Origin of the sequence: Curtobacterium sp. MCPF17_018 (assembly GCF_003234135.1) — a bacterium.
Lineage (GTDB): Bacteria > Actinomycetota > Actinomycetes > Actinomycetales > Microbacteriaceae > Curtobacterium > Curtobacterium flaccumfaciens.
This window is the reverse complement of the sequence record NZ_QKSJ01000007.1, coordinates 1-113,589: the sequence shown is the minus strand read 5'-3', so window position 1 is coordinate 113,589 and position 113,589 is coordinate 1. Positions and strand designations below refer to the sequence as shown.

The following is a 113,589-nucleotide window of genomic DNA, read 5'->3' as shown; positions in this document are numbered from 1 at the left end:
GATCGCCGACCGGCTGATCGGTGCGGACCGGACCCTGTTCGGCAGCGCGATCGTCGTGATGCTCGGGCACATCGCCCTCGCGCTCGTCCCCGGGGTGGCCGGGGTCGGGGTCGGCCTCGTGCTCATCGCGCTCGGCTCCGGCGGGCTCAAGGCCACGGCCACCACGATCGTCGGCGGCCTCTACAGCCGCGAGGACCCGCGCCGCGACGCCGGCTTCTCGCTGTACTACCTCGGCGTGAACCTCGGGGCGTTCTTCGGACCGCTGCTCACCGGGCTGCTGCAGAGCTCGCTCGGCTTCCACTGGGGCTTCGGCCTCGCCGCCGTCGGGATGGCAGCTGGCCTGGTGCAGTACGCGATCCGTCGGAAGAAGCTGCCCGAGGTCGTCCGCCACGTGGCGAACCCGGTCGACCCCCGCCGTCTGCCGCTCATCGGTGCCGGCGTCGTCGTCGCGCTGGTCGTCATCGTCGTCGCCGTGCTGACCGGCCTGCTCAACGTCGGCAACCTGCCCACCGTCGTGGTGGCGGTCGTCGTGCTCGCCACCATCGGCTACTTCGTCGTGATCCTGTCGAGCGGCATCACCCGTGACGAGCGGTCGCGGGTCTTCGCGTTCATCCCGCTGTTCATCGGCAGCGCCGTGTTCTGGTCCCTGTACCAGCAGCAGTTCACCGTCGTGACGGTCTACTCCGACGAACGACTCGACCGTTCGCTGTTCGGCTGGGAGATGCCGGTGTCGTGGGTGCAGTCGATCAACCCGGTCTTCATCATCGTGCTGTCCGGCGTCTTCGCGGCGCTGTGGACCAAGCTCGGCGACCGCCAGCCGTCCACCCCGACGAAGTTCGCACTCGGCACCGGGATCATGGGGCTCGCGTTCCTGCTCTTCCTGCCGTTCACCGGCTCGGGCGAGAACGGCACGCCGCTGCTCGCGCTCGTCGGCATCCTGCTGGTGTTCACGCTCGCCGAGCTGCTGCTCTCGCCCGTCGGCCAGTCCGTCGCCACGAAGCTCGCGCCGCCGAAGTTCCAGACGCAGATGGTCGCGCTGTTCTTCCTGTCGGTGTCGCTCGGCACCGCCGTCACCGGGGTGCTGTCCCGCTACTACGACCCGGCGAACGAGGCTCCGTACTTCACGATCCTCGGCCTGGTCGCCGTCGTGGTGGGTGTGGTCCTGCTGCTCCTGGCCAAGCCGGTGCTGCGGCTCATGCGCGGCATCCGGTAACCTGAGCGGAGCCACACGCCGACGCAACCAAGGAGTCACCACCCATGCTCGAACTCATCGCAGGGATCATCATCGGCGTCGGCGTCCTCGGTGGCGTCGGGTGCTGCATGGCCGTCGCGGCCATGATGAAGAGCGGCTCCGAGGAGTACTGAGTCCCTGACCCGGACTACTCGCCGCTGTCGGTCGTGACCGGCACCAGCTGACGACTCAGGACGGTCGCGCGCTCGAAGGGGCCGCGGCCGTCCTTCGTGTACACGGGCTCCTCGAACGCAACGGTCCACGTGCGCTGTGTCCCGCCGATCTGACTCCCGCCGGGAGCCACGATCACCCCGATCGGCTCGTCGGCCCACTGCTCGCCACCCCGGTCGGTGTCGATGACCTGCACGAGGGCACCGATGCCGAGACCGGGAGCGTCGTCGGGGCGGGGACTGGGGGAGCGGCGGCGTCCGAACACGCCATCACCGTAGCGGCGCGTGGTCATGGAACGTCTGTGCGGCACCTGTCGACACGCTGACGGCCCGGCCGCCGGGTGGTCAGGACACCCCGCCGGGTGCGCGCCGAGCGGTCGCAGACCGTCGGCGGCGGCGCCGCCAGGCGACGGTTCGTGACCAGCGCGCGGAGGTGAGCGGGGTGTTGCGACCGGCGGGACGACGGCCGGGAGGCCCGTATCGGACCCGCACCGCGCCTCCAGGCCGCTGTCGGTCGTGTCCAGAGCGCGGGCCGGGTGGTCAGGACACCCCACCTGCAGCGCGTCGGGCGGTCACGAACTGTCGGCGGCGCCGCCGCCATCCGACGGTTCGTTACCCCTCGGCGAACCTGAGCGGGGTGTTGCGACCGGCGGGACGACGGCCGGGAGACTCGTACCGGGCCCGCACCGCGCCTCCAGGCCGCTGTCGGTCGTGTCCAGAGCGCGGGCCGGGTGGTCAGGACACCCCGCCTGCGGCGCGCCGAACGGTCACGAACTGTCGGCTGCGCGGCCTCCATCCGACGGTCCGTGACCCCTCGGCGAACCTGAGCGGGGTGCCTTGACCAGCCGACACGCGCGACCACCCGACACGCGCGACCACCCCGGCCCGTCAGACGGCGGCCGGCTCCACGCGGGCGATCTCGGTGATGGACGAGTGGCCCGACTCGGGGTGCTTGCGCATCGAGAGGAGCCGCTCCATCGACGGTTCGAGCGCCGTGACCTTGTCGAGCGGCGCGCTCACGACGAGCTGGAACCCGAGCCGGAGCCACGCGGTGACCGCCCGGCCGGCGAACTCCGAGTCCGCCTTGATGAACGCCTCGTCGAGGAACACCGGAGCGAACCGGGGCCGGGGACGGGTCTCGTCACCGAGCTGGTAGCGCAGCGCGGCACCGACGATGAACGCCACGAGCTCCTGCGTCTCACCACCGGACTTGTCGCCGAGCGACGAGTACACGCCGAGGTCGTTGCCGTCGGTGTCGTACCGGACGGCCGTGATCTCCATGTGCCGCCGGACGTCGAGCACGGCGTCGCGCTGGGTGGTGCGGCCCCGGGCGGCGTCCGGGTCGGGCCGGATGACCGCCATGAAGCGCCGGAGCCGTCGGAACCGGGTCTCGAGCACGTCGTCGGTCAACTCGGTGTCGACCGAGGCCGACAGGGCGCGGAGCTCGCGGCGGAAGGCGGTGACGTCCTCGCGGGTGACCCGGCGGATCTGGATCTTCAGGCGGTCCCGGTTCGCGCCGAACGGTAGCTCCCGCAGGATCTCGTTCACCGGCTCGAGGCGCTCCTCGATCTCGACGACGGCGCGGTCGAAGGCGCCGGCGAGCGGGACGAGGTCCTCGCCGCTCCACTGCGACAGGCGTCGACGCCACTCGCTCCGACGCGCGTGCAGGCCGGTCGCCACGATCTGGTCGAGGATCGCGTGGTAGTCCGGGTACGACGCGACGCCGGTGCCGAGGTTCGGGTCGGGCCAGGCGTCCTGGTACCGCTGGAACGTCAGCGTCAACGAGGTCGAGGCCGCCGCGGCACCGTCGAGGGCCTGCGAGAGCCGCTCCTCGAGCCGCCGCTTGAGCCGTCGTGTGGCGTCGTCGAACCCGTCGACGCCGTCCGGGGCACCGATCTCCTCGAAGGTCTCCTCGAGCAGGCGGGCCTGCTGGTCGTCGGGCAGCGAGCCGGGCGACGACTCGAAGCGCTCGAGGATCTCGGCGGCGGCGTCCTGGCCGTCGACGAGCACCGCGTGGCGCTCCTCGAGCCGCTGGACGGACAACCGTGCGGCCGAGCGACGGTCGGCCGCCTCGTCCAGGGACTTCCGCAGTCGCGCGACCGAGGCCCGGAGCGTCCGGAGCCCGTCGTCGGCGGCGAGCAGCGCCTGCCGTTCCTCGTCGAGCCGGGCGAGGGACGTCCCCGGCCCGTCGACGTCGATCGCGGTCCACGTGGCGTCGACCACGTGCTGATGTGCGGCGCGGAGCACGTCGAGCGCGGTGAGGTCCTGCGCGACGTCGGTGCGGCGGGCCTCGAGCGTCGCGAGGTCCTGCGCGATCGAGGCGAGCTCCTGCTCGACCGCGGCGACGCGGGCCTCGTTCGTGAAGCCGATGACGTTCGACTGGCGGCGGTCACCGTGTGCGCCACGACGGCCGTCGCGCAGCTGCCCGGACTCGGTGACCCGACGGCCACCACCGCCGAGGTCCGATGCCGAGGCGACGCAGCGGGCGTCGGTGCGGTCGGACTCGATCCGCTCGCGCACCCAGGTGCTGAACGGCGACGGCTTGATGGCGAGCTTGCCGGACACCATCGCCGGGTCGCCGTCGAGGTCCAGGTGCGGGCCGGTCGGCACACCCTCGAACTGCACGCGGACGGGCAGGCGCAGTGCGTCGATCGCCTCGCTGAAGTCGCCGAGGCGGTCCTGGTCGACGAGCAGCGTGCGGACGACGGGCGCCAGGACCGACTCGATGGCCGTGCGCCAGCGCTCCTCGCCGGGCAGCACGTCGAGCAGTTCCGCCACGAAGGGCAGTTCGGCCGGATCGATGCCGGCGGCGCGGGCCATCGCGAGCCGGGCCTCGTGCATCGGCAGCGGCATGGCCCCCTGCCGGTGCTCGAGCGACTGGCGCTCCTGCCGCAGGGACCGTTCGCGGTCGAGGAGCGGGTACTCCTCGCGGGTCAGGGCGTCGCGCCGCTCGTCGAGGGCGGTGCGCGCGTCGGTGTACGACCCGAGGAACTCGTGCGAGCTGCGCTGCGCGGCGGTGAAGTCGGCCTCGGTCGCGACGGACGTTCCGAGCACCGCGGTGCGGTCGTCGAACGTGGCGCGGGTGCGGACCACGGCGTCGCGCTCACGGGTGAGTCGTTCGATGCGGTCCTCGAGCTGGGCGAGCGCGTTGCCGCCCTGGTCGCGGAGCCGGGCCTCGGCGTCGCGCAGCTCGATCTCGACGGCGGCGTGCCGGGCCTCGGCCGCGGCGACCTCGGCGCGCGATGCCGTGCGCTCGCGGGCGTTGCGCGACACCTCGGCGTCGAGCAGATCACGCTTCCGCGAGGCCGTCCAGTGCGCGAACGGCGACACCTCGGCGCCGGTCGCGATGCCGTCCAGGGCCGCTGCGGCTTCGGTCGCGCGCGAGATCTCGTCGTGCAGGTCGGTGATGGGGGAGAGGATGCGGACCTTGCGCTCCTCGGTGTCCATCGCCTCGTACGCCTCGTCGAGGGCGGAGAAGTGCGCGAGGGCCCGGTCGGCCGCCTCGTACGTGCCGGGGGTCTCGAGCACGAGCGACTTGTACAGCGCGTCGACGGTCGGCAGGTGCTGACCGGCCTGGATCCGGGCGAGCAGGCGCATCGCGCGGTTGCCGCCGCCGGAGTCGCCGATGCCCAGCCGGGTCTGCAGCGTGTAGGCGAGCTCCTGGTAGGTGTCGCGGATGACGAGCCCCGGCACGCGGCCGGTCAACTCGAGGTGGTGGAACCGCGAGGGCACGAACTCCTCGAGCCGGCGCAGGTCGAAGGTGTCGTCGACCGTCGCCATGGTCATCTGGATGTCGCCGACCCCGCGGGCACGCTTCGGCACGATGTACGCACGCAGCACCGTGAAGCGCCGCTCGTCGTCGTTGCGGAACGTGACCGCCGCAGCGCCCCACGTGGTCTGGTCGTCGCCGCGCAGGTTCACGTCGCGCAGGCTGCCGGTCTCCGGGTCGCGCCGGGTGTCGACTTTGCCGCGCAGGTACGTGAGCAGGTTGCGCTGGTCGGCGCTGCGGGCGCGGCCGGTGGTGGCGTCGTTCGAGGCGCCGTTGAACGGCACGTCGGACGGCATCATCACGGCCAGGTAGGCGTCCATCAGCGTGGACTTGCCGGTTCCCGAGGCGCCGGAGATGAGCGTCGCCGTGCCGGACAGCTCGACCTGCCGGTGGCCGTGGAACCCACCCCAGTTGACGACCTGCATCGACTCGGCGCGCCACTGCGCGACCGTGTCGAAGAGCGCCGGGATCTCGAACGTGTCGGTCATTCGCTCGCCTCGTCCAGGTCGGTGTCGGTCACGGAGTCCGTCTCGTCGTCGTCCGGGAGGCCCGTGGCGGCTCCGTCGGTCGCCTCACCGCCCGGGGCGGTCGCCTCGTCCTGCGCGGTGGTGGTCCGCAACCACGCGTCCAGTTCGAGCAGCCGTTCCAGGGGGAGCAGCACCTCGACGACGCTCGCCACCCGGAAGCGGTCCGGGTCGGAGGTGCGGATCAGGATGCGCGCGGTCACGAGGCGCTCGATCGCCTTCGCCACCCGGCCCTCGTCGCGGGTGCGGTCGGTCGCGGTCGCCGGACGGAAGCCCGCCACGTGCCCCAGGATCTCGGACCGGTCGACGACGACCTGGTCCGGACCCGGTCGGGCGTCGGCGCGCAGGCGCATCCGCAGGTAGACGAGGACGATCGTCTCCTCGCGGGTGTAGGGCAGGTCGCGGAGCAGGGTCGGGAAGGTGCGGCGCTGGCTCTCCGACCGGGCCTGGCGCTTCCAGGCGACCTCGCGGTCACGGTCGACGTGCAGCTCGAGGAACAGGTCGTTCAGGCGGGACCGCAGCTGGTACTCGGCGTCGAGCACGGCACGCCACTCGTCGGGGTGCGTGCGGGAGCTGACGTACGAGTGCCGCAGCAGTGCCACCAGGGCGCGTCGCTGGTGCTCGTCGAGCCGGCCCTCGTCGCCCTCGAAGAGGGCGAAGCTGGACTCGTCACGCTCGTCGTCCTGCATCACCGATGCGGGGTCGTCGTAGGGGACCGTCTCGTCGACCGGTGTCGGCGTCGTGTCGCTCACCGTGCCTCCTGTGCGTTCTCGTGGTGTGCGTCGCCGACCGGAGTGCGCTCGTCGTCGAGCGCAGCGGTGGGCATGTGGAAGGTGATCGCGGTGCCGTCGGGCCGGACCGTGCGGTGCTCGGCGACGTGGGCGGCCGACTCGAAGTCGTCGCGCCCCGTCAGCAGGTGCGCGAGGCCGAAGAGCTCGACCGGTCGGCGCTGCTCGGGCGGCAACCCGTGGAACGCGTCGACGCTGGAGTCGGCCTCGGCGAAGCGGAGTGCCGCGCGCAGCTCGGTCAGGAGCGGCCCACCGTGCTTGCGGAGCATCTCGACGTCGAGGTCCTCGAAGACGTCGTCGTCGGGTTCCTCGATGGGCGGCGGCACCGACTCGGCGTCCGGGTCGTAGAAGCGCTCGCGCAGCGTGCCGACCTCGGCGGCCGCCGGCAGGAGCGGCAGCGGGATCCGATCGCGTGCACCGCCCTGGTCCATCAGGGTGGCGAGGCCGCGGTTGATCGAGCGGAGCACCGCGTCGAGCTCGCGGTCGCGCACCACGTCGTGGGCGACGATCTGGTCGCGGAGCGTGGCGGTGAGCTGACGGCGCTGGGCCAGGACGTCCTCGATGCCCTGGCGCAGGATCGTCACCGTGTTGCGGAAGGCCCGACGCTCGCCGGCTCCGAGGCCCTGCGCGAACGGGTGCGCCAGGATCGTGGCGATGTCGTCACGGAGCCGCAGGAGGAGGGCGTCGTCGCGGAGGAGCTCGAAGGCGCCCTCGAAGGCGCGGCCCTCGGGCGTCGCTTCCATCAGGTTGTCCGTGCGCGCCAGGTAGTCGTCGAGGATCTCGCCGATGGGGCGGACCTCCTGCCGGAAGTCCTCGACGATCGAGCGGTGCATCGTCGCGACCGCTTCTTCCACCCGCTTGAAGTCGCTCGGCAGCTGCCGGATCAGGTCGGAGATGTTCGTGTACCCGTCCCGCATCCGGTCGTCGTCGACGGCCACGACGTCGTCGCCGTGCTCCAGGCGCTCGCGTTCGGCCTGCAGCTCGGCGATCTGGGCGTCGATCCGGCGGATCTGCACGTCGGGGTCGGGTTCGGCGCGGGCCGCCCACCGGTGCACCGCGTCCACGATCATCGCCAGCCGGCTCTCGCTGATCAGGGCGCGGTCGGCCGACAGGGCATCGACGAGCGAGAGCGCCTCGAGCGCGTGGCTGGTCAGGGAGTACTGCTCGTCGCCGTCGGGGGAGTTCGAGCGGACGAGCCACTGGGCGCCGACCCACTCGCGGCACAGCGCGCGGCCGTTCGGTCGGGCTTCCTGCTCACCCTCGGCCTGCTCGCGGGCCGCCGGCACTGCCGGGTCGCTGGCGGGCACGCGGGCACCCGCCGCCTGCAGGCGCGCGACGTGCTCCTCGACCTGCAGGTGCATGCGGTCGGCGGGCACGTACTGCACGTCGCGGTCGAAGACCGTGCGGAACACGGCGAGGACCGTGGCGCTGGTCGGCCGGGACATGAGCCGCAGGGTCGGACGGTCGAGGACCGCTCGGACCCGGGCGAACTCGAGGTCGACGTCGGTCATGCGCCCCTTCGTCCGATCGTGCTGGTGGTGAGGCCCGCGTGCTGGGGCCTGATGAGATGACAAGAGCCCGACGCTGCTGCGTCGGGCTCTTGTCGGTGGTGTTCGTGTTGCTACGTGGGCGATACCAGACTCGAACTGATGACCTCTTCGGTGTGAACGAAGCGCGCTACCAACTGCGCCAATCGCCCCCTGCACTGTTCGTGCGGATCGATACTAGCGGAAGTCCGGCGGTGCATCGAACACATCGCGCGGCCCGGGTGTGGCGCGCTCGCCCCAGGGGGCGTCGAACCGCCCCGATCCGCATGAACTCGGGGGACACGCCCGGTGAACGGGGAGGATTTTGGTGGAACTGCCCCGGTGCGTATAGAGTTTACGTCGTCGCCGCGACAGCGGAACGACAAGTGCGGATGTGGCGCAGTGGTAGCGCATCACCTTGCCAAGGTGAGGGTCGCGAGTTCGAATCTCGTCATCCGCTCGAGTGTGGGTCTTTTCGAAGGCCCGCGACTCACCAGAGGGTATCCCACCGTTCGGGTACTCACGGAGACGTGAACCTCGATGGTGGGGTGGCCGAGAGGCTAGGCAGCGGCCTGCAAAGCCGTCCACGCGGGTTCGAATCCCGTCCCCACCTCCAGATCCACCCTCCAAGACCTTGATGGACTCCGGTCCACGCAGGGACTTGGGCGATTGGCGCAGCGGTAGCGCGCTTCCCTGACACGGAAGAGGTCACTGGTTCGATCCCAGTATCGCCCACCACCACGAAGCCCCCGGCAGGACCACCAGGTCCGGTCGGGGGTTTCGTCGTTCGTGGATCGTGCCAGCGGCTGTGGGCTAGCGTGGGGATGCTCGGAGCCGAGCAGGCTGTTGGGAGAACGACCACCGCATGACCGTGATGATGCTGCAGCAGGACACCGTCGACTTCGACGCGGTGAGTGAAGTACTCGGAGCGATGTACCCGAAGGTGCGCCTCGAGCCGCCGCGTGGCCGGGTGCGGTTCCGCGCGGACATCCGCGGCGACGACCGACTGAGCATCGCGCGCCTCTCGATGGGCTTCCACGCGCAGGTGACCGTCGAGCCGGCGGGGGTCTTCACCTCGGCCACCCGACTCGGCGGCGGACTCCGGACCGAGCACGGTGACGGCGGAGAGGTCGGCGGCGTGCTCTTCGGTCAGGAGGAGACCGTCGCCGAGTACGACGGTTCGGAGCTGCTCGTCGTCAACATGCCGGAGTCCTCGCTCGTACAGCACGCCGTCCGTGCCGAGGGAGCCGACACCGGCGTCCTCCGGCTCCACGGCCACCGGCCGATCCCGGAACGTGCCGACGTCTGGGCACAGGCGGTCTCCCACGTCCACCAGAACGTCGTCCGGGTGGAATCCGCGTTCCGGAACGAGCTGGTCCGCACCGCCGCGTTCGACTACCTGCTCAGCGTCGCGACCTGGGCACTGCCGTTCGAGACCGTCACGCGGGTCTTGGCCGGCACCGGGGCGGGGGCGGCGACGGTCCGGCGGGCCGCCGCGTACATGGACTCGCACCTGAGCGACCCGATCACCCTCGAGGACGTGGCGGCGGCGGCACGGGTGTCTTCCCGCGGACTCCAGTCGACCTTCCGTCGGCAACTCGACATGACGCCGATGACCTACCTGCGCCGCGCCCGGCTCGCCGAGGCGCACCGGGAACTCCTCGACGATGAGTCGAAGCTGATCAAGGACGTCGCGGCGAAGTGGGGGTTCAGCAACCAGGGACGGTTCAGCCGCCTTCGACGTGAGATGTACGGCACGGACGGTCACCGGACGCACTGACCAGGTCGGTCGTCGGCGGCGCACGCACCGACCGTCGCTGGCGGTCTGGCCCGCCGTCCGCAAGGGTGGTCACGTGACCGCCCCGTCGACGACCACGCCCCCTCGGCTCGCTCCGCTGTACGCCGCGGGGTTCGTCACCGCCTTCGGGGCGAACGGCATCGCGGCGGCGGTCGGCGGCGAGCACCTCGAACTCGGTCTGACGCTCGCGTGGCTGGGGCTCTTCCTGGCGCTGTACGACGTCGCCGAACTCGTCCTCAAGCCGGTCTTCGGCGCACTGTCCGACCGCATCGGCCCGCGACCGGTGATCGTCGGCGGACTGGTCGTGTTCGCGGCGGCCTCGCTCGTCGGCGTGTTCGGAACCGGACCGTTCTGGCTCGGGCTCGCCCGCCTGCTGCAGGGTGCCGGCGCCTCAGCGTTCTCGCCGGCGTCGTCCGCCGCGGTCGCCCGCCTCGTGCCGGCGCACCGTCGCGGGACGTACTTCGGTCGGTACGGCTCGTGGAAGGGTCTCGGCTACGCCGGGGGACCGGTCATCGGTGCACTCGTGGTGCAGTTCGGCAGCACGCAGTGGCTCTTCGGGATCCTGGTCGTGATGGCTCTCGTGACGGCGGTCGCGGTGCTCGTCGCCGTCGAGCCGATCGTGCCCCTGCCCCGGCAGCGGGCCACGCTCGCCGTCATGGTCCGCGCGGCCACCGACCGCCAGTTCCTGATCCCGGTCGTCGTGCTGGCCGTGGGCAGTGCGGCGATCGGCGCACTCACCGGCATGCTCCCGGCGCTCGGCACCCAGGTCGGTACCCCGCTCCTGGTGTCGACGCTCGCGGTCGCCGTCCTCGCGGTGACCTCGTCGCTCGTGCAGCCGGTCGCCGGTCGACTGCACGACGCCGGGCGCCTCGGTACCGGAGTGGCAGGTGTGGCCGGGACAGCCGCGGTCGCTGCTGCCTTCCTGGTCGTCGCCGTCGCGCCGTCCGCGGTGGCGGTCTTCATCGCGGCGCTGCTCGCCGGGGCCGGTGTCGCGACGTTGACGCCGGTCGCGTTCGCGCACCTCGCCGGGACGACTCCGCCGGACCGGCTCGGGCGGACCATGGGCTCTGCGGAGCTCGGGCGCGAGACCGGGGACGCCGTCGGCCCGCTCGTCGTCGGCGGTGTCGGCAGCGCGATCGCGCTGCCCTTCGGGTTCGCAGCGTTCGCGGTCGTGGCGCTGGTCGGGACGCTCGTGGCATCGCGGTTGCCGTCGACGGCCGCTGCTCGGCAGGACACGTAGCCCACCGGAATCAGTGGCCCGTTTCGGCCTCGAGCGCTTCCTCGAGTCGTCGGAGTGCCGTCGGTCCGACTCCGTGCAGGCGCGAGAGTTCGTCGACACCCACCCGGCGGACGTCGGCGAGCGTGTGCACCCCGGCGCCATGGAGCGCCCTCGTCGCCGGTGCTCCGATGCGCGGGAGATCGGTTGCGTCCATACGCCAACCGTACGTGTCGGCGGTAGCGTGGCAAACGGACGACCACGCAGGTCGGGACCGACGAGGGGGCACCATGAGGATCCTGAGCACCGTGGCACGAGGACTGGGCTGGTTGCTCACGACGGTCGCGAAGACGATGGGCGGGATGCGGGGCGCGAAGCCGTTCACGGATTCGCATGCGGCGCAGGTCCCACCACGTCGTGAGGACTACCGCCCCTAGGCGGCGAGACCGCGGTTCCGCGCCGTCACCGTAGGATCGTCGAGCCGCATCCGGCGGAACGACGGGGGAGCACCTGATGGAACAGCAGACCGCACAGCGCACACGACCGCGGGTCGTCACGATCGCCGTGGCGCTCTGGTGGGCGTCCGTCATCATCCGCCTCGTGGCCGCAGCGCCCGGCATCGCCGTTTCCCTGCGCGAAGCCGGTGGCGCGATCATCGGGGCTTCGATCGGACTGCTCTTCGTCCTCGCCTGGTCGGCGCTGTTCGTGTGGCTGGCGACGCGGATGGGACGAGGCTCCGGGAACGCGCGACTCTGGCTCGCGATCATCGCCGGGCTGACTGCCTGCAGCGCAGTGTTCACCATCGCCACGGACGGCGCGGACTGGGGCCTCGTCGATGCCGTGTGCATCGTCGTCGCAGCGGTGCTCAGCTACCTGCCCAGCGCTCGACCGTTCTTCCCGCTCGAGGAGCGACGCCCGCGAGCAGTGGAACCCCGCACCATCGGCTGGGACCCGACGACGGGCGAACGCATCGTCGAGACGCCCCCGTCGGGCGACCGCGCGCACTGAAGCGAACCCCGGGGAACAGCCGGAGAACGCGCGTTCCCCATTGTGGGGGTACCGCCGGACACAGCCGGATGGTTGCATTCAGAGGTCGGCATCCTCCGGGTGCCGAGCAGCCACGGACCGTCTTGTGTCGCAGTGAAGGTGGTCGCCGCTGGTTACGGCGACCGCGAGGTGCCGTCGAGTCGATTCGGGTTCGACACGGCGGCGCCTCCCACACACGCCGGGGGACCGTCCGACCAGGAAGCAGCACCATGCGATCGCTCGTCTACACCAGCACCCAGACCCGTCCGATCACGGATTCGGAACTCGCCCAGATCCTGGCGGTCGGTCGCGAGAAGAACACCCGGCTCGGCGTCACCGGCATGCTCGCGCACCGCGACGACAACTGCATCGGGATCATCGAGGGCGAGGACGACGTCGTCCGGGAGCGCTTCGACCAGGTCCGGGCCGACCCGAGGCACACGAACGTCCGGGTGCTGCTCGACGAGCCGATCACCCGGCGCTCGTTCCCGGACTGGTCGATGGCGTTCCAGTCCCTCGACCCCCTGATGCACGACGTTCCGGGGTTCAGCGACCTGTTCAGCCCGGCTCTCCCGACTGATCCGGCGTTCGGGGCCTCCCGCGCTCGCGCACTCCTGGACTGGTTCCGGAAGCACCCGCTGGCACCGCTGACGAACCAGAACGCCGCCGACGAAGCGGTGCCGCGTACGCGGGCGGTCAACGGTGCGATCGCGGTCATCCACGACGGGGGACTGTCACGCTTCTCACTCGAGGGCGTCGCGTCCCGGGCGGGGATGCGGCAGGCCGAGATCCTCGAGCTCTTCCCCTCGGAACACGCACTGCTGGCCGCCGCGGTGATGCGGTGGACCCGTGCGGTGTCGGCACCGCTGCTGCCCCTCGCCGGCGAGAAGGGCACGGTGGCGTTCCTGCACGCGCTGCTCTCCGCCCACGCCGAGGACCCGTCCCTCATGCGGCTCATCGCCGCGACGCTCGCCATCTCGACCGACCCGTCGACGGACGGCGCCGACTACTACCGGTCCGCGTACCTGCAGTTCCGCGAGACCGTCCGCACCGCGCTGCAGGAGGACGTCCGCGCCGGTCGCGAACCGGCGACGATGGACCCGATCCGCGGGGCGCAGCAGCTGCTCGCCCTCTACGACGGCATCCGCCTGCAGGCGCTCCTGACGCCGGACACCGACGTCGTCGACGCGTTCGACCGCGCCGCTGCACGGATGCGCCGCGGCTGGTCGGAGCAGTACGAGGAGACCACCGTGTGGGACATCTCGGCGCCGGCCGTGGGCTGACGCTTCAGCGAACCAGGCGGACGGTCCGCGGGACGGGCCCGAACGCCGACTCGGCACCGTCGGGTGCGAACCCGTGGCCGGAGCAGCGTCGAGACGTCATCACCGTTCCCCGCACGGTCAGGGTAGCGATCGACGGCCGGTGCTCAGAGTCGAGGTCGAGGGACGCCGAGGATACCTCCGCGCTCCGGTGATCGAGGCTCACGCCGGTGGCCGCACCGCCCCGTGGACGTAGTGGACGAGGGCACTCCGCCGCCGATCGTGTTCGGCGGGCGGGTCCTCGGCAGTCGCGACCACGGTGATGGAGCCCTGGGCCCAGGTCGCCGCACTGGCGATGAGCAGTGCCCAGAGGTCAACCGGCTCGAGGTCGTCGCGCACCCGTCCGGCGCGCTGTTCGGCCGCGATCTCGCGCAGGTGCTGCTCGTCGTGCTCCTCGAACCCCGGGTACAGGTACCCGGCGCCGTCCTGCTCGAGGCGCTTCCACATGAGCAGTCGCACGAGCGCCGGGTCGGCCAGGTAGTCGTCGTACAACCGTGCCGCGTACCCGGGCAGGTCGGCGGCGTCGAACGGCACGCGGTCGCCGTTGCCGAGGACGTGGGCGCGGAAGACGGCGTCGAAGAGCGTGCTCTTGCCGCCGAAGTACGTGTAGATCATCGGCTTGCTCATGCCGGAACGCTCGGCGATGCGGTCTACCCGGGCGCCCGCGATGCCGTGCGCCGCGAACTCCGTGGTCGCCGCGTCGAGGATGCGGGCGCGGGTGTCGTCTGCGGTGCTCACGCCACCGATCCTACGTGGCTACCAACTAGTAGGTAGTATCGGGCCCATGCTCACCACCGCACTCATGTCCGACGCGCTCCACGATCCCCTCCACCCGGTCCCGCTCCTCCGCCGCGACCTCCGTCCCGATGACGTCGACGTCCGCGTGACGTTCTGCGGGGTCTGCCACAGCGACCTGCACGCCCTCGCCACGCCGCCGGAGCAGGGCGGGACGTTCCCGATCGTGCCGGGCCACGAGTTCGTCGGAGAGGTCGTGGCCGTCGGCACGGCGGTCACCGACTTCCGCGCCGGGGACCCGGTCGCGGTCGGCAACGTCGTCGACTCGTGCGGCACCTGCGCGATGTGCCGCCGCGGGCAGGAGAACTTCTGCGTCGAGTTCCCGACGCTGACGTACGCGGGGCGGGACCGCGTCGACGGCTCCGTCACGGCCGGTGCCTGGGCCGGCCGGTACGTCGTGCGGGACCGGTTCGTGTACCACCGTCCGGCCGCGCTGGACCCGGCGTCCGTGGCGCCCCTGATGTGCGCCGGCATCACGGTCTGGGAACCGATGCGTTCCGTCGGGGTCGGCCCGGGGACCCGCCTCGGCGTGGTCGGGATCGGCGGTCTGGGGCACCTCGCGGTCCGGCTCGCGCGAGCGCTCGGTGCCGAGGTCACCGCGTTCACCACGACGCCGGCCAAGGCCGCGGACGCCGAGCGGCTCGGGGCCGACCACGTCGTGGTCTCGACCGACGCGGCGGCGATGCAGGCCGCACGCGGCTCCCTCGACGTCGTCCTCGACACCGTCGCCGTCGAGCACGACCTGGGCCCGTACCTCGGGGTGCTCGACCTCGACGGCACGCTCTTCAACCTCGGACACCTCGGCCCCGTGACGATCGCGACGACCGACCTGCTGATCGGCCGCAAGCGGCTGGCGTCGGCGGGCAGCGGTGGCCATCGCTGGACCCAGGACCTGCTCGACTTCTGCGGCGAGCACGGCATCGTCGCGGACGTCGAGGTCCTGCCCGCCGCCGCCGTCGCCACGGCCGTCGAGCGCCTGGCGCGCGGAGACGTTCGATACCGCTTCGTGCTCGACCTGCGTGACCTCGACGTGCCGGAACCGGCCTGACCCCGGGTGGCGAGCGGACGCTTCGGTCTCCGCCTCGGACGGACGGGAGGCCCGGTGCCAGCTGGCACCGGGCCTCCCGTCCGACCTGGGGTCGCGTCTCAGACGCGCACGGCGCGTTCGTCCGGGACGCAGTGCGTCATCATCAGGCCCTCGACGTCGCGAGAGCCGTTGTGGCCGAGGTTCGCCAGGCGGGCGAGCTCGTCGTCGCTGAGCGTCTGGGACTGCAGCGGGGGCAGGTCCCGCACCTCGTCGAGGGTGATGCCGAGCCCCTCGCCCACGCGACGACCCAGGTCGTCCTCGACCATGTAGAAGTGCCAGAGCATGCGCTCCTGCACCGGACGGGCGGCCTGCGAGATGAGGTCGACGAAGTTCGCGACGAGGTCGTCGCGCTCCCAGTCCTGCAGGAGCAGGTACCGCTGGCCGGCCTGGGTGTAGTCGTTCGTCCGGGGGATCCGCTTGCGCGTGAGGCGCCCGACGATCTCCGGCCCCTGGTCGTCGTGGGTCGGGTACTCCGCCTCGCGCAGGCCACCGGTGATCGACGGCTCGTAGTTGACGTGCGGGTTCTCGCCACCGTGGTCCTGGTGGTACGCCATCTGCCCGTCGCGCTGGTTGGTCGCGACGTTGCCGTTCTTCGGTGCGTTCACCGGCAGCTGCAGGTAGTTCGGGCCGACGCGGTAGCGCTGCGTGTCCGAGTACGAGAACGTGCGGCCGACGAGCATCTTGTCGTCGGAGAAGTCCAGGCCGTCGACGAGCACGCCGGTGCCGAAGGACAGCTGCTCGTTCTCGGCGAAGTGGTTCGTGACGTTGCGGTTCAGGACCATCTTGCCGACGGGCTCGGGCGGGAACTCGTTCTCCGGCCACACCTTCGTGTCGTCGAGCGGGTCGAAGTCGAGCTCCGGGTGCTCGTGGTCGTCCATGAGCTGCACGCGGAGCTCCCACTCGGGGTACTCACCGCGCTCGATCGCCTCGTACAGGTCCTTCGACGCGTGCCCGAGGTCGCCGGCCTGCACGGCGGCGGCGTCGGCCTCGGTCATCGAGGACACGCCCACCGACGGGATCCAGTGGTACTTGACGAGCTTAGTGTCGCCGTCCGCGTTCACCCACTTGTAGGTGTTGACGCCGAAGCCCTGCTGGGTTCGGTAGTTCGCGGGGATGCCGCGTGGGCTGAACAGGTTGACGAGCATGTGCATCGACTCGGGGGTCTGCGACATGAAGTCGAAGATGCGCGCCGGCTCCTGCCGGAAGGTCACCGGGTCGGGCTTGAGGGAGTGGATGACGTCGGGGAACTTGATGGCGTCGCGGATGAAGAAGACGCCGAGGTTGTTGCCCACGAGGTCCCAGTTGCCGTCCTCGGTGTAGAACTTCACGGCGAAGCCGCGCGGGTCGCGGGCGGCCTCGGAGGAGTCACGTCCGCCGATCACGGTGGAGAACCGGATCGCCAGGTCGGTGCGCTTGCCCGGCTCCTGGAACAGTTTCGCGCGGGTGTACTGCGAGATGGGTTCGTCACCCCACGTGCCGGTGGCCTCGAAGTACCCGAACGCGACGGCACCGCGGGCGTGCACGACCCGCTCCGGGATCCGTTCGCGGTCGAAGTGGCTGATCTTCTCGAGGAACTGGTAGTTCTCGAGCGTCGCCGGGCCACGGGCCCCGACGGTGCGCTGGTTCTGGTTGTCGTAGACGGGGTGGCCCTGGCGGTTCGTCAGGATGCGGCGGTCGTCGCCCTCGGCGGGCGGTTGGCTGGAGACGTCGGTCACGGGTCTCGTCCTCTCTGCGGTCGCGGTCGGCTCGGGTTCCCGACCGAGTGTGGACCGGGGCGCGGGCACGCCCTCTCAGCGGTGCCGAGGACGCGGACGAGGACCGCTCGCTGGCGCGGTCGCCGCTGACGACACGTCAGTACGAGGTGCGACCGGCGGCCGCGGAGCCGAGCACCGCGGCCGCACCGTGGGCGAGCAGGGTCCCGTCGGTGACGACGGCGACGCGGTCGAACCCGAACGCGCGGAGCCGTTCGGCGCGGGCCAGGTCGCCGGCGAAGGCGCCGGTGCGCTTGCCGGCGCGGCGGGCTGCGGCGACGATCGCGGGGAGTGCGGCCGGGCGGTGGTGGCCGTCAGCGTGGTCGTCGGCTGCGAGCAGTGCATTCAGCCCGATGCCCAGCCCGATCGACAGGTCGAAGGGGCCGACGAACACCGCCGTGACGCCCGGCACCGCCAGGATCTGCTCGGCGGCACGGAGGCCCTCGGGTGTCTCGAGCATCACCCACACCTCGGGGTCGGCAGCGGCTGCGGACGGTGCCGCGCCGCCCCAGATGCCCGCCATCGGCCCCCAGCTCCGTCGGCCCCGCGGCGGGTAGTGCGCGGCACGGACGGCGTGCTCGGCCTGCTCGACGGTCTCGATCATCGGGACGATCACGATGTCGGCGCCGAGGTCGAGCGCACGGCCGATCGCTGCGTCCGAGCCCTCGGCGACCCGGACGGCGACGGGGACCTGCGGTGCGACCGCGGCGAGCGCCGGCATCGTCGCCAGGAGCGTGGCGTCGTCGAAGGCGCCGTGCTGGGCGTCGAGGCCGAGCCAGGCGAACCCGTTCTGCGCGATCTGCGCGGTGGTCCGGGGTTCGCCGAGCGTGCACCACACGCCGTCGGCGCGGCCGTCTCCGAGTGCTGGCACCGTGGTCCTCCGTCTGGTCTACCGTCGCGATCGCCGGTAATTCGTCGTCCGGCGCGTCAGGCTACCGTCCACGGAGCGCTCGTCGCCCGTCCGCCGGTCCGGCCAGGCCCGGTCCGGGGAGGCATGGCCTCATGCGCACGCATGGGACATGGACAACTGCTCACCTTCGGGTGTAGTCCTGTGCGCAGGACGCACTGCACGGGCGGTCACAGGTCGCCAGCACCAACCAGCACCACAGCACCAGTCGGGACCTGCAGGGAGGTCGGACGGACATGCGTGACGAAGGTGGCGTCGGTCGGCGGACGGGCTCGCGCCCGCCGGGCGGCGACCGAATCCGGTTGGCGTTCGGGATCGTCGGCGCGGTGGGCGTGTTCGCCGGACTGGCTGCGATCGTCCTGCCCCACGCGACGCTGTTCGCTGTGTCGTGGGTCTTCGGGGTCTACCTCGTCGTGTCGGGAGCGGCGTTGATCGTCCGGGGACTCCAGGTGCACCCTCGGGTCTGGTGGCGTCAGGTCGGGCTGGTGGTCCTCGGGGCGCTGGTGCTCGCCGGCGGCGTCGTCGCGATCGTGTTCCCGCCGATCGGGGCGCGGTGGGTTGCGCTGCTGCTCGGGATCGCCTGGATCCTCGAGGGCATCGCACTCGTCTACGCACCGTGGGTGGGCGGCCGTCCGTTGACCGTGGTGCTCGCCGTGCTCAGTGTGCTGAGTGGCATCCTGGTGATGAACCTGCCAGGTCTCGGCGCGCTGGTGACGGTGGCCGCGGTGGGGAGCGTGCTCATCGTGTTCGGTGTCGTGCAGCTCGTCGTCGCGTTCAGCTGGCCGCGTCCGCAGCGGGCCGGCCTTCCGGTCCCTGGCCCCTGATGCTCGCCGTCCGCTGGGAGCAACAGGGACCGAAGTCGTGGGTGGCGCGCGACCACGGGACCAGCCTGGGGCTCGTGCTGCACGTCCGTGAGCGGTTCCTGGCGTTCGACCAGGACGACCGGCCGCTCGGGAGCGCAGCGTCCCTGGCCGCGGCTCAGCAGCTCGTCACCGGTGCCGTCCGCTCGAGTGCCCCGGCCCGGCGGGACACCGTCGCGGTGGTGCTGTCGGTGCTCGCGGCGCTGACCGTCGGGGGAACGGCCGTCGTGCTCGCCGCCCGCGCCCTGATCTGAGCGGCGACCGTCGCGGCGAGGCACACCGGCGCACTCATGCCGGGCGCACCGGTACCGTTGCGTCCGTGAACGACGACCCCGATGCCGCCATCGCCCAGCACGTCCACGACGCCTGGGACGGTTCCCTGCGCCTGGTGCACATCACGATCTCGGACGAGGACGGTGACGCCTACCCCGGGCAGGACGTCGACCGGTGGGTGATCGACGTCCGCGTCCCGATCACCGACGACGACGAGACCGAGGCGGTCTCCGTCGCCGAGGTCACCGCGTTCACGAGCCGTGCTCCGGAGTCGCTCGAGGCGCTGGTGCTCGGCTACCAGGTCTCCGACGTCGCCGGGTCCTTCGCGTCCGCCGTCGCCGCGCAGGACGCGACGGGGGAGACGTTCTTCTCGCTGCAGACCCACGCCGCCGAGATGCTCGGCAAGCCCGACCTGCTCGCCGTCGACCGGCTCACGGTCCGTCCCGCGTACCAGGGGCTGCCCGGGCTGGTGCCGGCGATCGTCGACGCCGTCCGCCACGGACCGGCCGGTCGCACCGCATCGTGGGTGCTCACGGACCCGACGGTGTGGGACGTGCCGTTCGGCGAGGACGACCGGTCAGTCGGCGCGTTCGTGCAGTGGGCCGACACCGCGGTGCTCACGTCGATGAACGCTGCGCCGGACGACCTGGAACGCCTGTCGCTCGTGCCGCCGGCCGGTGGCATCGTGATGGGGTCCCGGTCGGACGAGGTGCACCTCGGCGATGCGATCGACCACGCGATGACGCAGCCGGCGATCGCGGTGCCGTTCGACCTGCCGCCGAAGCTCCCCGCCAGCATCTGGGCCGCCGCGCCCGAGGACGTCCACGGCGTGCACCCGGACGAGACCACCGGGTCGATCACGGTCGAGACGCACGACGAACAGCTCGAGGTCGTCGGGTCACCGGGGACCGCACCGCAGCTCGTGGGGATCTCGGCCTCGGCCGACGCCGCGACCCAGGAGTGGCTCCGCACCGTGCACCAGCGCTGGTGGCAGTACGAGCCGGACCTGCACGCCCGCATCCACGACGTCGTCGACGAGTACCTGTCCACCGGGCACATCGAGTCGGCGTCGGACGAGCTCGCCGGTCACCTGCACGCACCCGACCTGCCGCCGTACCGGACGGAGTGGCCGGGCACCGGCACCGTCCTGCTCGAGGAGCTCGGTGAGGACACGGAGCCCATCGTCTTCGACGCCGTGCTCGAGGACGGCACCCGGCACGAGCACATCGGCGTGGTCGTCGTGCACGAGTCCGGACACGTCCGCGCGTTCCTGCACGACGAGTGGGAGCCCGGGTTCCCGGCCGCGCAGGCCGCGGTCGCGCACCTCATCAGCCTGGGTGCCGGCGAGTTCTTCGCGGACGCCCTGCACGACGAGCTGTCAGCGGGTGTCGAGCACGCGATCCTGACGGGTGACGTCCGCGGCCACTGACGGCCCGGCGCACCCGGCACACCCGGATCGGTCAGCCCAGCCGGACCCGCCGGTTCAGACCGGGCGGTAGATCGCGATCGGCGGGGTGTCGTCGTCGCCCGCGTCGTGGGCGTCGCCCGTCGCGAGCCAGGTGCGGCCCTCGTGCTCGATCGTGGTCGGCAGGTCGCCGTGCACCAGGATCCGGATCGCGGGGGCGTCGCCGTCGACCAGGTCGACGCCGTGGGCCTCGGCCCCGCCGGGATTGTCGTGCACGTAGCTCATGGTCCGATAGAACTCCGTCGACCTGACGGACGGCCCGCGCCGCGCCGGACACGCCCGGAACCGGACCGGAACCGGTGATGCCGCCAGTCATCGGGTAGAGTCGTCTCCGCACGGCCGGCACGGCGTGTGGAATGCGGATGTGGCGCAGTGGTAGCGCATCACCTTGCCAAGGTGAGGGTCGCGAGTTCGAATCTCGTCATCCGCTCGGGTCTCACACGACCAAGAACACGAGAACAAAGCAACGAAGCACCACCGGAACCCCCGATCGCTCGCCAGAGCGGCGGGGGTTCCGTCGTTCCCGGGCGGCCTGGCGACGAAGGGGTGGGGCCCCGGCGGGCGCAGGCTTCGGGTACCCGCGCCCACCGGGCGCGGAGGCGACCCTGCCCCCACTGGTACGCGCCGGGTGGGTGGCCCGGTGCAGTTCCGAGGATGTATCCGGAGCCGTCCCCCGTTCGGGTGGGAACCGGATCCAGGGTTGCGGGAACCCGCAAGGAACCCGCACGACCCGCCGCTCAAGCCTTGTGTTACTCGATGCCGTCCGGTACTGCCGCCGACATCGTGCGTGCGCCGGGCAACCCCACCCACCGCCTGGCTCCGGACTCGACGACCGTGACGAGCACCGTGTCGCACCCGCGACAGCGCGCCACCGACCCCATCGCGGTGCGGTAGACGGTGGTCTGCCCGAGCACCCCGAGCGAACCGCACCCCGCGCAGCGCAGAGTGACGCCGGTCGGCTCCGGACCGAGGCTGTCGGCCAGCGTCCCGGCCAGCGCGTTGCCGTCCACGACGACCATCAGTTGCCCCCGAACCGTTCTGCGCGGACGTCACTCGTGTCGTGTCCGAGCTCGGTGAGCCAGCGCAGCACCTGCTCGACGAACGGCGTCGACCCGCACACGTAGACCACGGCACCCGCGTCCGGCGGGAACACCGCGGCAGCCAGCGCGTCCCGCGTCAGCCGGCCGGCCGGCACGGACGAGCCTGGAGGCGCGGTGCGGCTGTACACGTGGGTCACCTCGAGCGGTGCCCGGCTCGCGAGCGCCTGGTCGAGTTCCGCACGGAAGAACACGTCGTCCGGTGTGCGGACGGCCGCGAGGAGCCGGAAGGGTGCTGGGTCGTCCGCCTCGGCGTGGGCGGCCACCATCGCGACGAGCGGCACGATGCCGGAGCCGCCGGCGATGAGCTGGACCGGACGGCTGGACTCGCCCGGCCGCCAGACGAACCAGCCGCCCAGGGGGCCGTGGACCTCGAGCGCGTCGCCGACCTCGACGGCGTCGACGAGGAACGGCGAGACCTCGCCACCGTCCACCCGGTCGACCGCGAGCACGACGTCGGTCGCGGGGCCGGCCGATGCGATGGAGTACGAGCGCTGTGCCTGGTAGCCGTCCTCGGCGGTCAGCCGCAGGTCCAGGTGCTGCCCGGGGTCGTTGCCCGGCCAGGTGGGGACGTCGAGGACGATCCGGCGCGCGTTCGTCGTCTCGCGGCCGACCGACGCGACGGTGGCGGCGTGCCAGGCCGGTCGCCTGCGCGTGGCGGGACGAGCGACGGGGGTGATCCGTGCCTCCAGGCCGGTGTCGGGGAGCGTCACCAGTACCGCTCTTCCTTCCACGGGTCGCCGTGCAGGTTGTAGCCCGCGTTCTCCCAGAAGCCGGGCTCGTCGTCGGACTGCATGACGATGCCGCGCACCCACTTGGCGCTCTTCCAGAAGTACAGGTGGGGCACCAGCAGGCGGGCGGGCCCGCCGTGCTCGGGCGTCAGGGGCTCGCCGTCGGCCTCGAACGCGATCCAGGACTTGCCGTCGAGCAGCTCGTCGAGCGGGACGTTGGTCGTGTAACCGCCGTAGCTGTGCACCATGCAGTAGTCGAGTTCGGTCTCGACGTCCTCGAACAGGCGGTCGAGCGGGACACCCCGCCAGGGCATGTCGAGCTTGGTCCAGTGCGTGACGCAGTGGATGTCGACGGTGACGTCCTCGACGCCGAGCGCGCGCACCTCGTCCCAGGTCCACTGGTGCAGGCCGGACTCGGTGCGGATCGAGAAGGCCCAGTCGGTCGGCTCGATGTCGGGCGTCGCTCCGGCGGACAGGACGGGCCAGTCGCGGACCAGGGTCTGACCGGGCGGGATGCGGGTGTCGTCGCGGTCGTCGCGTCGACCGCCGAACCCGCGGGTGAACGTGGCCATGGTCCTCCTCGTCGGACGTCGGTGCGTTCCCGATCATGCCGCGAACCGGGCGCGCCCGTGTAACGGGTTGGTAAACGTTCCACGTGTGGACGGAACGGTCGTGCGCGGCGGCGGATCCGCGCGGGCTCGCGGATCGGGTCGGACGCGGTGGTGGCCCGTGCGTCGGGAGCGGGCTTGGGGGATCGGCTCGGGACCTCTATCGTTCACCGGAACGATTACAGGAGGGGTCACCCCGAATGCAGCCCATCGTCCCCGAACCCCGCAATGCCCACGGTCCGAGCCGTCGGGCGCTCATCACCGGCGCCGCCGGCCTGGCCGGCCTCGGCCTGCTCACGCTCGCCGGATGCAGCTCCGGCGCGTCCGCCGGCACCCCCACGATCCCCGAGGCCGCGGCCACCGGCGTCGCCCGTCGCGGTGGTCGCCTACGCATCGCACGGCCCGCGGCGTCCGCCGCCGAGACCCTCGACTCCGCGAGCTCGCTGTCGGCCTACGAGTACCTCGGCGCGCTGTACAACCGGCTCGTCAAGCTCGACCAGCAGGGCACCCCGGTGCCGGACCTGGCCGAGGAGTGGTCCGCGAACACCGACGGCACCGAGTGGACCTTCGCGCTCCGCCGGGGGGTGACCTTCCACGACGGGTCCCGGTTCACCGCCGACGACGCCGTCGCGAGCATCCGACACATCCTCGACGAGAGGACCGGCAGCCCGCAGGCCGGCGTGCTCGGCGAGGTCATGGACGCCGACTCGATGCGCGCCGTCGACCCGTACACGCTGCGCTTCTCGCTGACGAAGCCGAACGCCGAGTTCCCGTCGCTGCTCACCGCCTACCAGTGCTACATCGTGCCGGCCGACGCCATCGCCGACATCGGCCGCACCGGGATCGGGACGGGGCCGTTCCGGTTGTCGTCGTTCACCCCCGCCGGTGCCGGCAGCGTCGAGGCGTTCCCGGACCACTTCGCCGGCCGCCCGGCGCTCGACGGCATCGACTTCTACTCGATCCAGGACACCACCGCGCGGGTGAACGCCCTGCTCGCCGGGCAGATCGACCTGATCTCGCAGACGAACCTGGACTTCGCGACGGCCCGGGTGGTCTCGGCGTCCGACCGCGCCACCGTCGCCCGGTCGAAGAACGCCCAGTGGTACACGATCCCGATGCTCGCCACGAGCGACGAGTTCAGCGACCCGCGGGTGCGCCAGGCGATGAAGCTCGCCTACGACCCCCGGAAGATCGTCGACACCGCGCTGCAGGGCACCGGTTCGGCAGGCTGGGACAACCCCGTGCCGCCGCAGCTCGCCGCGTTCGTCGACGACCACCGCGAGTACGACCCGGACAAGGCCCGGGCGCTGCTCAAGCAGGCCGGGCGTGAGGACTTCCGCGCCGCGATCTACACGTCGAGCTACGAGTCGGTGTTCACCCCGATGGCCGTCGCCTACCGCGACGCCGTCGCCGACGCGGGGATCCGTCTGACTGTCCGCAACGCGAGCTCGGACTCGTACTACACGCAGATCTGGATGCAGAAGCCGCTCATGGTGAGCTACTGGTTCACGGGGCGGCCGATCGACCAGCTGCTCAACCAGATCTTCCGCTCGGGGTCGTCGTACAACGAGAGCGCCTGGTCGAACGAGACCTTCGACGGGCTGCTCGACGACGCCCGCGCCGAGATGGACGACGCCAAGCGGCTCACCCTGTACCAGGACGCCCAGCGGCTCGTCGTCGAGGACGGCGCCGACATGACGCCGATGTTCGGCGACCGGCTCGTGGGGTTGTCCCGCGACGTCGTGAACTACTCGGAGTACGGCTTCGAGTTCGACTACCTGCGGATCGGACTGCGCCGATGACGACCACGAACACGCCGTCGGACGTCCTCGTCCCCGTCCTCCGCCGGGTCGGCATCGCCGTGCTGACCGTAGTGCTCGCCTCGCTCTTCGTGTTCCTCGCGGTGCAGGCGCTCCCCGGCGACGTCGCCCAGCAGCTGCTCGGGCAGAACGCCACCCCCGACGCCGTCAAGCAGCTGCGCGAGACCCTCGGCCTCGACCAGAACGTCTGGCTCCGCTACCTGCAGTGGCTCGGCGGCGCGGTGCACGGCGACTTCGGCACCTCGCTCGTCAGCGGCGAACCGGTCGCCCCGACGCTGTTCACGGCCTTCCGGAACAGCATGCTCGTCGCCGTGCCCGCGATGCTCGTCGGCGTCACGGTGTCCCTGACGCTCGGGGTCGTCGCCGGTGTCCGCCGCGGCCGTCCGAGCGACAGGGTCATCTCGATCGTCAGCCTGGTCGTGATGAGCGTGCCGGAGTTCATGGTCGCCACCGTCCTGGTGCTGCTGTTCGCGATCGGCCTGCCGGTCTTCCCCGCCGTCGTGCTGCGGGGGAGCGACGCCCCCGTCGCCGAGCTGCTGCCCACCATCTGGTTGCCGATCATCGTGCTGACCCTCGCGATGGCCGCCTACATCGTGCGGACGGCCCGCTCGTCGACCATCGACGTGATGGCGTCGGAGTTCGTCACGACGGCCGAGCTCAAGGGCCTGACGATGCGCCGGGTGGTCTGGAAGCACGCGGTCCCGAGCGCCCTGCTCCCGACGCTGAACGTCGTCGCGCTCAACGTCGCGTGGCTGCTCGGCGGTGTCGTGGTGGTCGAGAACGTCTTCAACTACCCGGGGATGGGCAAGCTCATGCTCGAGTCGGTGTTCAACCGCGACCTGCCCACCATCGAGGCGATCGCCCTGCTGAGCGCCCTGATCTACGTCGTGTGCAACCTGGCCGCCGACCTCGTCGCGCTCGCACTCGACCCGAAGCTGCGGACCCGCCAGCGACGACCGCGCACGCGCACCCGCGGCGCCCGCAGCACCAGGAAGGCCGCCGCATGACCGCCACCGCACCCCGCCGCAGCGCCCGACGCGACGTGCTCGCCGGCGCGCTCGCACCCCTGCGCGGGTCGACGGCGCTGAGCATCGGCCTCGGCCTCATCGCCCTGCACGTCGTCCTCGCCCTGCTCGCGCCGGTCATCGCCGGTCACGACCCGGTCGCCACGAACGCCGGCGACGTGCTCGCCGGTCCGACGTGGACGCACTGGCTCGGCACCGACCAGTACGGCCGTGACGTGCTCTCCCGCACCCTGAACGGCGGTCGCTACGCGCTGTCCGTGACCTTCCTCGCCACCACGATCGCCGTCGCGGTCGGCACCGTGCTCGGCTGCGTCACGGCCTACGCCGACAACTGGTTCGACGAGGTCGTCATGCGCGTCGTCGACGCCCTGCTCAGCGTGCCGTCGATCCTGGCGCTCCTGGTCGTCGTGACGGTCTTCGACGCCGGCCTCTGGGTCATCGTCCTCGCCGTCACGGTCGTCTACGCCCCCGCGGTGACCCGGGTCGTCCGCGGCGCCGCCCGCACCGTGATCACCCAGGACTACGTCACCGCGGCCCGCGCCCGGGGGGAGCGGCCGCTGTCGATCGTGTTCCGCGAGATCCTGCCGAACGTGCTGGACGTCGTGCTCGTCGAGTACGCGATGCGGGCCTCGTGGATCGTGCTGCTCGTCGCGTCGCTGTCCTTCCTGGGCTTCGGCGCGAATCCACCGACCCCGGACTGGGGCCTGATGGTGCAGGAGAACCGCACCGCGCTCACCGTGGTGCCGCTCGGCACGCTCGCCCCGATCGTGGCACTCGCCACGCTGGTGATCGGACTGAACCTCGCGGCCGACGGGCTGAGCAAGTCGCTCGGCGTCGACCGTGCGAAGCAGGGAGTCAGCGCATGACCCGCACCGACACCGGCACGACGTCCGCCGCGACGACGACCGTGCCCGACGCGACCGTCCGCGTCGACGACCTGTCCATCTCGTACGCCGCCGGCAAGCGACGCGTCCCCGTCGTCCGGGGTGTCTCGTTCACGATCGAGGCCGGTCGCACCCTCGGCCTGGTCGGCGAGTCCGGCAGCGGCAAGTCCACCATCGCGCGGACGCTCCTGGCACACCTGCGCGCCGGGTCGGCGATCGACGCCGGGACGGTCCGTGTCGACGGGGCCGACGTCTTCGCCCTGTCGCCGGCCGGCCGCCGGGCGCTCCGCGGCGGCACCGCCTCGGTCGTCGCCCAGAACGCCGGGCAGGCACTCACCCCGTCGATGCGCGTCGGTGAGCAGATCCGCGAGGCCCTCCGCGCCCACGGCGAGCCCGACGGCCCCGAACGGGTCGCCGAGCTGGTCCGGCTGGTCCGGCTGCCGGACCCCGACGCGATCGTCCGCCGGTACCCGCACCAGTTGTCCGGCGGGCAGCAGCAGCGCATCGCCATCGCGATGGCCGTCGCCGCCCGGCCGCGCGTGCTCGTCCTCGACGAACCGACCACCGCCCTGGACGTCGTCACGCAGGCCGCGGTCCTCGACCTGGTCGCCGACCTCGGTCGGCAGCTCGGCATGGCCGTCCTGCTCGTCAGCCACGACCTCGGGGTGGTGTCCGCCATGGCGGACGAGATCGCCGTGATGCGCGACGGCGAGGTCGTCGAGCACGCCGCCACGGCGGCGCTCTTCGCCGCTCCGCAGCACGAGTACACGCGTGCCCTGCTGGCCGCGGTGCCGGACGGACGACGGCCTGGAGGGAGGGATCGCGACGCCCTGGACCCGTCCGTCCCCGGGACGGTCGGCTCCACGGCCACCCGCACCGCACCTCCCGAGCGCGCCGCCCGCCCCGTGGTGACCGCGGACGACCTGGTGATCCGTTACGGCCGCGGTCTGCCGGCCGCCGTCGACGGCGTCTCGTTCACGATCGCCGCGCACGAGACGCTCGCCGTCGTGGGCGAGTCCGGCAGCGGCAAGTCGACGCTCGCGACGGCGCTGGCCGGACTGGTGCCGGCCGAGTCGGGGACGTTCACGTACGACGACGGCACGACCCGCGGCGACCTGCGCGAGCCGATCGCCGGACGGGCGCCCGACCTGCGGCGCGCCGTGCAGCTCGTCTTCCAGAACGCGGACACGTCGCTCAACCCGCGGCGCACCGTGGGCGCGGCCGTCGCGCGGCCGCTGCGGTTGTTCAGCGGCTCGTCCTCGCGGGAGCGCGTGGGTGCCCTGCTCAGCCAGGTCGGGCTCGGGCCGGAGTTCGCCGACCGACTGCCCGCGCAGCTGTCCGGTGGGCAGCGCCAGCGCGTCGGGATCGCCCGCGCACTGGCCGCGGAGCCGTCGCTCGTGATCGCCGACGAGATCACCACCGCGCTCGACGTGCAGGTGCAGGCGGGGATCCTCGCGCTGCTCGCCGACCTGCAGCGCGAGCGGGGCCTCGCCTGCCTGTTCATCAGCCACGACCTCGCCGTGGTCCGGGGCGTGGCCGACCGGGTCGCGGTGATGACCGGTGGCCGCATCGTCGAGATCGGACCGACCGAGCGGGTGTTCACCGGCCCGAACCACCCGTACACGTCGACGCTGCTCGCGGCGACGCTCGAACCCGGCAGCACGACCCTGCCCGACGTCGGTGACGGGGTGCCGCGCTGGCGGCACACCGACGGCTGGACCGACCACGGCGACGGACACCGCACCCGCAACTGGGAGGACGCATGACGACCGACGACGGCACCGACCACGGCACCGCCGCCGCCACCTTCACCGCCATCGGCGACCCCGGCTCGCTGCCCGCGGGCGTGACGGTCCGCGACGAGTGGATCCCGATGCCCGACGGCGTGCGGCTGCACGCCCGGATCTGGGCACCGTCGCAGTCGCCGACGCAGCCGGGTGGGCCGGGCGGTCCGACGCCGGTGCTGCTCGAGTACCTGCCGTACCGGCTCGACGACTGGACCGCACCGCGCGACTCGGAGCGGCACCCCTGGTACGCCCAGCACGGGTACGCCTCGGTGCGGGTCGACATCCGCGGCACCGGGTCGTCCGACGGGTTCTTCGACGACGAGTACAGCGAGCAGGAGCTGCTCGACGGCGAGGCCGTGATCGCCTGGCTCGCCGAGCAACCGTGGTCGACGGGCGCCGTCGGCATGTTCGGCATCTCGTGGGGCGGCTTCAACGCGCTGCAGCTCGCGGCCCGGGCACCCGTCGCGCTCAAGGCCATCGTGACGGTGTGCTCGACGGACGACCGGTACGACAACGACGTGCACTACGTCGGCGGCGCCGTGCTCGGCATCGACATGGCGGCCTGGGGCGCGACCATGTTCGCCTTCAACTCCCGGCCGCCCCGGCCCGAGGTCGTCGGCGCCGGGTGGATCGACCGCTGGCGGGAACGCCTCGAGGCGAACCGCCCGCTGACGCCGGTGTGGCTGGCGCACCAGGAACGCGACGACTACTGGCGGCACGGCAGCGCCGCCGAGGACTACGACGGCATCCGCGCCGCGGTGCTCGCCGTCGGCGGCTGGGCGGACCCCTACCGGGACGCCGTGCTCCGGCTCGTCGACCACGTCGGCGCCCCCGTGAAGGGCATCATCGGCCCGTGGTCGCACCAGTACCCGGACCGCGGGCTCGCGCCGGGGCCGTCGATCGGGTTCCTGCAGGAGACCCTGCGGTGGTGGGACCGCTGGCTGCGCGGGGTCGACACCGGCGTCGACGACGACCCCGCACTGCGGGCCTGGATCAACGAGGGCGAAGCCCCCGCGCCGTACTACGCCGATCGTCGCGGTCGCTGGATCGGTGCCGAGGCGTGGCCCTCCGCCGCGACCCACGAGCGCGTCCTGCCCCTCGCCGCACTGCGGGGCGGTGACCTCGGACCGGTCGTCGTGCGGTCGCCGCAGCACACCGGGGTGGACGCCGGGCGTTTCTTCCCGTTCGGCAACGCCACCGACCTGCCGCCGGACCAGCGCGCCGAGGACGGCCGTTCGGTCACCTTCGACCTGCCCGTCGGCAAGGCGTTCGACCTGCTCGGCAACGTGCTCGTGCGGTTGTCCGTCACGAGCGACCAACCCCGGGCCACCCTGACCGTCCGGCTCTGCGACGTCGCACCGGACGGCTCGTCGACGCTCGTCACGCGCGGGGTGCTGAACGCCGCCAAGCGCGACGGGATGGACCGCGACGACGTGCTCGTGCCCGGGACGCCTGCCGACCTGCCCGTGCGCCTGGTCTCGACCGGACACCGGTTCGCCGCCGGACACCGGCTGCGCATCGCGGTCTCGTCGTCCTACTGGCCGTGGGTGTGGCCGCACGGTGTCGAGGCCACCGTGACGATCGACCCGACCGCCTCGAGCGTCACCCTGCCCACCTGGACCCGGTCGACCGACGACGGGGTGGCCTTCGCCGGGCCCGAACGGTCCGAGCCCCTCGTGATCGAACCCGTGGCGCCGGCCGACCCGCTGCCGCAGCGCACGGTGACGCACGACGTCGAGACGGGGGAGTGGACGCTCGACGTCGACCCCGGGTACGGCGGCGGGCGCGTCTACCCGGACGGCCTCGTGTTCACCGAGGACGCCCGCGAGACGTACCGGATCCGCTCCGACGACCCGACCAGCGCACGGGCGAGTTCCCGCTGGGCGATCGGGCTGACGAAGCCGGAGTGGGCCGCGCGCCTCGAGACGACGTCCGAGGTCAGCGCCGACGCCGACACCTTCCACGTCGTCAACACGGTGCGCGCCTGGGCCCGCGATGGCGGACCCGACGAACCCGAGGTGCTCGTCACCGAGAGGACCTTCGTCGAGGACGTCCCGCGGACCTCGGCATGACCGCGGCCGCACGCGTCCGGCAGCGCCCGGAGGTCCGACGCGCGATGATCGTCGAGGCCGCCCGCGCGGTGATCGTCCGGAACGGCGTCGGTGCCACCGGACTGCGCGACATCGCGGCCGAGGCCGGCGTCTCCGTCGGCACCGTGACCTACCACTTCGGCAGCGTCGCGGAGATCCTCAACGAGGTCGTGGTGCTCGAGACCGAGCGCTTCTACGGCGCCATCGTCGCGGCCGTCGACGCCGAACCCGACGTGCTGGTGGGGCTGCGGATGCTCGTGGCCCCGCTGTTCGGCGACACCGAGCAGGTCCGGCAGCACTGGCGGATCTGGTCCGACTACTGGACCGCGGTGGTCCGGCGGCCCGAGGTCGCCGCCGAGTACGCCGAACGCATCCGCGTCTGGGAGGCGTGCCTGGTGCGGGTGATCCGGCGCGGGGTGGACGCCGGGGTGTTCGGGGCCACCGCGGACGGGGCCGGCGAACGGGACGGGCACGGGGACACGGTGGACGCCGACACCGTCGCGCTGCAGCTCGCCGCGTACAGCGACGGCGTCGCGACCCAGATCGCCCAGGGCGTCCCGGGGCTGACGAACACGGTCGCCCTGTCGTGGATGTGGCGGTTCCTGTCGCACGAACTCAGTGTGCCCGCTGTGGACATCGCCGGAACCGGTCGTTCCCCCTTGTGATGAGGTAAGGCTTCCCTTACCGTTGCCACATGGCACGGACCCGGCGACAGCCCAGCGAACGCATCCTCATCGCGGGCGGTGCCGAGGACCTCGTCGAGATCCACCGCCAGCTCGAGGAACTCCCCGAGAACGCGTACGGGCAGGTCTTCGTCGAGGTCGCCCTCGACGAGCAGATCCGCATCCTGCCGGCCCCGCCGCGCGTCACCGTGACCTGGCTGGTCCGGAGCGCCCGCAGCTCGGCCGTCGCCCCGCTGGTCTTCGCGGACCACGGCGAAGCCCTCGCCCACGCCCTGACCGGGTGGGCCGCCGAGTGGTGCGTGACGGGCTGCGAGCCCCGCACCTCGGTGTGGATCGGGTGTGCGGACAGCCCGTGGATCGAGCGCGCACGGTCCATGGTGCAGCTCGAACTCACCGACGCCGGCCAGCAGGTCCAGGTCGAGTACGGCGGGTAAGGGCAGCCTGCTCTTCCTTGCGGCATGCAAAAGAGGCGGGCATGGTTGTGACCATCGGCAGCACCGCGTCGGTCCGGACAGGGCCAGGCACGCGGGTGTAGCCACGACGGAGGAGGAAACGACATGACCACGCAGAGCAGCACCACCACCCCCAGCACCACGTCCCCGTTCTCGACCACGCCGGAGCTCGCAGCCGGGGTCGCCCAGTTCCTCGCCCCCGTCGTCATCGACCTCGAGGCGCTCGTCGTCAACGGCAAGCAGGCGCACTGGCACGTCCGTGGCCGCAACTTCGTCGGCGTGCACGAACTCCTCGACGAGATCGTCGAGCACGCGCAGGACTACGCGGACAAGGCTGCGGAGCGCATCGTCGCCCTCGGCCTGCCGGTCGACTCGCGCATCGCGACCGTCGCCGCGAACACCACCCTGCCGCCGCTGTCGCAGGGCTTCCAGAACTCGGACGTCACCATCACCGAGGTGATCGCCCAGATCGACGCCGCGCTGCTGCAGGTCCGCCGTGCGGTCGACGGCCTCGACGAGGTCGACCTCAACAGCCAGGACGTCGCGATCGAGATCGAGCGTGCGCTGACCAAGGACCGCTGGTTCCTGCAGGCGCACCTCGCCGCCTGAGTCGCGACCACACCTCTGGCGGGAGGCCCGGTGCCAGCTGGCACCGGGCCTCCCGTCCGTCTGTGGTCGCGTCTCGGGCCCGCACCTCACGCGGACGGCATGACCAGCCCGCTCTCGTAGGCCAGCACGACGGCGTGCACCCGGTCCCGCAGCTGCAGTTTCGCCAGGACGCGGCCGACGTGGGTCTTCACGGTCTGCTCCGCGATGAACAGCTCCACCGCGATCTCCCCGTTCGACCGCCCCCGCGCCATCAGCAGGAACACGTCACGCTCCCGGTCGGTCAGCACGTCGAGCACCTCGGTCCGCGCGGCCGCCGGCTGCGGGCCGGCGACGAAGGCCTCGACGAGGTGCCGGGTCACCCTCGGTGCGAGCAGGGAGTCGCCGGCTGCGACGGTCCGGACGGCCTGCACGAGCTCCTCGGCGCTCGCGTCCTTGAGCAGGAACCCGCTCGCCCCGGCACGCAGCGCGTCGAACACGTAGTCGTCGATGTCGAACGTCGTGAGCATCACCACGCGGACGGGCGACTCCGCGGGTGCCGCGGTGATCCGCCGGGTCGCCTCGATCCCGTCGAGCTCCGGCATCCGGACGTCCATCAGGATCACGTCCGGCCGGAGTCGGATCGCCATCACGACCGCTTCGGCACCGTTCGCGGCCTCGCCGACGACCTCGACGTCGTCCTGGGCCTGGAGGATCGCCCGCAGTCCGACACGGAACATCTGCTGGTCGTCCACCACCATCACCCGCGTCATCGGCTTCCTCCGTCGGCCGTCGGCTGCGACGTGGTCGCGGCGGGCTGGGTGGGCAGACGCACGGCGACACGGAAGCCGCCGGCCGGGTCCGGCCCGTGATCGATCGTGCCGCGGAGCGCGGCGACGCGCTCGCGCATCCCCGCCAGGCCGAAGCCACCGTCGTCCGGCGGCGCACCGGGCACGCTGCCGACCGGTGGCGCGGTGTTGGCGACCTCGACCGTGAGGGCCGACCCGTGCCTCCCGACCGTCACGACGGTGGTCGCGCCGGGCGCGTGCCGGGCCACGTTGCCGAGCGCCTCCTGCACGACCCGGTACACGGTGAGCTGTGCGAGCCGGTCGACGTCGTCGACGATCCCCTGGTCGAGTCGGAGGTCGACGGGGATGCCGGCCGCGCGGGTGGCGTTCGCCAGCGCGGGCAGGTCGGCGAGCCGCGGCTGCGGTGCGCGCTCGGCGTCGGCGTCGCCACGCAGGGTGCCGAGGAGCTGCCGCATCTCCCGCAGTGCCGTGCGCGAGGTCTCGGCGATGGCCGCGAACTCGGTGCGGGCCTCCGGCGGCAGGTCCGCGACGCGGTACGGGGCGGACTCGGCCTGCATGTGCACGACGGACATGCTGTGGGCGACCACGTCGTGGAGCTCACGGGCGATCCGGGAGCGCTCCTCGACGCTCCGCCGTCGGGCCTGCTCGAGCTCGGTGTCGCGGCGGGCGGCGGCGAGCTCCTCGCGCACGGTCCGGCGCTGCCCGATGACGACCGCCGCGGCAGCCACGACGAGGGTGTCGCCGGCACTCACCACGAAGCTCGTCGCCCAGACGTCGACCTGCCCCCACCGGTCGGGCGTCACGCCGATGAGCAGCAGGGTGAGCAGCGTCGCCGCGACCCAGACCACCGCGGTGAGCCGCCAGGTGGTGCGGACGCCCAAGACCACGAGCAGCACGCTCAGCCCGATGATGCTCGTGACCGAGACCGGCCAGGGGCCGACGGTGCCGGGTGCCGTCAGGATCCCGAGGCCGGCGAGGGCGGCGAGGTGCGCGACCGACGCCGTGCGGGGGACGAGCGGTGCGAGGCCGACGCTCGCTGACAACACGGCGGTCACGAGCATCGCGAGCGGCACGGGGACGCCGTAGAACACCGCGGTCACGGGTGCCGCGACGGCGAACAGGGACACCACGACGAGGACGAAGCCGATCTGCACGGCAGGCCGGACCCAGCTGGGGCGGGGCTTCGGGACGACGGTCACGGGCGGGCGATCTCTCCGGTTCGGGCGAGGCAGGGTGCGGGGGCGGTGGCGGGCGCGGCATCGGTGAGTCCGGGCGCGGCGTCGGCTCGTGCGGTGTCGGGTGTGGCTGCGGCGCGGGCCTCGCGGGCGTCACGCCTGCGGCTGATGGTACCGAGCACCCGGTCGACCGCGATCCCGAGCGCGGCGGCGACCACCATCGACACCAGGGCCGCGACGATCGGTTCGTGCAGCACGCTCGACGCGGCGAGGGCGATGCCGATCGACACCGCCGACCACGCCAGCCCCGCGATCGCGCTGATCGCGAGGAACCGGCGGTAGGGCAGGCCGGTCGCGCCGGCCGTGGTGTTGACGGCGACCCGGCCGACCGGGATGAAGCGCCCGGTCAGGATGAGGCTGGCGGACCGGCGCTGCATCTGCCGCTCGGCGAACGCGAAGGCCGCCGCGATCCGTGGTCGCTTCGATCGGGTCAGCCGGGCGAACCCGATCCGGCGCCCGATCCAGTACGCGATCGAGTCGCCCGCGATCGCTCCGAGGGCGGCGACGACGAGCACCACGGCGAGGACGGGCTGTCCGGACGTCGCGGCGATGGCGGCGATCGCGACCAGGGCGGACTCGCTCGGCACCGGCGGGAAGAAGCCGTCCACCAGGCACAGGGCGAAGAGGACGACGTAGACGAGCGGACTCGCGGCCAGCTCGACGACGAGCGGGGTGATCTGGTCGAACACGGGGTGCTCCCTCCCGCCGACGGAACTCGTCGACGAGGACGACGCTACGGAGCCGGCGCGCGGCTGCCATCCCGCGGCGGTCTCGACCACCCCCTACCGCGGTATGACGTTCCCGTCCGCGAACACCACGTCAGGTGCGTCCACCCGGCGGTCGACGACGGTGGTCGGGGCCTCCAGGTGCACGGCTCCCGAGGGCATGATGCCCGCACCGCCGAAGCGTTCCATCACCCGCCACTGCGCGACGACGTCCTCGCCGGCGTGCTCGGGTGGCAGGGTGTCCCAGAACCGGAAGCCCCCGACCTCCTCGAGCGCACGACGGTCGTACAGCGCGCAGGCACCGACCCACGCGACGCGGTAGGGCACCCACTCGCCGGGGTGCAGGTCGAGGTCGGCGGCGACGTGCGTCGGGTTCGCGGCGTTGTGCAGGGACCAGCGGTCGAAGCCGGGGGTCCCGCGGCGCACCACCTCGGGCACGACGGGGCCGTCCCACCGCTCGAACACCGAGGTCTCGTGCGGACGGCGGTCCTGCAGGTAGGACAACCCCTGCACGGCGCTGCCGACGAACCCGCAGCCCAGGGTGCGCAGCGCGTCGAGCAGCCGCGCGATCGACCCCGGCTCGAGCCAGACGTCGTCGTCGAGGAACAGCACCGCGGCTGCCTCGGCGTGGTCGAGCAGGAACTGCCGGTGCTCTGCAAGGCCACGCCGTTCCGGGTGGGTGAGGAGCGTGACGGGCCGGCCCTGCGCCTCCAGGACGCGCAGCATCGCGGCGACCGCCGGCGCGCTGGCGGCGTCCCCGTCCGCGGACTGGTCGCTCAGCACGACGCGCAGGTCGACGTCGGTCTGGGCGGCGAGCCCGGCCAGCGTCGTGGCGAGCTCGGCCGGCCTGCCGACGGTCGGGATGAGCACGTCGACGTCGACCGTGCCCGTGTCCGCTGGATCGGGGGCCTTCGCCCAGGACCCGGACCAGCGGGCGGTCACGGTGCCGGGTCCGGTTCGGACCGCGCAGCGGCTTCGCGGATCCGGCGCACGACGGCGCTGGTGGAGTGCTCGGGCACGTAGTCGACCATGACGACCTCGCCGCCGTAGCCGCGTACGACCTCGGTCTCGGTCAGCATCTCGGGGGAGTAGTCGCCGCCCTTGACGTAGACCTCGGGGCGCAGCCGTTCGATGAGCGGGATGGGGGTGTCCGTCGCGAACACCGTGACCAGGTCGACGCAGGCCAACGCGGCGAGCACGCCGGCGCGGTCCTCGGCCGGGTTGATCGGCCGCTCCGGGCCCTTCAGCCGACGCACCGAGTCGTCGTCGTTCAGGGCGACGACGAGCAGGTCGCCCAGGTCACGGGCCTGCCGCAGGTAGGTGGTGTGTCCGCGGTGCACGACGTCGAAGCAGCCGTTCGTGAAGACGACGCGGCGGCCGGCCTGCCGTGCGGCCTCGACCGCGGTGGCGAGCTCGTCGTGGTCGACGACGGTCGCCGCCGGAGCGGTCACCGAGTCGAGCAGGGCCGCGGCGGTGCAGACGGACGTGCCGGCCTCGCGGACGACGACGTCGGCAGCGGCCTGGGCGACGGCGACGGCGTCGCGCAGGGGGGCCTGCACGGCGAGGGCGACGGTCGCAGCGGCGCAGAAGGTGTCACCGGCGCCGGAGGCCTGCTGCTCCGAGGCGGGCGTCGCACGCGTGCGGAACCCCTGGTCGGACCCCGGCTCGAGCAGCACGGTGCCGTCACGGTCGAGCGTGACCACCGCGGCACGGGCACCGCTGCGGGCGAGGACGTCGGCACGGGCCGCGACGACGGTGCCGACGCGGTCGGCACCGGTACCGAGCTCCGTGCCGAGCAGGGCCGCGGTCTCACCGGCGTTCGGCGTGACGAGGTCGGGGTGCAGCGCGGCCCAGCGGGTCAGGTCGTGCGCGTCGACCACGACGGCGCCGGGACGGTCACGGTCGAGCATCGGCACGACGTCCTCTGCCTGGACACCCAGGCCGTAGTCGCACACGACGGCGGCGTCGGCGCACCGGATGGCGCGGGCCACCGAGCGGGCGAGGCGTTCGCCGTGCTCGGCGGTCGGGGTCGCGGCCAGCTCGTCCACCCGGACCACGACGCGGTCACCGCCGACCACGCGCGACTTCGTCGTGGTGCGGGCCCCGGGGATCTCGACCAGGAACGACGTGTCGACGCCGGCTGCCTCGAGCCGCTGGCGCAGGACGTCACCGGCCTCGTCGTCACCGATGAGGCCCACCATGCGGACCCGGGCGCCGAGGGCGCGGGCGTTCACGGCCGTGTTCGCCGCGCCGCCCGGCACCGCGATGGTCTCGGTGACGCGGACGACGGGGGCCGGGGCCTCGCGGGAGACCCGCTCGGCCTCGCCGACGGTCCAGCGGTCGAGGATGCAGTCGCCGATGACGACGACGAGGGGTTCGCGGTCGTCGATCGTGGCGACGAGGTCACGGACCAGCCGGACGTCGGCGGTCATCGGGAGCCTCCCACGGTGTCAGCGCTGCCCGCGGTGGCGCCGGCGGCGGCTGCGGGGCCGGTGCCATCGCGTTCCGGCTCCACGGTGCGCCGCGGCGGGGCTGCCTCGAGGTGCACCACCGTCGTCGTCGTCATCTCGTCGAGCAGGTGCGGGCCGTACCCGAACCCGGCACCCGAGGCACCGCGGGGCTGGGCACTGCCGCCAGGAGCGCCACCGAACACGGCGTTCACCTTGACGGTGCCGACGGGCAGCTCGGCCGCGGCACGGAGCGCGTGCGCGGTGTCGTTCGTCAGCACGGTGGCGGCGAGGCCGTAGCGGTCGGCCGCGGCGAGCCGGAGGCCCTCCGCGAAGTCCGACACGACGCGCACCGGGGCGATCGGGCCGAAGGTCTCCTCGGTCAGCACGAGCATCTCGTCCGTGCAGTCGGTCAGGACGGTCGCCGGGTAGAACGAGCCGAGACCCCCGGGCGTGACGCCACCGGTCCGGGCGGAGGCACCGCGGGCGATCGCGTCGTCCACGTGGCTCTGCACGAGCTCGCGCAGCCGGTCGTCCACGAGCGGCCCGAACTCGGCCGCGGGTGCGGCCGTGCGGCGCTCCGCCTCGGCGACGAGCGCGGCGACGAAGGGCTCGGCGACGTCCTGGTGGACGTACACCCGCTCCACACTGGTGCAGATCTGGCCGGTGTTCGCGAAGGCACCGAGGGCGACCTGTGCGGCGGCCCACTCCGGGTCGACGTCCGCGTCGACGACGACCGGGTCGTTGCCGCCGTTCTCGCGGATGACGTGGGCGCGGGTGGTCGCGGCCACCTCGCTCAGGCGGTCGCCGGTCGCGGTCGAGCCGACGTGCGCGTAGACGTCGATGCCCTCCTGCGCCAGGAGCTGCTCGCCGGTGGTCGCGTCGCCGTCGACGCCGATGAGCACGCCGTCCGGCAGGACCTCGGCGAGGAGCGCGTTGAGTCGGGAGAACGTCGCCGGGCACCGTTCGCTGCCCTTGTGCACGACGGTGTTGCCCGTGACGATCGCTGCGCCGAGGATCCCGCAGGCCACGGCGACCGGGTCGTTCCACGGCGTCAGGGCGAGCACCACGCCACGCGGGTGCGGCACCGACCAGTCGGCGGCACCGAACTGCCCGCGCAGGGCCTCACCCCGGTGCACCGGCCCGAGCTCGGCGTACTGCACGAGCGTGCCGATGCCGGCCTCGACCCCACCGAGTGCGTCGCCGGGCACCTTGCCGGTCTCGCGGGTGTTCAGGTCCGCCAGCTCCTGCGCGTGCGCACGGAGGTGCTCGGCCGCGGCGTGCAGCAGTGCACCGCGCTCGGCCGGTGCGGTCCGGGCCCAGGCGCCGGCAGCGGCACGGGCGCGGGCGACGGCGTTGCGGACGTCGTCCTCGGTCGAGCGGCGCACGGTGGACGCGATCGATCCGTTCACGGGGTCGGTCACCACGAGGTCGTCGGCGGCGGGGGGTGCGATCGTCATGGGGTCCTTCCGGAGGCGGGCGGGGCCTCACACGGTGCTCGTGCTCCGCTGTGTGCGGTCACGGCATCGCGCTTCTCGTCCATCCGGGGGCGCTGCTGGGCGTCCGGACGGGTCCGACCGGTAGACGTGGAGCTGTGCAACAAATCGGTGTGGGCGGAGAACGGTTCGACGGTGTCAGCGAGATCGCGGTGCTCCGCGGCGGGGGACTGGGCGACCTGATGTTCGCCCTCCCGGCGGTCGAGGCCCTGGCCGCCGCGTACCCCGGAGCGAGGATCACGCTGCTCGGGGCACCGTCGGCGCGGCCGGTGCTCGAGGGTCGCACCGAGGCCGTCCACGCCTTCGAGGAGCTCCCCGTCGTGCCCGGCGTCCGGGACTCCGGCGACGGCGCACCGACCGAGCAGGACTTCTTCGACCGGCTGCACGGGCGCTTCGACCTCGCGGTGCAGGTGCACGGCGGCGGTCGCAACTCGAACCCGTTCCTGCTCCGGCTCGGCGCCCGCCACACCGTGGGCACCGCCACCGAGGACGCCGAGGTCCTGGAGCGCTGGGTCCGTTACGTCTACTACCAGCACGAGGTCGTCCGGGCGCTCGAGGTGGCCTCGCTGGCCGGCGCCGAACCGGTCACCCTCGACCCCCGACTGCACGTCTCCGAGGCCGCGCGTGCCGCGGTCCGGCAGCGCCTCGGGGTCCGGGGACGACTCGTCGCGATCCACCCCGGCGCCACCGACCCGCGTCGCCGCTGGAGCCCCTCGCGCTTCGCCGAGGTCGCCCGCGCCCGACTCGCCGCCGGTGACGACGTGGTGCTCGTGGGTGACGACTCCGACGTCCCGGCGTCGTCCGCCATCGTCGCGTCGCTGCCGCAGGAGCTGCAGGAGCGCGTCCACGACCTCACCGCGTCACTGCCGCTGCGTGAACTCCCCGACGTCCTCGCCGCGGCCGACGTCATGGTCGGCGACGACTCCGGTCCACGGCACCTCGCCGTCGCCGTCGGCACCCCGACGGTCGGGGTGTTCTGGTTCGGCAACGTGATCAACGCCGGGCCCTTCGACCGCGGTCGGCACCGGGTGCACCTGTCCTTCGTGACCCAGTGCCCGGTCTGCGGCGCGGACGTCACCCAGGTCGGCTGGACCGCCGAACGGTGTGAGCACGACCCGTCCTACGTCGACCAGGTCGAGCCGGAGGCCGTCCTCGCCGACGTCGAGGACCTGCTCCGCACGGTCCGACGCGACGCGCGCCGCGCCGTGGACGCGACCGGCTGACGGACGGGAGGCGCGGTGCCGGCCCGGCACGCGCCTCCAGGCCGCCCCGTGCCGCGCCACGAGCGCCCGATGCGAGGTTCGACACTCCGTGCGACGCGTCGGCCCCGCACGGCGTGCGGAAGCTCGCACCAGAGCACAGCGTGCGCCGCGCACGGCACACGCTGACGGACGGGAGGCGCGGTGCCAGCCGGCACCGCGCCTCCCGTCCGTTAGCGGCGAGCGGCTACGGCCAGCTCGGCTCCGTCGCCGGCATGATCGACAGCTCGCGGATCTCGCAGCCGGCCGGCTGCGAGAGCGCGAAGATGATCGAGTTCGCGACGTACTCCGGCTCGATGAGCTGCGCGTCCGGGCCGGGCTTGTACTGCTCGGTCCGGTCGGCGAAGAAGTTCGTCCGCATCCCGGCGGGGATGATGTTGGTCACGCCGATGCGACCGGCGGTCTCGGCGGCCAGCGCCTGCGAGAACCCGCGGACGCCGAACTTCGACGCCGAGTACGCGGTGCCGTCGCCGACGCCGCGCAGGGCGAGCGACGAGGAGATCGTGACGACGCGGCCGTGCGTGGCCTCGAGGGCGGGCAGGGCGGCGCGCACGGTCGAGGCGGTGCCGATCAGGTTGACGCCGACGATCTGCTCCCACTTGCCGGACGAGATCGCGTCGATCGGGGCGGGGGTGTCGATGCCCGCGGCGGTGACGACGGCGTCGAGGCCACCGTGACGCTCGGCGGCGTCACGGACCGCCTGCTCGACGGCGTCGGTGTCCGAGACGTCCACGGCGACGGCGTCGACGCCCTCGGGGACGGCGTCGATCCGCAGGTCGAGGACGATCGGGGTGCCGCCGGCCTCGGCGACGGCGGCCACGACGGCGGCGCCGAGTCCGGAGGCGCCGCCGGTGACGAGGACGCGGCCGATGGGGGTGGTGGGGACGGGCATGGATGTCCTTTGCGTAGTGGTGCGGGAAGTGGTCGAGCCGGTGTGGAACGGCGAGCGGACGCTCAGCCGACGCGTTCGATCGCGGCGGCGAGCCGGGTGGTCGAGCGGCCCGGGTGGAACGGCACGGTGACGACGCGGCCACCCCACTCGGCGAGGGTCGCCGTCTCGGGCAGTTCGCTCGCGGTGTAGTCGCCGCCCTTCGCCCAGACGTCCGGGCGGAAGCGGCGAAGGGCCTCGTCGGGGGTGGACTCGTCGAACACCACGACGGCGTCGACGCAGTCGAGCGCCAGGAGCAGCTCGACCCGGTCGTCCTGGGTCATGATGGGCCGGTCGGGGCCCTTCAGTGCGCGGACCGACGAGTCCGAGTTGAGGCACACGACCAGGCAGTCGCCGAGTGCACGGGCGGCCGACAGGGTGCGGGCGTGTCCGGCGTGCAGCAGGTCGAAGCAGCCTCCGGTCGCGACGACGGTGCCGCCGGCGCTGCGGACGTCGTGCACCAGGCGCATGGCGTCCCGGTCGGCCCCGGGGACGGCGAGCGGCGCGGGGCCGTCGTCGGCGAAGAGCGCGGTGACGCCACCGGCGGCCAGGTACTCGGACGCCGCGACCACGCCGGCGGAGACGGCATCGGGGACGTCCGCCCCGGATGCCAGGGCGACGGCGACGCCCGCGGCGAGCCGGTCGCCGGCACCGCAGGGGTCCCCGGCGCTGACGGACGGAGCGGGCACGAAGCGGCTGTCGCCCTGCGCGTCGGCGAGCAGCGCGCCGCGGTCACCCATCGTCACGGCGACGGCACCGGCCTGCCACTGTTCGACGAGCCGGGCGGCGGCGACGGTGGCGAAGGGCACACCGTGTCCCTCGACGTCGGTGAAGCGTCGTGCTTCGGCCGCGTTCGGGGTGGCGACGGTGGTGCCGGGGACGGGGGCGGCGCCCTTGGGGTGCGGGTCCCACACCACCGGCAGGTGCTCGGCCGCACGGGTGAGGGCGTCACGGAGTGCCGGGGCAGCGGCGACCCCGCGGCCGTAGTCGGCGACGACGATCGCGTCGACGCCGTCGAGTGCGGCGGTCATCGCGTCGGTGGCTCCGGGCACGGGCGGGGTCGCGCAGCCCTCGTCGATCCGGACGAGGGCGTGGTCGACGACGCGCACGCGGGTCTTCACGGGGGTGGGGACTCCGGACGGCCCGGCGACGATCGTGACGTCGGGGAGCAGGTCGCGGATCTCCTGCGCACGGCCGTCGTCGCTCAGGACGGTGACCAGGGTGACGTCGTGGCCGTCGCGGGCGAGCATCGTCGCGACGAGTCCGGCACCACCGGCTCGGCGGTCGTCGGTGGCGACGTCCACCACGGGGACGGGGGCGTCCGGGCTCAGGCGCTCGCTCGTGCCGGACACGTCGACGTCGAGCAGGGTGTCCCCGACGACGGCGATGCGGAAGCGCGGGGCGGCGGCGCGGCCGCCGGCAGCGCCGGAACGCTGAGCGGCGTCAGCAGCCCCGCTCATCGACGGCCCCCGCGACGCAGCGTCGGCTCCATCGCCTTGCACAGCGCGTGCACCAGGACGAGCTGCGCCTCCTGCACGTTGGCGGACGGCCCCTCGATGCAGATCGCGTCGTCGACCAGGTCGGCGAGCGGGTTCGGCCGGGACCCGGTCAGGGCGAGGGAACGGGCACCCACGGCACGAGCGGCCTCGGCGGCCCGCAGCAGGTTCGGACTCTTGCCGCTCGTCGACAGCAGGACGAGGACGTCGCCGGCCCGGGCGTGGGCCGACACCTGCCGTGCGAACACCTGGTCGTAGCCGTAGTCGTTCCCGATCGCGGTGACGGCCGAGGTCTCGGCGTGCAGCGAGATGGCCGAGTACGCCGGTCGGTCGCCCTCGAAGCGGCCGGTGAGCTCGGACGTCAGGTGCTGCGCCTCGGCGGCCGAGCCGCCGTTGCCAGCGGCGAGCAGCCGACGCCCGGCGACGAGCCGGCCGGCGATGTCGTCCGCCCACTCGGCGATGTGGTCCCTGTGGTCGACGAGGGAGGCGATCACGGGGACCGACGCCGCGACGTGGTCGACGACGACGCGGGCACTGTCGGTGACGGCGCGGTCCTCGAGCCCGGTCTGCTGGTCGATGGTCATCGTGCGGTCCTCTCCGTCGACTGCGCGGCGCGGGTGACCCGGCCGGCGTGAGTGGTGCGCGAGCGGCCGACGGCGGGCCCGGTGGTGCTGGCGGACGACGTCGCGCCGGCGAGCAGGCGCTCGTAGACGCGCTCGCTGTCGGCCGCGACCTTCTGCCACGTGTAGCGGGACTCGGCGCGCTGTCGACCGGCACGGCCGTACGCCTCGCGGCGCTCCGGGTCGTCGAGCAGTGCGCCGACGGCCTCGGCGACCGCGGTCTCGTCGCGCGGCGGCACGTGCAGGCCGGTGGCGTCCTCGACGACGGTGTCGATGAGCCCGCCGACGCTCGACGCGACCACCGGGCGACCGCAGGCCATCGCCTCGAGCGGCACGATGCCGAACGGCTCGTACCAGGGGGCGCAGACGACGACGTCGGCGCTGCGGTAGACGGCGGGCATGTCCTGCTGCCCGAGCTGCCCGCGGAACGTCACGTGGTCGCGCACGCCGAGTGACCGGGCGAGGGAGTCGAGGCGCTGGTACTCGGGGTCGTCCACCAGGTCGGCACCGGCGACACCGGCACCGCCCACGACGACGAGCTCGACGTCACGGCCCTGTTCGACGAGCGCGGCGAGTGCGGCGATCGTCGTCCCGACGCCCTTCCGCTGCACGAGTCGTGAGGCGGTGAGCACCCGGAGCGGACGGTCGCGCTGTTCGACGGGGCCGTCCGGACGGAAGAGCGACACGTCGACCCCGCACGGCACCACGGAGATGCGGTGCAGCGGGACGCCGAGGGCCTTGAGCTCGAACGCCTCGTCCGAGCACGTCGCGACGACCTGGTCGACGCTCCGGCCGACGGCGGGTTCGACCCACTCGCGCTCGGCCGGGCTGGTGTCCGCGGCACCCTGGTGCCGACGCTTCACGACACCCAGGGCGTGGAAGGTCTGCACCACCGGGATCCGCATCCCACCGGTCCGGGCCTGCACCTGCGTCACCGCGTCGAGGGCGGCGTGACCCGACATCCAGAAGTGCGCGTGCACCACGTCGGGACGGTCGAGGAACCACTCGGCGGCGAGCACCGACGCGAACGTCCCCATGAACGGGAACAGCTCGTCCTTCGGCACCGTACGCGCGGGACCGGCGTCGACGTGCACGACGTCGACCCCGGGACGCAGGGGCACACGGACCGGCTGCGACGCGTCGTCGCGCCGCGTGTAGACGGTCACGTGGTGGCCGCGGTCGGCCAGAGCACCGGACAGTTCGGCGACGTGGACGTTCTGCCCACCGGCGTCGACCCCGCCGAGCACGGCGAGCGGACTCGCGTGCTCGGACACCATGGCGATCTTCATCGCAGGCTCCCTTCGAGCGCGGCTCCCGCCGCACGGTTCCGTCGCGCACCGCGCGCGACGGCGTCGCCGAGCAGGTCGTCCCAGTCGGCCAGGAACCGACCGAGCGCGTGCCGTGCGAGCACGGCCTCCCGCGCCACGAGTCCCCGTCGACGCGCCTCGTCCGGGTCCTCCAGCAGCAGCCTGGAGGCCCGCACCAGCTCCTCGACGTCCGTCGCGATGGCCCCGGCCTCATCCGGCACCGTGCGGGCCGCGTCCGTCGTCGCGAGCACCAGGACCGGCATGGCCATGTGCATCGACTCGATGAGCGACAGGCCGAGCGAGGTCCAGCGGTTCGGGTGCACGTAGGCCCGCCGTTCGGCGAGCGCAGCGTGCATGGGATCGGCCTTGACGTCGCCCAGCGCCACCACGCGGTCGCCGAAGCCGAGCTCCGGCAGTCGTTCGGAGCCGATGCCCCAGACGTCGACCGGGGCGACCTCGGCGAAGCGGGGGAGCAGGTCGGTGCCGACGACACGGTTGCGCCGGACGGGTTCGTTGATGACGACGCCGAGACGTTCGAGCGCACCGGTGTACAGCGGGCCGGGGTCGACGACGCCGTGCTCGACGACGGTGGTCCGGGTGGTGCCGCAGTCCCACATCAGGGCGTTCCAGTGCGTCACGTGCGCGATCGTCAGGTCGTCGCGGTCGCGCATCGGGTGCAGGCTGTTCGGCACGTCGACCCGGGGGGCGTTGTGCTCCACGAAGACGATCGGTACGTCTCGGCCACCGAGCAGACGGCGGGCTTCCTCGAGCTCCTCGGTGCGCTGCAGGACCACCACGTCGACCTCGGCCTCGGCGACGTCGGCCGGGTCGATCTCGATCGCGGAGTCCGGCCAGTCGCGCCCGCCGCGGCCGAGTCCCCAGGCGTCACGGGCCGGGGTGGTCGGGATGAGGTACTCGTGGGGGCCGCGGACGAAGGCGTCCATCCAGCCGCCGTGCACGTGCCACACGAGGATCCGCATGCAGGGCCTTCCGGTCGGTGTCGATGGGGTCGCTCCCCGCCGCTGCCGGAGCAGCAGGAGAAGGAGCAGGAGAAGCAGTGGCGCACGCTACGCAGCGCCTTCTGAGCCGCCCCGCAGACTTCTCCGATCAGTCCGCGAAACGCGGTGGACGAGCCGTTCGTGGGCCTCCAGGACGTCCGCGATGCGCACTCCGGACAGGCACGGGTGGCCGGGGACCGGGCACTCGCGAGCGCGGCTGAGACGGCACGGTGCGGTTTGGTCGCCGAGCAGTTCGACGAGCGGGGCGTACGGCGCCCACTTCACGGCGGGGACGACGGGCGAGAACAGACTCACGATGGGCGCTCCGACGGCGGCGGCGAGGTGGGCCGGACCGGTGTTCCCGACGACGACGACCTCGGCGCCGGCGAGGACGGCCGCGAGTTCGGCGGGGCTGGTGCGGCCGCCGAGGTCGATGCCGGTGTCGCCCGCCACGGCGGCGGTCAGAGCGCGTTCGCCGGGGGAGCCGGTGACGACGACGGGGACGCCGCGCTCGGCGTAGGCGGCGACCAGCGCACGGTGGTGGGACTCCGGCCACGACCGCGCCGGGACGCTGGCTCCGGGGTGGACGACGACGTAGCGGTCGAGGCCGGCCACGGGCGGGGGCAGGACGGCGTCGTGACGCACCGCGAGCTTCCCGTCGTCGTCCGGCGGCAGCCGGAACCCGGCCGCCTCGGCGATCCGCAGCGCGCGCTCGGGCTCGGGGAGGTCCTCGGGCAGGTCCTCGCCGGGGCGCAGCCGCACGTCGAGCAGGGACCCGGGGTGGTCGACCGAGGCCCCGGAGACCCGGGGGACCCCGGCCAGGCGCAGGAGCAGCGCGAGGGGCAGGGGCGACTGGTGGAAGGACGTCAGGACGACGGCCTCGTCGGGCTGTTCCTCGGCGACCAGCGCGCGGAACTCGGCGAGCAGGGCGTCGTCGATCGGACGCGCGGTCTCGGTGACCCACGGTGCCGCCCACACCCGCACCCGGTCGATGCCGGGGAGCAGGTCGGCGGCCGGCGCTCCCTGCGGTCCGCACAGCATCGTCACGTGCGCGGCCCCGGCGGCCACCGCGCGCACCGCGGGGCCGGCGACCAGGACGTCGCCGAAGGAGTCGAGCCGGGCGACGAGGACGCGCGGACCGGCGCTCACGCCCGGTCCGCCACGCTGCCGACGTGCTCGAGCACCAGGGTGACGGCCTCGTCCAGGTCCGCGGCGACGGTGTCGGCCTCGTCGACCTCCTCGCGGCGGGTGCGCGGGGTGGGCACGAGGATCCCCTGCGCGCCAGCGTTCCGGGCGGCCTGCACGTCGGCGCCGATGTCACCGACGACGACGATCGACTCCGGCGGGATGCCGAGCCGCTCGGCGGCGTCGAGGACCATCCCGGGCCGGGGCTTCCGGCAGGCGCAGTCGTCACCGGCGTCGTGCGGGCAGACGCACCACACGTCGAACGGGCCGACGAGCTCGTCGACCCGGGCGTTGGTGGCGTCGACCTGTTCGCGCGTGGCCATGCCCTTCGCGATCACCGACTGGTTCGTGACGACGCCGAGCTGCAACCCCGCGGCACGTGCCCGTTCGACGGCGCGGCGGGCACCGGGAACGGGGACGACCAGGTGCGGATCGGCGTTGTACGGGACGTCCACCACGAGGGTGTCGTCGCGGTCGAGGAGCAGGCCGCGGATGACGCGGTCCGGTACGAGGGCCATGCTCCGTGACTACCGGTCAGCGGCCGGGGACCACCCCAGGAAGAGCCGCGGAGCGCGGTCCCGGCAGGACCGTCAGCGTGTCGGGTCTACCGTCGCGGCGGTGACCGCCCTCGAGAACCTGCCCGACTCCGACGGACGCCCGGAACTGCTCGTCCTCCGGGCCATCAAGCTCGGCGACCTGCTCGTCGCCGTCCCCGCACTGCACGCGCTCCGCCGTGCGTTCCCCGACCACCGCATCACCCTGGCCACCACGGCGTGGCTGGCGCCGGTCGTCGAACTCGTGCCGGCGGTGGACGTCCACCTGGCCCAGCACGGTCTCGACCACCCGATCGCGGTGCCGCACGGTGCCGTGGACGTCGCCGTCAACCTGCACGGCGCCGGCCCGGAGTCCTCGGACCTCGTCGCCGCGCTCGCCCCGCGTCGGGTCATCGGCCACGCCGACCCGACCCACGGCTACGAGGGCCCGGAGTGGCCGGACGACGTGCACGAGCGCGACCGCTGGGCGGACCTGCTCACGTGGCACGGCATCCCCGCGGACGCGACCGAGGTCCACATCGACCGCCCCGCCGATCCGCCGGTGGTCGCCGACGCGGCCGTCGTGCACGTGGGTGCCTTCCACGGTGCGCGGCACTGGCCGACGGACCGCTTCGCCGACGTGGTGCGCGGGCTCCGGGCGCGCGGTGCCGACGTGGTCCTGACAGGAGGCTCGGACGACGTCGTGCGCGCCCGTGCCGTCGCCGAAGCAGCCGGCCTTGCGCCGGAGGCGGTCCTGGCCGGCACCCTGGACCTGCAGGCCTTCGCCGCGGTGATCGCCGCGGCGCGGCTGGTCGTCACGGTCGACACCGGCGCCGCGCACCTGGCGACCGCCTACGGGGTGCCGTCGGTCGTGCTGTTCGGCCCGGCGCCGCCCGAGGCGTGGGGGCCCCCGGCGACCGGCCCGCACATCGTGCTCACCGACGCCTCGGTCCGTCGCGGCGACGTCTTCGCCGAGGACCCGGACCCGGCGATCCTGGCCGTGACCGCGGACGACGTGCTCGGCGCGGTGGACCGGCTCCGGGTGACCGCTCAGGCGGCCGGGCGGTAGCGTCGAGCGAGAGCCACCCGGACCTGCCGGACGCTCGGAGGGAGTCCTTCGTGTTCGAAGCCGCGAACATCCGTGACTGGATCGGTCTGCCGGTCGTCGACGCGGCCGACGACAAGGTCGGCACGCTCGAGAGCATCTACTACGACACCGCCACGTCCGAGCCGGCGTTCGGCGCCCTGACCACCGGCGTGGTCGGGTTCCAGAAGCTCGTCTTCGTCCCGCTGTTCGGCGCCACCGTCGCTCCGAAGCACCTGCGTGTGACGTTCCCGAAGAAGCTCGTCAAGGACGCTCCGTCGATCTCGACCGACGGCGAGCTCGACGCCGCGACCGAGCCGGAGCTGTTCCAGCACTACGGGCTGGAGTACCGCACCGGCAGCGGTGGCGAACGCCGACTCGGACGCCGCTGAGCCCGTCCCGCCCCACCGACCGACCCGATCCGACCGACCGATCCGCCGCACCCGCCCGGAGGCCGCAACTGCTCCGCACCGCCCGTACGACGCTGCTCGCCGCCCTGGCGGCGGTCGCCGTCGTCGGGCTGGTGGTGGCCGGTGTCGCGGCGCCGGGGCCGGTGGACTCCGCGTCGGCGGCGCCGATGTGGCCCGTCCCGCAGCCCTACCCGGTGCCGGACGCCCCGACCGAGCCGCTCGCCGACCTCCCGCCGGGCAGCGAGTACGTCGCCCTCGGTGACTCGTACTCCGCCGGCTACGGCCTGGGCGACCGGACCCGGCTGCCCACGAGCGCGTGCGTGCAGTCGGCCCGCGACTACCCGCACCGGCTCGCGGCACGGTTCGGCCTCGACCTGACCGACGTCACATGTGCGGGCGCCACCAGCGAGGACGTCACGACCGGACACCAGTTGAAGGGCGTCCCCCCGCAGATCGAGTCGCTGTCGTCGCGCACCCGGCTCGTGACCCTGACGATCGGCGGCAACGACGCGGACCTGTTCGGCACGGCCGCGTCGTGCCTGGCGATCTCGGCCGACGGCCCGGTGTTCTCCGGACGTGACGCGCCGTCGTGCGAGAGCACGCTCGTGCAGGACGGTGAGGACCAGCTCAGCGTGAAGATCCAGTCGCGGGTCGCGCTCGGGATCGCCGACACCCTCGCAGCGGTGCAACGGGCCGCGCCGAACGCCGTCGTCGTGTTCCTCGGGTACCCGGCGATCTTCCCGGACACCGAGCACACCCCGGCGAAGGGCTGCTTCCGCTCGGCGCTCGACCTCGGCACGCTCGCGGGGTCGTTCCCCTCGGACACCTTCCCCTTCACCGACGACGACGTGGCGTACCTGCACGGCGTGCAGGAGGAGCTCGACGCCGTGTCCGCATCCGCCGCCGACGCCGCCGGGGTCCGGTTCGTCGACGTCCTCGAACGCACCGAGGCCCACTCGGCCTGCGCCCCGCGGGACGAGCGCTACGTCGCCGGCGTCAGCCTGACCGGCTCGAGCGACCTGCGACGCATCGACCTGAAGGCCGGCGCCCTCCACCCGAACGGCCGCGGTGTCGCGTACCTCACCGACCAGATGGCCGACGCGATCCGGGAACTCGCCGGCTGACCCGTCCGGACCCCGCGCTGTCCGTGTGGGCCGCCGGTGGGACGACGCAGACCGGTGCCGCCGTCTCACGGACGACGTCGTGGAGCAGTGCGCCGGACAGCACCCGCACGTGCCCCCGTCCGAGCACCACGAGCGACGCCCGCCGGGTGCGCGATGCGATGGCGTGCCCCGGGTGTCCCTCCACGAGCAGCGGACGGATCCGCACCGCCGGGAACCGCGCGGTCAGGTCCTCGGTGACGCGCTGCAGCAGTTCGGCGTTCCGGGTGCGCCACCGCAGGGGGTCCTCGGCGAAGTCGGTGAGCCCGGTCCGGGTCAGCACCGGCATCTCCCACGCCCGGAGCAGCGTCAGTCGTCGGTGCAGCCGGACCGCCTCGGCGACGGCGATCGAGACGGCCCGTTCGTCGATCGGTTCCTCGACGGCCAGCACCACGTCGCCGTCGATCGGGTGCGGGCCCTCGGGGACGATCACGGTCGGCACGGCCGCGCGGACCGCGACGCGCGCCGGGTCGCCGCCGGCGGTCGAACCCCGTCGGCTCCGGAAGGTCCCGATCACCAGGAGGTCACCGCCGTCGGACTCCTCGACCAGGGCACTGGCGAACGGCCCGGCGTGCCGGTGCACCTCGACGGTGGCTCCGGGCAGGGCGGCGCGAGCGGCCTCGGCCAGGCGGTCGGCGACCGGTCCGGGTCCCTCGATCGCCGGGTCGGCACCGATGATCCGGATCCGCTCGATCCCGCTGTCCGCGCGGGCGGCGATCCACCGCAGCGCCTCGTCGTGCGGCATCGCGGCGTCCGCGGCCAGCGTCACCATCGTCCATCGTTCGTCCATCCCGATCGGCCTCCTCCATCGCAGGTCCTCCGGGGGCGTCACACGGCGCTCCGTGCGCCACACGGTACTCCCGGCGAGGGCGAGGGGAACCGGCGGTGGAACCGGGCACGTCGGGTGGTGCGCGGCGCGTGTGCGGTGATCCGGGCCTCCCGGCCGGGTCTGCGTAGTCTCGGGGCGTGGTCGTGAGCGCCGGACTGTTGCTGCACCGGACCGGTCCGTCCGGGCCCGAGGTCTTCCTCGCGCACATGGGCGGGCCGTTCTGGCGGAACCGGCCGCGTGCCTGGTCGATCCCGAAGGGGCTGGTCGAGGCGGGCGAGGAGCCGCTCGGCACCGCGCTGCGCGAGTTCGCCGAGGAGATCGGCGTGCCCGCCCCGGTGACCGCCGCTGACCTGACCGACCTGGGGGAGTTCCGCCAGGCGTCGGGCAAGCGGGTGCGGGTCTTCGCGGCACGGGCGTCGGAGTTCTCGGTCGACACCGTGCGGAGCAACACCGTGCGGCTCGAGCTGCCGCGCGGGTCGGGGCGGTTCGTCGAGGTGCCCGAGGTGGACGACGCGCGGTGGGTCGGGCTCGACGAGGCGCGGGAGCTGGTGGTGGCCGGGCAGGTCGCGGCGCTCGACGCCCTGGTCGCGCTGGGTCGCGCTGCTGGCGGTTCCTGACGCGCCGCTCGTGTTCGTCGAGGGGTCACGAACTGTCGTCCGGAGGGCCTCCAGGCGACACTTCTCGGCCACCCGGCGATCGGCGCGCGGTATGTCGTGACCACTCGGCGGGGCCCTCTTGCTCGTGTCGGACACCGGACACGAGCCGCGTCCTCCGGATAGCCTGAGCGGGTGTCGGGTTCTCCGGCCCGACAGCAGGGGAGTACGCATGCGGCGCTGGAGCGCGGTCACAGGTGGGCTGACGGCCCTCGCACTCGGCGCAGGATTCGCGATCGGCGGCGTGACCAGCGCATCGGCCGAGCCGGTCGGCAACTGGGGGACCTTCACCCTCAGCGGAGCGAGCCGGGCGTACACCGGCACGATGACCCTGGCCGGGTTCCCCGAGACGACCTTCACGTCCGACTCCCGGCAGTCGACCGTCGTCAGCGGGGCATCGACGTGGCAGTCCGCCGCGACACCGGCCGGCGAGGTCTACGGGACGAGCCGCGGCCAGACGTACATGAACCAGCGGCCGAACGTCGACTCACCCACGTCCGGCGCCTCGACGACGACCTACACGTTCGCGGAGCCGACGCCAGGCGCGCAGAGCTGGTCGTTCGTGCTCGGCGACGTCGACGCCGACCGGGCGACCATCTCGGCCACCCTCTCCGGGGGCGGCGCCGCGACCGCCGAGCAGCTCGGCTACGAGAGCTCCTACAACTCGTGCTCGGCCGCCGTCGCCGGAGGGCCATCGTGCACCGCGGACCCCGACGGCACCACCGGGCAGGACCTGCCCTCGTGGGACCCCGCCACCCGGACCCTGACGGGGAACACCGGCGCCGTCGACACCGCCGGCGCCACGGCGTGGTTCACGCCGACCGTCTCGCTCGCCAGCCTGACGATCACGTACCAGCAGCGCAGCGGGTTCCCGGTGTACCAGACCTGGTTCGCCAACCGCACCGCCGCGATCACCGGCACGGCGACCCTCGACGGAGCGCCGATCCCCGGCGCGATCGTCCGCGTCACCGCTCCGCGCGGCACCGTGTACACGACGACGACCAACGCCGACGGCACCTACGCGCTCCCGCAGCTGCCGGTCATCGCGAACTACCGCGTCGAGATCACCCCGCCGGACGGCGCCGAGGGTCCTGACCAGCCCACGAGGGTCTCCCTCGCGCAGGCAGGCTCGCCGGGCGGCGTGGACCAGCAGGCCGACTTCGCGTTCACGTCGCCGGAGGACACCGCGTCGGTCATCGGCACCGTGGTCGACGAAGGCGGCCGACCGGTCTCGAACCTCGAGGTCGTCATCACCGACCCGGTCACCGGGGGCGTCCTCTTCGACACCACGACGAACAGCGACGGCGCCTACACCGGCTCGGACCTGCCGGCGGACATCGAGCTCGACGTGTCGGTCGCCGACGAGCCGCCCGTGACCATCACGACCGGCGACGACGACGCGGCACCGGCGGTCCCCGACGAGATCGACGCCCCGGCCGCGGTCGTCGCGACGGTCGCCGGCGTGGTCTCGCTCGACGGTTCACCCGTGCGCGCAGGAGTCGTCGTCGAGCTCGTCGACGACGAGGGCACCCTGGTCGCGGCGACGCAGACCGATGCCGACGGTCGCTACGTCTTCGCCACCGCAGCGGGCACGTACACCGTCCGGACCGAACGGCCCGAACCGGGGGCGACCGGGGCGACGTCGAACACCGGTGTGACGGCCGTCGCCGGCGAGCGTTCTTCGTCCGACCTGCCGTTCGTCTCCGCAGCACCCGCCGCCGAGGTCACGACCGATCAGCCCGGCACCGTCGTCGACACGAACGGCGAACCCGTTCCCGACGTGGAGGTCGTCGCGGCTCCGACGGACCCGCAGTCCGGCGATCCCGTGTCGGTCGTCACGGACGACGACGGTGCGTTCGACCTGACCGGACTGGAACCCACGACCGAGTATGCCGTCTCGGTCGACGTCGAGGGGGCCCCGACGGCGACCGTCGTCACCCCGGAGTCGGGGGCTGCGACGCCGCTGGCGTTCGTCGTGCGGGCTGCAGCGAGTCCGGCTCCGGTTCCGGCTCCCGCGCCGTCGCCGTCGCCGAGCGGCGCGCCTTCGGCGACTCCGACCGACCCCGCCGCCGGGTCGGGCTCCGCACCAGTGTCCGGCCAGGGCGAGGCGAGGGACGGTGGACCGCTCGCCTCCACGGGCGCGGACCTCGGCCCGGGGCTCATCGCCGCCGGGGTGCTCGTGCTGCTCGGTGCGGCGCTGCTGACCTACCGCGCGGTGCGCAACCGCCGCCGTACGGACCACCTGCAGGACTGACCGGGCGGCGGGCGCGGCGGGCGCAGCGGCGGCGTTCGCGGGCGGGTTCGCCGAGGTCGCACGACACGCCGCCCACGTACGCCGAGGGGTCACGAACCGTCGCCCGCCGCGCCCGCAGACGACAGTTCAAGCGCCCCCGACGCCCCGCCAACGGCAAGTCCTGACCACTCGACGCGCCGACCTCCCACGCCGCCGCAGTCGCACAACACGCCGCCCGGGTACGCCGAGGAGTCACGAACCGTCGCCCGCCGCGCCCGCAGACGACAGTTCAAGCGCCCCCGATGCCCCGCCAACGGCAAGTCCTGACCACTCGACGCGCCGACCTCCCGCGTCCGCCGCAGTCGCACAACGCGCCGCCCGGGTACGCCGAGGGGTCACGAACCGTCGCCCGCCGAGCCCGCAGACGACAGTTCAGGCGCCCCCGATGCCCCACCAACGGCAAGTCCTGACCACTCGACGCGCCCACCGCGCCGACCGACCACTCGACGCGCCGACCTTGCCCACCGCGCCGACCTCGCCGACCGCGCCGACCGGCCGCCGCCCGCGCCGGCCCTCAGCGCGTCCGCGGGCGCCGCACCGAACCCGTGACGACGCCGATCGACCCGGTGACCGTCTGGATCGCCCGCCCGACGACCGGCACCGACGTGGTGACGACCGCGAGCGACGACGTGATGGCCTCGATGGACGAGGTCGACAGGTGCTCCTGCGTGTGCGTGTGCACCGGGAACCCGCGGCGCGCCAGCACGACGACCCCGAGCGCCCCGACCAGCACCGCGCCGCCGGCGAACGGCAGGTACTGCAGCCCGACGATCCCGAGTGCCTGCCCGCCGAACGCTGCGCCACCGGCGATGCCGATGTTCGACGCCCCGTTGACCAGTGCGCCTGCGATGTCGGGGGAGACGCCTCCGGCACGGATCGCCGCGGCCATGAAGAGCGTGCCGGTCGTGCCGTTCGCAGCCATCCACACCCCCGCGACGACCATCGTCCCGATCAGGGAGCCGTGCACGAACGGCATCGTCGCGAAGGCCACGGCCATCACGGCGACCGAGGCGATCAGCGTCTGCCGGGGCGCACGGTCCACGAACATGCCGGCGAGCCAGAGCCCGACGACACCGGTGCCACCGAGCACGAGCAGCGCCCCGCTCACCATGCCGGCGTCGAGCCCGGCGTCGATCGCGTACGGCCCGATGTAGGTGTAGACGACGTAGTGCCCGCCGAACAGGAGCATGTCGGCGATCACGACGGACAGCAGGCCGGTGCGCGCCCAGGCCTTCGGCGACCCGATGTGCGGCGACGAGGCACCGCGGACGGCGGGCAGGAACAGCAGGGCGACGACCGCGAGTGCCGCTGCGGCCACACCGACGGAGAACACGGCCTGGCGCCAGCCGATGTGCTGCGCGACCCAGGTCGCGACGGGCACGCCGAGCACGAACCCGAGCGAGCTGCCCGAGTACACGAAGGCGATCGCCCGCCCGGCGAGCCGCGGCGGCACGATCCGGGTGGCGTACGCCGAGGCGACCGAGAAGAACAGTGCGTGCGCGATGCCGCCGACGACACGTCCGGCGCAGACGACCGCGAAGGACGGTGCGAGCGCGACCATCAGGTTCGACACGGTGTAGCCGACGAGCGTGGCGACGAGCACGGTCTTGCGGGGCAGCTTCGCGGTGAACGCGGTGAGCGGCAGCGCGAGGAGTGCGACGGCCGCGGCGTACACGGTGATGACGATGCCCATGGTGGCCTCGGTCACGCCGAGGTCGGCGCTCATCGTGCCGAGCAGCCCGACGGGCATGAGCTCGGTGGTGATGGCGAAGAACGTGGCCAGTCCGAGCACGGCGATGCCGACGATCGACTGGGTGGTGACGGTGATCGGCCGCGTGTGGGTCGACACGGCCGAGGTGGTGGTGTTGGTGGACACGCTGCTGACCTCCTTGCGAGGCACGGTGGAGCGCGCGACGATGCCGATCGTTCTGACGGCGGTGACCGGGAGGGTCTGCTGGGCGCGCTCGCTGGCGGATGTGGATGATGTGGGTACGACTCCACGACGAGTGCGCTGCTCCAGTGTTGCACGACGGAATGGCGCTCGCGAGGGCCTCCAGCAAATACATCGGAGCGCTCCAACGAAACTCTCAGCTCCGGTCACAGGGACAGCACCGCCACTCAGTACGCGTTCGTCACCCGACCCTGGACTCCACCGCCGCGCAGCTCGATCGTCAGCGTGCCGCTCCTGGACTGCGCGGACATCGACACCGATCCGTGCAGTGCCGCCTGCCGCGGGAAGCACGCCGTCGACGACTCGATGCGGTCCGCCGTCGCCACCAGGCAGATCGTCGACCGGTCCGTCCCGATGCCGGCCCAGACGTTCCAGGGCGTCTCGGCGGTCCCGCCGTCGAGCGCCCGGTTCGTGAAGACCAGTCGCGTCGTGTGCAGACTCACCGGCGCCGCGACCGGCCCCGGCAGCTGGTCGGCGTACGTCTGCGGGACGTCGAGCAGCTGCTCGAGCGTCACCGTCCCCGCCGTCGGCGTGACGCTCGGCGCCGCGGCGACGTCCGGGCGCGCGGTCCCGACGAGTGTTCCGGCCGCGAACGCCACGCCCACCGCGGCAGCCGCACCGCCCGCGATCCACGCGCGTGGACGCTCCGTCCACAGCCAGCGACGCCACCGGGACCGCGCGGTGGGCACGGCCTGGAGGCCCGGCTCACCCCCGCCCTCGACGGTCCCGTCATCGGAGTGGTCACCCCCACCGCCGTCGGTCACCTCCGACACCTCGGCTGCAGCAGGCAGGGCAGCCCCGCTGGCGGGCAAGGACACGGGACCGGCCGCGGGCACCTGCTCGGGCGCGGACGCGGGCTCTGGACCCGACCGTGTCGCGGACGGGAGGGACGTGCGGGCCGGATCCGGGCCTCCCGGCAGTGGATCCCGCGCCGTCGCGACCGCACGCGTGCGGGGTCGCCGTCCGCGTTCCAGGTCCTGCAGGGCGATCCGGGCGCGCGCAGCGTCCGCCGGGCTCGATCCTGCTCCCCAGGCGACGGCCTCTAGCCGTGCCCGTTCCGCTGCCACGTCGTCGTGGGCCATGCGCACTCCCGCTCTGCCGGTCGCGTGGACAGGTCCATCGTGGCACCGCGCAGCCGTGCGCGCGCACCCAGAACGAGGGAGTAGGCGTGGTGCATGAGCACCGACCCCATGCCGCAGCACGACGCCGACGCCGAGACCCTCGAGCCGCTCAGCCACGACACCCAGTCCGGCGAGGCCGACTACGTCGCGACCAGCCCCGGCGGTGCCGGCACGGAACGCCACGTGCCGACCGCCGACGAGGAGCAGGGCCGCGGCACCGAGTACGACCCGGTCGACCAGGGACCGCAGCAGGAGGGCCAGGGCGGCTAGCGGACCACCCGTCGCAGCACGGCGCGTTCGCCGAAGGTCCAGGCCGCACTCGTCACGACGTAGAGCGCGGCGGCGAGCGGTGCGATCGCCGCGAACACGACCGTGATGAACGGCACGTACCGACCCACGGCGGCGGTCGCGGCGGCCCCGGGGACCCCCGGTTCCGGCGTCGGCATCGGGTTCCAGTGGGCGTTCGACCGGCGGCTGAGCTCGACGACGACCGCCAGCACCGCCAGCAGGACCAGCACCACCCAGGCGTGCACCCACAGCGGCGACGTGAGCGTGACGACGAGCGAGTGGCCGAGCGGGACCCCGACGAGCGTCGCCTCCAGCAGGGCGTTCGCGGTGCCGTCGATCGAGGCGTGCGTGAACAGGGCGTAGACGAGCGACACCACGGGTGCCTGCGCCAGGACGGGCAGGCAGCCGGCCAGCGGCGAGACCTTCTCGTCGGTGTACAGCTGCTGCACCGCTCGCTGCAGCCGCTGGGTGTCGCGGCCGTGGCGCTTCCGGAGTGCCGCGAGCCGGGGTGCGAGGCGCCGGCGGTCCCGTTCGGCCCGCACCTGCAGCACGGACAGCGGGACGAGCACCAGGCGGACGGCCAGGGTGAGGAGCACGACGGCGATCGCCGCGGCGAACGAGCCGGCGACGGGGGAGAGCGCCGCGGTGAGGGCGGCGACGAGCTCTGCGCCGCCGTGCAGCAGCGGGCCGACGAGGGGCAGGGTGGACAGGTCCATGACGGTTCCGATCAGTGGTGGGTCAGCGGGGTGCGCGAGCGGCCCGACCACCGGTCGGCGGTCAGGCCGGGGTCGCGACCCCCGGTGCCCGTGAGCGGACGTGTCCGTCGGCGTCGGGGTGGCTCCACCCGATCCGGGTGACCAGGTCGGGGACCGCCGACCGACCCGACACGGCTGCCGATCCGACCCCGAGGACGGCCGCGAGCACCGCGACGAGCAGCCGGGCGAAGACGACGGTCACGGCGACCGCGGTCAGCCCGAGTGCCGCCACCGCCAGCAGGGGCAGCACCCCGGCGGCCGGGTCGCCGAGCACCAGCGCGGCGGTGGCGCGGAGCAGCAGCAGGACGGCGGTCATGGTCCGTTCAGCGTAACGCCCGCGTGCCGTCGAGGACCGGAAGGTGCGGCGGGGGAGGATCACGGCATGACCGCAGGTTCGCCGAGCACCCCAGCGACCGTCGCGCTCGAGACGGCCGGGGTCCCGTACACGCCGCACGTGTACGAGCACCACGAGAGCGCCACCAACTTCGGAGAAGAGGCGGCCGCCGCCCTCGGGCTGCGCGAGGAGCAGGTCTTCAAGACCCTGGTCGTCTCCGTCGACGGCACCCTCGCCGTCGCGATCGTGCCGGTGGCGAACCGGCTCGACCTCAAGGCGATCGCCGCCGCGGTCGGGGGCAAGAAGGCGACGCTGGCCGATCCGGCCCTCGCCGAGAAGCGCACGGGCTACGTCGTCGGCGGCATCAGCCCGGTCGGCCAGAAGACCCGGCTCCGCACCGTGCTCGACGAGTCGGCGCTGTCGTACGCGAGCATCTTCGTGTCCGGCGGACGTCGCGGATTCGACATCGAGGTGGCGCCGACGGACCTCGCGCGGATCACCGAGGCGGTCTCCGCAGCCATCGCGCGGACCTGAGTCGAGTCGCCGCAAGTTTCTTCCGGGCCCGGGAATGACCCGGGCCCTCCTGCGTTGCATTGAGTCGAAGGCACTCAAGTTCCCCAGGAGGTCCCTTTGCCAGAGACGTTCGGCCCGACCGGTAGCAACGACTCGTTCGACGAGTTCCTCGCCCGCCTGCTCGCGGCACACCGCACCGGTGACCAGCAGCGCGTCCGCGCGTTCGGTCGACCGGTCGACATCACCCGGCTGCTCAGCCGCCGGACCCACGAGCTGCTCCAGCACACCGCCGAGTACGCGGTCGCGCAGGGGCAGCGCGAGATCGACGCACTGCACATCCTGCACGTGCTCGTCCGCACCGAACCGTTCGACGCCGTCGTGCGTTCCGCCGGGGTCGACCCCCAGCGACTCGCCGAGGAGATCGAGCAGCGCCTGCCGATGGCGCACGAGCCGCTGGCCGAGCAGACCGGCCGCCCGGCACTGACCGGCACCGCCCAGCGCATCCTCGTCGAGGCGACGCAGGCCGCGCGGGGCTTCGGCAGCACCTACACCGACCCCGAGCACGTCTTCTTCGCGCTCGTGATGGACCAGGAGACCGTGACCGGTCAGCTGCTCGCCAGCGCCGGGATCACCCCGCAGGTCATGCAGGACTACGCCCAGCAGGCCGCGGCAGCAGCACGAGAGGGGCGCCCCATGCCCGGAACACCCGACGCCGTCGGCGCCGATCAGGCCACCGACAGCGACACCCCGACGCTCGACCAGTTCGGCACCGACCTCACCCAGCGCGCCCGTGACGGGCACGTCGACCCGGTGATCGGCCGCGCCGACGAGATCGAGCAGACCGTCGAGATCCTGCTCCGTCGCACCAAGAACAACCCGGTGCTGATCGGTGAGCCCGGCGTCGGCAAGACCGCGATCGTCGAGGGCCTCGCCCAGCGCATCGTCGACGGTGACGTCCCCGCCCTGCTGCAGGGCAAGCGGGTCGTCGCGCTCGACCTGCCCGGCATGCTCTCCGGCACCCGCTACCGCGGCGACTTCGAGGAGCGCCTCACCAAGGCGATGGACGAGATCGCGGCGCACGCCGACGAGCTCATCGTCTTCGTCGACGAGCTCCACACCGTCGTCGGCGCCGGTGGCGGCGGCGAGGGCGGCTCGATGGACGCCGGCAACATCCTCAAGCCCCGGCTCGCCCGTGGCGACCTGCACCTGGTCGGCGCGACCACGCTCAACGAGTACCGCCGGATCGAGAAGGACGCCGCGCTCGAGCGCCGGTTCCAGCCCGTCACGGTGGGGGAGCCGAACGTCGAGGACGCCGTCGCGATCCTGACCGGCCTCGCCCCGCGCTACGAGGAGCACCACGGCGTCGTCTACACGCCCGAGGCACTCCGCGCGGCGGTCGAACTCTCGCACCGCTACGTGACCGACCGGCACCTGCCGGACAAGGCCATCGACCTCATCGACCAGGCCGGTGCACGCCGCCGCCTCGCCCTCTCGGGCGACGTCGACGTCGAGGCACTGCGTGCGCAGGTCGCCGACCTGACGGCCCGCAAGGACCGCGCGGTCGCCGAGGAGCACTACGAGGAAGCGTCCGACCTGCGTGACGAGATCGTCGGACTGGAGGCCCGGATCACCGCCGCCTCGTCGGCGGACGCGAGCCGCGCCTCCCGTCCGGAGTCCGGGGACACGTCGATCACGGAAGGTGACATCGCCGCCGTGGTGTCACGTGCCACCGGGATCCCGGTGACCCGCCTCGGCTCGGCCGACAAGACGCGGCTCGCCGCACTCGAGTCCGAGCTGCACGACCGCGTCGTCGGCCAGGACGACGCCGTGCGAGCGATCGCGAAGGCGGTGCGGCGCAGCCGGACCGGCATGGGTGACCCGCGCCGTCCGGTCGGCAGCTTCCTGTTCCTCGGCCCGACGGGCGTCGGCAAGACCGAACTCGCGAAGGCCCTGGCGTCGTCGCTGTTCGGTGACGAGTCCGCCATGCTCCGCTTCGACATGAGCGAGTTCGGCGAACGCCACACCGTGTCCCGTCTGGTCGGTGCCCCTCCCGGGTACGTCGGCTACGACGAGGCCGGCCAGCTCACGGAGCGTGTCCGCCGCAACCCGTACTCGGTGATCCTGCTCGACGAGGTCGAGAAGGCCCACCCGGACGTCTTCAACCTGCTGCTGCAGGTCCTCGACGACGGCCGGCTCACCGACGGGCAGGGGCGGACGGTCGACTTCCGGAACACCGTCGTCATCATGACGTCGAACATCGGCTCGGAGTTCCTGGCCTCCCGCTCGGGAGCGCTCGGATTCTCCCCGGTCGGTGCGACGGACGGATACGCCGAGGACGACCTGCGGGCCCGCGTGATGGGCAAGCTGCGCGAGGCGATGCGTCCCGAGTTCATCAACCGCATCGACGAGATCGTGCTGTTCCGCAAGCTCGACCGGTCGCAGATCACGTCGATCGTGTCCCTGCTGCTGCAGGACACGGCGCTCCGGCTGGTCGCACAGGACATGCTCCTGTCGGTGTCCGACGCGGCGGTCGACTGGCTCGCCGAGCACGGGTACGAGCCGGAGTACGGCGCCCGCCCGCTCCGTCGGCTCATCCAGCGCGAGGTCGACGACCGCATCGCGACCCTCGTGGTCGAGGGCGGGGTCACCGCGGGTGACACCGTGCGGATCGACGTCGAGGGCGACTCCCTGACGGCGAGCGTCGCGGAGCACGCGGCGGTCTAGTCCGGTCGCACGCGCACACGAAGGCCCGGTACCGATTCGGTACCGGGCCTTCGGCGTGCACGGACCGCCACGGTGTTCGGGAATGCAATTCCGGACGTTTTCCGGAAAAGGGGTTGCGCTCCGAATTGCGGTGCCGATAGTGTTCACTCGTCGCGAACGGTCGAACATTCGACCCGGACGACTCCGCCAGCTCGAGACCGAAAGGGGGCCGACCATGATGATCACAACGACCACTCCGTTCCGTGGAATCCGTGGACGCGTCGGTACCCCGTTCCGCGTCCGCTGACCCGGGGCGTCCCACTCTCCTGACACCTGTGCCTCCGGGCACCGTGCGCTGAGCCGATCAGGCTCGCGCAGCACCGGTTCGTTCGTCTGCTGAACGGCTCGACGGCCCGTTGATGCGTGCCGTCCGATCTGCGCGGACGACGCCGGAAGAATGTCGGTGGACAGTGCGACGCTCTCGGGGTCGACGAGCATTCCGCGATCGTTGTCCGAACATTTCCGGACCATCCCGGAGTGCATTCTCACGCATTCAATTCCTGCTGCCCGCAACCCGGGCGGATTCGTCATGCCCGACACCCGGGCAGCTCTGCCGTGCCCTGAAGGGGAACACCGTGTCCACGAAGACCACCACCCGTCCACCCGATACCCGCGCGGTGCGCCGCCGGGTCTCACTCGCCGACCGCATCGCACTCCGAGTCGGGATGTCGCTGATCATCTGGAGCCGACGCACCCGCAAGGAGCGGCCCGAGGTCGACCTCGCCACGCTGGCCCGCCTCGAGCGCGAACGCCAGCAGCGCGAAGCCGACTGGATCACCCAGGGCGCCGCCATGCGGATGTGGCGCTGACCGGCGGCGCGCCGGTGCCTGCGCCGGCCGCGCCGCACGCACGCTCGGTGCGAGGTTCCGTCCACCGTGACCGCCCCTCGGGGTGGCACCACGTCCGGAACCTCGCACCATGCCGGGCACCCCTCGCACCGTGCGGGGCGTCCGGACGCACTCCGGGCCTCCCGTACCGTTGGCGGGTGACCGAAACCGCAGCTGCACTCGTCGAACGCCTCACCGCCCTCGTGCCGGACTTCCCGAAGCCGGGGGTGCTCTTCCGTGACGTGACGCCGGTGTTCTCCGACGCCGTCGCGTTCGGGCGCGTGTGCGAAGCACTCGCGGCACCGTTCGCGGTCGGAGCCGGGTTCGACGCCGTCGCCGGCATCGAGGCCCGCGGCTTCGCGCTGGCCGGGGGCATCGCCGCCCAGCACCAGGTCGGTGTGCTCACCGTGCGCAAGGCGGGCAAGCTCCCCGGCGAGGTCCTCAGCGAGCAGTACGCGCTGGAGTACGGCGAGGCCGAACTCGAACTTCGCCCGGGCCAGCTGCCCGCGGGCACGCGGGTGCTCGTCGTCGACGACGTCCTGGCCACCGGGGGCACCGGTGCCGCCACCATCACGCTGCTCGAACGGGCCGGGTACCAGGCGATCGGCTTCGCCGCCCTGCTCGAGCTCGACGGCCTGGACGGGCGCGAGCGTCTCGAGCCCCGGCTGCCCGTCGCGACGCTCGGCGCCGTCCCGGCCTGAGCGCGGGCGACCGCACGGTCCCTGCGGTGCCCGCGGGCGTCCGCACGCGAGCACGTCTCGCACTAGTCTTGACGCACCATTTCGATCGAGGAGTCCCATCATCGTGACCGAGTCAGTCGCACCCGCGCCCGCCGAGCTTCCCCAGGCACCCGAGCCCCGGACCGCGACGACGACCACGACCGGCACCGACCTCTTCGACGGTGAGCGCGGCGTCGTCGCGATCCGCGTCGACGGTGTCCTGAAGGACCTCGCAGCGGACGTGCAGGCCGGCGAGACCGCCGAGGCCGTCACCCTGCAGGAGCAGGACGGGCTCGACATCCTCCGGCACTCGGCCGCCCACGTGCTCGCGCAGGCCGTGCAGCAGATCAACCCCGACGCCAAGCTCGGCATCGGGCCGCCCGTCACCGACGGCTTCTACTACGACTTCGACGTCGCGGAGCCCTTCACCCCCGAAGACCTCAAGGCGATCGAGAAGGGCATGGACCGCATCGTCAAGCAGGCCCAGCGCTTCCGTCGCGTGGTCGTCACCGACGAGCAGGCACGCGAGCTGATGGCGGGGGAGCCCTACAAGCAGGAGCTCATCGGCCTCAAGGGTGCGGCGTCCGACGGTGACTCCGGCGAGAGCGTCGAGGTCGGTGCCGGCGAGCTCACCGTGTACGAGAACGTCGACCCGAAGTCGGGCGAGGTGCTCTGGCAGGACCTCTGCCGCGGCCCGCACGTCCCGCACACCCGCTGGATCGGCAACGCCGCCAAGCTCATGCGCGTCGCCGCTGCGTACTGGCGCGGCTCCGAGAAGAACCCGCAGCTGCAGCGCATCTACGGCACCGCCTGGCCCGACAAGGACCAGCTCAAGGCGTACCTGGTGCGCCTCGAGGAAGCCGCCAAGCGCGACCACCGCAAGCTCGGCGCCGAACTCGACCTGTTCTCGTTCCCCGACGAGATCGGTTCCGGCCTGGCGATCTTCCACCCGAAGGGCGGCATCATCCGCCGCGAGATGGAGGACTACTCGCGCCGTCGGCACGAGGAGAACGGCTACTCCTTCGTCTACACGCCCCACATCACCAAGGGCGACCTGTTCGAGACCTCCGGGCACCTCGGCTGGTACAAGGACGGCATGTTCCCGGCCATGCACATGGACGAGGCGAAGGACGAGGACGGCAACGTCACGCGTCAGGGTGCCGACTACTACCTCAAGCCGATGAACTGCCCGATGCACATCCTGGCGTACCGGTCGCAGCCCCGCTCCTACCGTGACCTGCCGCTCCGGATGTTCGAGTTCGGCACGGTCTACCGCAACGAGAAGTCGGGCGTCATCCACGGCCTCACCCGCGTGCGCGGCATGACCCAGGACGACGCACACATCTTCACCACGCAGGAGAAGATGAAGGAGGAGCTGACCACGACCCTCGAGTTCGTGCTCTCGCTCCTGCGCGACTACGGCCTCGACGACTTCTACCTCGAGCTCTCCACCAAGGACCCGGAGAAGTACGTCGGCGACGACGAGGTCTGGGACGTCGCGACGAACACCCTGCGGGAGGTCGCCGAGGAGTCCGGCCTCGAACTCGTGCCCGACCCCGCCGGCGCCGCGTTCTACGGCCCGAAGATCTCGGTGCAGGCCCGCGACGCCATCGGTCGCACCTGGCAGATGTCGACCGTGCAGCTCGACTTCAACCTGCCGGAGCGCTTCGGCATCGACTACACCGCGGCCGACGGCTCCCGCCAGCGTCCGGTGATGATCCACCGCGCGCTGTTCGGCTCGATCGAGCGTTTCTTCGGGGTGCTCACCGAGCACTACGCGGGTGCGTTCCCGGTGTGGCTGTCGCCCGTCCAGGTCGTCGGCATCCCGGTCGCGGCCGAGTACGGCGACTACCTCGACGAGGTCATCGCGAAGCTCCGAGCGAACGGCGTGCGCGCCGAGGTCGACCACTCGGACGACCGCATGCAGAAGAAGATCCGCACGCACACCAAGGCGAAGGTGCCGTTCCAGCTCATCGCCGGTGGCGACGACCGCGACGCCGGCGCCGTCAGCTTCCGCTTCCGCGACGGCCGCCAGGACAACGCGGTGCCCGTCGACGAGGCCGTGGACCGCATCCTCACCGCGATCCGCGAGCGCGCGCAGGTCTGATGGCACAGTCGGGAGGCCCGGAGCAGGCCGCGGGGACCGGTCACGTCGACGACGTGGCCGGTCCCACCGCCCCCGCGGGCACCGAGGGCGCGGACACCGATCCGCTGGTGATCCGCGACGCGGCCACCGGTGCAGCCGTCCCGGACGCGTTCCAGCGGCTCTGGAACCCGCACCGGATGGCCTACATCGACGCGGGCCGCGAAGGCCGGGGTCGCGGGCACGACGACGACTGCCCGTTCTGCGAAGCCCCGCGGATGTCCGACGAGGACGCCCTGATCGTGGCCCGGGGCGAGCACGCCTACGTGCTGCTCAACCTGTTCCCGTACAACAACGGGCACCTGCTCGTCTGCCCGTACCGGCACGTCCCGCTGTACGACGAGGCCACGCCGGACGAACTGCGCGAGATCGGCGAGCTGACGCAGACCGCGATGCGGGTGCTGCGCGAGGTCTCGCACTGCGACGGCTTCAACATCGGCATGAACCAGGGCGAGGTCGCCGGTGCCGGAGTGGCCGCACACCTGCACCAGCACATCGTTCCGCGGTGGCAGTCGGACGCGAACTTCTTCCCGATCATCGCCCGCACGAAGTCGATGTCGCAGTTGCTCGGCGAGACGCGTCGACTCGTCGCCGACGGGTGGCCCCGGGCGCACTAGACTGGTCGGCATCATGAGCGACAGCACCAGCACCTCCGGCACCCCTGGCACCTCGATCACCGGCTCCGACCGCGTCAAGCGCGGCCTCGCCGAGATGCTCAAGGGCGGCGTGATCATGGACGTCGTCGACGCCGAGCAGGCCCGCATCGCGGAAGAAGCCGGCGCGACCGCCGTCATGGCCCTCGAGCGCGTCCCCGCCGACATCCGTGCGCAGGGTGGTGTCGCCCGCATGTCCGACCCCTCGATGATCGAGGAGATCATCGCCGCGGTGTCGATCCCCGTCATGGCGAAGGCCCGCATCGGTCACTTCGTCGAGGCGCAGGTGCTGCAGGAGCTCGGTGTCGACTACATCGACGAGTCCGAGGTGCTGTCGCCGGCCGACTACGTGAACCACATCGACAAGTGGAAGTTCACCACCCCCTTCGTCTGCGGTGCCACCAACCTGGGCGAGGCGCTCCGTCGCATCACCGAGGGCGCGGCCATGATCCGTTCCAAGGGCGAGGCCGGCACGGGTGACGTGTCCGAGGCCACCAAGCACATCCGCACCATCACCAAGGAGATCGCGGCGCTCCGCAACCTGCGTGACGACGAGCTCTACGTCGCCGCCAAGGAGCTCCAGGCCCCGATCGACGTCGTGCAGGAAGTCGCCCGCACCGGCAAGCTCCCCGTCGTCCTCTTCACCGCCGGTGGTGTCGCCACCCCGGCCGACGCCGCGATGATGATGCAGCTCGGCGCCGACGGTGTCTTCGTCGGGTCCGGCATCTTCAAGTCCGGCGACCCGGCGGCCCGTGCCGCCGCGATCGTCAAGGCGACGACGTTCCACGACGACCCCAGGGTCATCGCCGAGGTCTCCCGTGGTCTGGGCGAGGCGATGGTCGGCATCAACGTCGCCGACGTCCCCGCACCGCACCGCCTCGCCGAGCGTGGCTGGTAGTCCGACGACCGGCGCTCGGCCCCGCATCGGGGTCCTGGCGCTGCAGGGTGACTTCCGCGAGCACATCGCCTCGCTGACCGAGCTCGGCGCCGACGTGGTGCCGCTCCGTCGGGCAGAGGAGATCGAGACCCTCGACGGTGTCGTGATCCCCGGGGGCGAGTCGAGCGTGATGGACAAGCTGTCCCGCGCGTTCGGCGTCGCCGATCCCCTCGCCGACGCGATCCGCGGTGGCCTGCCCACCTACGGCACCTGCGCCGGCATGATCATGCTGTCGTCGCGGATCACCGACGGCATCAGCGGTCAGCGGACCCTCGACGTGCTCGACACCACCGTGCGCCGCAACGCGTTCGGTGCGCAGAACGACTCGTTCGAGATCGACATCCCGATGCCCGACCTCGGTGAGGCCCCGGTGCACGCGGTGTTCATCCGGGCCCCCGTGGTGGAGCAGCGCGGCGACGACGTCCACGTCCTCGGCGTACTGCCCGACGGGCAGGTCGTGGCGGTGCAGCAGGGCAACGTCATCGCCAGCGCGTTCCATCCCGAGGTCGCCGGCGAGGACCGCTTCCACCGCCGGTTCCTCGACCTGGTGCGCAGCGCCTGAGGCGTGACCGCCCGCCCGCCGCACCGGCGGGACGGAAGCCGCGCCGCGCCTCCAGGCCGGTGTTCGGCCCACAGGGCCGCTAAACTGAGCGGGACTTTCCGCAATACGCAAGGAGAACCGTGTCCGGGCATTCCAAGTGGGCAACGACCAAGCACAAGAAGGCGGTCATCGACCAGCGCCGTGCCAAGTCGTTCGCCAAGCTGATCAAGAACATCGAGGTCGCCGCGAAGATGGGCGGTGCCGACATGTCCGGCAACCCGACCCTGGTCGACGCCGTGCAGAAGGCGAAGAAGACCTCGGTCCCCAACGACAACATCGACCGCGCCGTCAAGCGCGGTGCGGGTCTCACGGGCGAGACCATCGAGTACACGACGATCATGTACGAGGGCTACGGCCCCAACGGCGTCGCGATGCTCATCGAGTGCCTCACGGACAACAAGAACCGTGCTGCGGCCGAGGTCCGGACCGCGATGTCGCGCAACGGCGGCACCATGGCCGACCCGGGCAGCGTCGCCTACAACTTCTCGCGCAAGGGCGTCATCTCGGTCACGAAGACGGACGGCCTCGACGAGGACACCGTGATGACCGCGGTGCTGGACGCCGGGGTCGAGGACGTCATCGACCAGGGCGGCGGCTTCGAGATCATCACCGAGGCGAGCGACCTGGTCGCCGCCCGCACAGCCCTGCAGGACGCCGGCATCGACTACGACTCCGCCGACGCCGAGTTCGTCCCGGGCCTCAAGGTGCCGGTCGACGCCGAGACCGCCCGGAAGGTGTTCCGCCTGATCGACGCGCTCGAGGACTCGGACGACGTGCAGAACGTCTACTCGAACTTCGACATCCCCGCGGACGTCCAGGCCGAGCTCGACGAGGACGAGGGCGAGTAACCGTGCTCCGTGTGCTCGGGGTGGACCCCGGGCTCACCCGGTGCGGCGTCGGCGTCGTCGAGGTCGCACCGAACCGGCGCGCACGACTCGTCCACGTGACGGTCGTGCGCACCCCGCCGGACATGCCGCTCGAGCAGCGGCTGCTCCGCATCGCGGACGGCATCGCCGCCGAGATCGACGAGCACCACCCCGATGCGGTCGCCGTCGAGCGGGTGTTCGCGCAGGCGAACGTCCGCACCGTGATGGGCACCGCGCAGGCGGCCGGCCTGGCGCTGCACGCCGCGGCCGCCCGCGGCCTGCCCGTCGGGCTGCACACGCCGTCCGAGGTCAAGGCCGCCGTCACCGGCTACGGCAACGCCGACAAGCGTCAGGTGCAGACCATGATCGCGCGCGTGCTCGGGCTCGACGAGGCCCCGAAGCCGGCCGACGCCGCCGACGCGCTCGCGTTGGCCGTGTGCCATGCCTGGAGGCTCGGATCACCCGACGCCGCCGGCTCGCGTGCCACGAACCTCACCCCCGCACAGCGCGCCTGGCGGGACGCCCAGGGCGGCACCGTCGACTCGCCGCTGGCCCGCGCGGCCGCCGCCGCGGCCCGCCCGCAGCGTGGCAGGTCGGCGTCGTCGGTGGGCGGCCCTAGGCTCGGAGCATGATCGCGAGTCTCCGGGGCACCTGCATCGACATCGCCGGCTCGGCCGTGGTGATCGAGGTCGGGGGAGTCGGGTACGCCGTCACCGTGACCCCCGCACACGCGCTCACGATGCGCCACGGGTCCGAGGTGTTCGTGCGGACCGCCATGATCGTGCGCGAGGACGAGCACCTGCTCTTCGGCTTCGAGTCGACCGACGCGCTGCAGGTGTTCGACCTGCTCCGTGGGGTATCAGGTGTCGGTCCGAAGTCCGCGATGGGCGTCCTGGCCCACATGGACCCGGCGCAGATCGCGAACGCCGTCGCGAACGAGGACGACGGCGCGTTCCGCAAGGTCTCCGGCATCGGCCCGAAGACCGCCAAGCTCATCATCGTCGCGCTCTCCGGCAAGCTCGTGGCCTTCGAGCAGGCTGCCGTGGTCGCCGCCGCACGGGGGACCGCAGTCCACCCCGCCGCGGTCGACGTCGTCTCGGCGCTCATCGGCCTCGGCTGGCGCGAAGACGCGGCACAGACCGCGGTCGACGACGCCGTCGCCAACGAGCCCGGTGCCGCCGCGATGGGTACCCAGGCCCTGCTCCGCGCCGCCCTCCGACCCGCGGCAGCCGGCCGGTGAGCGGCATCACGTCCGCCGGCGCCGAGTCGCAGGAAGAACTCGCGTTCGAAGGCGCGCTCCGTCCCCGCTCGCTCGACGAGTTCGTCGGGCAGCGCAAGGTCCGTGGGCAGCTCGACCTGCTCCTCAAGGCCGCGGGCATGCAGGAGCGCACGCCCGACCACATCCTGATGGCGGGTCCTCCCGGCCTCGGCAAGACCACGCTCGCGATGATCGTCGCGCACGAGACCGGGCGACCGCTGCGCATGTCGAGCGGCCCGGCGATCCAGCACGCCGGAGACCTCGCCGCCGTGCTGTCGTCGCTGGTGCCGGGCGAAGTGCTGTTCATCGACGAGATCCACCGCATGGCCCGCTCGGCGGAAGAGATGCTCTACCTGGCGATGGAGGACTTCCGCATCGACGTGATGGTGGGCAAGGGTGCCGGTGCGACGAGCATTCCCCTCGACCTCGCACCGTTCACGCTCGTCGGCGCCACCACCCGGGCCGGCCTGCTGCCGAACCCGCTGCGCGACCGCTTCGGGTTCACCGCCCACCTCGAGTTCTACGAGAAGGACGAGCTCGAGCAGGTCCTGATCCGAGCGGCCCACCTGCTCGAACTCGACATCGACCGGACCGCCCTGCGCGAGATCGCCGGACGCTCCCGTGGCACCCCGCGCATCGCGAACCGCCTGCTCCGCCGGGTGCGCGACTACGCCCTCGTGCACCGCACCACCGACGGCATGGCCGCGGTCCAGGGTGCGCTCGACCTGTACGACGTCGACGAACTCGGCCTCGACCGCCTCGACCGTGCCGTCGTCGAGACCATGCTGACGCGGTTCGACGGGGGTCCGGTCGGCCTGAACACCCTGGCCGTCTCCGTCGGCGAGGAATCCGAGACGATCGAGTCGGTCGTCGAACCGTTCCTCGTCCGCGTCGGACTCGTGACCCGCACCCCCCGCGGGCGCATCGCGACACCGCGGGCCTGGCGACACCTCGGCCTCACCCCGGGGCAGGGCGACGGCGGGCAGCCCGGGCTCTTCGACGACCCGGAATCCACCGTCTGACCGCCGATCAGTCGGGTGACATGCCACGGACACCGGCGTGCCCTAGACTGCTACGGCCCGAAACCGAGCAACCAGAGAAGGCAACGCATCATGGGTCAAGAAGTCATCCTCATCGTCATCGTCGTGGCGTTCGCGGCCTTCATGTTCTACAACAGCCGCAAGCGCAAGAAGCAGCAGGCCGAACTCGTGGACAAGATGGTCCCGGGCGCGAAGGTCATGCTGTCCTTCGGCCTCTACGGCACGCTCCTCTCCGTGAACGAGGAGAAGGTCACCGCTGACGTCGAGATCGCACCGGGGACCATCGTCACCGTGCACCGTCAGACCCTGTCGCGCGTCGTCGACGACAACGCGTCGGACGTCGAGACCACCACGACCACCGAGGACGAGCCGAAGCCGGTGGCCGAGCTCAACGGTGAGCCGGTCTACGGCGAGCGGGTCGACACCGACCGTGTCGATGAGACCGACGCCACGAAGCGCAAGTCCGACGACTGACGCCCTCGGCCGCCGGGTCGTCTGACCCGGCGGCCTCCCTCTGCCGTCGCACGGTGTGCCGACGGTCCTGAACAGAAAGACGAGACGACCGGTGGCACGATCGACACCCGTCAAGAAGGCGCTGCGCTCGCTCACCTGGTTGGTGATCCTGATGGCGATCCTCGCCGGCGTGAACACCGCCGCGTCGATCCTCGCCGGCTCTTCGAAGGACGACACCGACAAGTGGTACCAGGGCGCGAGCTGGGTCCCCGAGCTGGCTCTGGACCTGCAGGGCGGCACGCAGCTGACCCTGGCAGCGCAGAACACCGAGGGCGACTCCGTCACCTCGCAGCAGCTGCAGCAGGCGGTGAACATCATCCGCCAGCGCATCGACGCCACCGGTGTCTCCGAGTCGGAGATCAACACCCAGGGCGCGAACAACATCGTCGTCTCGATCCCGGGTCGCCCCGACAAGGCCACGATCGACCGCATCGAGGCAGCGGCCAAGCTGACCTTCCGTCCGGTGCTCTTCACCGAGGCCGCGACGAACTCCGCCGTCGGTGACGACGGCAAGGGCACCGCATCGGCCACGCCGTACTCGCCGCCGGCCTCGCTCGCCGCGACGCCGAGCGCGAAGCCGACCAACGCGAGCGACCTGAACTGGGTCACGCCGAAGCTGCAGGACCTGTACACCAACTACAACTGCGCGGCTCCGGACGACGTCACCACGGCGCCCGACGACGAGCCCCTGGTCACCTGTGACCAGGACGGCGCGGGGAAGTACATCCTCGGACCGGTCGAGGTCTCCGGTGCCGACATCAGCAACGCCACCTCCGGTCTCGCCACGGACTCGCAGGGCACGTCGACGGGCCAGTGGGCCGTCAACCTGACGTTCAACGGCGAGGGCTCGAAGGACTTCCGCACCGTCACGAACCGTCTCGTCTCGCTCCAGCAGCCGCAGAACCAGTTCGCGATCGTGCTCGACGGTTCGGTCATCACCGCGCCGACGACGAACTCCGCGATCACGAACGGCAAGGCACAGATCACCGGGTCGTTCACGGCCGAGTCGTCGAAGACCCTGGCCGACCAGCTGAAGTACGGTGCGCTGCCGATCAACTTCCAGGTGCAGTCGAACGAGAACATCTCGGCGACGCTCGGCACCGCGCAGCTCATCGGTGGCCTCGTCGCCGGTCTGATCGGTCTGATCCTGGTGATCATCTACTCGGTCATCCAGTACCGGGCCCTGGCGTTCGTCACCGTGCTGTCGCTCGGGATCGCCGCGGTGCTCACCTACCTGGTGATCGCGATCATGTCGTGGCGTGTCGACTACCGCCTCTCGTTGGCGGGTGTGGCGGGTCTGATCGTCGCGATCGGCATCACGGCGGACTCGTTCATCGTCTACTTCGAGCGCATCCGTGACGAACTCCGCGACGGCCGTGCCCTCGAGAGCGCGGTCGAGTCCGGCTGGAAGCGTGCACTCCGCACGATCCTGGCGTCCGACGCGGTGAACTTCCTCGCCGCCGTCACGCTCTACGTGCTCGCGGTCGCCGACGTGAAGGGCTTCGCGTTCACGCTGCTCCTCACGACCCTCATCGACATCGTGGTGGTCGCGCTCTTCACCCACCCGATGATGCAGCTCATCGCCCGCAGCCGGTTCTTCGGCGAGGGCCACCGGTTCAGTGGTCTCGACCCGGCAGCTCTCGGTGCCGTCTACCGGGGGCGCGCACAGTTCCGCGCACCCGTCGTGGACGGCAAGCGCCAGCGCAGTGCCGGTGAGGCACAGCGCCGACAGACGATCGCGGAGCGGAAGGCCCAGCAGGCCTCCGGCGACAACGGCTCGACGCCGGACGGGAAGGACGACTGATGGCCAGCTTCAGCCAGTTCGGCAGCGACCTGTACACGGGGAAGCGGTCGTACGACATCATCGGGCGCCGGAAGACCTGGTACCTCATCGCCCTCGCGATGATCGTGATCTCGCTCGTCACCCCGTGGCTCCGTGGCGGGTACCAGCTCGGCATCGAGTTCACCGGCGGCTCGGAGTTCACGATCTCCGACGTCAAGACGCTCGACCAGAACCTCGCCACCGAGACCGTCGAGGACGTCGTCCCGGAGTCGATCCCGCGCGTCTCGCAACTCGGCACGCACGGCATCCGCGTGCAGACCGGGCAGCTCACCGACCGGCAGACGACCGAGGTGCAGGACGCCCTGGCGAAGGCCTACGACGTCCCGGAGAGCCAGGTCGCCGCGACCTTCATCGGCGCGACGTGGGGTGCCGACGTGCTCGCGCAGGCCATCCGTGGTCTCGTGATCTTCCTCGCCCTCGCCGCGGTCTTCATGACGCTGTACTTCCGCACCTGGAAGATGTCGCTGTCCGCGATGGCCGCGCTGCTGCACGACCTGCTCATCACCGCCGGCGTGTACGGCATCGTCGGGCTCGAGGTCACGCCCGCGGCGGTGATCGGGTTCCTGACGATCCTCGGGTACTCGCTCTACGACACCGTGGTGGTCTTCGACAAGGTGCGCGAGAACACCGCGCAGGAATCGATCCGGACGTTCAAGCAGTCGGTCAACCTCGCGGTGAACCAGACCCTCGTCCGATCGATCAACACCTCGGTCGTGGCGCTGCTGCCGGTCGCGGCGATCCTCTTCATCGGGTCGTACGTGCTCGGCGCCGGTACCCTGCGCGACATCTCGCTCGCGCTGTTCATCGGCATCATCGTCGGCACCTACTCGACGATCTTCATCGCGTCGCCGATGTACGCGCAGCTGCGCGAGAACGAACCGAAGATCAAGGAGTCGGACGCCAAGAAGACCCAGGCGGCCGAGAAGCGCCGGCGTGAGGTCGACGCGGCAGAGGCGAACGTCTGATGCCCATCGAGATCCAGCAGATCGACGTCGCCGAGGCCCAGCGCCGCATCGACGCCGGAGCCCGGCTGTTCGACGTCCGCGAGCAGGGGGAGTGGGACGAGGTCCACGCTCCCCAGGCCACGCTCGTGCCGATGTCGGAGTTCGTGGACCGCTGGCAGGAGATCGACGGCGGCGACCAGCCGGCCATCATCGTCTGCCACTCCGGCGGCCGGTCGTCGCGCATCGTCGCGGCGCTCGAGCAGTCGGGCGTGCCTGCCGTCAACCTCTCCGGCGGCATGCTCGCCTGGGAGCAGGCGGGGGCGCCGGTGGAGCGCGACGCCCAGGGCGAACCGCGTCACGGGCACTGACCGGGGACGCGTAGTCTTGTCGGATCGAGCTCGGATCGAGCTCTCGGACCGAGTCCTGGGAGGCGCATCATGACGGACACCCGCGAAGAGCCGTCCGCGCCGAGCCGCCCGGGTTCCGCCCCGCGGCCCTCGAGCCCGATCGGTCCGAACACCACCGGCAACCTCGGTTCCCTCCGCTCGCTGCTGCCGCGCCTGTTCTCGCGCGCCCAGCCGGCCGGCGCGGTGGACACGCTGATCCGCACGGTCCGCTCGCACCACCCCAAGGCCGATGTGACACTCATCGAGCGTGCGTACTCGGTCGCCGAGCGCGCGCACGACGGTCAGAAGCGCAAGTCCGGTGAGCCGTACATCACGCACCCCGTCGCGGTCGCGCAGATCCTGGCCGACCTCGGCATCGGCACGATCACCATCGCGGCCGCGCTCCTGCACGACACGGTGGAGGACACCGACTACCAGCTCGACCAGCTGCGGGCCGACTTCGGCGACGAGATCGCGATGCTGGTCGACGGCGTCACCAAGCTCGACAAGGTCAAGTACGGCGACAGCGCGCAGGCCGAGACCGTCCGCAAGATGGTCATCGCCATGTCGAAGGACATCCGCGTCCTCGTCATCAAGCTCGCCGACCGCCTGCACAACGCCCGCACGTGGGGCTTCGTCGAGTCGGCCTCCGCCACGCGCAAGGCGAAGGAGACGCTCGAGATCTACGCGCCGCTCGCGCACCGGCTCGGCATCCAGATGATCAAGCTCGAGCTCGAGGACCTGTCGTTCGCGGTCCTGCACCCCAAGCTCTACGTCGAGATCGACAGCCTGGTCAAGGAACGCCAGCCGAAGCGCGAGCAGTTCGTCCAGAACGTCATCGGCACCCTGAAGAAGGACCTGAAGGCCGCCAAGGTCCGCGGCGACGTCATGGGCCGGCCGAAGCAGTACTACTCGATCTACCAGAAGATGATCGTGCGGGGTCGTGAGTTCGATGAGATCTACGACCTCGTCGGCATCCGCGTGCTCGTGCCGACCGTGCGCGACTGCTACGCCATGCTCGGCTCGGTGCACGCCCGCTGGACCCCGCTGCCCGGTCGCTTCAAGGACTACATCGCGACCCCCAAGTTCAACCTGTACCAGTCGTTGCACACCACGGTGCTCGGACCGCAGGGTCGTGCGGTCGAGATCCAGATCCGTACGCACGAGATGCACCAGCGCGCCGAGTTCGGTGTCGCCGCCCACTGGAAGTACAAGCAGCGCGCTGCCGGCCGTGACGCCGGTACCTCGTCGACCACGGACGACCAGGACATGGCGTGGCTCGCCCACATCACCGACTGGCAGGCCGAGACCAGCGACCCGGGCGAGTTCCTCGACTCCCTTCGCTACGAGATCGGTGCCAAGGAGACCTACGTCTTCACGCCGCAGGGCAAGGTCATCGGTCTCCCCGCCGGAGCCACTCCGGTCGACTTCGCCTACGCGGTGCACACCGAGATCGGCCACCGCACGATGGGTGCGAAGGTCAACGGCCGCCTCGTCCCGCTCGAGAGCCAGCTGTCCAGCGGCGACGTCGTCGAGATCTTCACGTCGAAGAACCCCGACTCCGGCCCCTCGCAGGACTGGCTGCAGTTCGTCCGCAGCCCCCGCGCGCGCAACAAGATCAAGCAGTGGTTCACCAAGGAGCGCCGCGAAGAGGCGATCGAGCAGGGTCGCGACGCCATCGCCCGAGCGATGCGCAAGCAGAACCTGCCGCTCCAGCGCATCATGAGCCAGGACAGCATCGCCGAGGTCGCCTCGTCGATGCGGTACGAGGACGTCTCCGCCCTGTACGCCGCCATCGGCGAAGGCCACGTCTCGACGCAGTCGGTGATCGAGAAGGTCCTCGGCAACGTCCAGACCGAGACCGAGACGGACGAGCCCGAACTCGCGTTCCCGCGCCAGGTCACCAGTCGTCAGCTGCGCACGAGCGACAGCGGCGTCTTGGTCCGCGGTGCGCCCGACATCCTCGTCAAGCTCGCGAAGTGCTGCACACCGGTGCCGGGCGACCAGATCGTGGGCTTCATCACCCGTGGCCAGGGCGTCTCGGTGCACCAGTCGTCGTGCACCAACGTGAAGTCGCTCATGAACGAACCCGACCGGATGATCGAGGTCGAGTGGGCTCCGTCGTCGAAGTCGGTGTTCCTGGTGCAGATCCAGATCGAGGCGCTCGATCGGTCGGGCCTGCTCAGCGACGTCACCCGTGTGTTGACCGACCACCACGTGAACATCCTGTCCGCGACGGTGTCGACCTCGTCCGACCGTCTCGCGCTGAGCCGGTTCGTGTTCGAGATGGGCGACACCATCCACCTCGACCGCGTGCTGAACGCGGTGCGACGCATCGACGCCGTCTACGACGTCTACCGCGTCAGCGCCGGCTAGCGGCAGGGCCCCGCGCGGCCCGTCCGTCGCCCGTCGACCGTCGACCGGTCACGGCTCGTCGCACGGGCACCGTCGACCGGTCACGAACCGTCGACTGCGGCCCTGCCAACCGACAGTTCGCGACCACTCGGCGACCGCGAGCGGGGTGCCCTGACCGCTCGCACGCTCCGACCGGAGGCCCGTAGCAACCCCACCCGGCGCCTCCCGGCCCTTCCTGCCCGTCGCCCGTGGCCCGTCGACCGGTCACGGCTCGTCGCACGGGCACCGTCGACCGGTCACGAACCGTCGACTGCGGCCCTGCCAACCGACAGTTCGCGACCACTCGGCGACCGCGAGCGGGGTGCCCTGACCGCTCGCACGCGCCGGACCGGAGGCCCGTGGCAGCCCCGCCCGGCGCCTCCCCTCCCGCCCGTCGACCGTCGGCCGTCGACCGGCCACGACTCGTCGCACGGGCACCGTCGACCGGTCACGAACCGTCGACTGCGACCCTGCCAACCGACAGTCCGCGACCACTCGGCGAACGCGAGCGGGGTGTCGTGACCACTCGGCGAACGCACCCGCGACGCACTAGCGGCCAGCGCCCCCAGCCGCATCCGGCAGCCCCCGCAACCGACGCTCGGCCTGCCGCACCATGGGGATCGTCCCGAGGGACCTCAGGCGCGCCTGCAGCTCGGCAGCGGTGACCGCCCCGATCGCGAGCAGCCCGTGCACGGCCGTCGCCTCGGCCACCCCGAACGCACCGGCCGTCGGCCCCGGCGTCCGGAGCAGGTCGACCGCGGTCCGCGCCGGCAGCGTGACCCGCAGCCGCGACAGCTCGACGGTGTCGTCGACGTCGATGCGGACCTCCCGCAGGCGGACGTCCGGACCGACGTGCACGCGGACCTGCGGCGGGATGCAGGCCTCGAGCGGCGCCGGCGGCCGGGACACCGCACCCCAGATCCACGCGGCGGTCAGGGTGCAGGCGATCAGGCGCGCGTCCCGCAGGACCCATGCGGCAGCGGCGGCGCGCAACGACGGCGTCTGCGGTTCGGCAGGGGAGGCCCAGCACGGACCGACGGCGACCAGCTCGCCGGCCAGGACCGCCGCACGCAGCTCGGGATCCGGCCAGTCGTCACTGGTCAGCAGTCGCAGGCGGGGCACCCGCACATCCTGCCCGACCTGCGCGCGCGACCGACAGGCCTGTGGACAAGCGACGGACCGGCCGGGAGGCTCGTGGCGGGCCCGCACCGCGCCTCCAGGCGGTCGCCGGTCACGTCCACGGCGTGGGTCGCGTCCACGACGCACCCAGCCGACGGCCGCGCGCCGGATCGGACGCGGCCGGACGCGACGCGCGCGCTCAGCGCAGGACGTCGGCGCGGTGCACGAGCGCCGCGGCACCGATGAGCGGACCGTCCTGGGACAACCCGGTCGGCACGATCTGCACCTTCGTGACGAACCCGAACTCCACGCGCTCCGCCACGGCCTGCCGGGCGTACTCGAACAGGTCCGGCGTGACGTGCGAGAACCCGCCGCCGATGGCGACGATCTCGAGGTCGACCAGGCTCGTGGCGGCGGCGATGGCCTGCCCGAGGGCACGGCCGCTCCGCTGGACCGCGGCGACGGCGATCTCGTCGCCGGCGGCGTACGCGGCCGAGAGCTCCTCGCCGGTCGTGCCCGCGAAGCCCTGACGACGTGCCCAGGCCACGGTCTTCGGGCCGCTGGCGATCGCCTCGAGGCACCCGGTGCCCCCGCAGGCGCAGGGGTCGTCGTAGCCGCCGCACTCGACGTGGCCGATGTGGCCGGCGTTGCCCGTCGGTCCGCTGACGGTGCGACCGTGCAGGATGAGCCCGCCGCCGACGCCGGTGGAGACGATCATCCCCATGACGTGCTCGTAGCCCTGGGCCGCGCCGACCCAGTGCTCGGCGAGGGTGATCGCCAGGCCGTCCATGCGGAGCGTCACCGGGACGTCGTCCGGCACGAGCGCCGCGATCCGGTCGCGCAGCGGGTGGCCACGCCAGACCGGCATGTTGAGCGGGGAGACGAGGCCGTGCTCCTCGTCGACGGGCCCGGCGGAACCGACGCCGACGCCCACGAGCGTCGCGTCGGCGGGCAGCGCGCCGAGCGCGGCCGTGACGACCTCGTCGACGGCGGCCTGCAGCTCGTCCGAGGTGCGCTGCGGCCCGGTGGGGCTCCGGAACCGGGTCGCCGGCAGGACGACGCCCTGGTCGGTGACGAGCGCGGCCTCGACCTTCGTGCCGCCGAGGTCGACGGCCAGGGCGAGGGCGGGGGACTGGGGTGCGGTGCTGGACATGCGCGCTCCGATGCGGCGGTCTGGAGGCACGGTGCGGGTCGCCGACGCGTCGCCGCGTCCGGTGGGCACCGGCCTGGTCGTGGTGTGGTCGTGCTGGGTGGGACAGGTGGGCTGGACGCGTCGGCTCAGCCCGGTCGGCTCAGCCCGGTCGGCTCAGCCCGGTCGGCTCAGCCCGGTCGGCTCAGCCCGGTCGGCTCAGCCCGGTCGGTTCAGTAGGACGTCGTGTCGTCGCCGAGCGCCGACGCGGCGCCCGTCTCGGCGCGGTGCGCGACCTCGTCGAGGATGCGGGCCGAAGCGCTCGTGCCGATGCGGTTCGCGCCCGCCTCGACCATCTCGAGCAGGGTGTCGAGCCCGCGGACGCCGCCGGAGGCCTTCACGCCGGTGTCGGCACCGACCGTGCGGCGCATGAGGGCGATGTGCTCGGCCGTCGCGCCGCCGCCCGCGAACCCGGTCGAGGTCTTCACGAAGGCGGCGCCGGCGGTCTGTGCCGCACGCGACGCCGCGACGATCTCGTCGTCGGTCAGGAACGCGGTCTCGAGGATCACCTTGACGACGGTGTCGCCGGCGGCGTCGACGACCGCGCGCACGTCCTGCTCGACGCGCTGCCAGTCGCCCGACTTCGCGGCGCCGATGTTCTGCACCATGTCGAGCTCGAACGCGCCGTCGGCCAGGGCCTGCAGCGACTCGGCGACCTTCGCCGCGGTGGACGTGGTGCCGTGCGGGAAGCCGATCACGGTGCCGACGCCGACGCCGGTGCCCGTGAGGCGCTCGACGGCGTGGGCGACGTCGCTCGGACGGACGCAGACGCTGAAGACGCGGTGGGCGGCGGCTTCGTCGAGCTGGGCGTCGACGTCCGCGCGGGTGAGTTCGGGCTTCAGGATCGCGTGGTCGATGAGGCCGCGGACGGCATCGACGGTGACGGGGAAGGCTGCGTTGTCCACCCGGCAAGCCTACCCGTCAGGCGTGCCGCGTAGCGTGCAGGGCATGCAGGTCCTCGTCACCGGCGCCACCGGGTACATCGGTGGTCGTCTCGTCCCTCGTCTCCTCGAAGCCGGCCACTCCGTCCGGGTGTTCGTGCGCAATCCCCGGAAGCTCCAGGACGTCCCGTGGAGCAGTGAGGTCGACGTCGCGCAGGGCGACCTCCAGGACGCCGAGGCGGTGCGCGCCGCCGTCGACGGGATCGAGGCGGTCTACTACCTGGCCCACGCGATGGGGGCCGACGGCGACTTCGAGTCGGCCGAGCGCGAGGCCGCCGAGACCATGGCGCGCGAGGCGAAGGCGGCCGGCGTCAGCCGGTTCGTCTACCTGGGCGGGCTGCACCCGGACGGCGAGCTGTCGAAGCACCTCCGCAGCCGCAAGGAGGTGGGGGAGATCCTCCTCGGCTCGGGCGTGCCGACGGTGGCGTACCAGGCAGGGGTCGTAATCGGCTCGGGCAGCACCTCGTTCGAGATGATCCGGCACCTGACCGACGTCCTGCCGTGGATGCCCGCGCCGCGCTGGGTCCGCAACCACATCCAGCCGATCGCGGTCCGCGACGTCCTGTACTACCTGGTGGCCGCGCTCGACGTCCCCGCCGACGTCAACCGCACCTTCGACATCGGCGGCCCCGACGTCCTGCGGTACGGCCAGATGCTGAACGGCTACGCGGTCGAGGCGAAGCTGCCCCAGCGCCCGATCACGGTCCTGCCGGTGCTCACCCCGCGCCTCGCCGCACACTGGTTCAACGCCGTCACCCCGATCCCGCGCAAGCTCGCGACGCCGATCATCGAGTCGCTGCAGTTCGAGTGCGTGCAGCGCGAGCACGACATCGACGACGTCGTGCCGCAGCCCGAGGGCGGGCTCACCTCGTACCGTCGGGCCGTCCGCCTCGCGCTCAACAAGATGCGCGCCGGTCAGGTCCAGACGAGCTGGCGCAGCGCGACGCTCTCGAGCGCCTCGGCCGACCCGATGCCGAACGACCCCGACTGGGCCGGGCACACCGTCTACGTCGACGACCGGAAGCGGCACTCCAGTGCCTCCGCCGAGGACGTCTGGCGCGTCGTCGAGTCGATCGGCGGCGAGAACGGCTGGTACTCGTTCCCGCTCGCCTGGGTCGCCCGCGGCTGGATGGACAAGATCGCCGGCGGTGTCGGCCTGAACCGCGGGCGTCGTGACCAGCAGCGCCTGGAGCAGGGCGACGCGCTCGACTGGTGGCGCGTCGAACGGCTGGAGCGCGGCCGGTACCTGCGGCTCCGTGCCGAGTTCAAGTCGCCCGGCCGTGCGTGGCTCGAGATGACCGTCACACCGAACCCCGACGGCGGCAGCGACTACCACCAGCGGGCGATCTACTTCCCGCAGGGACTCGCCGGCCGGCTGTACTGGTACGGCATCCTGCCGTTCCACGGCATCATCTTCCCCGGTATGGTCGAGCGCATCACCGCCGCCGCCGAGCGGGAGTCCGACCACACCGAGTCGACGCAGCGCAACCGGACGCAGCAGACCGAGACCCCCGAGCCGGCGCACGAGGAGGCAGCATGACCGACGACCGCAGCCCCGTCCTCTTCCTGGGGGACAGCATCACCGAACAGGGTGACTGGGACACGTGGCTCCCCGACGAGCACACGCTGAACCAGGGCATCGGCGGCGACACGACCGACGGCGTCCTGACGCGCCTCGACGCCGTCGTCGCCGAACAGCCCGAGGTGATCGTGCTGCTCATCGGCACGAACGACTTCGGCAACCACCGCGCCAGCGCCGAGCACGTGGTCCGCAACGTCGAGACCATCCTGGTCACGCTCCGCCGCGAGCTGCCGGGCGTGCGTCTGCTGCTCGTGTCGATCCTGCCCCGGCAGGCCGAGTACGCCACGAAGATCGAGCAGGCCAACCGGCACCTCCGTCAGTTCGTCGCCACCTGCCACGCGCAGTACCTCGATGCCTGGCCCGCCCTGGCCGACGGCGACCACCTGGACGCCCGCTTCACCGAGGACGGCCTCCACCTGACCGAAGAGGGCTACCGCGCGCTGGTCGGGGAGCTGGTGCCGGCGCTCGAGCGCGTCCGCGACCTGCCACCGATGTCGCGGTCGATCCAGGCGATCGACCTCGACGGTTCCTCGGACTGATGGCCGCACGCAAGGGGCGACCCCCGGTGGGGTCGTCCCAGCACGGCGTGCCCGCAGGGTCCCCTCGACCCGCACCCGTCGCACCGGCCAACGGTGCCCGTGCCACGCCGCCCTTCACCCGCCCGGCACTGGCGCCGTCGATGATCGCGGCGGTCGTGCTGCTGGCCTGCGTCGCCATCGTCGACTCGTCGGGCTTCGTCTTCGCCCGCTGGGGCGTCACCGTGCTCGCGTTGATCGTGCTCGTCTTCAGCGTGCGCGGGAAGGTCTGGTGGGCCGCCCTGCTCATGGCCGCCGTCGCCGTCTGCTGGAACCCGCTCGTCACGGTGCCGATCCCCGGACAGGTGTGGGCGGCGCTGCAGCTGGTGGCCGCCGCGCTGTTCATCGTGGTGGGCATCGTCGTCAAGGTGCCCCGCGAGTCGGACGGACGGTAGGATCGGCAGGTCGGGTACAGGACCCGACCGCACGACCCGAAGGGCATGGATGAACGACGAGACCGAGCCGGTGACCGAGAGTCCTCTGCTGAACCCTCGACCGTCCTCCGGCGGTCTCGACCGATCCGACGTCGTCGTCCGCAAGGGGCGACTGACCCTGATCAACGGACACCTCACGCCGCAGCAGTCGATGATCGAGGACCTGCTGTTCCTCGACGACGCGCTCACCGAGGCTGACGTCGACCACCTGCTCATCCGGGGCAACGACCAGCGCCCGGTGATCGCCCTCGACGAGCGTGACCGCCAGCGCGCCGAGAGCGCCGTGATGTCCGCGGCCGTCAACGAGCCCTTCTACGCGAAGCCCCCGGGAAAGCCGGCCGTACTCGTGCAGGACGACGGACTCGGCTCCGTCGAAGAACCGGTGCTCCGCGTGTTCCGCCCACGGCTCGAACCTCTCGGACGCCTCCGCTACGGCGCCGAGACGAGTGTCCAGCTCGAGTTCTGGCGCGTCACCGACACCGAGGTCCTCGCTCCCGTCGAGAACGCCCTGATGCGTCGGAGCCTCCCGATCGACGAGTTCGTCCTCGTCGACATCGAACGCTACGGCCGCACCTGGCGCACCGTCGAGCACATGTTCGACGACCACGTCTCGGACATCCGCTTCCCGATCGACATCGTCTTCTCGTGGGTCGACGGCAACGCCATCGAGTACCAGCGCGCCCGCCAGGCCGCACAGTCGAACGCCGTCCTGGGCGAGGGCGACGACGCCCCGGCCCGGTTCCGCCAGATCGACGAGCTGAAGTACGCGCTCCGCTCGGTGCACACCTTCGCGCCGTGGATCCGCCAGATCTACATCGCGACGGACTCCCCGGCGCCGCACTGGCTCGCCGAGCACCCGAAGGTCCGCATCGTCCGCAGCGAGGAGTTCTTCGCCGACCCGTCCGTGCTGCCGACCCACAACTCGCAGGCCGTCGAGTCGCAGCTGCACCACATCCCGGGCATCAGCGAGCACTTCATCTACTCGAACGACGACATGTTCTTCGGTCGCCTGACCGACCCGTCGATGTTCTTCAGCCCCGGGTCGGTGACGAAGTTCATCCTCGCCACCACCCGCATCGGGCTCGGGTCGAACAACCCCGCACGCAGCGGTTTCGAGAACTCCGCCCGCGTGAACCGTCGCCTGCTGCAGCAGCGCTTCGGCGCGGTGACCACCCGGCACCTCGAGCACGCCCCGACGCCCCTGCGCGCCTCGATCATGACCGAGATGGAGCACGAGTTCGCCGACGAGTTCGCGTCGACGGCAGCCTCGCGCTTCCGTGCCGCGGACAACATCTCGGTGACGAACTCGCTGTACCACTACTACTCGCTGCTCACCGGTCGAGCCATCGTGCAGGAGACCGCCGACGTCCGCTACATCGACACCACGATGCAGTCGGGGCTCCGGTCGCTCGACGAGCTGCTGAAGAAGCGGAACGCCGACTTCTTCTGCCTCAACGACGGCAGCTTCCCGGAGGTCAGCGACGAGGAGCGCACGCAGCGCGTGACGGACTTCCTGGAGCGCTACTTCCCGTTCCCCGCGCCGTGGGAGCGCCCCAGCGCTTAGGACGCGCCAGCGTCCTGCTGGGGCGCTCCGGGCAAGCCTGCGAGCCCGGCGCCGGACCCCAGCCACCGGGTTCGGACCCTTCGCCGGCCTCAGCCGGCCTCAACCGGCCTCGACCGGTCACGACTCCCCGCCACCCACACGCCGAGCGGTCACAGGCCGTCGCCTGCGCCGCCAGCAAACGACGGAACGTGACCACGCGCCGCAGCACCGGCGGTGTGTCGCGACCACTCCGCGGGCCGGGAGGCGCGAGTCGGCCCCGCCACGGGCCTCCCGGCCGTCCGGCGTGCCGTCGGGACGTACCCCGGCGCGCGGTCAGGACACCCCGTTGGCTGCCCGCCGAGCGGTCACGAACTGTTGCTTGCGGCGCCGTCGGGCGACGGAACATGACCACTCGCCTCGGAGTGAAGGGGAGTCGTGACCGCACGCGCCCGCGCGGGGTGAGCAGCAGAGGTCGGGTCCGCATGACGGACGCGACCTCTCCTGCACTCGAAGTGCGCGGCGCTACCGGTGGACGGGGGAGACGGGCACCGAGTCGAGCGTGAACACCGGGATGCTCGAGGTGACCGGTGCCGGTTCGACGGCCGCGGGAATCGTCACGCCGTGCGCGGCGAGCTTCGCCTCGGTCTCGAGCGCGGAGACGGGCTGTCCGACGGTGGCGTAGTGCCCGATCGGCACCACCGAGTGGACGACGTTGCGCCCGTAGACGTGCACGAGGTTGAACGACTGCGCACCGTCACGGCCGCGAGTGCCGCCCTGGTACTCGGTCAGGTCCTGGGTGTAGCAGGTGGCGCTGGCGACGGACACCGGGATGCCGGCGAACACGGCACTGGTCGAGTAGTGCAGGTGACCGGCGATGATGGCGAGGACGTCGCTGCCCTCGACGACCTCGGCCAGGGCCTGCTGGTCGCGCAACTCGACGAGGACGGTGAGGTCTTGGACGCTCGGCACGGGCGGGTGGTGCATCGCCAGGATGGTGCCGTGCGGCGCAGCCTCGGACAGGACCTCGGCGAGCCAGTCGAGCTGCTCGGGGGAGACCTCGCCGTGGTGGTGACCCGGGACGCTCGTGTCGAGGGTGATCACGCGGAGACCGTTGACGTCGTAGACGAAGTCGACCGGGCGATCGGTGGGCTGCAGGCCGAAGAGCTCCTGACGGAACGCGCCGCGCTCGTCGTGGTTGCCCATCGCCCAGATGACCTGTGCACCGATGCGCTGCGCGGCCGGCTCGAGGATCTCGCGGACACGGGCGTACGCGCCCGGCTCGCCCTTGTCGGCCACGTCGCCGGTGACGACGATCGCTTCGGGACGCGTGCCCGACGCTTCGATGTCGGCGACGATCTGCGTGAGTCGAGCGGCGGAGTCGACATCGCCGTACAGGTCGCGGTCCCCGGAGACGAGGTGCGTGTCGCTGAGGTGGAGGAGGAAGTGGTTCGGCCTGGGGTGTTCGGCCGTCCGGCTGTCCATCGGGGTCTCATTCCGTTGGCGGATGCGTGGTGCAACACGTTGCCACACCGTCCTGGACGAGTCCAGCACGCGAGAGTGAACCAGCCGTGAACTGGGGGCGGCGTTTCGCGTTGTGGACGAAGAAACCCCCGCCACTCCGTGACGGGGGTTGCTTCGTGCGCTACCGATCAGTGATCGCCGGGGCCGACCTGGGGAGCCTGGTGGCCACCCTCGAGGTTCGGGCCGTGGTGCGCGGCGTGCGCTGCCTCGAGCTCTGCCTTCGAGACCGGCTCGATGCGGTCCTCGAAGAAGAAGCGGGAGACGCCGGCGCGTACCTTCTGCAGACCCGTGATCTTGCCCTTGGCGTTCGGGCGGATCATCAGCGGCTTGTACTCGTTGAACTGCAGGAGCTTCCAACGCTCGTACTCGTCGAGCTGCTCGTGCACCTCGATGTACTCGCCGTGGGGGAGCCGCACGATGCGGCCCGACTCGTAGCCGTGCAGGACGATCTCGCGGTCCTTCTTCTGCAGTGCGAGGCAAACACGCTTCGTGATCCAGAAGGCGACGAACGGACCGAGGACCGTCGTTGCCTGGATCACGTGGATCACGTGTTCGATCGACACCAGGAAGTGCGTCGCGATGATGTCCGACGAGGCTGCTGCCCAGAGGCTGGCGTAGAGCGTGATGCCAGCAGCACCGAACGCCGTGCGCGTCGGGGCGTTGCGCGGGCGGTCGAGGATGTGGTGCTCACGCTTGTCGCCCGTGACCCACGCCTCGATGAAGGGGTACAGCAGGATCGCCAGAATGAGCAGCACCAGGACCGCGATCGGCGCCAGGATGTTGAACGACACCGTGTAGCCGAACCACACGACCTCCCAGTGCGGCGGGACCAGTCGGAGCGCGCCGTCGGCGAAGCCGATGTACCAGTCGGGCTGGGTACCGGCGGACACCGGGGAGGGGTCGTACGGGCCGTAGTTCCAGATCGGGTTGATCGTGAACAGCGACGCGATGAGGGCCAGGATGCCCGCGACGATGAAGAAGAACCCACCGGCCTTCGCGGCGAACGCCGGGAGGATCGGGACACCGACGACGTTCTCGTTGGTCTTGCCCGGACCGGCGAACTGCGTGTGCTTGTTGATCACGACGAGCACGAGGTGGACACCGAGCACCGCGACGAGGATCGCCGGCAGCAGCAGGATGTGCAGCGTGTACAGGCGGCCGACGATGTCGGTCCCCGGGAACTCGCCACCGAACAGCAGGTAGGCGATCCAGACGCCGATGACCGGGACACCCTCGATCATGCCGACGATGATCCGCAGACCGTTTCCGGAGAGCAGGTCGTCGGGGAGCGAGTAGCCGGTGAAGCCCTCGGCCATGGCGAGGACCCAGAGCAGGAAGCCGAAGACCCAGTTGAGTTCACGCGGCTTGCGGAAGGCACCGGTGAAGAACACGCGGGCCATGTGCAGCATGATCGACGCCACGAACAGCAGGGCCGCCCAGTGGTGGACCTGACGGACGAAGAGCCCGCCGCGGATGTCGAACGAGATGTCGAGCGTGGACTGCAGGGCCGTCGACATCGCCACGCCCTTGAGCGGGACGTACGAGCCGTTGTAGACGACCTCGGTCATGGACGCCTGGAAGAAGAACGTCAGGAAGGTCCCGGAGAGCAGCACGACGACGAAGCTGTACAGCGCCACCTCGCCGAGCATGAAGCTCCAGTGGTCCGGGAAGATCTTGCGGCCGACTTCCTTGACGAGGCCCGAGATGCTGGTGCGCTCGTCGATGTAGTTGGCGACCCCGCCGATGATGCGGGATCCGCGCTCCGGCGCCGGCTTGTTCGTCGACGTGTTCGGTGCGGTGGTGGTGGTGCTGGTCATCAGCGTTCACGCTCCCAGAAGGACGGTCCGACCGGCTCGTGGAAGTCGCTCTGGGCAACCAGGTAGCCGTCGTCGTCGATCGCGATCGGAAGTTGGGGGAGGGGGCGTGCTGCCGGACCGAAGATGACCTCGCAGTTGTTCGAGACATCGAAGGTGGACTGGTGGCACGGGCACAGCAGGTGGTGCGTCTGCTGTTCGTAGAGCGCGACGGGGCAACCGACGTGGGTGCAGATCTTGGAGTACGCGACGATGCCGTCGTAGCCCCAGTTCTCGTGGCCCTTGGACGGGTTGAGGTCCTTCGGGTCGAGACGCATCAGGAGGACGGAGGCCTTCGCCTTCTCTTCCAGCATGTGCTCGGACTCGAGCATGCCCTCGGGGATGACGTGGAACACCGAACCGATGGTGACGTCCGAGGCCTTGATCGGCAGACCCGTCGGGTCCTTCGTCAGGCGCAGGCCCTGCTTCCAGAAGGTGTGGCGGAGCAGCTCGTTGGGGTCCTCGGCCGGAGCGAGGTCACGGACCAGGACGATGCCGGGGAGCGGGAACGCGGCCAGGGCACCGATCATCGAGTTGCGGATCAGCTTGCGACGGCTGAAGCCGGACTCCTTGTCGGCGAGCTGGAACGCCTCCACCGCCTTGGCGCGGGTGGCGTCGGTGCCGCGGGTGCCGTGACGGAGCTCGGTGATCTCACGGTCGACGACGAGGGACTTCGACCAGTAGACGGCGCCGAGGCCGAGGGCGAGGAGCGCGAGGGCGATCGACAGGCCCAAGAAGAGGTTCGCGGTGCGGACCGTCCCGAAGTCGCTCGGGTCGATCGGGAAGGCGACGTACGCCGCGATCGACAGGACGCTGCCGACGATCGACAGGTAGAAGTAGGCGGCGACCTGGCGCTCGGCCAGACGCTGCTTCTTCGGGTCGACGTCGGTGCGACGCGGGCGGTGCGGCGGCTCGCCCGGGTTCTCGAACGGGTCGACGGGGAGGACCGCGATCCCGGGGGAGGTGGTCGTGCCGTGCTTCTCGACAGCCGAGGACGAGTTCAGCGTCTCGTCGTCGTGCTCTGCCATGGTGTTCCCTTCAGTGTCGTTCGACACGGACGATCAGTTGGACTTCGCGGTCAGCCAGACGGTCATCGCGACGACCGCGCCGAGTCCGAAGATCCAGATGAACAGACCCTCGGCGACCGGCCCCAGGGAGCCGAGTGCGAAGCCACCGGGGGACTTGTTGTCCTGCACGTACTTGAGGTACGTGATGATGTCGGCCTTCTGCTCCGGCGTCAGGTTCAGGTCGTTGAAGACCGGCATGTTCTGCGGGCCGGTGAGCATGGCCTCGTAGATGTGCTTGCCGGAGACCGTCTCGAGGCTCGGGGCGTACTTGCCCTCGGTCAGTGCACCACCGGCGCCGGCCACGTTGTGGCACATGGCGCAGTTGATGCGGAACAGCTCGGCGCCTTCGGCAGCGTCGCCCTCCTCGCCGTTGGTGAGCTCGGTGGACGGGACCGACGGGCCGGGGCCGAGGGAGGCGACGTACTGCGCGAGCGCGTCGACCTGCTCGTCCGTGAACTGCGCGGGCTTCTCTTCAGCCTGCGGACCCTGAGCGGCCATCGGCATGCGGCCGGTGCCGACCTGGAAGTCGACCGACGCGGACCCGACACCGATGAGGGACGGGCCTTCACTCGTGCCCTGGGCGGAGAGACCGTGGCAGGTGGCGCAGTTCGAGGCGAAGAGCTTCTCGCCCTCGTTCACCTGCGACTGGCTCGAGGCGGCGACGGTGCTCGTGCTGTCGTCGGCGTTCGCCGTGGAGCTGAACAGTGCGTACGCGCCACCGGTGGTCATGAGACCCACGACGATGAGCGACACGGTCGCCATAGGTGAACGGCGGCCCTTCTTGGACTTGGTTCTGTTGAACATGTGCTGGGGGGTGTCCAGTTCCTACTTGAGAAGGTAGATGACGGCGAAGAGGAAGATCCACACGACGTCGACGAAGTGCCAGTAGTACGACACGACGATGGCGGTGGTCGCTTCCTTGTGGCCGAAGTTCTTGGCGGCGAAACCGCGGCCGAGCGTCAGCAGGAAGGCGATGAGGCCACCGGTCACGTGGAGCCCGTGGAACCCGGTGGTCATGTAGAACGCCGAGCCGTAGGCGCTGGAGGAGAGCGTCACGCCCTCGTGCCAGAGGTTGGCGTACTCGAAGATCTGGCCGCAGACGAAGATCGCACCCATCGCGTAGGTGACGAAGAACCACTCCGTCATGCCCCAGTGGCGCGGGTTCCAGCTCGTCCGGTGCACCTGGAAGCGCTCCGCAGCGAACACGGCGAACTGGCAGGCGAAGCTGGACAGCACCAGGATGATCGTGTTCACGGAGGCGAAGGGCACCTCGAGCTTCGCGGTCTCGGTCGCCCAGAGCTCAGGGGACGTGCTGCGGAGCGTGAAGTAGATCGCGAACAGGCCGGCGAAGAACATGACCTCGCTGCCCAGCCACACGATCGTCCCCACGGCCACGGCGTTCGGCCTGTTGAGGGCCGGACCGCTGGCTGATCTGGAGAGAGAGGTGCTAGTCACGTCCTCCATTATGACCGAAACCACTGACAGTGTTTTCGCAGGCGACTGGCGGGTCTCTCGAATTCACTACGATCGACCCATGCCTGACGCACTTTCTTGGCCAGCGGTGATCAGCGCGCTCATGGCGCGCGAGGACCTGACGATCAGGCAGTCCACATGGGCCATGGAGGAGATCGTGCACGGGCGCGCCACCCAGGCACAGATCGCGGCCTTCGCCGTGACGCTCCGCGCGAAGGGCGAGACCGTCGACGAGGTCGTCGGGTTCCGCGACGCGATCCTGGACGCCGCGGTTCCGCTCGACGTCGACCCGATGGCGCTCGACATCGTGGGGACCGGTGGCGACGTCGTCGGCACCGTGAACATCTCGACCATGGCGGCGATCGTGATCGCGGCCGCCGGGGTCCCCGTCGTCAAGCACGGCAACAAGGCCAGCTCGTCGAAGTCCGGGTCGAGCGACGTGCTCGCCGCCCTCGGACTCGATCTCACGATGGACGCCGCGCGTGTCGCGGACACCTTCCGGCGTGTCGGCCTGACCTTCGCCTTCGCCAACGCGTTCCACCCCGGTTTCGCCCACGCGGGCCCGGTCCGGCGCGAGATCGGCGTGCCGACGGTGTTCAACTTCCTCGGCCCGCTCGTCAACCCCGCGCGGTGCGAGGCCAATGCCGTGGGTGTCGCCCAGCTCGACCTCGTGTCGATCATCACGGGCGTGTTCCAGACGCGCGGGGCGACGGCGCTCGTGTTCCGCGGCGACGACGGACTCGACGAGCTGACCACCACCGGGCACAGCCACATCTGGGAGGTCACCGGCGGCCGCGTGACCGAGCACGACCTCGACCCACGCGACCTCGGCATCGCCCGAGCCCGGACGGAAGACCTGCTCGGCGGCGACCCCGAGCACAACGCCGCTGTCGTCCACCGGGTGCTCGCGGGGGAGACCGGACCCGTCCGCGACATCGTCCTGCTGAACGCCGCGGCCGGCCTCGTCTCGTTCCGGCTGGCGCAGGACCCGAACGAGTCCGACCGGCCGGTCCTGCAGCGCTTCCGTGAGCAGCTGGTCGTCGCCGCCGAGGCGATCGACTCGGGCGCCGGTGCGCGCAAACTGGCTGATTGGGTCGCGGTCCCGACCGCGACCGACGCGCAGTAGACGCTACGGACGGCACGCAGGAGACGCGATGCACGGGAGGCCCGGTGCCGGTTCCAGGAACCGGCACCGGGCCTCCCGTCGGTGCGTTCAGTGCACGCGGTGAGCGTGCGCCCGCTTCGTTACTGCACGTCCTCGTCGACCCAGTCGAAGGTCTTCGTGACGGCCTTCTTCCACAGGCGGAGCGTGCGCTCGCGCTCGGCGGCGTCGAGCTGGGGCTCCCAGCGCTTGTCCTCCTGCCAGTTGGCACGGAGCTCGTCGAGGTTGGCCCAGAAGCCGACCGCGAGACCGGCGGCGTAGGCCGCACCGAGCGCCGTCGTCTCCGCGACGACCGGACGGACCACCGGCACGTTGAGGATGTCGGCCTGGAACTGCATGAGCTCGCTGTTCGCGGTCATGCCACCGTCGACCTTGAGCTCGGTCAGGTCGACGCCGGAGTCGGCGTTGACCGCGTCGAGCACCTCGCGGGTCTGCAGCGCCGTCGCCTCGAGGGCGGCACGCGCGATGTGCCCCTTGTTGACGTAGCGGGTCAGACCGACGATCGCGCCGCGGGCATCGGGACGCCAGTACGGCGCGAAGAGCCCGGAGAACGCCGGCACGAAGTACACGCCACCGTTGTCCTCGACGGTCTTGGCCAGGGCCTCGACCTCCGGGGCGCTGCCGATCAGACCGAGGTTGTCGCGGAGCCACTGGATGAGCGAGCCCGTGACGGCGATCGAACCCTCGAGGGCGTAGTGCGTCTCCTGGTCGCCGAGCTTGTAGCCGACGGTGGTGAGCAGGCCGTTCTCGGAGCGGACGATCTCGGTACCGGTGTTGAAGATCAGGAAGTTGCCGGTGCCGTAGGTGTTCTTCGACTCGCCCTGGTCGAACGCGGCCTGACCGAAGGTCGCGGCCTGCTGGTCGCCGAGGATGCCGGCGATCGGGACCTCGCGCAGCAGGCTCGAGGACTCGACGTGGCCGTAGACCTCGGAGGAGCTGACGATCTCGGGGAGCATCGACTTCGGCACGCCGAAGTCGGCGAGGATGTCGTCCCGCCACTGCAGCGTCTCGAGGTCCATGAACAGCGTGCGGGACGCGTTCGTGACGTCGGTCTTGTGGACGCCGCCGTCGACGCCACCGGTCAGGTTCCAGAGGACCCAGGTGTCGGTGGTGCCGAAGAGCAGGTCGCCCGCCTCGGCCTTCTCACGAGCACCCTCGACGTTCTCGAGGATCCACATGATCTTGGTGCCGGCGAAGTAGGTCGCGAGCGGCAGGCCGACGATGGCCTTGTACTTGTCGGTGTCGCCGTCGGCGAGCTTGTCGACGAGCGCCTGCGTGCGGGTGTCCTGCCAGACGATCGCGTTGTAGATCGGCTTGCCGGTGGTCTTGTCCCAGACGACCGCGGTCTCGCGCTGGTTGGTGATGCCGACGGCTGCGACGTCGTGGCGCGTGATGTCGGCACGCGACAGTGCCTGACCGATCACCTCGCGGGTGTTGTCCCAGATCTCGGCGGGGTCGTGCTCGACCCACCCGGCACGCGGGAAGATCTGCTCGTGTTCCTTCTGCCCGGTCGAGATGATCGAACCGGAGTGGTCGAACACGATTGCTCGGGTCGAGGTCGTGCCCTGGTCGATGGCGACGATGTAGTCGGCCATTGGTGCTCCTTACGGGTGTTCGGTGCGGTGCGCGGTCGGTCGTGCGGAACGGCCGGTCACGCCTTCGGGGTGGGGGTGGGTCAGCTGACGACGGGCAGCAGGGCGACGGACAGGCCGGCGGCGATGGCGCCACCGATCAGCGGTCCGACGACCGGCACCCAGGCGTAGGCCCAGTCGCTCGAGCCCTTGCCCTTGATGGGCAGGAGGGCGTGGGCGATGCGCGGACCGAGGTCACGAGCCGGGTTGATGGCGTAGCCGGTGGGGCCACCGAGGCTGACACCGATCGCGATCACGAGGAACGCGACGGGGATCGCGCCGAGCTCCGACGGGGTCTGACCGTTCGTGAACGCGATGACGACGAAGACCAGCACGAAGGTGCCGATGATCTCCGTCACGAGGTTCCAGCCGTAGGAACGGATCGCGGGGCCGGTCGAGAAGACGCCGAGCTTGGCGGCCGCGTCGGGCTCCTCGTCGAAGTGCTGCTTGTAGGCGAGCCAGACGATGACCGCACCGATGACGGCGCCGATCAGCTGGGCGAGCCAGAACAGGAACATCTCACCGACGGTGATGTTGCCGAGGATCGCCTGCGCGAGGCTGACCGCGGGGTTGAGCTGTCCGCCGGACTTGTAGGACACGGTGACACCGGCGAAGACCGCGAAGCCCCAACCGATCGTGACCATCAGGAACCCGGCTCCGAAGCCCTTCGACTTCGCCAGCGAGACGGCGGCGACGACGCCGCCACCCAGGATGATGAGCATCGCCGTACCGACGAGCTCGGACAGGAACTTGACGCCGATGTCGTCCATCGGTGACCTCCAGTGCGTGAGGTGGGGGTCCGGCCGTGCTGCGCCGCACTCCCCGTTGAGTGATTGAGGCCAACCATAGTGATGCGGTTCCCGGCCCGGCGATGAATTCGTGGGCGAAGTGCGACATCGTGCACGAACGTGCAGGACGAGTGTCCCCTGCACGATCCCGAGCCGGTGACGCGTCCTCGGGGCGCTGCACGAACGTGCACGGGGAGCGGACGGCTGCCCGTGTCGTCGATGTAGATTGGGCGCACTCCGGTCGACGACGCGCGGTGTGACCGCCACGGTTCGACCCCGTACCCGTGGAGGCACCGCATGAAGAAGCTCATCAACGACCCGCAGGCCGTGGTCGAGGAGACCGTCCGGGGATTCGCCCGGGCACACGCCGGACACGTCGTCCTGGTCGAGGACCCGATCCACCTGCACCGCGCCGACGCGCCCGTCTCCGGCAAGGTCGGGATCGTCAGCGGCGGTGGCAGTGGTCACGAGCCGCTGCACGCCGGCTTCGTCGGGTACGGCATGCTCGACGCCGCGGTGCCCGGCCCGGTGTTCACGAGCCCGACGCCCGATCCGATCGTCGCCGCGACGAAGGCCGTGGACGGCGGTGCGGGCGTGCTGCACATCGTCAAGAACTACACCGGCGACGTGCTCAACTTCGAGACGGCCGCCGAGCTCGCGGCGATGGACGACGTCCGCGTCGAGTCCGTCGTGGTGGACGACGACGTCGCGGTGCAGGACTCCCTGTTCACCGCCGGCCGCCGCGGTGTCGCCGGGACCGTCGTGGTGGAGAAGTGCGCCGGCGCCGCCGCCGAGCGCGGGGACGACCTGGACGCGGTCGCCGCCGTGGCCCGGCACGTCAACGACGTCACACGGTCGATGGGGCTCGCGCTGGCGTCGGGCACCGTCCCGCACGCGGGGGAGCCGTCGTTCGTGCTGGCCGACGACGAGGTCGAGCTCGGCATCGGCATCCACGGCGAGCCGGGCCGCGAGCGGATCGCGATGGCACCGGCGGACGAGCTGGTCGACCGCGTGCTCGAACCGATCCTGACCGACCTCGACGCCCCGGCCGGGTCGTCGGTGCTGCTCCTGGTGAACGGCATGGGCGGCACCCCGCTGTCCGAGCTCTACATCGCGTACCGACGCGCCGCCGAGGTCCTCTCCGACCGCGGCTACCGGGTCACGCGTAGTTTGGTCGGCGACTACGTCACGTCCCTCGAGATGCAGGGGTTCTCGCTCACCGTCACGGTGCTCGACGAGGAACTCACGGCCCTCTGGGACGCCCCGGTGGAGACCCCGGCAATGCGCTGGGGACGCTGAGCGATCGAGGACGGCCGCTCGACCACCGGACCACGAAACCTGGCCTCCCGGGCCGGACACACGAAGGGAACCGCATTGGCGCTCGACACCGCATGGGCCATCGAATGGGTCCGTCGCACCGCCGCGACGATCGACGAACACCGCGCCGAGCTCGTCACGCTCGACCGTGAGATCGGGGACGGCGACCACGGCGAGAACCTCGACCGCGGGTTCCGGGCCGTGCTCGAGGCCGTCGACTCCGGGTCCTTCGACACCCCGGGTGCCGTGCTCAAGACCATCGCGACGAAGCTCATCTCGACCGTGGGCGGGGCGGCCGGCCCGCTCTTCGGCACCGCCTACCTGAAGGCGGCGCAGGCCGCCGGTGACGCGGCCGAGCTCGACGCGGACACCCTCGTCGCCGTCCTCACCGCCGCCCGCGACGGGGTCGTGTCCCGCGGCAAGGCCGCGGTCGGCGACAAGACGATGGTCGACGCGTGGAGCCCCGCGGTCGACGCCGCAGCTGCGGCGGCCGGTGCCGGCGACGACCCGAAGGCCGTGCTCGCCGCAGCAGCCGACGCCGCCGCGCAGGGTGCGGCGGACACCGAGCCGCTCGTCGCCCACAAGGGCCGTGCGAGCTACCTCGGCGACCGCGCGATCGGGTACCGCGACCCCGGTGCGCAGTCGACCGCGTACATCCTGCGCGCAGCGGTGGACGCAGCGTGACCGTCGGCATCCTGGTCGTCTCGCACAGCGCGGCGATCGCGACCGGCACCGTCGAGCTGGCCCGGCAGATGGCTGCGGACGTGCCGCTCGTCGCCGCGGGCGGCACGGACGACGGCGGGATCGGCACCTCGTTCGAGGCGATCACCGCCGGCATCGAGGAGCTCGCCGAGGCGGACGCCGTCGTGGTGCTGTGCGACCTCGGCTCCGCCTACCTGACGACCGACACCGCGCTCGACTTCCTGGACGACGACGTCCGTGCTCGCGTCCACGTGTCGCAGGCCCCGTTGGTCGAGGGGACGGTGGCCGCCGCGGTCGCCGCCCAGACCGGCGGTGACGCCGACGCGGTCCTGGCCGCCGCGGCATCGGCCGCGGCTTCCGAGGCGGACGCGAGCAGCGCCTCCGATCCGTCTGGCGACCAGCCTGGAGGCACGGGGCCGGCCGACGGGGCTGCCCCCGTCGACGACGCGGCCGGCTCCGACCGCGTCAGCGCGTCGGTCGAGCTGGTGAACGAGACCGGGCTCCACGCCCGGCCCGCCGCGGAGTTCGTGAAGACGGCGGCGAAGTACGACGCGAGCGTGCACGTCAACGGCGTGGACGCGAAGAGCCTGCTGGCGATCATGGCCCTGGCGCTGCCGAAGGGGGCGACGGTGTCGATCGACGCGACCGGGCAGGACGCCCGGGCCGCGGTCGACACCCTGGTGGAACTGGTCCGGTCCGGCTTCGGCGAGTGACACCGCCGCCGGGGGAGACCCCGGCGGCGGTGTCCGCTCCGGTCAACGGATCGAGATCGTCCCCGCCAGGTCGAGGTCCGAGGGGCCGCCGGTGACCCCGGCGTCCGCGAGCAGGGTGGCACCGAACACGGCGCTCCAGAACGTGCGGGCGTCACGGGCGACGCCGCTCGGGCTCGTCCAGCCCTGGTCGGCGACGACGCGTTCCAGGTAGCGCTCGGACTGCCGGAACAGCACGGCGAGCAGCAGACGCACGCGCTCACGCTGCGCCGGGTCGTCCCCGGCGGCCCCGAGCGCGCGCACCACGAGCGGGGTCGACGGCATCGCGAGGGCGGTGCGGGCGAGGACCCGGCGGAACGACTCCGGCGAGCGGGCACGACGGCCGGCCGCCTGCAGTCGCGTGGTGTCGCGGAGGAACAGCGCGAACGCGGCGTCGAGCACCAGGCGGTCCTTCGAGCCGTAGTGGTGCGTGATCTGGTTCGGGTAGACGCCAGCGGCCCGGGCGATCTCGCTGACGGTGATGCTCCGAGCACCCGCGCTCAGCAATCCGGCCGTCGCGGCGAGGATCTTCGCCCGGGTCGCCGCGCCGCGTGCCGTGCCGGAGCCGTCCACCGTGGTTGCCATGTCCGAATTGTACGTGGTACAACTCAACTTGTTCAACGTACAAGAGGAGTTCCCGTGGACATCGTCATCACCGGCTACGGCGCGGTCTCACCCTTCGGCCACGGCGTCGCGCCGCTCTGGGACGCCCTGGTGGCCGGTCGCTCCGGCGTCCGAGCCCTGCACCGTGACGGAGCGCTCTGGGAACAGGTGCCGATCCGGGTCGGGGCCGATGCCGCACTCGACGCCGAGGGGTCGCTCGGGCGCGTCCGTGCGAACCGCCTCGACCGCAGTCAGCAGCTGGCGCTCGTCGCCGCGGACGAAGCCTGGTCCGACGCCGGCGCCCCCGCGGTGGAGGGCGACCGCCTCGCCGTGGTGATCGGCACCGGGATCGGGGGAGTGGAGACGCTCCTCGACGCCCACGACGTGCTCGGTGCGTCCGGTGCCCGGCGGGTCTCACCGCGCACGGTGCCGATGCTCATGGCGAACGGTGCCGCCGCGCAGATCAGCATCGCGTACGGGGCGCGGGGCGGCGCCTACACGACGGTGTCGGCCTGCGCCTCGGGTGCCGAGGCCATCGCCACCGCCGCGCGACTCATCGCCACCGGTGAGGCCGACGTCGTCATCACCGGCGGCACCGAAGCCGCGGTCACCCCGGTGACGATGGCGTCGTTCGCCCAGTCGCAGGCCCTCGCGAAGCCCGACGGCGACGACCCGACGACCCTGTCACGGCCGTTCGACGCCGACCGCCGCGGCTTCGTGCTCGGCGAGGGCGCCGGCATCGTCGTGCTCGAGCGTGCCGACCACGCCGCCGCCCGAGGCCAGCGGTCGCACGGCACGCTCGCCGGGTGGGGGATCACCTCGGACGCGCACCACATCACCGCACCGCTGACGGACGGCAGCGAGCAGGAGCGGGCCATGCGCGCCGCGATCCGGATGGCGGGACTCACCGGCGGCGACGTCGACCACGTGAACGCGCACGCCACGGGCACCCCCGTCGGCGACGTCGGCGAGGCGGCCGCCGTCAGTCGTGCGGTGGGGACCGGCGCGCTGGTCACCGCACCGAAGAGCGCGATCGGGCACATGTTCGGCGCCGCCGGCGCGGTCGAGGCGATCCTGACCCTGCGGGCGCTCGAGACCGGGACCGTGCCACCGACCCTGAACCTCGACCGGCTCGACCCCGCGGTGGACCTCGACGTCGTCTCCGGCACCGCCCGGACGGCGCCGCTCCGTGCGGCGTTGAACAACTCGTTCGGGTTCGGCGGTCAGAACGCGTCGCTGGTGTTCACCGCGGCGTGAGCTCCTGCAGGCCGGTGACCCGGAGCAGGTCGAGCTTCGCGGCGTCCTCGGAGCCCGGCACGACCGTGTAGACGACGATCCGCAGGTCACCGCCCGGCACGCTCAGCACGTCGCAGTCGATCTCCACCGGCCCGACCGGCGTGTGCACGACCTTGCGGCTCGCACGGTGCTCGGCGATCCGGCCGGTCTCCCAGCGGCGGGCGAACTCCGGAGACTCCCGCAGCAGCCGTTCGACCAGGTCCGCCAGGTCACGGTCCGCCGGGTAGCGGCCGTAGGCCTGCCGCAGATCGGCGGCGAGGTCGCTCGAGAACTCCTCCTGGTGCTCGTCGTCCCAGTCCACCCCGTCGTGCTCCTGCATGAAGTGCCGCCACACCAGGTTGCGCTCGAGTCCGACGTACCGAGAGGGGTCGCCGTTCACCGCGGCCCACAGCTCGTTCCAGAGCACGATGTCGTGGGTCGCCGTGAACACCGCGAGCGGGACGTCGCCGAGCCGGTCCACCAGCCGCTGCACGCCGGGCGTGATGTGCCGCGGCACCACCTGACGCGACGGCGGGGCGACGCCGGCCACCCGGCACAGGTGGTCCCGCTCCTCGGACGACAGCCGGAGCGCCGTCGCGAGGGCGGCGAGCAGCTGCGGTGACGGGTTCGTCGCCCGGCCCTGCTCGAGGCGGACGACGTAGTCGACACTCACGCCCGCCAGCGCGGCGAGCTCCTCACGGCGGAGGCCCGGGGTCCGTCTGCCGGGGCCGGCCGGCAGGCCGACCGCCTCGGGACGCACCCGGTCACGCCAGGAACGCAACACGTTCGCGAACTCGCTCATGTCCACCATCATCGCCCCGCGCCTCCTGTCCGTCCTGGTACTGCCGGTCCCACCGTCGCACCGTGCCTGGGGGACCCTGGCCGGCGGGGGCAGGCTGGACGCATGACAACGACACTGATCACCGGAGCCAACCGCAGCCTCGGACTCGAGACCGCACGCCGACTGCTCGAAGCCGGCCACACCGTCTACGCCGGCATGCGCGACCCGGCGAGCGGCGACGACGCTCGCGCACTCGGCGCCCACGTCGTGCAGCTGGACGTCACCGACCAGGCCAGCATCGACGCGGCGATCGCGACGATCCCCGCGCTCGACGTCCTCGTCAACAACGCCGGGATCCTCGGCACCTCGTTCGGGGTCGACGACCTCGACGCGAGCGCGATGGCGACCGTGCTCGACACCAACGTCACCGGCATCGTCCGGGTGACCCAGGCCGCGCTGCCCCTGCTGCGACGCTCGGCAGCACCCGTCATCGTGAACGTCTCGTCGGGGGTGGGGTTCCCGCGCTGGCTGACGACGCCGGGGCACGACGAGTACGGGGTCCCGGCGGTGCCGTACGCGGCGTCGAAGGCGGCCGTGATCGCGTTGACCGTGCAGTACGCGAAGAACCTGCCCGGGTTCCGGGTGAACGCGAGCGACCCGGGCTACACCGCGACGGAGTTCAACGGGTTCGGCGGACACCAGACGATCACCGAGGGCACCGACGCCACCGTCATGCTCGCGACGATCGGCACCGACGGGCCGACGGGGGAGTTCCACAACCGCGAGGGCCGCATCGAGTACTGAGTGGCAGCGCTGGCGTCAGTCGTGCACGTCGGCGCCGAACCCCGGCCCGGGCCGCATCATCCAGCCGTCCGGGTCGGGCAGCGGGCGGAACCCGAACCGCTCGTACAGCCCGTGGGCATCCGCGGTGAACAGGGCGAAGCGCTTCAGGCCGAGTGGCTCGACCGCCTCGGTCACGCCGCGCACGAATGCGACCCCGACGCCGCGGCCCCGGGCGTCGGGGTCCACGAACACGTCGGCGAGCCACCCGAACGTCACGCCGTCGGTGATCACCCGCGCGTAGCCGAGCTGCTCGCCGGTCGTCGCGTCGTACACGCCGAAGTTCCGGGAGCCGGCGACGATCGCCTCCTGCGTCGCCCGGTCACGCCCACGGGCCCAGTACGACTCCTCGCTCAGCCAGCGGTGCACGCGGTCGACGTCCAGGTCGTCGGGGTCGGCGGAGAAGCGCAGATCGGTCACGCGACGAGTCAACCGGCGGACGCGCCCCCGGCGCAACGGCCGATCGGGTCGGGGTGGACCGCTCGCGTCGTCGGTTGGACGGGTGGCTGTCGACCTGGAGGCCCGTGGGGACCCCGACGCACGGGCCGCGTCGGGCGGTTGGTCGCGCTGCTCCGCCGCCCCTCGTCCGTCGTCCGCCGTCCGTCGTCCGTCGTCCGTCGTCCGTCGTCCGGCTTCTGTCAGGATGGCCGCATGCGCGCCGTCCAGTACGCCCGGTTCGGTTCCGTCCCCCCGATCGTCGACCTGCCGGAACCGGTCGCGCCCGACCACGGCGTCGTCGTCCGGGTGGCTGCCACCGGTGTGTGCCGCAGCGACTGGCACGCGTGGAAGGGGCACGACGACTCGGTCCGGCTGCCGCACGTGCCCGGCCACGAGTTCGCCGGCGTCGTCGCGGCGATCGGTGCGGGCGTCCAGCGCTTCACCGTCGGCGACCGCGTCACGGCCCCGTTCGTGTTCGCCTGCGGGACCTGCGCCGAATGCCTCGACGGCGCCACGCAGGTGTGCACCGCCCAGCAGCAGCCCGGGTTCGACCTGCAGGGCTCGTACGCGGACTCCCTGGTCGTCCCGCACGCCGACCTCAACCTCGTCGCGCTGCCCGACGCCGTGGACTTCGCGGTGGCGGCGGCACTGGGCTGCCGGTTCGGCACCGCGTTCCACGCGCTGCACGCCCGAGGGCGCGTGGCCGCAGGGGAGTGGGTCGTGGTCTACGGGTGCGGGGGAGTCGGGCTCTCGGCGGTCATGGTCGCCGTGGCCGCCGGCGCGCACGTGGTCGCCGTCGACGTCTCCGTGGCCGCACTCGAACGCGCAGCCGCCCTGGGCGCCGACACCGTGCTGATGGACACCGATGCCGTCACGGTGGTCCGATCCCGCACCGGCGGTGGAGCGCACGTCTCGCTCGACGCCTACGGCAGCCGTGCCACCTCCGTCGCCGCCGTGGCGTCCCTGCGTCCGCGCGGCCGACACGTGCAGGTCGGGCTGCTCCTCGACGACGAAGCCGCTCCGGCGATCCCGATGGGCCGGGTCATCGCGGACGAACTCGAACTGCTCGGCAGCCACGGCGCACCGGTCGGGGAGTACGGCGCGATGCTCGACGCCGTCGTGGCCGGGCGACTGCGTCCGGAGCAGACGATCGGCCGCACGATCGGCTTCGACGACCTGCCCGAGGCGCTCGTCGCGATGGACCGACCCGTAACGTCGTCGGGCATGACCGTCGCGGTGTTCTGAGGCTCGGGCGTTTCCGTCAGCCCTCGGTCCGCGCGTCTGCGCCGCGGCGGATGCGGAGCACGACCGCGCCGACGACCAGCACCGCCAGGATCGCGACGACCCCGAACAGGAGCGCCTGACCGCCGTGCCCGTGCGCGTGCGTGCCGGTGCCGGTGCCGGTGTCGGTGTTCGATGCTGCTGCCGCTGCCGTGGGATCCGAGGACGGCGTGGGCGTGGGCGCGGCCGTCGGGCTGGTCGTGGGCGGGAGAACGGACTGCGATGCGGCCGGTTCCACCGTGAACGCGAGCTGCCCCTCGATCGGGTGGCCGTCGGGGGAGACGTACCGCCAGACGACGGTGTGCGGCCCGGGGGAGAGCGACACCGCCTTCGACATCGAGGTGCCTTCGACGGTCACCGCTCCGGAGGACTCGTCGGCACCGCCGTCGTCGCGAACCTCGATGCGCAGACCGGCTTCGAGCCCGGCCAACGGCGCCTCGTTGAAGGTGAGTGTCACTCGCTCGAGGTTGGCGGCCACCGTGGCGCCGTCCGCCGGATCACTCGAGGTCAGTGCTGCGTGCGCGGAGGCAGGTGTCGCGCCGACCAGCACGAGGAACGCGGACAGGGCGACGGCGAACAGGACCCGGGGCGTCGCGGTTGGTGAGTGGCGTTGGTCATCTCGGTGATCGTGCACGCGTCCACGCTAGGGAAGCGATGTCGAGCGTCCCGTCAGCCGGGCGGTCCCGGTAGTGATCTCTGAGTTGACATAATATGCATTATCGGCGCGCGGGTGGGTGCATCGGATGAGCCCTGCGTGAGCAGAAGAGGTCGAGTCCGACGAACGGACTCGACCTCTTCTGCTCACTGGGAGACGACGGCGTCAGTCGGCGGGCTTCGTCGGGACGTCGTCGGCGTCGATCTCGAGCGCCGCCGGCTCGCCGCCCTGTTCCTCCAGGGTGTCCTGGTCGGTGTCGGGCTGTTCCGGCGACTCGCTCTGCGTGGTCTCTTCGGCTGGGTCAGGCTGGCTGTAGCTCATGCGCCGGACGGTACGCCCGGGTTCCTGAACAGCGGCAAGCTCGGCGCCGGAGACGCCGGTGAGCAGCAATGGTCGAGTCCATCCGCTGGACGCGACCATTGCTGCTCACGATGCGACGCGCACCACTCACAGGTTCCCCCGGCTCAGGCTCCGACGTACGCCGCCAGGTGCTGCCCGGTCAGCGTCGACCGTGCCGCCACGAGCTCGGCGGGCGTCCCCTCGAACACGATGCGCCCGCCGTCGTGCCCGGCGCCCGGCCCGAGGTCGATGATCCAGTCGGCGTGCGCCATCACCGCCTGGTGGTGTTCGATCACGACGACCGTCCGACCGGCGTCGACGAGCCGGTCGAGCAGACCGAGCAACTGGTCGACGTCGGCCAGGTGCAGGCCGGTGGTCGGCTCGTCGAGCACCACGACGCCGCTGCGGTCACCGAGGTGCGTCGCGAGTTTCAGCCGCTGCCGCTCTCCCCCGGACAACGTGGTGAGCGGCTGTCCGATCGTCAGGTACCCGAGACCCACGTCGGCGAGCCGGGCGAGGATCGTGTGGGCCGCCGGCAGTGCGGACTCCCCCGCCGCGAAGAACGCCAGCGCGTCGGCGACGGACATGCCGAGCACCTCGCTGATGTCCTTCCCGCCCAGGTGGTACCCGAGCACTGACTGGTCGAACCGCTTGCCGTCGCACTCGACGCAGGGGCTCGCGACGCCCGCCATCATGCCGAGGTCGGTGTACACGACACCGGCACCGTTGCACGCCGGGCAAGCACCCTCCGAGTTGGCGCTGAACAGTGCGGGCTTGACACCGTTGGCCTTCGCGAAGGCCTTGCGGATCGGCTCGAGCAGGCCGGTGTACGTCGCCGGGTTGCTCCGCCGCGAGCCACGGATCCCGCTCTGGTCGATGGCGACCACGTCGTCGCGGCGGGCCAGCGACCCGTGGATGAGGGTGCTCTTGCCCGAGCCGGCGACCCCCGTGACGACGGTCAGCACCCCGGTGGGCACGTCCACGTCGACGTCGTGCAGGTTGTGGGCCGAGGCGCCGCGGATCGCGATCGCCCCGCCCGGACGACGCACCTCGGACTTCACGGTGACGCGGTCGTCCAGGTGCCGACCGGTCACGGTCCCGCTGGCACGCAGCCCGTCGACGGGCCCCTGGTAGCAGAGCGTCCCACCGCCGGACCCGGCACCGGGGCCGAGGTCGACGACGTGGTCGGCGATCGCGATGACCTCGGGCTTGTGCTCGACGACCAGGACGGTGTTGCCCTTGTCGCGCAACCGGACGAGCAGTTCGTTCATCCGCTCGATGTCGTGCGGGTGCAGCCCCGTGCTCGGCTCGTCGAACACGTAGGTGACGTCACTGAGCGAGGAGCCGAGGTGCTTCACCATCTTCACGCGCTGCCCCTCTCCCCCGGACAGCGTGCCGGTCGGGCGGTCGAGCGACAGGTAGCCGAGTCCGATCTCGACGAAGGACTCGAGCAGGTCGCGGAGCCCCTCGAGCAACGGCCCGACCCCGGGGTCGTCGAGACCCCGCAGCCAGGTGACGGCATCGGTGATCTGCATCGCGCAGACGTCCGCGATGCTGCGGCCCGCGATCTTCGACGAGCGGGCGGTGTCGTTCAACCGGGTGCCGTCGCAGGCCGGACACGTCGTGAAGGTCACCGCACGGTCGACGAATGCCCGGATGTGCGGCTGCATCGCCTCCCGGTCCTTCTGCAGGAACGACCGACGGACCCGGTGCACGAGCCCCTCGTAGGTCATGTTGATGCCGGCGATCTTCTGCTTCGTCGGCTCGCGGTACAGGAAGTCCTGCCGCTCCTGCTCGGTGAAGTCGCGGATCGGGGTGTCCCGGTCGAAGTAGCCCGACTCGGCGTACAGCCGCACGTTCCACCCGTCGGTCCCGTACCCGGGGATCGTGAGCGCACCGTCCCCGAGCGACTTCGTGTCGTCGAACAGCTGCGTCAGGTCGATGTCGTTCACCAGCCCCCGACCCTCACATTCGGCGCACATGCCGCCGAGCCGTGTGAACGAGACCTTCTGGGCCTTCGCGTCCGCACCCTTCTGCACCGTGATCGCTCCCCCGGCCGTCACGGTGGCGAGGTTGAACGAGAACGCGTTCGGCCCCCCGATGTGCGGTTGACCGAGTCGGCTGAACAGCACGCGCAGCATCGCGTTCGCGTCCGTGGCGGTGCCGACGGTGGAGCGCGGGTCGGCGCCGATGCGCTCCTGGTCGACGACGATCGCGGTGGTCAGGCCGTCGAGCAGGTCGACGTCCGGCCGCGCGAGCGAGGGCATGAACCCCTGCACGAACGCACTGTAGGTCTCGTTGATCATCCGCTGTGACTCGGCGGCGACGGTGCCGAACACGAGCGAGCTCTTGCCCGAGCCGGAGACCCCGGTGAACACCGTGAGCCGCCGCTTCGGCAGGTCCACGTCGACGTCGCGCAGGTTGTTCGCGCGGGCACCGCGCACCCGGATCCGGTCGTGCCGGTCGGCAGGGTGCGCGTCGGCGCCGGTGGGCTCGTCGTCGACCGGATCGGTGTGCATGCGGGTCAGCGTACCGACGGGAGGCCCGTGGCGGGGCTGCCACGGGCCTCCCGTCCGGTCCGGGGCCGGCCGTCAGGCCGTGGTGCGGTGCTCAGGCGCCGTGACGGCGCACCAGGTCCGGCAGCTCGGCGGGCTCGAACTCCTCGTCGGTCGCGTCGAGTTCGTCGGCGGTCCACCACCGCGAGGCGAGGATGTCGACGCGCTCGTCGTCGGTCCACTCGGCGTCGGACAGTTCGAAGCCCGGCGTGCGGACGACGTAGAACTCGGCGTGCCCGCGGTCGTGGTCGGCGAGGTCCCACTCGACCGTGAAGTCCCAGGACCACACCGGTTCGCCGGGTTCGTCGATGACGATCCCGGTCTCCTCGCGCAGCTCGCGGATCGCGGCGTCGCGGTGGGACTCCCCCGGGTCGACCCCACCGCCGGGCGTGATCCAGCGGTGGGCTCCGTCGGACGACGGCGACTTCGTATCCATCAGGAACACGCGGCCCTCTGGGTCGAGCAGCAGGATGCGGGAGGTGCGGCGCAGGCCGGGTTTGGCGGTCACCCGCCCGACGTTAGCCGACGAATCCGCTGACGTCGCCGACCAGCTTGGTGTGGTCGGCGGGGATCGGCTCGACGGCGGCCAGGGCGATCTCGGCCGCGAACTCGGACACGCTGTAGAGCTTGCCGACCTCCTGCCGACGACCCTCGATCGCGCCGGGGTTCAGGCGGTTCAGCAGCGTCGCGGTGATCGTGCCCTCGATCATGTCGCCGGAGACGACGACGAACTCGATGCCTGCGGCCTCGAGCTGCGGGATGAGCTCACGGAGGGCGAGTTCTCCGGCGCGCTTGCTCTTCGCGACCGGGACGTACTCGTCCATCGTCTCGGCGGTCTCGACGAAGTGGGCCTGGTGGCTCGTGACGAACACCACGCGGGAGCCGGCGGGCATGTGCGGCACGGCGGTCTGCAACATGTCGACCTGCGCGTCGCGGTTCAGGCGGAGCGCGTAGTCCTCGCCGACGCCGGACTCCATGCCGCCGGAGGCGTTGAGCACGAGCAGGTCGATGCCGCCCCACTCCTGGACGACGGTGTCGACGAGCGCCTGCACGGAGGCGTGATCGGTCAGGTCGGCGCCGACGGCCAGGGCGGAACCGCCCGCCTCGACGATCTTCTCGGCGATCTGCTCCGCGCGCTTGGCCTTGTTGCGGTAGTTCACGACGACCTTCGCGCCGGCCTCGGCGAGGTACCCGACGGTGTCGGCGCCGATGCCACGGGACGAACCAGTGACGACGGCGCGCTTGTCGGTGAGGGATCCGGGGGCGAGGGGGTTGCTCACAGTCGTGTTCTCCAGGTCTGGTTCCGGCCGGTCGGGCGCTCCGAGCCTACCAATCGCCTGCACGAGGGTCGGACGGCCCTGATATGTTGAACGGAGTTGTACCGGCTGTCGCGACGCAGCGAGCCGCCGCGCGCGACCGAGGGAGGGAGATCGCGTGAACGGAATCGATTGGATCCAGAGCACCGTCTGGATCGGCCTGGTGTTGCTCCTGGGCGTGGTCGAGATCTTCACCCTCGACTTCATCTTCATCATGCTCGCGGCGGGTGCCGCCGGCGGGTTGATCGCCGCGCTGCTCGGCGCCCCGTGGTGGCTGTCCGCCATCGTCGCCGCGGTCGCCGCCCTCGTGCTGCTGTCGCTCGTCCGACCGCGCCTGCTCGTGGCGCTCGGCCGCGGTGCCGACCCGCACCGCACCAACGTCGACGGGCTCATCGGACTCCCCGGCACCGTCGCGGTCGCCTTCACCTCCTCCAGTCCTGGTCAGGTGCGCCTGGCCAACGGCGAGACCTGGAGTGCCCGGTTCGCCGCGGACTCCGTCGACCGCACACCGCCACTCGGGACCCCTGTGGTCGTCGAGTCGATCGAGGGGTCGACCGCGGTCGTGCGCCTCGCAGAAAGGGCCACCTCGTGACCAGCATCTCCCCGGGGACGATCGCACTGCTCGTGCTCATCCTCGTCGTCGTCATCTTCGTGATCGTCGTCCTGGCGAAGGCGATCCGGATCGTCCCCCAGGCCACCGCGGGGATCGTCGAGCGACTCGGCAAGTACCACAAGACTCTCAACCCGGGCTTGAACCTCCTGGTGCCGTTCATCGACCGCCTGCGGCCGTTGCTCGACATGCGCGAGCAGGTCGTCTCGTTCCCGCCGCAGCCCGTGATCACCGAGGACAACCTGGTGGTCTCGATCGACACGGTCGTCTACTTCCAGGTGACCGACGCCCGTGCCGCGACGTACGAGATCGCGAACTACCTCGGCGCCGTCGAGCAGCTCACCACGACCACGCTCCGCAACGTCGTCGGTGGCCTGAACCTCGAAGAGGCACTGACCAGCCGCGACAACATCAACGGCCAGCTCCGCGTCGTCCTCGACGAAGCCACGGGCAAGTGGGGCATCCGTGTCGGCCGAGTCGAGCTCAAGGCGATCGAGCCGCCCGTGTCCATCCAGGACGCCATGGAACAGCAGCTCCGTGCCGAGCGCAGCCGTCGTGCCGCGATCCTGCAGGCCGAGGGCACCAAGCAGTCGCAGATCCTCGAGGCCGAGGGGCAGCGACAGGCGGCGATCCTGGCCGCCGAGGGTGACGCGAAGGCGCAGGTCCTGCGTGCCGAGGGTGAAGCCCAGGCCATCGCGACCGTGTTCGAGGCCATCCACACCGGTGACCCGGACGAGAAGCTGCTGTCCTACCAGTACCTGCAGACCCTGCCGAAGATCGCCGAGGGCACCTCGAACAAGCTCTGGATGATCCCGAGCGAGTTCACCGAGGCCCTGTCCGGCATCGCGAAGGGCTTCAGTGCCAGCCGCGGTGGCGGTGGTGCCGGTCCGATCGGCGGCGCTGCCGGCGGGACGGACTTCCTGTCCCGGATCTCGAAGCTCGCGAACGAGAGCCTGGCGAACACCGCAGCCGCGGACACCACGATGCCGCGTGCGGATGCCAACGCCGCAGACATCGTCCCCGAGTCCGACCTCGACGCGCGCCTGGCCGAGTCGAACCGCAGTGTCGACGCACACCTCGCGGCCGCCGACGACGCGACCGCCGAGCAGGTCGAGGACACTCCGCCCACGCCGGGCGACGACGCCTCCGGTCACCGGACCAGCGACGGCTCCGGTCGGCGCTGACGCTCCGGCACGGACGAACGACGACGCCCGCCCCGGGGAACCGGGGCGGGCGTCGTCGTGTGTTCGGTGGTGTCAGGCGCCGCGTCGTGCGCGGAGGACCTGCAGGCGCTCTTCGAGGAGCTCCTCGAGTTCCTCGCGCGAGCGGCGCTCGAGCAGCATGTCCCAGTGGGTGCGGGGCGCCTTCACGTCCTCTTCGGCGACCTCGACGGGGATCCCGTCGTCACCGAGCAGCCGGCCCTCGCGACCGGAGCGGGGCTCGGACCACGTCTGGGGGACGTCCGCATCAGCGGAGAAGACGATGTCGAACGTCTCACCCGAATCCGTCTGGTAGACCGCACGCTTGCGATCCGAGAGCTCGACGCCCTCTTCGCTCTGGAGACTCTGACTCCCGAGCCGCATGCCGCGGAGACTCCGATCAGCCATGTGTGTGCTCCTCTCGCTCGTCTGCCCTCCACAACACTGTCCCACGCCCCATCAATCCCGTACCGGCGCATTCACAGTCCGTTCCCAGTGGCTGGGCGCGGCGAGTCCGATCAGGAGCGGGTGCGACGACCCCAGGGTGCGCAGGCGAGGAGCACGAGGAGCCCGCCGAGGGAGAGGAGGAGCGTGATCGAGCCGGACAGGATCGACGCTGGGGTGGTGGACGTGCCGAGCGGCACGTCGGTCACCATCGACGTCGCGGTGTACTCCGGCACCCGGTCGATCGTGCGGCCGCTCGGGTCGATGACCTGCGACGCTCCGACGGTCGAGATGTTCACGAGCGACCTGCCGGTCTCGATGGCCCGCATCCGGGCGATCTCGAGCTGCTGCAGGTTCTCGTCGGTGCCCGAGAAGTCGGCGTTGTTCGTCTGCGCGAGGATCACCTGCGCTCCCCCGCGCACCATGTCGGCGGTCAGCCCGTCGTCGACGATGTCGAAGCAGATCGAGATGCCGGCACGGATCCCCGCGACCGACAGGACGTTCGGCTTCGTCCCCGGCGTGTAGTCGCGCTGCAGCAGTCCGATCAGCGACGGCGCGAGCTTGGAGAAGAACCAGCGGTCGGGCACGTACTCGCCGAACGGCACCGGGCGCTTCTTGTCGTAGGACGACTGCCAGCCGTCGGCGGTCCACACGAACGACGTGTTGTGCAGCACCCCCGACGGCGTCTGCGTGATGGCACCCGCCACGATCGGGGCGTCGAGCGACCCCACCACCGAGTCGAGGGCAGAGGCGATGACCGGCTGCTGGCGCGGGTCGTACTCCGCCCCGGCCTCGGGCCAGACGACGAGGTCGACACCCTTCGCGTCCACGTCCGTCGCCGCGACCTGCGCGGCCAGGACGTCGCCGGGCTCCGCACGGTCGAAGTAGCCCGCTGGACCGTTGCCCTGCACCGACTCGACCCGGATCGTGCCGCTCGTCGCGGCCGGCCACGCCGGCACCGCCACGACCGCCGCGACGAGCAGACCAGCCGTGGCCACCCGCACGGGCAGCCGGAGCGTGATTCCCGGAACACGGGGTGCCACGAGCGCGAGCGACACCACGACCGCGACGCAGTACACGACGACGAACGTCAGCCCGAGGACGCCGACGTACGCCGCCAGGTGCGTGAACGGCCCCTGCGACTGCGACAGGCCGACGCGCCCCCAGGCGAAACCGCCGTACGGCCAGCTTCCCGAGAACCACTCGCGTCCGGTCCAGAGTGCGGCGACGACGGCCGGGAGGCCCCACACGCGTCCGGCGGTCGACGGCACCACGCGCGCGACCCAGCGGTACGCCAGGGCGATGGCGACGCTGCCGAGTGCGAAGAACGCGGCTTCGAGCAGGGCGAGTGCGAACCACGGGACCGGGCCCAGGTAGCGGCCGGCCCACGAGATGGCCGGGATCCAGAACGCCGCGCCGGCGAGGTAGCCGATCCACGCCGCGCGCCGCGCTCGCTGCCCCATCACCGCGAGCAGCATGCAGGCGAGTGCCGGGTAGGCGAGGAACCACCATCCGGGCGACGGGAACGCGAGGGCGAAGAGGATCCCACCGATGACGGCCAACGGCACCGCGGTGCCCAGCGGCAACGCGGCGAACGGGCCGGTCGCGACCGCCCCGCGGCCGACGCGCGCGGGCAGCCCGCGCACACTGGTCTCCGGAACCCGCACCGTGCCTCCTGTCAGACCGCCGCGTAGGCGACGATGCCGCGGCGGACCGCGTCCGTCGCACGTCGGGCGGTCTGGGCGAGCTCGTCGTCGCCGGCGTTCCGGATCTGGTCGAGCAGGTCGATGACCTGCTTCGACCACCGCACGAAGTCGCCGGCCGGCAGGTCGAGGGTGCGGAGGACGTCGTCGAGGGCCGAGCCCGAGGCCCAGCGGAACATGCCGACGGCCATCGCCGGGGTCGGCGGCTGCGAACCGGCCAGGCGCGCCGCGCGCTCGATGTCGTCGAGGCGCGACCAGATGGTCAGCGTCTCGTCGAGCGCGGGGCGGAACGCGCCACGGGGCAGGGCATGCTCCGTGCCGGGCGCGTCCTCGCGGCGGGGCTGGTAGATGATCGTCGCGGCCATGGCGGCGAGCTGTGCCGGGGTGAGGTCCTTCCATACCCCCGCCTCGAGGCACTCGGCGACGAGCAGGTCGCGGTCGCCGTAGATGCGCTGCAGGCGACGGCCGCCCGCTGCCACCGTGGCTTCACCGTTGCCGGCGTCCACCAGGTAGCCGAGCTCGAGCAGGACCTCGGTGACGCGGTCGAACGTCGTCGCGACGGCGCCCGTGCGGGACCGGATCTGCTGGACGAGCTTGTCGTTGGCGCGCTTGAGCTTCCACCAGCGCTCGGACCAGCGGGCATGGGCCTCGCGTTCCGGGCAGGCGTGGCAGGGGTGGCGCTGCAGCTGGCGGCGGACCGCCGTGATCGCGGCTTGGCGTTCCTGTCGGGCCCCGTGCGACGCCTCGCGACCGCCGGGCACGTTCGTGCGCTCGAGGTCGGAGAGTTCACGGCGGAGCGCCGAGTACTCGGTGAAGTCGCCGAGGTGGCACTGCATCGCTTCGCGGTAGCCGTCGAGCGACTCCTGCTGCGAGCGGACCTTGCGGGCGAGGTCCACCACCGACCGGTCGGCCTGGAACTGGGCGAACGACGTCTCGAGTACTTCGCGCGTGCGCTGCCGGCCGAACTGGTCGATCAGGTTGACGGCCATGTTGTACGTCGGCTTGAACGACGAGTTGAGCGGGTAGGTGCGACGGCTGGCCAACGACGCGACGGCCTGCGGGTCGAGCCCGTCGGTCCACTGGATGACCGAGTGCCCCTCGACGTCGATGCCACGACGACCGGCACGACCGGTGAGCTGCGTGTACTCCCCCGGGGTGATCGGCACACGGGCTTCGCCGTTGAACTTCTCGAGCTTCTCGAGCACGACGGTGCGCGCCGGCATGTTCACTCCGAGCGCCAGCGTCTCGGTGGCGAACACGACCTTCAGGAGCTTGCGCTGGAAGAGGTTCTCGACGACCTCCTTGAAGGCGGGGAGCAGGCCGGCGTGGTGCGCCGCGACCCCGCGCTCGAGCCCTTCGAGCCACTCCCAGTAGCCGAGGACGGCCAGGTCTTCGTCGAGCAGGGTGCGGCAGTGGTACTCCGCCGTCTCGCGGATCTCGTTGCGCTCCTGCACCGTCGTCAGGGACAGGCCCGAGCGCAGGACGTTGCGGACACCCTGGTCGCAGCCGTTGCGGCTGAACACGAAGAAGATCGCGGGCAGGAGCATCCGCTCGTCGAGCATGTGCGCGATCTGCTCGCGGTGCACCTTCTCGGTGCGGGGCCCGCGACGCTCAGGGTAGCCACCACGACCGCGCCGGCCACGGTGGCCGCCGCCGTTCCGCTCGCTCCGGGCGCCGCCGCCGACCATCCGGAGCAGTTCCGGGTTCACGCGGTTCGTCGCCGCGGCACCGCTCGAGTCGAACAGGTCGACCATCTTCGAACCGACCAGGACGTGCTGCTCGAGCGGGACCGGACGGTCTTCGGAGACGATGACGTCGGTGTCGCCGCGGACGGTCTGCAGCCAGTCGCCGAACTCCTCGGCGTTGGACACCGTTGCGCTGAGCGAGACGAGGCGGACCTCGGTCGGGAGGTGCAGGATGACCTCTTCCCACACGGCGCCGCGGAACCGGTCGGCGAGGTAGTGCACCTCGTCGAGGACCACCCAGGCGAGGTCGTCGAGCAGGTCCGAGTCCGCGTAGATCATGTTCCGGAGCACCTCGGTCGTCATCACGACGACGCGGGCGCGGGGGTTCACGTTCGTGTCGCCGGTGAGCAGCCCGACCTCGGACTCACCGTAGACGTCGACGAGCTCGGCGTACTTCTGGTTGCTGAGCGCCTTCATCGGCGTCGTGTAGAAGACCTTCGCCGTCGGCTGGCGCATGGCGAGCCAGATGGCGAACTCGGCGACGATGGTCTTGCCGGCTCCGGTCGGGGCGGCGACCAGGACGCTGCGGCCCTGGTCGAGCGAGTCGCATGCGGCGAACTGGAACGGGTCGAGGTCGAACCGCAGGTCCGTCCGGAAGAGCTCGAGGTTGCGCGACCGGTTGCGCACCTTGGCCGCGGCGAACCGCTCGGCCGCACTCGTGCCGCTCACAGGCCGTACTCCTCGTCGAGCTTCGCCTGGCGCTTGGCCAGACGGCGGTCGTGGATCCACGCGATGAAGCAGGCCGCGATGTAGAGCACCACCATCGGGACGGCGAGCAGGAACATCGAGATGACGTCCGCGCTCGGGGTGACGATGGCGCAGAAGACCAGGATGCAGAGGATCGCGACGCGCCAGCTCTTGATGATCGCGGAGGCCGACAGGACCCCGACGAAGTTCAGCAGGACGATGAAGACCGGCAGCACGAAGGCGATGCCCACCGCGACGATGAGCTTGATGACGAAGTCGTAGTACGCCTTCGCGTCGACGATCGAGGTGTCCTGGCTCGACACGAAGCTGCCGAGGATGCCGACCACGTGCGGCAGGATGTACCACCCGAAGTAGCACCCGGCGAAGAACAGCGGGATCGCGGTGCCGAGGAAGCCCCAGACGTACTGCCGCTCGCGCCGGACGAGCGCTGGCACGATGAACGCCCAGATCTGGTAGAGCCAGACCGGGCTCGCGATGACGACGCCGATGGTGATCGCGATCTGCAGCTTGAGGTCGAACGCCCCGGTGATCATCGGGAAGTTCAGCTCGGCCGTGTGTCCGCCGACCTTGGCGAGCTCGGTCACCGGTGCCCGCAGCGAGTCGAGCACCCACGGGGTGAGGAACCAGCCGCCGATCGCACCGACGACGATCGCCACGACTGCGCGGAAGAGCCGGTTGCGCAGCTCGATGAGGTGCTGCCCGAGCGACATGCGGCCTTCGGCGTCGGTCTTCTGGCGCCCCTGCCGCTTCGCTCGCCCGCGCGCGGTCGTCGAAGCCATGTGGTCGATCTTACGGGGTCGGGACCGACAGTCCGCCTGGGGTCGGCGCGGCCGCGTGGTGGGCGGGCGGCGGGGTCGGGCGGTCGGGC

General features: G+C 71.7%; 106 protein-coding genes, 5 tRNA genes and 1 pseudogene (1 of these 112 only partly in view). 59 read left to right on the top strand and 53 right to left on the bottom strand.

Features of this window, described 5'->3' with window-relative positions:
• A protein-coding gene (locus tag DEJ27_RS09935; protein ID WP_181430132.1) for a peptide MFS transporter crosses the window boundary here: on the top strand, positions 1–1,213 show its 3' portion. It extends 254 nt beyond the left edge of the window; 1,213 of the gene's 1,467 nt are visible here — the last part of the coding sequence; the start codon falls outside the window, past its left edge; its stop codon occupies positions 1,211–1,213.
• Positions 1,214–1,379: 166 nt separating this feature from the next.
• On the opposite strand, the gene DEJ27_RS09930 is transcribed toward DEJ27_RS09935, so the two are convergent.
• The 5 genes from DEJ27_RS09930 to DEJ27_RS09910 all read right to left on the bottom strand — a co-directional run bounded on the left by DEJ27_RS09930 (position 1,380) and on the right by DEJ27_RS09910 (position 8,181).
• Positions 1,380–1,694: a hypothetical protein gene (locus tag DEJ27_RS09930; RefSeq protein ID WP_051596716.1), complete on the bottom strand. Its 315-nt coding sequence runs from the start codon at positions 1,692–1,694 to the stop codon at positions 1,380–1,382.
• A 595-nt stretch (positions 1,695–2,289) separates the two neighbouring features.
• Positions 2,290–5,658 carry an ATP-binding protein gene (locus tag DEJ27_RS09925; RefSeq protein WP_110859892.1) on the bottom strand — a complete coding sequence of 1,123 codons (3,369 nt, stop codon included), beginning with the start codon at positions 5,656–5,658 and terminating at the stop codon, positions 2,290–2,292.
• A complete protein-coding gene (locus DEJ27_RS09920) occupies positions 5,655–6,446 on the bottom strand; it encodes a DUF4194 domain-containing protein (protein ID WP_110859894.1) in 792 nt (263 codons plus the stop codon). The genes DEJ27_RS09925 and DEJ27_RS09920 overlap by 4 nt, the downstream gene beginning before the upstream one ends.
• The gene (locus DEJ27_RS09915) at positions 6,443–7,993 is read right to left on the bottom strand and encodes a DUF3375 family protein (RefSeq protein WP_110859896.1); all 1,551 of its coding nucleotides are present in this window, start codon (positions 7,991–7,993) and stop codon (positions 6,443–6,445) included. The genes DEJ27_RS09920 and DEJ27_RS09915 overlap by 4 nt, the downstream gene beginning before the upstream one ends.
• A 115-nt stretch (positions 7,994–8,108) precedes the next feature.
• Positions 8,109–8,181 (bottom strand) — tRNA-Val (locus DEJ27_RS09910).
• A 215-nt stretch (positions 8,182–8,396) separates the two neighbouring features.
• Between DEJ27_RS09910 and DEJ27_RS09905 the strand changes: the two genes are divergently transcribed.
• The 5 genes from DEJ27_RS09905 (at position 8,397) to DEJ27_RS09885 (ending at position 11,046) form a co-directional block, all read left to right on the top strand.
• Positions 8,397–8,468, top strand: a tRNA-Gly gene (locus DEJ27_RS09905).
• An 82-nt stretch (positions 8,469–8,550) separates the two neighbouring features.
• A tRNA-Cys gene (locus DEJ27_RS09900) sits at positions 8,551–8,624 on the top strand.
• A 47-nt stretch (positions 8,625–8,671) separates the two neighbouring features.
• Positions 8,672–8,746 (top strand) — tRNA-Val (locus DEJ27_RS09895).
• Between the two features lie 127 nt (positions 8,747–8,873).
• The gene (locus DEJ27_RS09890) at positions 8,874–9,788 is read left to right on the top strand and encodes a helix-turn-helix transcriptional regulator (RefSeq protein ID WP_111090850.1); all 915 of its coding nucleotides are present in this window, start codon (positions 8,874–8,876) and stop codon (positions 9,786–9,788) included.
• A gap of 73 nt (positions 9,789–9,861) precedes the next feature.
• Positions 9,862–11,046, top strand: coding sequence for an MFS transporter (locus DEJ27_RS09885; protein WP_258369855.1), 1,185 nt, complete (start codon positions 9,862–9,864; stop codon positions 11,044–11,046).
• A 10-nt stretch (positions 11,047–11,056) separates the two neighbouring features.
• On the opposite strand, the gene DEJ27_RS09880 is transcribed toward DEJ27_RS09885, so the two are convergent.
• Positions 11,057–11,239 carry a helix-hairpin-helix domain-containing protein gene (locus tag DEJ27_RS09880; RefSeq protein WP_220032934.1) on the bottom strand — a complete coding sequence of 61 codons (183 nt, stop codon included), beginning with the start codon at positions 11,237–11,239 and terminating at the stop codon, positions 11,057–11,059.
• 73 nt (positions 11,240–11,312) lie between these two features.
• Between DEJ27_RS09880 and DEJ27_RS17750 the strand changes: the two genes are divergently transcribed.
• From DEJ27_RS17750 to DEJ27_RS09870, 3 genes are all read left to right on the top strand, one after another.
• Positions 11,313–11,459 (top strand): hypothetical protein, encoded by a 147-nt coding sequence (locus DEJ27_RS17750; protein ID WP_173033777.1) that lies wholly within the window; start codon positions 11,313–11,315, stop codon positions 11,457–11,459.
• 76 nt (positions 11,460–11,535) lie between these two features.
• Positions 11,536–12,030: a hypothetical protein gene (locus DEJ27_RS09875; RefSeq protein ID WP_110859900.1), complete on the top strand. Its 495-nt coding sequence runs from the start codon at positions 11,536–11,538 to the stop codon at positions 12,028–12,030.
• A gap of 248 nt (positions 12,031–12,278) precedes the next feature.
• Entirely contained in the window at positions 12,279–13,331 is a 1,053-nt protein-coding gene (locus DEJ27_RS09870; protein ID WP_181420039.1) for a BLUF domain-containing protein, read from the top strand.
• Between the two features lie 198 nt (positions 13,332–13,529).
• Here the strand turns inward: DEJ27_RS09870 and DEJ27_RS09860 are convergent, their stop codons facing one another.
• A complete protein-coding gene (locus DEJ27_RS09860) occupies positions 13,530–14,105 on the bottom strand; it encodes a TetR family transcriptional regulator (protein WP_110859907.1) in 576 nt (191 codons plus the stop codon).
• A 46-nt stretch (positions 14,106–14,151) separates the two neighbouring features.
• Between DEJ27_RS09860 and DEJ27_RS09855 the strand changes: the two genes are divergently transcribed.
• On the top strand, positions 14,152–15,210 hold the full coding sequence (locus DEJ27_RS09855) for an NAD(P)-dependent alcohol dehydrogenase (protein WP_111090849.1): 1,059 nt from the start codon (positions 14,152–14,154) through the stop codon (positions 15,208–15,210).
• Between the two features lie 98 nt (positions 15,211–15,308).
• Here DEJ27_RS09855 and DEJ27_RS09850 read toward each other — a convergent pair whose 3' ends face one another.
• Positions 15,309–16,964, bottom strand: a complete 1,656-nt coding sequence (locus DEJ27_RS09850; RefSeq protein ID WP_111090848.1) for a catalase — start codon at positions 16,962–16,964, stop codon at positions 15,309–15,311.
• 136 nt (positions 16,965–17,100) lie between these two features.
• Positions 17,101–17,871: an HpcH/HpaI aldolase/citrate lyase family protein gene (locus DEJ27_RS09845; RefSeq protein WP_111090847.1), complete on the bottom strand. Its 771-nt coding sequence runs from the start codon at positions 17,869–17,871 to the stop codon at positions 17,101–17,103.
• Positions 17,872–18,209: 338 nt separating this feature from the next.
• Between DEJ27_RS09845 and DEJ27_RS09840 the strand changes: the two genes are divergently transcribed.
• The 3 genes from DEJ27_RS09840 (at position 18,210) to DEJ27_RS09830 (ending at position 20,469) form a co-directional block, all read left to right on the top strand.
• The gene (locus DEJ27_RS09840; protein ID WP_181430131.1) at positions 18,210–18,731 is read left to right on the top strand and encodes an HdeD family acid-resistance protein; all 522 of its coding nucleotides are present in this window, start codon (positions 18,210–18,212) and stop codon (positions 18,729–18,731) included.
• Positions 18,731–19,021: a hypothetical protein gene (locus tag DEJ27_RS09835; RefSeq protein WP_111090845.1), complete on the top strand. Its 291-nt coding sequence runs from the start codon at positions 18,731–18,733 to the stop codon at positions 19,019–19,021. Before DEJ27_RS09840 ends, DEJ27_RS09835 begins: the two co-directional genes overlap by 1 nt.
• Positions 19,022–19,086: 65 nt before the next feature.
• The gene (locus DEJ27_RS09830; RefSeq protein WP_111090844.1) at positions 19,087–20,469 is read left to right on the top strand and encodes a hypothetical protein; all 1,383 of its coding nucleotides are present in this window, start codon (positions 19,087–19,089) and stop codon (positions 20,467–20,469) included.
• A 54-nt stretch (positions 20,470–20,523) separates the two neighbouring features.
• Here the strand turns inward: DEJ27_RS09830 and DEJ27_RS09825 are convergent, their stop codons facing one another.
• Positions 20,524–20,730, bottom strand: coding sequence for a hypothetical protein (locus DEJ27_RS09825; protein WP_110859934.1), 207 nt, complete (start codon positions 20,728–20,730; stop codon positions 20,524–20,526).
• A gap of 133 nt (positions 20,731–20,863) precedes the next feature.
• Here DEJ27_RS09825 and DEJ27_RS09820 point away from each other — a divergent pair.
• Positions 20,864–20,935, top strand: a tRNA-Gly gene (locus DEJ27_RS09820).
• Positions 20,936–21,254: 319 nt separating this feature from the next.
• On the opposite strand, the gene DEJ27_RS09815 is transcribed toward DEJ27_RS09820, so the two are convergent.
• Genes DEJ27_RS09815 through DEJ27_RS09805 form a run of 3 tightly spaced genes read right to left on the bottom strand, consistent with a single transcriptional unit; the run spans position 21,255 to position 22,905 of the window.
• Positions 21,255–21,524, bottom strand: coding sequence for a DUF6510 family protein (locus tag DEJ27_RS09815; protein ID WP_110859936.1), 270 nt, complete (start codon positions 21,522–21,524; stop codon positions 21,255–21,257).
• Entirely contained in the window at positions 21,524–22,315 is a 792-nt protein-coding gene (locus DEJ27_RS09810) for a ferredoxin reductase (protein ID WP_110859938.1), read from the bottom strand. The genes DEJ27_RS09815 and DEJ27_RS09810 overlap by 1 nt, the downstream gene beginning before the upstream one ends.
• Positions 22,312–22,905 (bottom strand): molybdopterin-dependent oxidoreductase, encoded by a 594-nt coding sequence (locus DEJ27_RS09805; RefSeq protein ID WP_110859940.1) that lies wholly within the window; start codon positions 22,903–22,905, stop codon positions 22,312–22,314. Before DEJ27_RS09805 ends, DEJ27_RS09810 begins: the two co-directional genes overlap by 4 nt.
• Before the next feature lie 236 nt (positions 22,906–23,141).
• Here DEJ27_RS09805 and DEJ27_RS09800 point away from each other — a divergent pair, with 236 nt between their 5' ends.
• From DEJ27_RS09800 to DEJ27_RS09765, 8 genes are all read left to right on the top strand, one after another.
• Entirely contained in the window at positions 23,142–24,743 is a 1,602-nt protein-coding gene (locus tag DEJ27_RS09800) for an ABC transporter substrate-binding protein (RefSeq protein ID WP_110859942.1), read from the top strand.
• Complete coding sequence (locus tag DEJ27_RS09795) at positions 24,740–25,768, top strand: ABC transporter permease (RefSeq protein ID WP_110859944.1); 1,029 nt, start codon at positions 24,740–24,742, stop codon at positions 25,766–25,768. The genes DEJ27_RS09800 and DEJ27_RS09795 overlap by 4 nt, the downstream gene beginning before the upstream one ends.
• Complete coding sequence (locus DEJ27_RS09790) at positions 25,765–26,652, top strand: ABC transporter permease (RefSeq protein WP_110859946.1); 888 nt, start codon at positions 25,765–25,767, stop codon at positions 26,650–26,652. Before DEJ27_RS09795 ends, DEJ27_RS09790 begins: the two co-directional genes overlap by 4 nt.
• Entirely contained in the window at positions 26,649–28,436 is a 1,788-nt protein-coding gene (locus tag DEJ27_RS09785) for an ABC transporter ATP-binding protein (protein ID WP_111090843.1), read from the top strand. Before DEJ27_RS09790 ends, DEJ27_RS09785 begins: the two co-directional genes overlap by 4 nt.
• On the top strand, positions 28,433–30,529 hold the full coding sequence (locus DEJ27_RS09780; RefSeq protein ID WP_111090842.1) for a CocE/NonD family hydrolase: 2,097 nt from the start codon (positions 28,433–28,435) through the stop codon (positions 30,527–30,529). The genes DEJ27_RS09785 and DEJ27_RS09780 overlap by 4 nt, the downstream gene beginning before the upstream one ends.
• A complete protein-coding gene (locus tag DEJ27_RS09775; RefSeq protein ID WP_110859952.1) occupies positions 30,526–31,212 on the top strand; it encodes a TetR/AcrR family transcriptional regulator in 687 nt (228 codons plus the stop codon). The genes DEJ27_RS09780 and DEJ27_RS09775 overlap by 4 nt, the downstream gene beginning before the upstream one ends.
• Positions 31,213–31,241: 29 nt before the next feature.
• Complete coding sequence (locus DEJ27_RS09770; RefSeq protein ID WP_071244660.1) at positions 31,242–31,664, top strand: SIP domain-containing protein; 423 nt, start codon at positions 31,242–31,244, stop codon at positions 31,662–31,664.
• Positions 31,665–31,787: 123 nt separating this feature from the next.
• Positions 31,788–32,291, top strand: a complete 504-nt coding sequence (locus tag DEJ27_RS09765) for a Dps family protein (protein ID WP_071244661.1) — start codon at positions 31,788–31,790, stop codon at positions 32,289–32,291.
• Between the two features lie 86 nt (positions 32,292–32,377).
• Here the strand turns inward: DEJ27_RS09765 and DEJ27_RS09760 are convergent, their stop codons facing one another.
• The 6 genes from DEJ27_RS09760 to DEJ27_RS09735 all read right to left on the bottom strand — a co-directional run bounded on the left by DEJ27_RS09760 (position 32,378) and on the right by DEJ27_RS09735 (position 38,943).
• Positions 32,378–33,040, bottom strand: coding sequence for a response regulator transcription factor (locus DEJ27_RS09760; protein WP_110859954.1), 663 nt, complete (start codon positions 33,038–33,040; stop codon positions 32,378–32,380).
• The gene (locus DEJ27_RS09755; protein WP_110859956.1) at positions 33,037–34,275 is read right to left on the bottom strand and encodes a sensor histidine kinase; all 1,239 of its coding nucleotides are present in this window, start codon (positions 34,273–34,275) and stop codon (positions 33,037–33,039) included. Before DEJ27_RS09755 ends, DEJ27_RS09760 begins: the two co-directional genes overlap by 4 nt.
• Positions 34,272–35,000 (bottom strand): DedA family protein, encoded by a 729-nt coding sequence (locus tag DEJ27_RS09750; RefSeq protein ID WP_110860100.1) that lies wholly within the window; start codon positions 34,998–35,000, stop codon positions 34,272–34,274. The genes DEJ27_RS09755 and DEJ27_RS09750 overlap by 4 nt, the downstream gene beginning before the upstream one ends.
• A 93-nt stretch (positions 35,001–35,093) precedes the next feature.
• Complete coding sequence (locus DEJ27_RS09745) at positions 35,094–35,978, bottom strand: glycosyltransferase family 2 protein (protein ID WP_110859959.1); 885 nt, start codon at positions 35,976–35,978, stop codon at positions 35,094–35,096.
• Positions 35,975–37,468 carry a D-glycero-beta-D-manno-heptose 1-phosphate adenylyltransferase gene (gene rfaE2 / locus DEJ27_RS09740; protein ID WP_110859961.1) on the bottom strand — a complete coding sequence of 498 codons (1,494 nt, stop codon included), beginning with the start codon at positions 37,466–37,468 and terminating at the stop codon, positions 35,975–35,977. The genes DEJ27_RS09745 and rfaE2 overlap by 4 nt, the downstream gene beginning before the upstream one ends.
• Positions 37,465–38,943 (bottom strand): aldehyde dehydrogenase, encoded by a 1,479-nt coding sequence (locus tag DEJ27_RS09735; protein WP_110859963.1) that lies wholly within the window; start codon positions 38,941–38,943, stop codon positions 37,465–37,467. Before DEJ27_RS09735 ends, rfaE2 begins: the two co-directional genes overlap by 4 nt.
• 149 nt (positions 38,944–39,092) lie before the next feature.
• Here DEJ27_RS09735 and DEJ27_RS09730 point away from each other — a divergent pair, with 149 nt between their 5' ends.
• Positions 39,093–40,202 carry a glycosyltransferase family 9 protein gene (locus DEJ27_RS09730; RefSeq protein WP_258369857.1) on the top strand — a complete coding sequence of 370 codons (1,110 nt, stop codon included), beginning with the start codon at positions 39,093–39,095 and terminating at the stop codon, positions 40,200–40,202.
• Positions 40,203–40,425: 223 nt separating this feature from the next.
• Here DEJ27_RS09730 and DEJ27_RS09725 read toward each other — a convergent pair whose 3' ends face one another.
• The 7 genes from DEJ27_RS09725 to DEJ27_RS09695 form a co-directional block, all read right to left on the bottom strand.
• Positions 40,426–41,130, bottom strand: coding sequence for an SDR family oxidoreductase (locus DEJ27_RS09725; RefSeq protein ID WP_110859967.1), 705 nt, complete (start codon positions 41,128–41,130; stop codon positions 40,426–40,428).
• 62 nt (positions 41,131–41,192) lie between these two features.
• On the bottom strand, positions 41,193–42,626 hold the full coding sequence (locus DEJ27_RS09720; RefSeq protein WP_258369858.1) for a PfkB family carbohydrate kinase: 1,434 nt from the start codon (positions 42,624–42,626) through the stop codon (positions 41,193–41,195).
• A complete protein-coding gene (locus tag DEJ27_RS09715; RefSeq protein ID WP_110859969.1) occupies positions 42,623–43,246 on the bottom strand; it encodes an SIS domain-containing protein in 624 nt (207 codons plus the stop codon). The genes DEJ27_RS09720 and DEJ27_RS09715 overlap by 4 nt, the downstream gene beginning before the upstream one ends.
• Positions 43,243–44,571: a glycosyltransferase gene (locus DEJ27_RS09710; RefSeq protein ID WP_110859971.1), complete on the bottom strand. Its 1,329-nt coding sequence runs from the start codon at positions 44,569–44,571 to the stop codon at positions 43,243–43,245. Before DEJ27_RS09710 ends, DEJ27_RS09715 begins: the two co-directional genes overlap by 4 nt.
• Complete coding sequence (locus DEJ27_RS09705) at positions 44,568–45,569, bottom strand: glycosyltransferase (protein ID WP_110859974.1); 1,002 nt, start codon at positions 45,567–45,569, stop codon at positions 44,568–44,570. The genes DEJ27_RS09710 and DEJ27_RS09705 overlap by 4 nt, the downstream gene beginning before the upstream one ends.
• A gap of 87 nt (positions 45,570–45,656) precedes the next feature.
• The gene (locus DEJ27_RS09700) at positions 45,657–46,736 is read right to left on the bottom strand and encodes a glycosyltransferase family 9 protein (RefSeq protein WP_110859976.1); all 1,080 of its coding nucleotides are present in this window, start codon (positions 46,734–46,736) and stop codon (positions 45,657–45,659) included.
• The gene (locus tag DEJ27_RS09695; RefSeq protein ID WP_110859978.1) at positions 46,733–47,290 is read right to left on the bottom strand and encodes an HAD-IIIA family hydrolase; all 558 of its coding nucleotides are present in this window, start codon (positions 47,288–47,290) and stop codon (positions 46,733–46,735) included. Before DEJ27_RS09695 ends, DEJ27_RS09700 begins: the two co-directional genes overlap by 4 nt.
• Before the next feature lie 100 nt (positions 47,291–47,390).
• On the opposite strand from DEJ27_RS09695, the gene DEJ27_RS09690 reads away from it, so the two are divergent.
• The 3 genes from DEJ27_RS09690 (at position 47,391) to DEJ27_RS09680 (ending at position 49,923) form a co-directional block, all read left to right on the top strand.
• A complete protein-coding gene (locus DEJ27_RS09690) occupies positions 47,391–48,374 on the top strand; it encodes a glycosyltransferase family 9 protein (RefSeq protein ID WP_111090841.1) in 984 nt (327 codons plus the stop codon).
• A gap of 50 nt (positions 48,375–48,424) precedes the next feature.
• Complete coding sequence (locus DEJ27_RS09685) at positions 48,425–48,781, top strand: PRC-barrel domain-containing protein (protein ID WP_111090840.1); 357 nt, start codon at positions 48,425–48,427, stop codon at positions 48,779–48,781.
• 185 nt (positions 48,782–48,966) lie between these two features.
• Positions 48,967–49,923: an SGNH/GDSL hydrolase family protein gene (locus DEJ27_RS09680; RefSeq protein WP_146238518.1), complete on the top strand. Its 957-nt coding sequence runs from the start codon at positions 48,967–48,969 to the stop codon at positions 49,921–49,923.
• On the opposite strand, the gene DEJ27_RS09675 is transcribed toward DEJ27_RS09680, so the two are convergent.
• Positions 49,880–50,749 (bottom strand): universal stress protein, encoded by an 870-nt coding sequence (locus DEJ27_RS09675; RefSeq protein WP_111090838.1) that lies wholly within the window; start codon positions 50,747–50,749, stop codon positions 49,880–49,882. The genes DEJ27_RS09680 and DEJ27_RS09675 overlap by 44 nt on opposite strands.
• A gap of 176 nt (positions 50,750–50,925) precedes the next feature.
• Between DEJ27_RS09675 and DEJ27_RS09670 the strand changes: the two genes are divergently transcribed.
• A complete protein-coding gene (locus DEJ27_RS09670) occupies positions 50,926–51,405 on the top strand; it encodes an NUDIX domain-containing protein (protein WP_110859988.1) in 480 nt (159 codons plus the stop codon).
• A 208-nt stretch (positions 51,406–51,613) separates the two neighbouring features.
• Positions 51,614–53,695 carry a collagen binding domain-containing protein gene (locus DEJ27_RS09665; RefSeq protein ID WP_110859990.1) on the top strand — a complete coding sequence of 694 codons (2,082 nt, stop codon included), beginning with the start codon at positions 51,614–51,616 and terminating at the stop codon, positions 53,693–53,695.
• 553 nt (positions 53,696–54,248) lie between these two features.
• Here DEJ27_RS09665 and DEJ27_RS09660 read toward each other — a convergent pair.
• Together DEJ27_RS09660 and DEJ27_RS09655 are read right to left on the bottom strand one after the other, a co-directional pair.
• The gene (locus DEJ27_RS09660; RefSeq protein ID WP_146238519.1) at positions 54,249–55,610 is read right to left on the bottom strand and encodes an MFS transporter; all 1,362 of its coding nucleotides are present in this window, start codon (positions 55,608–55,610) and stop codon (positions 54,249–54,251) included.
• Between the two features lie 242 nt (positions 55,611–55,852).
• On the bottom strand, positions 55,853–56,449 hold the full coding sequence (locus tag DEJ27_RS09655; RefSeq protein WP_146244682.1) for a hypothetical protein: 597 nt from the start codon (positions 56,447–56,449) through the stop codon (positions 55,853–55,855).
• Between the two features lie 411 nt (positions 56,450–56,860).
• Here DEJ27_RS09655 and DEJ27_RS09650 point away from each other — a divergent pair, with 411 nt between their 5' ends.
• Positions 56,861–57,076 carry a hypothetical protein gene (locus tag DEJ27_RS09650; RefSeq protein ID WP_027465592.1) on the top strand — a complete coding sequence of 72 codons (216 nt, stop codon included), beginning with the start codon at positions 56,861–56,863 and terminating at the stop codon, positions 57,074–57,076.
• On the opposite strand, the gene DEJ27_RS09645 is transcribed toward DEJ27_RS09650, so the two are convergent.
• Both DEJ27_RS09645 and DEJ27_RS09640 read right to left on the bottom strand, forming a co-directional pair.
• A complete protein-coding gene (locus DEJ27_RS09645; protein ID WP_110859996.1) occupies positions 57,073–57,810 on the bottom strand; it encodes a membrane protein insertase YidC in 738 nt (245 codons plus the stop codon). The genes DEJ27_RS09650 and DEJ27_RS09645 overlap by 4 nt on opposite strands.
• Positions 57,811–57,871: 61 nt before the next feature.
• Entirely contained in the window at positions 57,872–58,165 is a 294-nt protein-coding gene (locus DEJ27_RS09640; protein ID WP_110859998.1) for a hypothetical protein, read from the bottom strand.
• Positions 58,166–58,231: 66 nt separating this feature from the next.
• Between DEJ27_RS09640 and ybaK the strand changes: the two genes are divergently transcribed.
• The 17 genes from ybaK to DEJ27_RS09555 all read left to right on the top strand — a co-directional run bounded on the left by ybaK (position 58,232) and on the right by DEJ27_RS09555 (position 76,565).
• Complete coding sequence (gene ybaK, locus DEJ27_RS09635; RefSeq protein WP_110860000.1) at positions 58,232–58,717, top strand: Cys-tRNA(Pro) deacylase; 486 nt, start codon at positions 58,232–58,234, stop codon at positions 58,715–58,717.
• A 96-nt stretch (positions 58,718–58,813) separates the two neighbouring features.
• On the top strand, positions 58,814–61,420 hold the full coding sequence (locus tag DEJ27_RS09630) for an ATP-dependent Clp protease ATP-binding subunit (RefSeq protein ID WP_111090835.1): 2,607 nt from the start codon (positions 58,814–58,816) through the stop codon (positions 61,418–61,420).
• Between the two features lie 614 nt (positions 61,421–62,034).
• On the top strand, positions 62,035–62,268 hold the full coding sequence (locus DEJ27_RS09625) for a hypothetical protein (protein WP_146238520.1): 234 nt from the start codon (positions 62,035–62,037) through the stop codon (positions 62,266–62,268).
• 176 nt (positions 62,269–62,444) lie between these two features.
• Entirely contained in the window at positions 62,445–62,987 is a 543-nt protein-coding gene (locus DEJ27_RS09620; RefSeq protein WP_110860004.1) for an adenine phosphoribosyltransferase, read from the top strand.
• Positions 62,988–63,090: 103 nt separating this feature from the next.
• A complete protein-coding gene (gene thrS / locus DEJ27_RS09615) occupies positions 63,091–65,112 on the top strand; it encodes a threonine--tRNA ligase (protein WP_111090834.1) in 2,022 nt (673 codons plus the stop codon).
• The gene (locus tag DEJ27_RS09610; RefSeq protein ID WP_258370335.1) at positions 65,112–65,765 is read left to right on the top strand and encodes an HIT domain-containing protein; all 654 of its coding nucleotides are present in this window, start codon (positions 65,112–65,114) and stop codon (positions 65,763–65,765) included. The genes thrS and DEJ27_RS09610 overlap by 1 nt, the downstream gene beginning before the upstream one ends.
• Positions 65,766–65,778: 13 nt before the next feature.
• Positions 65,779–66,699 (top strand): pyridoxal 5'-phosphate synthase lyase subunit PdxS, encoded by a 921-nt coding sequence (pdxS, locus tag DEJ27_RS09605; protein WP_027465600.1) that lies wholly within the window; start codon positions 65,779–65,781, stop codon positions 66,697–66,699.
• The gene (gene pdxT, locus DEJ27_RS09600; RefSeq protein WP_110860008.1) at positions 66,689–67,300 is read left to right on the top strand and encodes a pyridoxal 5'-phosphate synthase glutaminase subunit PdxT; all 612 of its coding nucleotides are present in this window, start codon (positions 66,689–66,691) and stop codon (positions 67,298–67,300) included. The genes pdxS and pdxT overlap by 11 nt, the downstream gene beginning before the upstream one ends.
• Before the next feature lie 119 nt (positions 67,301–67,419).
• Entirely contained in the window at positions 67,420–68,187 is a 768-nt protein-coding gene (locus tag DEJ27_RS09595; protein WP_017887357.1) for a YebC/PmpR family DNA-binding transcriptional regulator, read from the top strand.
• A 2-nt stretch (positions 68,188–68,189) separates the two neighbouring features.
• The gene (gene ruvC, locus DEJ27_RS09590; RefSeq protein WP_035808297.1) at positions 68,190–68,837 is read left to right on the top strand and encodes a crossover junction endodeoxyribonuclease RuvC; all 648 of its coding nucleotides are present in this window, start codon (positions 68,190–68,192) and stop codon (positions 68,835–68,837) included.
• Entirely contained in the window at positions 68,834–69,445 is a 612-nt protein-coding gene (gene ruvA, locus DEJ27_RS09585; protein WP_111090833.1) for a Holliday junction branch migration protein RuvA, read from the top strand. Before ruvC ends, ruvA begins: the two co-directional genes overlap by 4 nt.
• Positions 69,442–70,485 (top strand): Holliday junction branch migration DNA helicase RuvB, encoded by a 1,044-nt coding sequence (gene ruvB / locus DEJ27_RS09580; RefSeq protein WP_111090832.1) that lies wholly within the window; start codon positions 69,442–69,444, stop codon positions 70,483–70,485. The genes ruvA and ruvB overlap by 4 nt, the downstream gene beginning before the upstream one ends.
• Before the next feature lie 90 nt (positions 70,486–70,575).
• Positions 70,576–70,977 (top strand): preprotein translocase subunit YajC, encoded by a 402-nt coding sequence (gene yajC / locus DEJ27_RS09575; protein WP_051596726.1) that lies wholly within the window; start codon positions 70,576–70,578, stop codon positions 70,975–70,977.
• A gap of 91 nt (positions 70,978–71,068) precedes the next feature.
• Positions 71,069–72,820, top strand: coding sequence for a protein translocase subunit SecD (gene secD, locus DEJ27_RS09570; RefSeq protein WP_110860016.1), 1,752 nt, complete (start codon positions 71,069–71,071; stop codon positions 72,818–72,820).
• Positions 72,820–73,824 carry a protein translocase subunit SecF gene (gene secF, locus DEJ27_RS09565; RefSeq protein ID WP_110860018.1) on the top strand — a complete coding sequence of 335 codons (1,005 nt, stop codon included), beginning with the start codon at positions 72,820–72,822 and terminating at the stop codon, positions 73,822–73,824. The genes secD and secF overlap by 1 nt, the downstream gene beginning before the upstream one ends.
• A complete protein-coding gene (locus DEJ27_RS09560) occupies positions 73,824–74,171 on the top strand; it encodes a rhodanese-like domain-containing protein (RefSeq protein WP_110860020.1) in 348 nt (115 codons plus the stop codon). The genes secF and DEJ27_RS09560 overlap by 1 nt, the downstream gene beginning before the upstream one ends.
• A gap of 69 nt (positions 74,172–74,240) precedes the next feature.
• The gene (locus tag DEJ27_RS09555) at positions 74,241–76,565 is read left to right on the top strand and encodes a bifunctional (p)ppGpp synthetase/guanosine-3',5'-bis(diphosphate) 3'-pyrophosphohydrolase (RefSeq protein ID WP_231495664.1); all 2,325 of its coding nucleotides are present in this window, start codon (positions 74,241–74,243) and stop codon (positions 76,563–76,565) included.
• Positions 76,566–77,132: 567 nt separating this feature from the next.
• On the opposite strand, the gene DEJ27_RS09550 is transcribed toward DEJ27_RS09555, so the two are convergent.
• The 3 genes from DEJ27_RS09550 to deoC form a co-directional block, all read right to left on the bottom strand.
• Positions 77,133–77,705, bottom strand: coding sequence for a hypothetical protein (locus tag DEJ27_RS09550; RefSeq protein WP_181420042.1), 573 nt, complete (start codon positions 77,703–77,705; stop codon positions 77,133–77,135).
• 196 nt (positions 77,706–77,901) lie between these two features.
• Positions 77,902–78,855 carry an ROK family protein gene (locus DEJ27_RS09545; RefSeq protein WP_110860105.1) on the bottom strand — a complete coding sequence of 318 codons (954 nt, stop codon included), beginning with the start codon at positions 78,853–78,855 and terminating at the stop codon, positions 77,902–77,904.
• 209 nt (positions 78,856–79,064) lie between these two features.
• Complete coding sequence (gene deoC, locus DEJ27_RS09540) at positions 79,065–79,796, bottom strand: deoxyribose-phosphate aldolase (protein ID WP_083404120.1); 732 nt, start codon at positions 79,794–79,796, stop codon at positions 79,065–79,067.
• A gap of 43 nt (positions 79,797–79,839) precedes the next feature.
• On the opposite strand from deoC, the gene DEJ27_RS09535 reads away from it, so the two are divergent.
• From DEJ27_RS09535 to DEJ27_RS09520, 4 genes are read left to right on the top strand one after another with little or no spacing between them, the layout of a single operon-like run.
• Positions 79,840–81,372, top strand: a complete 1,533-nt coding sequence (locus tag DEJ27_RS09535; protein WP_258369860.1) for an SDR family oxidoreductase — start codon at positions 79,840–79,842, stop codon at positions 81,370–81,372.
• Positions 81,369–81,953, top strand: a complete 585-nt coding sequence (locus DEJ27_RS09530; protein ID WP_071244688.1) for a GDSL-type esterase/lipase family protein — start codon at positions 81,369–81,371, stop codon at positions 81,951–81,953. Before DEJ27_RS09535 ends, DEJ27_RS09530 begins: the two co-directional genes overlap by 4 nt.
• Positions 81,953–82,384: a DUF6804 family protein gene (locus DEJ27_RS09525; protein ID WP_110860026.1), complete on the top strand. Its 432-nt coding sequence runs from the start codon at positions 81,953–81,955 to the stop codon at positions 82,382–82,384. The genes DEJ27_RS09530 and DEJ27_RS09525 overlap by 1 nt, the downstream gene beginning before the upstream one ends.
• 49 nt (positions 82,385–82,433) lie before the next feature.
• Positions 82,434–83,987 carry a stealth conserved region 3 domain-containing protein gene (locus DEJ27_RS09520; RefSeq protein WP_110860028.1) on the top strand — a complete coding sequence of 518 codons (1,554 nt, stop codon included), beginning with the start codon at positions 82,434–82,436 and terminating at the stop codon, positions 83,985–83,987.
• A 501-nt stretch (positions 83,988–84,488) separates the two neighbouring features.
• Here DEJ27_RS09520 and DEJ27_RS09515 read toward each other — a convergent pair.
• The 5 genes from DEJ27_RS09515 to DEJ27_RS09495 form a co-directional block, all read right to left on the bottom strand.
• Positions 84,489–85,448 (bottom strand): phosphodiesterase, encoded by a 960-nt coding sequence (locus DEJ27_RS09515; RefSeq protein WP_110860030.1) that lies wholly within the window; start codon positions 85,446–85,448, stop codon positions 84,489–84,491.
• 167 nt (positions 85,449–85,615) lie between these two features.
• Positions 85,616–87,304, bottom strand: coding sequence for a ubiquinol-cytochrome c reductase cytochrome b subunit (locus DEJ27_RS09510; protein WP_110860032.1), 1,689 nt, complete (start codon positions 87,302–87,304; stop codon positions 85,616–85,618).
• A complete protein-coding gene (locus tag DEJ27_RS09505; protein WP_027465615.1) occupies positions 87,304–88,368 on the bottom strand; it encodes a ubiquinol-cytochrome c reductase iron-sulfur subunit in 1,065 nt (354 codons plus the stop codon). Before DEJ27_RS09505 ends, DEJ27_RS09510 begins: the two co-directional genes overlap by 1 nt.
• Positions 88,369–88,401: 33 nt before the next feature.
• Positions 88,402–89,211 carry a cytochrome c gene (locus DEJ27_RS09500; protein ID WP_110860034.1) on the bottom strand — a complete coding sequence of 270 codons (810 nt, stop codon included), beginning with the start codon at positions 89,209–89,211 and terminating at the stop codon, positions 88,402–88,404.
• A gap of 21 nt (positions 89,212–89,232) precedes the next feature.
• On the bottom strand, positions 89,233–89,871 hold the full coding sequence (locus DEJ27_RS09495; RefSeq protein ID WP_027465617.1) for a heme-copper oxidase subunit III: 639 nt from the start codon (positions 89,869–89,871) through the stop codon (positions 89,233–89,235).
• A 70-nt stretch (positions 89,872–89,941) separates the two neighbouring features.
• On the opposite strand from DEJ27_RS09495, the gene trpD reads away from it, so the two are divergent.
• Entirely contained in the window at positions 89,942–91,006 is a 1,065-nt protein-coding gene (gene trpD / locus DEJ27_RS09490; protein WP_110860036.1) for an anthranilate phosphoribosyltransferase, read from the top strand.
• 119 nt (positions 91,007–91,125) lie between these two features.
• On the opposite strand, the gene glpK is transcribed toward trpD, so the two are convergent.
• Positions 91,126–92,637, bottom strand: a complete 1,512-nt coding sequence (gene glpK / locus DEJ27_RS09485; protein WP_110860038.1) for a glycerol kinase GlpK — start codon at positions 92,635–92,637, stop codon at positions 91,126–91,128.
• Between the two features lie 80 nt (positions 92,638–92,717).
• Positions 92,718–93,443 (bottom strand): MIP/aquaporin family protein, encoded by a 726-nt coding sequence (locus tag DEJ27_RS09480; protein ID WP_110860040.1) that lies wholly within the window; start codon positions 93,441–93,443, stop codon positions 92,718–92,720.
• 315 nt (positions 93,444–93,758) lie between these two features.
• Between DEJ27_RS09480 and dhaK the strand changes: the two genes are divergently transcribed.
• From dhaK to dhaM, 3 genes are all read left to right on the top strand, one after another.
• Positions 93,759–94,760, top strand: coding sequence for a dihydroxyacetone kinase subunit DhaK (dhaK, locus tag DEJ27_RS09475; RefSeq protein WP_111090831.1), 1,002 nt, complete (start codon positions 93,759–93,761; stop codon positions 94,758–94,760).
• 75 nt (positions 94,761–94,835) lie between these two features.
• Positions 94,836–95,462, top strand: coding sequence for a dihydroxyacetone kinase subunit DhaL (dhaL, locus tag DEJ27_RS09470; RefSeq protein WP_110860044.1), 627 nt, complete (start codon positions 94,836–94,838; stop codon positions 95,460–95,462).
• Positions 95,459–96,193 (top strand): dihydroxyacetone kinase phosphoryl donor subunit DhaM, encoded by a 735-nt coding sequence (gene dhaM / locus DEJ27_RS09465; protein ID WP_111090830.1) that lies wholly within the window; start codon positions 95,459–95,461, stop codon positions 96,191–96,193. The genes dhaL and dhaM overlap by 4 nt, the downstream gene beginning before the upstream one ends.
• A 42-nt stretch (positions 96,194–96,235) precedes the next feature.
• Here the strand turns inward: dhaM and DEJ27_RS09460 are convergent, their stop codons facing one another.
• A complete protein-coding gene (locus DEJ27_RS09460) occupies positions 96,236–96,814 on the bottom strand; it encodes a TetR/AcrR family transcriptional regulator C-terminal domain-containing protein (protein WP_111090829.1) in 579 nt (192 codons plus the stop codon).
• A 54-nt stretch (positions 96,815–96,868) separates the two neighbouring features.
• On the opposite strand from DEJ27_RS09460, the gene DEJ27_RS09455 reads away from it, so the two are divergent.
• Positions 96,869–98,089: a beta-ketoacyl synthase gene (locus DEJ27_RS09455; RefSeq protein WP_110860050.1), complete on the top strand. Its 1,221-nt coding sequence runs from the start codon at positions 96,869–96,871 to the stop codon at positions 98,087–98,089.
• Here the strand turns inward: DEJ27_RS09455 and DEJ27_RS09450 are convergent.
• Positions 98,076–98,909, bottom strand: a complete 834-nt coding sequence (locus tag DEJ27_RS09450) for a helix-turn-helix domain-containing protein (protein ID WP_181420043.1) — start codon at positions 98,907–98,909, stop codon at positions 98,076–98,078. The genes DEJ27_RS09455 and DEJ27_RS09450 overlap by 14 nt on opposite strands.
• A 102-nt stretch (positions 98,910–99,011) precedes the next feature.
• Between DEJ27_RS09450 and DEJ27_RS09445 the strand changes: the two genes are divergently transcribed.
• The gene (locus DEJ27_RS09445) at positions 99,012–99,692 is read left to right on the top strand and encodes an SDR family NAD(P)-dependent oxidoreductase (protein WP_110860054.1); all 681 of its coding nucleotides are present in this window, start codon (positions 99,012–99,014) and stop codon (positions 99,690–99,692) included.
• A 15-nt stretch (positions 99,693–99,707) separates the two neighbouring features.
• Here DEJ27_RS09445 and DEJ27_RS09440 read toward each other — a convergent pair whose 3' ends face one another.
• Complete coding sequence (locus DEJ27_RS09440; protein ID WP_111090828.1) at positions 99,708–100,148, bottom strand: GNAT family N-acetyltransferase; 441 nt, start codon at positions 100,146–100,148, stop codon at positions 99,708–99,710.
• Positions 100,149–100,379: 231 nt separating this feature from the next.
• Here DEJ27_RS09440 and DEJ27_RS09435 point away from each other — a divergent pair, with 231 nt between their 5' ends.
• Positions 100,380–101,411, top strand: a complete 1,032-nt coding sequence (locus DEJ27_RS09435) for an alcohol dehydrogenase catalytic domain-containing protein (RefSeq protein WP_111090889.1) — start codon at positions 100,380–100,382, stop codon at positions 101,409–101,411.
• Between the two features lie 16 nt (positions 101,412–101,427).
• Here DEJ27_RS09435 and DEJ27_RS09430 read toward each other — a convergent pair whose 3' ends face one another.
• The 5 genes from DEJ27_RS09430 to DEJ27_RS09415 form a co-directional block, all read right to left on the bottom strand.
• Positions 101,428–102,081 (bottom strand): copper resistance CopC family protein, encoded by a 654-nt coding sequence (locus DEJ27_RS09430; protein ID WP_111090827.1) that lies wholly within the window; start codon positions 102,079–102,081, stop codon positions 101,428–101,430.
• A gap of 186 nt (positions 102,082–102,267) precedes the next feature.
• Positions 102,268–102,423 (bottom strand): hypothetical protein, encoded by a 156-nt coding sequence (locus tag DEJ27_RS17745; RefSeq protein ID WP_163343611.1) that lies wholly within the window; start codon positions 102,421–102,423, stop codon positions 102,268–102,270.
• A gap of 143 nt (positions 102,424–102,566) precedes the next feature.
• Positions 102,567–104,960: an excinuclease ABC subunit UvrA gene (locus DEJ27_RS09425; protein ID WP_111090826.1), complete on the bottom strand. Its 2,394-nt coding sequence runs from the start codon at positions 104,958–104,960 to the stop codon at positions 102,567–102,569.
• Between the two features lie 91 nt (positions 104,961–105,051).
• Positions 105,052–105,504 (bottom strand): NUDIX hydrolase, encoded by a 453-nt coding sequence (locus tag DEJ27_RS09420; RefSeq protein ID WP_111090825.1) that lies wholly within the window; start codon positions 105,502–105,504, stop codon positions 105,052–105,054.
• A 10-nt stretch (positions 105,505–105,514) separates the two neighbouring features.
• A complete protein-coding gene (locus tag DEJ27_RS09415; RefSeq protein ID WP_110860066.1) occupies positions 105,515–106,276 on the bottom strand; it encodes an SDR family oxidoreductase in 762 nt (253 codons plus the stop codon).
• Between the two features lie 154 nt (positions 106,277–106,430).
• On the opposite strand from DEJ27_RS09415, the gene DEJ27_RS09410 reads away from it, so the two are divergent.
• Positions 106,431–106,904: an NfeD family protein gene (locus tag DEJ27_RS09410; RefSeq protein ID WP_110860068.1), complete on the top strand. Its 474-nt coding sequence runs from the start codon at positions 106,431–106,433 to the stop codon at positions 106,902–106,904.
• A pseudogene (locus DEJ27_RS09405) lies at positions 106,901–107,806 on the top strand (SPFH domain-containing protein); the annotation flags it as partial. The gene DEJ27_RS09410 and the pseudogene DEJ27_RS09405, both read left to right, overlap by 4 nt.
• A gap of 372 nt (positions 107,807–108,178) precedes the next feature.
• On the opposite strand, the gene DEJ27_RS09400 reads toward DEJ27_RS09405, so the two are convergent.
• From DEJ27_RS09400 to tatC, 4 genes are all read right to left on the bottom strand, one after another.
• Entirely contained in the window at positions 108,179–108,529 is a 351-nt protein-coding gene (locus DEJ27_RS09400) for an RNA polymerase-binding protein RbpA (protein ID WP_027465636.1), read from the bottom strand.
• Positions 108,530–108,639: 110 nt separating this feature from the next.
• Positions 108,640–110,232, bottom strand: a complete 1,593-nt coding sequence (gene lnt / locus DEJ27_RS09395; protein ID WP_258370334.1) for an apolipoprotein N-acyltransferase — start codon at positions 110,230–110,232, stop codon at positions 108,640–108,642.
• Positions 110,233–110,243: 11 nt separating this feature from the next.
• The gene (locus DEJ27_RS09390; protein WP_110860074.1) at positions 110,244–112,682 is read right to left on the bottom strand and encodes an RNA helicase; all 2,439 of its coding nucleotides are present in this window, start codon (positions 112,680–112,682) and stop codon (positions 110,244–110,246) included.
• Positions 112,679–113,431 (bottom strand): twin-arginine translocase subunit TatC, encoded by a 753-nt coding sequence (gene tatC / locus DEJ27_RS09385; RefSeq protein ID WP_110860107.1) that lies wholly within the window; start codon positions 113,429–113,431, stop codon positions 112,679–112,681. The genes DEJ27_RS09390 and tatC overlap by 4 nt, the downstream gene beginning before the upstream one ends.
• Positions 113,432–113,589 lie beyond the last annotated feature (158 nt).

What these genes read in the sequence shown, in the direction of transcription:
- DEJ27_RS09460 (WP_111090829.1), bottom strand. Translation starts at nt 96,814, where the DNA reads ATGGCAACCACGGTGGACGGCTCCGGCACGGCACGCGGCGCGGCGACC.
- DEJ27_RS09545 (WP_110860105.1), bottom strand. Translation starts at nt 78,855, where the DNA reads ATGTCCAGCACCGCACCCCAGTCCCCCGCCCTCGCCCTGGCCGTCGAC.
- DEJ27_RS09790 (WP_110859946.1), top strand. Translation starts at nt 25,765, where the DNA reads ATGACCGCCACCGCACCCCGCCGCAGCGCCCGACGCGACGTGCTCGCC.
- DEJ27_RS09510 (WP_110860032.1), bottom strand. Translation starts at nt 87,304, where the DNA reads ATGACCAGCACCACCACCACCGCACCGAACACGTCGACGAACAAGCCG.
- DEJ27_RS09825 (WP_110859934.1), bottom strand. Translation starts at nt 20,730, where the DNA reads ATGAGCTACGTGCACGACAATCCCGGCGGGGCCGAGGCCCACGGCGTC.
- yajC (WP_051596726.1), top strand. Translation starts at nt 70,576, where the DNA reads ATGGGTCAAGAAGTCATCCTCATCGTCATCGTCGTGGCGTTCGCGGCC.
- DEJ27_RS09520 (WP_110860028.1), top strand. Translation starts at nt 82,434, where the DNA reads ATGAACGACGAGACCGAGCCGGTGACCGAGAGTCCTCTGCTGAACCCT.
- DEJ27_RS09805 (WP_110859940.1), bottom strand. Translation starts at nt 22,905, where the DNA reads ATGGCCACGTTCACCCGCGGGTTCGGCGGTCGACGCGACGACCGCGAC.
- DEJ27_RS09560 (WP_110860020.1), top strand. Translation starts at nt 73,824, where the DNA reads ATGCCCATCGAGATCCAGCAGATCGACGTCGCCGAGGCCCAGCGCCGC.
- DEJ27_RS09770 (WP_071244660.1), top strand. Translation starts at nt 31,242, where the DNA reads ATGGCACGGACCCGGCGACAGCCCAGCGAACGCATCCTCATCGCGGGC.
- DEJ27_RS09780 (WP_111090842.1), top strand. Translation starts at nt 28,433, where the DNA reads ATGACGACCGACGACGGCACCGACCACGGCACCGCCGCCGCCACCTTC.
- DEJ27_RS09495 (WP_027465617.1), bottom strand. Translation starts at nt 89,871, where the DNA reads ATGGAGGACGTGACTAGCACCTCTCTCTCCAGATCAGCCAGCGGTCCG.
- DEJ27_RS09450 (WP_181420043.1), bottom strand. Translation starts at nt 98,909, where the DNA reads ATGAGCGAGTTCGCGAACGTGTTGCGTTCCTGGCGTGACCGGGTGCGT.
- ybaK (WP_110860000.1), top strand. Translation starts at nt 58,232, where the DNA reads ATGACCGCAGGTTCGCCGAGCACCCCAGCGACCGTCGCGCTCGAGACG.
- DEJ27_RS09435 (WP_111090889.1), top strand. Translation starts at nt 100,380, where the DNA reads ATGCGCGCCGTCCAGTACGCCCGGTTCGGTTCCGTCCCCCCGATCGTC.
- DEJ27_RS09530 (WP_071244688.1), top strand. Translation starts at nt 81,369, where the DNA reads ATGACCGACGACCGCAGCCCCGTCCTCTTCCTGGGGGACAGCATCACC.
- DEJ27_RS09815 (WP_110859936.1), bottom strand. Translation starts at nt 21,524, where the DNA reads ATGGTCGTCGTGGACGGCAACGCGCTGGCCGGGACGCTGGCCGACAGC.
- DEJ27_RS09775 (WP_110859952.1), top strand. Translation starts at nt 30,526, where the DNA reads ATGACCGCGGCCGCACGCGTCCGGCAGCGCCCGGAGGTCCGACGCGCG.
- DEJ27_RS09445 (WP_110860054.1), top strand. Translation starts at nt 99,012, where the DNA reads ATGACAACGACACTGATCACCGGAGCCAACCGCAGCCTCGGACTCGAG.
- DEJ27_RS09930 (WP_051596716.1), bottom strand. Translation starts at nt 1,694, where the DNA reads ATGACCACGCGCCGCTACGGTGATGGCGTGTTCGGACGCCGCCGCTCC.
- DEJ27_RS09760 (WP_110859954.1), bottom strand. Translation starts at nt 33,040, where the DNA reads ATGACGCGGGTGATGGTGGTGGACGACCAGCAGATGTTCCGTGTCGGA.
- DEJ27_RS17750 (WP_173033777.1), top strand. Translation starts at nt 11,313, where the DNA reads ATGAGGATCCTGAGCACCGTGGCACGAGGACTGGGCTGGTTGCTCACG.
- DEJ27_RS09675 (WP_111090838.1), bottom strand. Translation starts at nt 50,749, where the DNA reads ATGGACGAACGATGGACGATGGTGACGCTGGCCGCGGACGCCGCGATG.
- DEJ27_RS09525 (WP_110860026.1), top strand. Translation starts at nt 81,953, where the DNA reads ATGGCCGCACGCAAGGGGCGACCCCCGGTGGGGTCGTCCCAGCACGGC.
- DEJ27_RS17745 (WP_163343611.1), bottom strand. Translation starts at nt 102,423, where the DNA reads ATGAGCTACAGCCAGCCTGACCCAGCCGAAGAGACCACGCAGAGCGAG.
- DEJ27_RS09480 (WP_110860040.1), bottom strand. Translation starts at nt 93,443, where the DNA reads ATGGACGACATCGGCGTCAAGTTCCTGTCCGAGCTCGTCGGTACGGCG.
- DEJ27_RS09705 (WP_110859974.1), bottom strand. Translation starts at nt 45,569, where the DNA reads ATGCGGATCCTCGTGTGGCACGTGCACGGCGGCTGGATGGACGCCTTC.
- DEJ27_RS09555 (WP_231495664.1), top strand. Translation starts at nt 74,241, where the DNA reads ATGACGGACACCCGCGAAGAGCCGTCCGCGCCGAGCCGCCCGGGTTCC.
- tatC (WP_110860107.1), bottom strand. Translation starts at nt 113,431, where the DNA reads ATGTCGCTCGGGCAGCACCTCATCGAGCTGCGCAACCGGCTCTTCCGC.
- pdxS (WP_027465600.1), top strand. Translation starts at nt 65,779, where the DNA reads ATGAGCGACAGCACCAGCACCTCCGGCACCCCTGGCACCTCGATCACC.
- secF (WP_110860018.1), top strand. Translation starts at nt 72,820, where the DNA reads ATGGCCAGCTTCAGCCAGTTCGGCAGCGACCTGTACACGGGGAAGCGG.
- ruvA (WP_111090833.1), top strand. Translation starts at nt 68,834, where the DNA reads ATGATCGCGAGTCTCCGGGGCACCTGCATCGACATCGCCGGCTCGGCC.
- DEJ27_RS09875 (WP_110859900.1), top strand. Translation starts at nt 11,536, where the DNA reads ATGGAACAGCAGACCGCACAGCGCACACGACCGCGGGTCGTCACGATC.
- DEJ27_RS09505 (WP_027465615.1), bottom strand. Translation starts at nt 88,368, where the DNA reads ATGGCAGAGCACGACGACGAGACGCTGAACTCGTCCTCGGCTGTCGAG.
- DEJ27_RS09610 (WP_258370335.1), top strand. Translation starts at nt 65,112, where the DNA reads ATGGCACAGTCGGGAGGCCCGGAGCAGGCCGCGGGGACCGGTCACGTC.
- DEJ27_RS09695 (WP_110859978.1), bottom strand. Translation starts at nt 47,290, where the DNA reads ATGGCCCTCGTACCGGACCGCGTCATCCGCGGCCTGCTCCTCGACCGC.
- DEJ27_RS09640 (WP_110859998.1), bottom strand. Translation starts at nt 58,165, where the DNA reads ATGACCGCCGTCCTGCTGCTGCTCCGCGCCACCGCCGCGCTGGTGCTC.
- DEJ27_RS09535 (WP_258369860.1), top strand. Translation starts at nt 79,840, where the DNA reads ATGCAGGTCCTCGTCACCGGCGCCACCGGGTACATCGGTGGTCGTCTC.
- DEJ27_RS09890 (WP_111090850.1), top strand. Translation starts at nt 8,874, where the DNA reads ATGACCGTGATGATGCTGCAGCAGGACACCGTCGACTTCGACGCGGTG.
- DEJ27_RS09800 (WP_110859942.1), top strand. Translation starts at nt 23,142, where the DNA reads ATGCAGCCCATCGTCCCCGAACCCCGCAATGCCCACGGTCCGAGCCGT.
- rfaE2 (WP_110859961.1), bottom strand. Translation starts at nt 37,468, where the DNA reads ATGACCGCCGACGTCCGGCTGGTCCGTGACCTCGTCGCCACGATCGAC.
- DEJ27_RS09650 (WP_027465592.1), top strand. Translation starts at nt 56,861, where the DNA reads ATGAGCACCGACCCCATGCCGCAGCACGACGCCGACGCCGAGACCCTC.
- DEJ27_RS09725 (WP_110859967.1), bottom strand. Translation starts at nt 41,130, where the DNA reads ATGCCCGTCCCCACCACCCCCATCGGCCGCGTCCTCGTCACCGGCGGC.
- DEJ27_RS09925 (WP_110859892.1), bottom strand. Translation starts at nt 5,658, where the DNA reads ATGACCGACACGTTCGAGATCCCGGCGCTCTTCGACACGGTCGCGCAG.
- DEJ27_RS09710 (WP_110859971.1), bottom strand. Translation starts at nt 44,571, where the DNA reads ATGAAGATCGCCATGGTGTCCGAGCACGCGAGTCCGCTCGCCGTGCTC.
- DEJ27_RS09425 (WP_111090826.1), bottom strand. Translation starts at nt 104,960, where the DNA reads ATGCACACCGATCCGGTCGACGACGAGCCCACCGGCGCCGACGCGCAC.
- DEJ27_RS09795 (WP_110859944.1), top strand. Translation starts at nt 24,740, where the DNA reads ATGACGACCACGAACACGCCGTCGGACGTCCTCGTCCCCGTCCTCCGC.
- DEJ27_RS09870 (WP_181420039.1), top strand. Translation starts at nt 12,279, where the DNA reads ATGCGATCGCTCGTCTACACCAGCACCCAGACCCGTCCGATCACGGAT.
- DEJ27_RS09515 (WP_110860030.1), bottom strand. Translation starts at nt 85,448, where the DNA reads ATGGACAGCCGGACGGCCGAACACCCCAGGCCGAACCACTTCCTCCTC.
- DEJ27_RS09735 (WP_110859963.1), bottom strand. Translation starts at nt 38,943, where the DNA reads ATGACGATCGCACCCCCCGCCGCCGACGACCTCGTGGTGACCGACCCC.
- DEJ27_RS09915 (WP_110859896.1), bottom strand. Translation starts at nt 7,993, where the DNA reads ATGACCGACGTCGACCTCGAGTTCGCCCGGGTCCGAGCGGTCCTCGAC.
- DEJ27_RS09500 (WP_110860034.1), bottom strand. Translation starts at nt 89,211, where the DNA reads ATGTTCAACAGAACCAAGTCCAAGAAGGGCCGCCGTTCACCTATGGCG.
- glpK (WP_110860038.1), bottom strand. Translation starts at nt 92,637, where the DNA reads ATGGCCGACTACATCGTCGCCATCGACCAGGGCACGACCTCGACCCGA.
- DEJ27_RS09835 (WP_111090845.1), top strand. Translation starts at nt 18,731, where the DNA reads ATGCTCGCCGTCCGCTGGGAGCAACAGGGACCGAAGTCGTGGGTGGCG.
- DEJ27_RS09400 (WP_027465636.1), bottom strand. Translation starts at nt 108,529, where the DNA reads ATGGCTGATCGGAGTCTCCGCGGCATGCGGCTCGGGAGTCAGAGTCTC.
- DEJ27_RS09785 (WP_111090843.1), top strand. Translation starts at nt 26,649, where the DNA reads ATGACCCGCACCGACACCGGCACGACGTCCGCCGCGACGACGACCGTG.
- DEJ27_RS09680 (WP_146238518.1), top strand. Translation starts at nt 48,967, where the DNA reads ATGTGGCCCGTCCCGCAGCCCTACCCGGTGCCGGACGCCCCGACCGAG.
- DEJ27_RS09665 (WP_110859990.1), top strand. Translation starts at nt 51,614, where the DNA reads ATGCGGCGCTGGAGCGCGGTCACAGGTGGGCTGACGGCCCTCGCACTC.
- trpD (WP_110860036.1), top strand. Translation starts at nt 89,942, where the DNA reads ATGCCTGACGCACTTTCTTGGCCAGCGGTGATCAGCGCGCTCATGGCG.
- DEJ27_RS09720 (WP_258369858.1), bottom strand. Translation starts at nt 42,626, where the DNA reads ATGAGCGGGGCTGCTGACGCCGCTCAGCGTTCCGGCGCTGCCGGCGGC.
- DEJ27_RS09855 (WP_111090849.1), top strand. Translation starts at nt 14,152, where the DNA reads ATGCTCACCACCGCACTCATGTCCGACGCGCTCCACGATCCCCTCCAC.
- DEJ27_RS09880 (WP_220032934.1), bottom strand. Translation starts at nt 11,239, where the DNA reads ATGGACGCAACCGATCTCCCGCGCATCGGAGCACCGGCGACGAGGGCG.
- dhaK (WP_111090831.1), top strand. Translation starts at nt 93,759, where the DNA reads ATGAAGAAGCTCATCAACGACCCGCAGGCCGTGGTCGAGGAGACCGTC.
- DEJ27_RS09765 (WP_071244661.1), top strand. Translation starts at nt 31,788, where the DNA reads ATGACCACGCAGAGCAGCACCACCACCCCCAGCACCACGTCCCCGTTC.
- DEJ27_RS09715 (WP_110859969.1), bottom strand. Translation starts at nt 43,246, where the DNA reads ATGACCATCGACCAGCAGACCGGGCTCGAGGACCGCGCCGTCACCGAC.
- DEJ27_RS09645 (WP_110859996.1), bottom strand. Translation starts at nt 57,810, where the DNA reads ATGGACCTGTCCACCCTGCCCCTCGTCGGCCCGCTGCTGCACGGCGGC.